The sequence below is a fragment of the Clostridium felsineum DSM 794 genome, from assembly GCF_002006355.2.
Classification (GTDB): Bacteria; Bacillota; Clostridia; order Clostridiales; family Clostridiaceae; genus Clostridium_S; species Clostridium_S felsineum.
On sequence record NZ_CP096980.1, the window covers coordinates 1,038,087 to 1,153,429 of the forward strand.

Consider the following 115,343-nt stretch of genomic DNA (forward strand, 5'->3'; position numbering starts at 1 on the left):
TTATAATAGAGGCAGGGAGCTTCATGTGAAAAAAGCACTTGATGTTATAGATTTAAACCTTAAAGGGAAAAAAAGTAAGGGAGTAAAAGTAATACGATATGGTTATGAAAAAACTTATTTTTGCCTTGGAAGAGATTTTTCGCTTGAAATTTATGATGTTTCAGATAAGGTTAGCGAAACAAGCGATGAAGAGAGATTTTATATTTTAACGTGCGTTGATGGCTTTGGAGAAATATCATATAAAGAAGGAAAAGAAAAAATAGAATTTGGAGAGAGTGTACTAATTCCAGCATCACTTGGTGAATATACGATAGAAGGAAAAATTAAATTTATTAAAAGCTATGTACCTGATGTAAATAAAGTGGAACGTGAAATATTAGAAGAGATAAGTTATTAATTTTTTTTGGGGGAGTTTTAAGTGATAAATAGGGTTATTGATATATGGAACGGACTTTCTTATGAGGGCTGCGATAAGAGTTTTAGACCAACGATGGAAACTTATATTTTAGATGGAGATAAAAAAAGAGTAGCAATTTTAATTTTACCAGGTGGAGGATATAATCATACATCACCTAGAGAGGGAGAACCTATAGCTGTAAACTATAATGCAGCTGGATTTAGTGCATTTGTTCTTCACTATAGTGTTTATCCTAATAGATATCCAAAGCCAATGCTTGATGCAGCAAGAGCAATCACTATAATAAGGGAAAATGCAGATAAGTGGAATATAGATAAAGAAAAAATAGTTGTTTGTGGATTTTCAGCAGGAGGACATTTGGCAGGAATGTTAGGAACTAAATGGTTTAAAGATGAATTGTTCAATAAAGAAGGAATAAGAAAAGAATTTTTAAAACCAAATGCACTTATACTATCCTATCCAGTAATAACCTCAGGAGAATTTGCACACAGAGAATCCTTTAACTGCTTACTAGGAGAAAATCCAGATAAAAAGTTACTCTACGAAGTATCAGTAGAAAAACAGGTATCAGAAAAAACGCCAACTACTTTTATTTGGCATACTTTTAATGATAAGGTAGTGCCAGTTCAAAATTCTATGTTATTTGTAGATCAGCTTTCTAAACTTCAAATTTCTTTTGAACTACATATTTATCCAGATGGAAAACATGGAATGTCACTTGGAACTAAAGAAACAGATGCAGGAGGAAATATAAATCCTCATTTAGCTTCTTGGTTTAATTTAAGTGTAGAGTGGGTTAGAAGTATATTTGGGGAGTAAAAATAGTCTACTATGAAACCTTAAGGTGTTCATAGTAGACTATTTTTATTATTTATTCAATTGTTCCATGCTTCTCATATTCTGTAACCTTTGATATGGTATTATCATCATTTACAAATACAACTTTTGGTCTGTATTCTGAAGCTTCAGCAGGTGTTAAAGTGCAGTAACACATTATTATTACTTTATCACCAGCTTGGGCACATCTAGCAGCAGCCCCATTAAGGCATATCATTCCGCTTCCACGTTCTCCAGCTATTACGTAAGTTTCAAATCGCATACCATTATTTATATTTGCTATTTCTACTTTTTCGTATTCAAGTATGTTAGCATTATCCATAAGATCTCTATCTATTGTTATACTTCCAACATAATTTAATTCAGCTTGAACAACTGTTGCTCTATGAATTTTAGATTTTAACATATTTAATTGCATTTTATTCCTCCAGAGTAATTTATATATTAAAGGTGAAATTGTCAATTAGTCTTATTTTACCTATATAAACGGCAATAGGTATTAATACTGATTTTTCAATTTTAGAAACGGATTTTAAGGAAAGACTATCTACAACTTCAACATAATCTATTTTTGCTAATGGCTCTTTTTCTATATCTAGAGTTATAGCTTTTATTATTTTATCGGCATCTCTTTCACCAGTTTTAAGAATTTCCCTTGCATTATTTAAACTCCTAGAAAGAACAGTTGCAGCCTTTCGTTCTTCAGGTGAGAGGTAAGTATTTCTTGAACTTTTAGCTAGTCCATCTTCTTCTCTAATTATAGGACAGCCAACTATCTCAATATCAAAATTTAAATCACGTACCATTCTTTTAATTACAGCTAACTGTTGAGCATCTTTTTCACCGAAATAAGCTTTATCAGGGCATGCTATATTAAATAATTTAGTAACCACAGTACAAACACCTCTAAAGTGACCAGGACGTCTAGCACCACAAAGTACATCGGTTATTTCAGAAGAGTTTACAAAGGTAACTGCATCATCAAAGTACATTTCAGAAGGTTCTGGATTAAATAAGATTGAAGCACCAGCACTTTCTGAAAGTTTAGCATCATGTTCTAAATCTCTTGGATAAACATCTAAATCTTCATTAGGTCCAAATTGGATTGGGTTTACAAAATCGCTGACTATAACTCTATCATTTTCTGAAGAGGCTTTTTCAATTAAACTTTTATGTCCTTCGTGTAGATAGCCCATAGTTGGAACTAGTCCTATGGTTAGTCCTTCACTTTTAAAGCGTTTTACGTATTTTTTGACATCACTAATTGAATGTAAAATTTCCATTACATTTACTTCCTTTCCTATTTAATCAGTTCATCTATAATGTTCTGATCAATTTTAAATGAATGTGCTTCATCTGGAAAAGCACTAGAGCGCACTTCTTTTGCATAGCTATTAAAAGCTTCTCGCATATTTTTTCCGATATCACCATATTTTTTGACGAATTTAGGAGCCAAATCATCAAACATACCAAGCATATCTTGATATACAAGTATTTGACCATCACAGTATTTCCCTGCGCCAATTCCAATAGTAGGTATATTTATACTTTCAGTTATTAATTTAGCGAGTTTTTCTGGAATTCCCTCTAGGGTTATAGCAAAAGCACCAGCTTCTTCTATTTTTTTTGCATCTTCAATTAATTGTTTTGCTTTATCTATACTTTTTCCTTGAATTTTGAAACCGCCAAAGGCATTTACAGATTGGGGAGTTAGACCGATATGGCCCATTACAGGAATTTGGGCGTCGACTATTGCTTTTATTCTATCGCAAACTAAAGCGCCGCCTTCAAGTTTAATTGCAGTGGCATGACCTTCTTTAATAAGTCTTCCAGCATTAAAAACTGCATCGTAAATTGAGGTTTGATAGGACATAAATGGTAAATCTGCGACAACAAGAGTATTTTTTGCACCACGTACTACGGCTTTGGTGTGATGAATCATATCTTCCATTGTTACACTTAATGTATTTTCATAGCCAAGACATACCATACCGAGAGAATCTCCTACGAGAATTCCATTGATATCACATGAATCAATTATCTTGGCTGTAGAGTAATCATAGGCTGTTAACATTACAAGTTTTTCTTGTTTTGTTTTTGCGTTTCTAAAAGTTTCAGTAGTATTTTTCATTAAATAATCCTCCTTAAAGCTATTTAAAATAGTCTTCATAAAAGGGTAGTATCAAAAAACAAACCTTTGCTTTTTATATATCAAGATATTAAGTTAGTTGTCCCACTCATTTGATATGGGCAAATTTATTATATACTTAATAAAAAACTTAGGTGAAGTTCTAAAGATAGATACTTCCCATTACACAAGTTAAAATACCACAAATTAAAAATATTTACAAGGGCATGATTTTAAATAATGTATGAAAAAAGTTTACAATGAAGGTAATATAGTGGTATTAATATGGAGAAAATATAATACAAGATTGGGTACTGGAAATTCTATTTGTGGACTGCTTAAAAATAAAATGTTATTATATAATTTGAATAGGAATATAGTTATAAAATATAAAAGATTACTAATTTAAAAAATGAAAATTAAAACGTAAAATATTTTAAGAATAAGAAGGGAGAGAGTTACTGCAAAACAGCTAGAATTATAGGAATGAAGTATAAAAAATATAAGTTTTCAGTAACCAAAAGAGTATGAAAAGATTTTTTAAAAGTTTTTTGTTTGTAGTTATGAGTTCTAGTATAATTTTTTACGCTTCAGCTTGTGGTACTTCAAAAAACACTAATGCAATTAAATCTAACCCAAATACCACTCAAAAAAAAGTAAGTATAACTATATGGATAAATAGTAAAGATCAAAATATAATAAAAGATCAAATAAATGATTTTAATAAAAAATATGATTACATAACTGTAAATCCAGTGTTTATGACTGAGGAAGACATAATGAAGAATTACGAAAGTAATGTTAAAAATAAGTCAAAGCTTCCTGATGTTGTGGAAATTGGAGATTTAAATGCATCTAGTTTTATTGATAAATTTAATCAAAAGCTTGTTAATATGTCTTCTGATAGTGATATAAAAAGCGATATGTTCTTATCTAATAAAGTTCATAATTTAACTAATGAAGGAAAGGTTTACGGTTATCCTTGGTATACTGAGCCGTTATTCATGTTTTATAGATCAGATATACTAAATAGTTTAAATGTTAAGCCAGAGGACATAAAAACCTGGCAGGAATACAATGAACTTGGAAATGCAGTTAAACAGAATGGAAAAAATTTAACATACATTTCAGATTTAAGCGATATTTATAATGTTCAAAATACAGAATTAGGAGTTAATTTTTTAGATAGCAATAATAAGGTTAATATAAAGAATGATAAATTTAAAGAAGCTTCAAGTTTTCTTTTTGATATAATTAAGGGAAATACAAATATAAGTGTTGAACCTGGAAAGGATACGCCAAAGGCTTTTGCTTCAGGAGAAATTGTATCCATGATGGCATCTCCAGAAGAAATTTTATATCTTGAAAATAATTACTCGAATCTAAAGGGTAAGGTTTCAGTGCAAAGGTTGCCAGCTTTTGAACAGGCAGGAAATAACACCGCATATAGAGGAGGAGAAAATTTTCTGGTAACAGATAATTCTAAGAATAAATCATATGCTAGTGTATTTGCTAAGTTTGTTACAAGCGATGAAGAAGCTTCATATAAGCAATTTGCAATATATGCATTATGTTCTAGTAATGCAAGTGTGTATACATATGATAAAATACATAAAAAAAATGATTATATTGGTGGATATGATGTATATGAAATGTATATGAATGCTGCAAAGATGTTTTCTGATATAAAGTACTATAAAAATTATGAAGAAATAGATGATTATATAGTAAAAGAAATAGGGAATGAGGCAGCGCAAAACAAAAATATAGATGAAATTATAGAAAATATTCAGAAGAATTTAGATGATAAATATAATAAATAAGTGTAAAAACTTATTTATTATATTTTCAATTTAAACGTTTACTTTGTGATACTAATGTGGTATTATATTTATAAAGAAAGTTAAAATTAATATTTGCTCTATGTTTCAGTTTTATTAAGATTTAAGAGAAGGAGTATACTCGATAATTATATTGAGTATACTCCTTCTCGTTTTGAGCAACTAAATAAGGTTTGTATAGATGTTTTTATATGCTTCTAGAGTTTTATTTGAAGTGTTTTTCCATGAAAATCTTTTAGAACGATTAAAGCCATCTATGCTTAATTTTTGTTTTAATTTATTGTCTTCAAGGACTTTTAATATAGAATCCCTAAGTTCAGAGGTATCTAAAGGATTTATAAGTAAAGCATCGTTACCAGTTATTTCTGGTATAGAAGAGGTATTTGAAGTTATTACGGGGGTTTTACAACTCATAGCTTCAAGGACAGGAAGTCCAAAACCTTCATAGAGCGAAGGGTATACAAAGATTTCAGCAGCATTGTAAAATAGAGGCAAAAGCTTCTCTTCTATATAGCCAGTAAAAATAACATCATTTGAGATGTTTAAATTGCGACATAAGTCTTTTAAATTTATAAGTTCATCCCTACATAAACCTATTATCACCAATTTATGTTTTTGAGTTAATTTTTTGTTTGCTTCAGAAAAAGAAATTATAAGATTTTTTATGTTTTTTCTTTTACTGAAACCACCTAAATATAAAATAAATGGTGCATCAATTTCATAGTTTTTATAAATGAATTTTTTGCAATTTTCTTTATTAAGCGGCTTGTAATTATAATTTGCAGCAAGAGGTGTTACAAATATTTTATTTTCATCTATTGGAAAATACTTTAGAATGTCTTTTTTTGAGTATTCCGACACAGTTAAAATAGCATCAGAATTTTCTATAATAAAAGGCATATTTTTTAGAAATTTTAAAAGATATCCTTTTCCAACTGTTTCAGGCATGATATAAGGAATTAAATCATGAACAGTACAGACTTTTATGCATGGTATATTTGGATTAAGGCCTATTCCATTTTGAGGAACATGATATATTTCGATATTGTTTTTTATTATATTTTCAGGAAAGTAGTATTTCTCGAAAAAGCTGTGTGAGCCTTTGGAAACTATGTTTATTTTAGAATTTGATTTTATAAAATTATTATAGCCGGTGCCATACCAGTACAAAGTATATAAGTTTTTGTTATCCGTGTTTAAAAGCTCTCTTACAAAGTTTTCAGTATATGTTCCGATTCCAGTTCCTCTGTAAAGATTTATTCCTCGGACATCAATTGCTATGTTCATTTGCACATCTCCCATTATGCTTTATCCTTACAATATAGTATAGATTTAAATGTTAAATGTGTGATAAATTTTATTCTGTATATAAAAATTAAAATATATATAATTTAAAAATATTATAACATTCTGTCAGCACACAGTTAAGTAAATTCTCATATAATAAATGTGTGAGACTAGGATAATGGTGAAAATACTATGAAAAGTGAAGAGATTAGTAGATTTTTAAAAGACAATTATAATATTAAGGTTAAAGATTACAAGAAAATAAAAAATGTTTATAAAATCAGTGATAATTTAAAAAGTTACTGCCTTAAGTGTATAAGCTATGATTATGGGCATGTTCTTTTTATAGTAAAAGCTATAGAACATTTAAAAAAGAATGGCTTTGATAATATTCCTGAAATTATTAGAACAATTAAGGGAGATCAGTTTATAAAATTTCAAAAAGGATATGTATATCTGACGGATTGGGTTGATTCTAGACTATGCAATTTTGATAATCCTGTAGACTTAAAAATGGCGGTAAAAGTTCTTGCAGAGTTACATTTAAAAAGTAGAAATTTTGTAGTTACAGAAGATATGAATCCAAGAGTAGGTTGGTTTAAATGGATAGGTAATTTTAAAAATAGAAGAGATGAGATATTAAAATTCAAAAGTATGATTTCAAAAAAAGATAAAAAAACTGAATTTGATAATTTGTATTCCAAAATGATGCAAGAAGAGTTAGTTAAGGTCGATAAATCAATATCAGATATAGAAAAGTCCGAATACGATCATAAAATGAAAAAAGAATTTAAGTTAAATGGATTTTGTCACCATGATTATGCTCATCATAATATACTAATAGACAAAAAAGAAAATATCAATATCATAGATTTCGATTATTGTATATTAGATACACATCTCCATGATTTATCAAGTATTCTTATAAGAAAGATGAAAAATGGCTTATGGGATATGAAAAGTTGTTTATTTATTTTAGACACATATAATGAAAAATACACCATAGAAAATAGTGATATACCTATAATTGCAGCCTTTATAGAATTTCCTCAGGGTTATTGGCAAGTTGGACTTCAATATTATGTTGAGAAGCAACCCTGGACAGAGGAGTTTTTTATCAGTAGATTAAATAGGCTTCATAAAGATAAGGATGAAAGACAGGAATTCGTAGAGGAACTTATAAATTTAAAATATTTGTAATTAGAGGTGATATTTTGAGTAGCATAGAAGATATTTCTTTTATAGATTACATTAAAAAAAAAGGAATAAATATATGTAATACTGTACATGTAATGAATAAAAATTATATAGATGAAAAAAAAATTATAGAACAGATTCATATAATAGGAGAATTTCATAAAATAGCTAGAGGCTATAATGGCTTCGATGTAAAGAATATAAAAAATAAAATTGGTAAACTTGTTGGGCAATATAAAATACAAGAAAAAAACTTAAAAAAATATGCAGCTATAAAAGAAAAAAGTAATGAATTAACCATGTTTGATGAATACTTTTTAAGTACCTACAAAGGTGTTATTAAAAGGTGTGAAAAGTGTCTTAATTATATTAGTGACGATAAATATATTCAAATAATAAAAAGAGGCATGAGAAATAATGATATTTGTCTTGGAAATTGCTATTTTGATAACCTTTGGAAAGATAAGGAGCTTTGTATAGTAGATTATAGTGATGTGGCTTTTAACATGGTTGAAATAGATGGAATAAAGTTTTTGAATAAGTTAAAAATTAATAATTTTGATTTTGATTTTGAATTATTAATAGATGAATATATTTTAACAGAAGGTATTGAACGAGAAAGTGAAAATTTTATGAAAGCTTTAATATCATTCCCTGTAGAGTATATAAAATGTGTTGAAAGGTACCAAAGAAATACTGATAAAGATCTAGAAGATAAATTTACTGCAAAACTTAATAAAGCTATAAGAAAAGATGGGGAGAGTATTATTTAGGAGGTAGACTTATGCTTGATTTAAGGTCATATAGAGAAGGTAGGCTTGCAAGTTATGAATTAGATGTTGAATTATTTAATGAGTTCAATCTTTCTGTATATAATGTAATGCCTCTTAGGAAAGCATTTTTAATATCTACAGATAAAGGAGAAAAAATACTTAAAAAAATAGATTATACTATTGAGGAATTTAAATTTATTTTATCTGTAGTAAATTATATAAAAAATGAAAATGGATTTACAAGAATAATGGATTTTAATAAAACACAAAATGGAGAATATTATGCTATAAAAAATGGAGACCTTTATTGTATTATGGATATGATAGAAGGTAAAGAATGTGAATTTAGTAATCCAGTTGATTTAAGTGTAAGTGCATTTTCATTAGGACAACTTCATGGTGCATCAGAAGGGTTTAGATATAAAAATAACGATAGTAAAAATAAATGGGGAAAAATGATAAAAAGCTTTAAAAGAAAAAAAGAAGAATTGATTTTTTTTAAGAAAATGGCTAAATTATATGAAAAGCCTAATGAATTTGATGAAGCATTTTTGAAAAATGTTGATTACTATATGGAACAAATCGGTAAAAGTATTGATGCTATGGAAAATAGTCAATACTACAAATTATGTAGTGAGGAAGACAAAATAGTGTTATGCCATCATGACTTAGCACATCATAATATAATTATAAAAGATGAAGAGGCATATTTTATAGATTTTGATTATGCAATAATAGACCTTAAAGTACATGATCTTGCTAATATAATATCAAAAGCTGCAAAAGTATTTAATTATGCTATAAGTAATTCAAATACCATCATCTCTAATTATTGCAAATCTAATAGCTTAAATAGGAATGAGATAGAAGTATTATTTGACATATTAAGTTTCCCAGAGGACTTTTATGAAATAGTTAAAAATTATTATACTAAAAGAAAAGAATGGTCAGAGGAAGAGTTTATGGCTAAAATGAACAGAAAAATTAATACTGAAGAGAATAGAATTGAATTTTTAGAAGACCTAAAAAAAGAATTGAAAATTTAAAAGGTTAGAATAAGTGAAGTTTAGAAAATCTTCACTTATTTAATTTTTTGAAATTTTTTTATAAGCAGCTATTGTTGAAATAGTTGTGTCATTCCACGTAAGTTTTTTCGAGAAATTAAAACCTTTTTCAGAAAAAATAGCTCTAGTTCTATTATCTGAATACATTAATTCCATAGCATTTTTAATATCTTCGATATCATAAGGGTTGACAGTAAAGGCACAATCTTTAAATATTTCATAAAGAGAAGTTGTATTTGATGTAATTACGGGTAATTTACATGCCATAGCTTCTAAAGGGGGAAGTCCAAAACCCTCATAGAAGGATGGATAAATTAAAAATTCAGCGGCATTGTATAAAAAAGGCATGTATTCTAGAGTTACAAAGCCTGGGAAAATAACATCTGATGAAATATTTAATTTATTGGCTATATCAACATAACTTAAATAAGATTGACCTTTTTTACCAGCTATGATTAATTTTAAATTTGATTTAATACTTTTTTTTAATTTACTAAAGGCTTCTATTATTCCTAAAATATTCTTTCTAGGACTAAATCCACCTACATAGAGTATATAGTCGTTATTTATTCCATATACAGTCTTAATTATTTTTTTAGAAAGAACTTTATCAATTGGCTTGTATATATTTTCAGCTGATAAGTAAGTCACATATATGTTATTTTCAGGATAATTAAAAAATTTGGATATATCATGCTTAGAAAAATTGGACACTGTTATAATACCATCACAGAGAGGAATTATTTTTTGAATTTGCTCTGTGAAAATTTTTAGGTATTTTTTCCCAACGGTTTCAGGCATTTTATATGGAATAATATCATGAAGTGTTATGGTAAAGCGACAGCTCTTATTATGTGGAAGACCAATACCATTTTGAGGAACATGATATAATTCAGTATCGTTTTTGGTTATTATATTAGGTATATTAACTTGATCCCAAAAATTATTTTTAGCTTTATAGTCTATACTTTTTAAATTAAAGTTATTTTTAAATTCAAAATTTAAATTTAATGGATCAGGTAAAAAAATAGTATAGTTGTTTATCTTGTCTAATCTATTTATATGGTTTATAAGTTCATAGGTATAGGTTCCTATACCAGTTCCCCGATACCACTTTGCTGCTCTGCCGTCAATTCCTATTTTCATAAAATATCTCCATACAAAGTACTACAATCTTATTATATTAAAGTATATATAAAAGTGTTCAAAAATCACATGAATCAAATTTATAAGCTTATCATTAAGAAAATATCTAGTGTACAAATAAATATTATGTTAAAAATTTAGCGTACAATTAAAGAAATTTTAATAATTATAAATGTACATAATGTAATAAAACATATTTTTCTCTTCTAAAATCATTTATAGGTACATATAAATTTAATGTATTGGAGGTGATGTGAAATGATGAGGGAATTTGAAATCGAGAGACAGTTCAATATTAAAATTGAATATATAAAACCCAATAAAGGTGTATATTTTGTGAAAACCAATAAGGGAAATAAGTGTCTCAAAAAAATAAATTATGGTATACAAAAATTATTGTTTGTTTATGCGGCAAAAGAACATCTTATAAATAGTGGTTTTAAGTATGTAGATAAATATTGCCTTAACACAGAGGGGAATCCCTATGCACTTGTTAACGAGGATATTTATACACTGTCAGAGTGGATAGAAGGGAGAGAATGTAGCTTTTATGATACAGAAGATTTAGTTAAAGCATCAAAGACTCTCGCAAGAATGCATGAAGGTTCGAAGGGATATGAGCCACCAGAAAATAGTAAGCTTAAAAGTGATTTAGGAAGATGGCCACATCTTATAGAAAAAAGAGTTAAGGCTTTGGATAAGATGCGGGATATGGCGAGAAAGAAAGGCAATAAAAAAGATTTTGATTTAAATTACATTAAAAATGTAGATTTCTTCAAAGAACAAGGCATAAAATCTATGAATGTACTTAAAAACTCTAAATATGAAGAGTTATGTGCTGTAGCGGAAGAGGAAAAAGGATTTTGCCATCATGATTATACCTATCATAATATTATAATAAATAATGAAGACAATGTGTACGTAATTGATTTTGATTATTGTAAAAGAGAATTGAGAGCATATGACATTTCAAATTTTATGATAAAAGTACTTAAAAGATCAAATTGGAGTATGAAGACTGCAGAACTTATTTTGGATTCTTACAATAGTATTTCTAAATTAGAAGAAGATGAATACGGGGTTATATATGCATTTTTAATATTTCCTCAGAGATTTTGGAGATTAGCTAATAGATATTATTATAATGAGGTAAATTGGGGACAAAATACTTTTAATAATAAAATGGAGGAACTTATTGAAGAAAGGGAAAATTACATTAAGTTCATCGAAGAGTTTAAAGAGGCATATAATCTCCAATAGTAAATGTAACAAGCAAAGTCTCACCTTCATAGTATATTATGTGTAAATACTGAGGGGTGAGATTTTTGGTTATTGGAGATTTTGTGGTAAGAAAATCTTATGGTGAAGATATAACCTTCAAAATTATAGATATAATAAATGATAAGGGAATAAAATATTATGTGCTAAAAGGAGTTAATTTAAGAATAATAGCTGATTCACCAGAACGAGATTTAAGGTTAGTTAAACCAAACAATGAAGGTAAAGTTGACAGTATATTTAATGAAAAGATAAATAATTCAATTAAAAATATAATGATAAAAAGATCAGATGCATTTAGAGCAGAGCAAAGTATTGTAGAAAATATAAAGACATATAAGAAAAAAAAAATGAGAATTTCAGGCAATAGTGAAACAGTAAATAACATGACCTTTGCTAGACCAGGAAAAGTACTTCATATAGATGGAGACTCAGAATATTTAGAAGTATGTCTTAAGGTGTATAAACAACTTTCAATAGATGCTGTAGGAAAGGTTATGCCAGAAAGAGAGCAGCCCAATAAAATAGTAGGTATTGTTAAAGATATTAAACCAGATATAGTGGTAATAACAGGACATGATAGTATGATCAAAGGTGCAAAGGATTATATGGATATAAATAATTATAGAAATTCAGCATATTTTATAAAATCAGTTTCCAATTTAAGAGACTATGAACCAAGCTATGATGATCTTGTTATTTTTGCTGGTGCATGTCAATCATGTTATGAAGGAATTCTAAATGCTGGTGCAAATTATGCTAGTTCTCCAGGAAGGGTTTTAATTCATTGTTTAGATCCTGTTTTTGTAAGTGAAAAGGTTGCATATACCAATGTTGGTCAAATAGTAAATATTAAGGATGTAGTTAAAGGAACCGTAACAGGAGTAAAAGGAATAGGAGGACTTCAAACGAGAGGAAAATGTAGGGAAGGATACCCTAGATCAACATATATTACTTAAAAAGCAATTAAGAGGGATTTAAAAGTCTCTCTTAATTTTATGTATATACGTTGTAATAAAGTTATTATATTGTAATTTGTAAAATATAACTGCTTAAAGGTTCGACTCTAGGATATTTTAAAAGTTATAAGGTATTATAACTTTCTAAGCTTATGTATAAATTTAAATTTGCCTTAAATTATAAAAGTATACATAAATAAAAATAGCATAAATATATTTAACAAAAAATTACTTGTAAAAAAAATAAATGATTTTTAATTAATATATTCTAAAAGGGCTTAATGGACAAGAAAACAAAAGCCTTAGCGCATAAAATTACTTAGGATATGCATGTTCATAAAAAATTAACCTTGACAATCTATATGTAATACTGGTAAAATAATAGTTTTGCTTGACAAAATTGCATTTTTGCTATATAATTGTTACTATTGAAAGAGGGTGTTATTTGTGATAAAGCAAAACGGTTTGGCCTCAATTAAAGCTAATATAGAAAACCATATTGGTGAAAAAGTTACACTTAAATCAAATGGTGGAAGAAAAAAAATAGTTGTTAACAATGGAGTTATAGAAAAGACTTATCCAAGTATTTTTGTAGTTAGATTGGAGAGCGACACCCAAAGGACTGTGACATATAGCTATTCAGATGTGTTAACTAAATCAGTGCAGATTGTTTTTGGTGCATGATTAAGAAGCGGTACTATTATTGTATCGCTTTTATTTATATTTTATTATTTATAATCTTTAATTATTCTTTTAAATGGTAATTAAAGATTTTTGTTATATAAAAAAAGAAAGATGGCTTTGAATCCATCTTTCAACTATGGTATAAAAGGGTATTGAGAATTTATGAGAGGTTATATGGTCAATAACCAATTTCTATGTTACTATATATATTAAAAAATGTCAAGTTTATTTTTTGTAATTATATAGATAAAATATAAGCATTTTTGCGAAATAAGTCTGAACGTGTCATATAAATATCAGTAATATTTTTTAATATTTGAGTGTGTGTATCAATTTTAATATAAAAAAATATTACTAAAACTATCATATTTTTAATAATTCTTTTATAGATTATAATATGCAGATAAATTGTATGTTTATATTTATATTATAATTTATAGGAGGGTGAATTATGGCAGCTGAATTGCTAATGGAAAGTATAGATTATGAAAAAGCAGTTGGGCAAAATATTGTTGATACTGTTGTTAAAGAGGAATATGTTATACCAGATACTAGACCAGATGTAAAGCAGATACTTATGGTGGATGCAAAGCCTAAAATTATAAATACAGAAATGATGAAAGATAAAATATATGTGGAAGGTCAAATGGAATTTAATGTAATATATTTAGGGACGGGAGATTTAAAAAATGATGTATATGGAGTGAATTATTCTTCCAAGTTCTCTAATTATATAGACATAGTTAATTGTGAACGTGATATGATTTGTAATGTAAAACCATATGTAGAACATATGAATTGCAATATTATAAATGAGAGAAAAATAAGCGTTGAAGGCATAGTGGAAATTTACGGGAGAGCAAGTAAACCATCTAAAATTGAAATGGTGAAGGATATAGTTGGTATTGGTGAAGTTCAATTTTTAAAAAATAATACTAAGATAGATAATATAGTTAGTAGAACGTCTATGGATTTGATTGCAAAATCTAATATACAAATTCCAGCAGATAAAGAACAAGCAGATGAGATACTAAGGTGTGATGTAAATATTCATAAAAAGAATATTAAAGTGTTAGATGGAAAAGTAGAGGCAAATGCGTATGCATTGGTTGAAATATTATATAAAGCTAAGGACTCAGGAGAAATAAATTATATTTCAGATGATGTTGAGATAACAGGAGAAGAAATAGTGGACGGAGCAGAGCCTACTATGGATAATGATTCTATTTTTAGGGTCGATGCTTATGAATTCAATGTAAAACAAGATGATCTAGGGGAGAGTAGAATAATATCTACAGAATCAATTGTAAAATGTGATGTTAAGGTAATTAATAGAATGGAAACTAATTCTATAGATGATGTCTATTCTCCGGAGACAGTTTTAGACGTTAAGAAAAAAAATTATAAAATAAATATAATTCAAGATCATAATTATTCAGAAACTATAGTTAAAGATAATATAGAACTACCAGAAGATGCACCAGCGCCAGCTGGTATAATTGCAGCTTATGGAAAGATAAGTATTACAGACAAAAAGGTGTTTGAGGATAAGGTTTCTATTGAGGGATTATTGAATGTATCTGTGCTTTATAGAACATCAGAAAAAGGTATATATGCAGTAAATGAGGATATCCCATTTACGAATTCTTCTGAAGTAGAAGGGTGTAAGATAAACATGATGTGTAATGTAAGATCTAATATAGAAAATATAGAGAGTACATTAGAAGCTAATACAATAGCTATAAAAGCTCTTATATCATTTGATGAAAAGGTAAGCTATGAAAAGGATAAGAACTTTATAGTTAATGTAGAACCATCAGAGGAAGGGGCGCCTGAAAAGAAAGCCAGTGTTACAATATACTGTGTTCAAACAGGAGATACGCTATGGAAGATAGCAAAAAATTATGCTACGACTGTTGAAAGCATAGAAAAAGCTAATAGCATAGAGGATGAAAGTCTTATATTGGCAGGTCAAAAGTTGATAATACCAGGAAGGGCAGTTATATAATTAATATAATGTATTATAGATTGAAGAATAAATAAGAATATATAAAAATGTCTCGAAATTCTTGAAAAAGTTTCGAGACATTTTTATATATTTTTTTCTTCTGTGATATAATAGAATTTATAATTGGAGGGGTTTAAATGAAAGTTAAAGCTTATGCTAAAGTAAATATTTCTCTTGATGTTATAGGCAATAGAGAAGATGGATACCATTTACTAGAAATGATAATGCAGAGTATTAATTTATATGATGTTTTAGATATAAAAGTTATTGATGAAGGAATAAGAATTACATCAAACAGAAGAAATATACCGATAAATCATAAGAATATAGCATATAGAGCAGCACAGCTTTTTATAGATACATACAAGATTGATAAAGGAGTAAGTATACATATAAATAAAAGAATACCAGTTGCAGCAGGGCTTGCGGGAGGTAGTGCTGATGGTGCTGCAGTGCTTAAAGCTATGAGACAACTTTTTAAAAATCAAATTACAGATAAAGAACTTATTGAATTAGGGGTGAAAATTGGAGCAGATGTTCCGTTTTGTATAGTTGGAGGTACAGCTTTCTGTGAAGGCATAGGGGAAAAAATAACTAAACTTCAAAGTTTAAAAGATAGACTAATTGTACTTGTAAAACCTAATTTTGGGGCATCTACAAAAATAGTTTATTCGGAATATGATAAATGTACCAATATTATTCATCCTGATAGTAGAAAAATAATAGAAGCTGTAAATAAAGGTGATTTTGATTTTGTTGTAAATAATATGGTTAATGTTTTGGAAAATGTTACAGCAGTTAAATATGATGAGATAAACCAGATTAAAGCTAAAGCGCTTGAGTTTGGAGCACAAGGTGCAATGATGAGCGGTAGTGGACCAACAGTTTTTGGCTTTTTTGATAGTAAAGAAAAGGCAGAAAGCTATTTCTATGAAATGAAAAAATATTATAAAAAGGTTTTTATAACAAGGACGGTTTAAGGTTATGGTTTATTTTTTGTGTAGCTTTTATAAAGAGGCCGAGGAAATAATTTTGTATTATAATTTAAAGAAAGAATTTTCTTATTCCAGTTTTCAAATTTTTTGTAATGAATATATTAAGTTAATAATTAGTGGAATAGGAAAGATAAATGCTGCTTGTGCAATTGGTTATATCGGCAGAGAAACAGTAAAGAATAGTGAAGATATAATTATAAATATTGGTATATGTGGGGGTAGGAGTAGAAACATAGGAGAAGGAATACTTGTAAATAAAATTATAGATGTTGATACTAAGAGGGAATTTTATCCTGATATGATTTTAAAACATGAGTTTGAAGAGGGAACTCTTCAAACTTTTACAACTCCTGTTGTAGATGGCAATGTTAAGGATATATGTGATATGGAAGGAAGCGCTTTTTTTGAATGTGCATCTAAGTTTTTCGAGAATCACCAAATTGCTATTATTAAGGTGGTATCTGACAAGGCCGATGGCTCAAAAGTTGAATTAAAATGTTTAGGTGAACTGATAAAAAAAAATATGTCTAAAGTAAATTCATATATTAAAAATTATGAAAATGTATTTTATAAAGAAAAATTTTTGAGCGATGTATGCACTAGAAACATGGAAAAATTGGTTCAAGTTTTAAGGCTTACAGAAAGCCAAAAGATAGAAATCAAAAGAGCAATGGTAGCATACAAAATTAGAAATAATAAAGAATTTGATTTTAGTGGATTTTTAAAATTGGAAGTGAAGATTAAAAATGATGGAAAGAAATATTTTTCAAAACTCATCAATGATATGTGGGCATAAAATCAGTTTGAATGCTATTGAAAATAAATTTTCTCATATATACGTAGAGGAGGAAATAAAAAATTTTAAAGTCACAAGGAAAATATTACAAAATTTCCCGAATAGTAAGCTTATATACATAAATAACTATAGAGATGTATTTAATAGAGTGAGACAAAATTTTAATGTTCAAAAATATTCACAGAAGCTTATACTAGCAAAGGCAAAAAGTAATTTTATATATGATGGTTCTGATATGTGTGAGGATTTTGGACAAGAAAATTTTTATTATTCTTCTAGCATATTAAATTGTATATATAATTGTGAGTACTGTTATTTAAAAGGGTTATATCCGTCTAGTAACGTAGTTATATTTGTGAATGTAGAAGACTTTATAGAAGCAGCAGTAGAGAAGGGTAAAGGAAAGAAAATATATGTTTGCATATCCTATGATTCTGATATATTGGTTTTTGAGAATATTACAGGTTTTGCTGAGAAGTGGATAAGGATGGCAGAAAAAAATCCTAACATACTTATTGAGATAAGAACTAAAAGTATAAATTTCAAAAGTGTAAAACATCTTGATATACCAAGTAATGTTATATTTGCATGGTCTCTTTTGCCAGATGAAGTTATACAAAAATACGAATTTAAAGTACCTAGTCTAAATAGTAGATTAAAGAGTATAGGTGAAGCTATAGAAAAAGGGGTACAGGTAAGGCTTTCAATTGAACCAATAATGCAAATAAATAATTTTGATAATGTATATGAAAAATTTATAACAAAAATATTTAATTCAATAAATAAGGAAAAAGTGAGAGATATAAATATTGATACCTTTAGAGTAAAAAAAGAACATTTAAAGAGAATTAGAAAATTAAATCCATATGAAAATATTTTTGGATATAAATTTTCTAATATTGATGATTATTATACTTATGAGGATTCTAAAAGAATGAAGGAGCACGTTTATAATCTTGTTAGAAAATATGTACCAGAAAATAAAATATTTTAAATTTTCATAGGAATCCAAATTTGTTGACCAATGTATATGAAATTTTCTATGTGATTTATTTTTTTTATTAAAGAGGATGTTTTCCAAGGATTACATTCTGGCATGCATAGATTTGATATGCTTATAAGAGAATCTCCTTCACGTACTATGTACAATATTAATTCGCATCTTTTTAATAATATATACTCATAAAGGCTTGATAGCTTAATTAATAAAATAGAGAGTAAAGCCGTTAATATGCTTAAAAATACATAGGTTAGGAAGTGATTTCGATTCATTGTTAAAAAATCATATACAATACCAGTTTCTAATAGTAAGGTTGAAAAAAGCGCCACGTTGATAGTACATATTTCTTCGGGTGTTTTTTTTGTGTAAATTTTTTTGAGTAGAGGCATATTAGTATATCTAATCATTAAGATCACCTACAAGAAAAAATTTATTACATACATTCAGTATTATTGCCATAAAAATGAATTGTAACGTGGAAATATAAGGTAAAATCCTAGTGCGATGAAAATTATGATTAACGAATGCCCTCTGAAAAATTTATAAAATGATGAATAGAAAATAAATTAGTGGAAATAATTTCTAGTAGATGGAGGGATGGATATGAAAAAAAAGATTTTAATGGTAATAATACTTGCAATTTTTTATATAGTTTTTATGAGTGTTAATTATGTATTCGCAAATACAGAGATGAATAGTAGTGAAGATAATGTGCAAATGAGTATAGCTAAAAAAGTTATAAGATTCCATGTGCTTGCAAATAGCGATTCAGGTGAAGATCAAAGTTTAAAATTAAAGGTTAGAGATGCTGTTATAAATTATATGAAGCCTAAGCTTGAAAATAGTAAAGATATAAATGAATCGAGAAAAATTTTAATTAATAGTGATTGGGCTATAAGAAGAATTGCGGATAAGGTTATTAAAGAAAATGGTTATCAATATAAAGTTAATACTGAATTAGCAAAGGTTGATTTTCCAGTTAAAAGTTATGGAAATATAATATTACCTGAAGGAAAATATGAGGCTTATAGAATTCTTATTGGACAAGCAAAAGGACACAATTGGTGGTGCGTAATGTTTCCGCCGCTATGTTTTACGGATATAACTAAAGGAGCAATAGAGGAGAAAAAAACAGATAATGAGATGAAAAAGGTATTAACACCAGAAGAATATAAGGTTGTATGTAATTATAAGGATGATGGAAAGATTCATGTTAAATTTAAAATAGTAGAAGAGATGAAGAAAATTATTAATGATTTGAAAAAATGAGTACATAAGACAAACAATGCAGATTAATTACTATAGTCTGCATTGTTTATATCTATTTTTTGATTTTTATTTATTAAATTAATAAGAAGTTCACATATGTTTTTACCACTATATGGTTTGGAAAAATTACTGCAGTTGTTTTTCATCGTATCTAATAATTCAGGATTAGAAATTAAATTTTCTATAGTAACGCAGCAGTTTTCAATATCATGTATACTTATTGCTAAATTGTGTTTTAAAAGAAAATCTTCATTTTTTTCCTCTTGACCAGGTAGTGGAGAAAAAATAGCTAGAGGAATTCTGCAAATTAAAGCTTCTGTTATAGTAAGTCCACCAGGTTTAGTAAGAAGTAAGTCAGAGGCCTGCATATATCTATTTACTTCTTTTGTGTATCCAAGTATTCTCGTTTCAACATTTGAGATTTCAGCTATTTCTAAGAGTTTTGAATAAAGTTTTTTATTGTTACCAGTTATTATTATAATCTGAATATTAGCGTTTGATTTTGAAAGAGACTCATATATTTTTTCAATTTTACCAAAGCCGAGGCTTCCCCCCATTATGAGTATGGTTTTCTTATGTAGAGATAAATTTAACTCGTTTAACGTTTCATTTTTATCAAAGGTTTTCATGAAGTCGGGATCAACAGGTATACCCAAATCATAAATGTTTTCTCTTTTTACACCCCGTTTAACCATCTCTTCTATCATATCAGAATTAGATACTATGTAAGAATCTACTTGTGGTCTTATCCAAAAGCTGTGAGGAGCATAATCAGTAAGTATACAAAGCATAGGTGTTTTTAAAGATTCTTTGGATTTTAATATGGAAACCATCTCTGTAGGAAATGGATGAGTACATATAATTACATCTGGATTAAAACTTTCAATTATAGGAATAAGTTTATATGCCATGAATTCATTTAGTTTATTACTTAATGAAGCAAGATTATCATCTTTTTCAGTGAAGTTATAGAGTTTGCCGAATAATGCAGGAGATACTTTTAATGTTTTTAAGTAACCGCCTATAAGAACTTTATCCAAAAATGGATTTAAATATTTAATAGTATCCAGCAATTCAACTTGTGAACCTTCTTCATACTGTGTTATATACTTTTTTAAAGCATAAGCAGCATGTATATGTCCACCACCGGCCGAAACCGAAAGAATTAAAAATTTCATTATTATTCACCTTTCAATATTAGTCTTGAAATAAAATGCGTGATAAGTGATCTACATTTTAAATTATTAATGCACCTTTAATTATATATAATATGACATCAATTATAAATACCTTTCAAAATTATTTATTGAAAAATTAATGTTTAATGGGTATATTATTCAAGCAAAAAATGAAAACTAGGTATATATAATACAATAAAACACTAACATTGTGACTTATAAAATATTCCTGCATAAAAGGTTCGACGCTAGAATCTTTTATAAGGCAGAATGTAAAAGTGTTTTCGGATTATATAAATATACAATAAAACACTAACATTGTGACTTGTAAAATATTCCTGCATAAAAGGTTCGACGCTAGAATCTTTTATGAGGCAGAATGTAAAAGTATTTTTGTAGTATGAACATTTGAAATAAACGAGGAGGAAATTAATAATGAAGAGTAGTACTAAAAGAATTACATATACATTAGCCGTAGCAATTATAGTCGTTTTTTCTACTACTTATGCTGTACTTATGACACTAGAAAAAACAGACTATAAAAATTATCTCCAAGCTGAATATAGTAAAAGCATGTATCAACTTATAGATTCTGTGGAAAATATAGAATCAGATCTTTCTAAAATTCCTGTATTAGGCTCAAGGGAACAAAGTACGTTAGTTTTGGGTGATATATATAGATATTCTACTGTAGCTAATGATAAGTTGCATTCTATGCCCATTGCACAGCAAGAACTTCAAGGAACTAGTAAGTTTATATCACAGCTAGGAGATTTTTGTTATGTACTTGAAAATAAGGCTGCTAAGGGAGAAGAGTTAAGTGATTCAGATATAGCACAAGTTGAGAGGTTAAAAAATCAAGCAGATGGATTAGAGAATCAGTTGAAAACAGTACAAAGCAATATAAATTTAGGAAAAGTCAGCTGGGGTGAGATAAGAAAAAAAGTTGGGGGAGCGCTTGCGTCAAATAATGGGGCAAATATATCAGATAGTTTTAAAAATATTCAAAAACAATCAGCACAGTACCCAGCACTCATATATGATGGACCTTTTTCGGATAACAATCTTGAAATACCACCTAAAGTCAATGGTATGAAAGAGGTAAGTCGTAAAGATGCAGAAAACGTAGTCAGAAAGGCTATTGGTGAAGATAGGATACAAAATATAGAAATTGTAGATAGTGGTAAATCAAATATTCCAATGTATACTTTCAGTGTTTCAATAAAAGGAAGAGATAAAAATGCAAGCAAAGTAAGATGCGAGATCACTAAACACGGTGGAAAATTATTTAGTTTACTTGATAACAAGGCTGTAAACAAAAGTAGTATGGATATAAAAAAAGCAACAGATATAGGAACGAATTATTTAAATAGCTTTGGGTATACAAATATGAAATCTACATACTTCTCTAATTACGGAAATGTAGGAGTTATAAGTTACGTATATACTGAAAATGGTATATCTATTTATCCGGATATGATTAAATTAAAGGTATCATTAGAAGATGGAAGTATAGTTGGAGTGGAAGCTAAAAAATATCTTATTTCACATGTAGATAATAGAAGTTTGCCTACTCCAAAAATAAGCAAGGAAGCAGCACAAAGTAAAGTTGGAAAAAGACTTAATATTTCTAGTGTCAATTTAGCTGTAGTTCCAACGGAAACAAATACAGAGATATTGACATATGAATTTGTAGGAAATTATAAAGGTCAAGATTTTGTAGAGTATATAGACGCTGCTACAGGATATGAAACAAAGATACTACAAATAAGAAATACTCCAAATGGAAAATTAACCATGTAGTTATAGTACCACAAGATAGTTTTATAAATTATCTTGTGGTAGTTTTTTATTGTAAATTAATATATTATAATAATTATAGGTTTTTATGAAATTTTTAAAGGAGCGATATTATGAAAAAGAAAGTGGCTATACTATTTGGAGGACAATCAACAGAACATGAGGTATCAAGAGTATCGGCAGCGTCTGTTTTGAAAAATATAGATACATCAAAATATGATCTATTTCCTATAGGAATAACAAAACAAGGTGAATGGTTTGAATATACAGGAAGTGTAGATAAAATTGAAAATGGAGAATGGGAAAAAGATGAATTTTATAAGAGCCCAAATGGTCAATCAGTACTATTCAATAGAGAAGTTGATGTAGTATTTCCAGTTATGCATGGTTTATATGGTGAAGATGGAACAATTCAGGGACTATGTAAGCTTGTAGGTATACCATGTGTTGGTCCTGGTGTATTATCATCTTCAGTATGTATGGACAAAGTATACACAAAATATGTACTTGAACATTTTAATATAAAACAAGCAGATTATGTAATTGTAAATGCACATGAATATAAAAATAGTAAAGAAGATATAATAAAAGAAATAGAAAATAAATTAGGATATGCGGTATTTATAAAACCCTCTAACAGTGGCTCTTCTGTAGGTATAACAAAAGCTCATGATAGAAAAGAGCTTGAAGCAGGACTTGAAGAAGCTATGAAATATGATAGAAAAATTCTTGTTGAAGAAGCTCTTAATGCTAGAGAAATTGAGGTGGCTGTACTTGGAAATGATGAGCCTAAAGCAGCTGTTCCAGGAGAGATAGTACCAGCAAAAGAATTTTATGATTATGAAGCAAAGTATGAAAATGAAGCGTCTAAACTCTTAATACCTGCAAATTTAAATGAAGCTGATCTTGAAAAAATAAAGAGTATTGCAATAGAAGTTTATAAGGCACTAGATTGTGCTGGAATGTCCAGAGTAGATTTTTTAGTTGATAAAGATACAACTGAAATGTATCTTAATGAGGTTAATACAATTCCGGGATTCACAAGCATAAGTATGTATCCGAAGTTATGGGGAGCATCAGGTAAGGAATATAGTAAGCTTATTGATGATTTAATAGAGCTTGCTATAAATAGAAATAACGCTTAAATAGGAGAAATATAAATAATGGGTAGAAAGGCGATTATAAGCATTTCAAGCAAACAAGGAAAAGATGAACCAATATCAGTTGTCACTCCAGGAGATTTTTATAAAAAAAATAATTGTTATTATGCAACATATAAAGAAACTGAAATATCAGGTATGGAAGGAACAACAACTACACTTAAAATTAAAGATGATAAGTGCTCTATTCTAAGACAAGGTTCTACTTCTACTAAAATGGAATTTGAAAAAGACAAAGATAACTATTCTATCTACAGTACACCATATGGAACTATGGAATTAAAAATAAGTACTAAAAATATAGATATAAACGTAAATGATGATGGTGGAGATGTAAATATTAGCTATGATTTAAGTATAGTAAATCAATTATCTCAATCTACAATTATAGATATAAATATAAAGACACTTAAATAGGTGTCTTTTTTCTATAAACATATGTTTAATTATGGATTTTAGTGTAAATAATTTAAATATATGTATGGAAAGGAGATAGTTTATGTTTAAAGCAGATTATGAAAAGATTATTGAAACGATATGTGAATATAAAGGAATTAGTTCAAAAGAGTTGTGTGAGATTTTAAGAGATAAGGATTGTAAATATATGTTTTTTCTTTTGGTGAAAAAATACGGGGTTGAGGTTAATAGCATGAATAATGATTTGAATAATTTTAGCAAAAAGCAAATGATTTATAATTATAAAAAGGCTTTAGAAAAATTTCTTGTTAACAAAAATTTTAGGGAGATGTACCTTAGAATCGATGATGAGGTGAAAAATATCATATAGACTTAAAATAAAATGAAAATAAAAGTAGAAAAAAAAACGCACATATGATAAAATAGAATACATGTGTTAAAAAGACTACATATAAGACTATATACATAAGTGAGTGTATTTTCTATTATATACTTATTTATGTATATAGTCAATGCTAAATTGAATTATTTTTATTTTTTTGAAGTATTTGAAGTATATGATAAATTTTATAGGAGGTAGTTTGATGAAAACTAAATACATATTCGTAACAGGCGGAGTTGTTTCGTCACTAGGTAAGGGAATAACGGCAGCTTCACTAGGACGACTTCTTAAAAATAGAGGACTTAAGGTATCAATACAAAAATTTGATCCGTATATAAATGTAGACCCAGGAACAATGAGTCCATATCAACACGGAGAAGTATTTGTAACAGATGATGGTGCTGAAACAGATTTGGATTTAGGTCATTATGAAAGGTTTATTGATGAGAACCTAAGTAAAAACAGTAATGTAACAACAGGAAAAGTTTATTGGTCAGTTATAAACAAAGAAAGAAGAGGAGATTATCTTGGAGGAACAGTTCAAGTAATACCTCATATAACAAATGAACTTAAAGAAAGAGTTTATAGAGTTGCTAAAGAAAAAGATGTAGATGTAGTAATAACTGAAATAGGAGGAACTGTTGGTGATATTGAATCTCTTCCATTCATTGAAGCTATCAGACAAATAAAATATGAAGTTGGATTCGGAAATGCATGTTTTATCCATGTAACACTTTTACCTTATTTAAGTAAAGCAGGAGAAATAAAGACTAAGCCTACTCAACATTCAGTTAAGGAATTAAGAGGTATAGGTATTCAACCAGATGTTATAGTTTGCAGAACAGAAAAGGAAATATCTAAGGACGTTAGAAATAAAATAGGCTTATTCTGCAATATAGATGGAGATTCAGTTATTTCAAATTTGGATGCTGAAAACTTATATGAAGTTCCATTAATGCTTCATGATCAAGGTCTAGATTCTTTGGTTTGTAAAAAACTAGAGATAAACTGTAAAGACGTTGATAATTCAGAATGGGAAGGAATGGTTAAAAATATTAAAAGCCTTTCCGGAGAAGTTACAATAGGTCTTGTAGGAAAATATGTTGAATTACATGATGCATATATATCGGTAGTAGAATCTCTTAATCACGGGGGTTTTGCAAATAACGTTTCCGTTAATGTTAAATGGATTAATTCAGAAGGTGTTACAAAAGATAATATTGATAGTATATTAAGTGATGTTGATGGTATACTTGTTCCAGGTGGATTTGGAGATAGAGGTATCGAAGGAAAAATTGAAGCTGTTAGATGGGCTAGAGAAAACAAAGTTCCGTTTTTTGGAATATGCCTTGGAATGCAGTGTGCAGTAATAGAGTATGCAAGAAACGTTTTAGGACTTGATGGAGCACATAGTTCAGAAATAGATCCACAAACAAAATATCCTGTTATAGATCTTATGCCAGATCAAAAGGATATAGATGATAAAGGTGGAACAATGAGACTTGGATTATATGCATGTAAATTATCAAAGGATACAAATGCATATGATGCGTATGAAGAAGAAGTTATATATGAAAGACATAGACATAGATATGAATTTAACAATGAATACAGAAAGAGATTAACAGAAGAAGGTTTGATTCTTGCAGGAACAAGTCCAGATGATAGATTAGTGGAAATAGTTGAAGTTAAAGATCATCCTTGGTTCGTAGGAGTTCAATTTCATCCTGAATTTAAATCAAGACCAAATAGACCGCATGCTCTTTTCAGAGATTTTATAAAGGCAGCATGTTCAAAAAAGCAGAAATAGTGTAAAGTCATAATAATATTAGTGTTTTTTATGGAATGCAATTAGTAAAATTTTAAGGGCTGTTGTATTGGTGGTTTAAAAATCATCGATTCAATAGCCTTTAGTAAATATTATTAGGTTGCTTATAGAAATTTTTTAAAGCTAAAGGATTTTAACTTTTTTTATAGAATTATTATATAATAAAAGGATTCTAGTTAGTTTAAGGGAGTTCTATAGCGGTAAATGTTAAAGTTATTTTATAAATTGCAGATATTTTTTGCTTCAAATTGAAGTATGGAGGTAAAAATATGACATTTAACACTTCTATTGTTATTGCACTAAAAAATAAATATGGTAGCTATGATATAAATGAAGTTACTATTTTTGAGTTAAAGGAACTAAATATTCTATATGATAATTTTGAATTGCATGTAGAGAATAAAAAAATTAACATCAAAATTAAATGTAATGTATGTGATGAATATCATAATTTTAGTTATAACATTTCTGATATTTTTAAAAGAGAGGTTCTTATTGGTGGTTGCGAGACTTTGGGTATACCAGTTATATTTATTGGAAGACCTGATAAGGTAGAAAATAGAATAAAAAAATATTCGGAAACTAATAAGAAGTTATATATGATGATATAATAAGTTAGAATACTTGATTTTTATTTGTTTTAAGTTTAAACTTTATAATAATGAATACCATTTTAATAAATTCAATTGAAGATATTATTTCCACATGAAATAATATTGCCTTGTCTTTTAGATTCTATTTATTGATAAATTCCCAATATTAGATATAATGCGAAAATAATATTACATTTATATAGATGTAATTTGCTGTGTTTGTAAATTATATATTGAAAACGAGTAATTTAGGCTGCAAGTATATATACAGTATAAATTTATTGGAGGTGCTTACTGTTTGATTAATAATGACTTAAATGACCTAGAGAGTATGACAGTTACAGAGTTAAAAGAATTAGCAAAAGAACTTGGACTTAAAAATGTATCTAAATATAGAAAAAAAGATTTAATAGATGAAATAAATAAAAAGTCTCCAAATAGCATAGAAAAAGATGGTGTTATGCTTAAGGAAAATATAAAGCCTAAAAATGTTTTGGAGGAAAAAAGCAATACTGTAATGGAGAGCGGCAATAATAGCAATACAAATAATAGCAATACAAATAATAGTAACACAAATAATATCAATGCAAATAATGGCAATATAAACAATAGTAATGCAAATACAAATACAAATACAAATAACAATAATACTATGAACAATAATGCTAGAACTGGTGAAAGAGTACACAATAATAATAGATATGTACCAAAAGAAAACAAAAATGAAAGATTTAAAGAAATGGTAGATGAATCAGATTCGGCAAAAGGAGTACTTGAATTAGTAGAAAATAATAATTTTGGATTTTTAAGAGGTAAAAACTACCTAACTAGTCCAGAGGACATATATGTATCACCTTCACAAATAAGAAGATTTAATTTGAAAACGGGTGATGAAGTTCAAGGAAAAGTTAGAATACCTAAAGAGGGAGAAAAATTTAAAGCACTTTTATATGTTGAAAAGGTTAATGGTGAGAATCCGGAAAAATCAGTTAGAAGAGCGCCGTTTGAAAAATTAACTCCTATATATCCTAATGAAAGATTAAGCTTAGAAAAAAATAGTGAGGAACTTGCAACAAGGCTTATGGATTTAATAAGCCCTATAGGAAAAGGACAGAGAGGACTTATAGTAGCACCTCCGAAGGCTGGAAAAACAACTCTTCTTAAAAGTGTAGCTCAAAGTTTAGCTCAAAATCATCCTGAGACTAAGCTTATAGTAGTTTTAATTGATGAAAGACCGGAAGAAGTTACAGATATGCAAAGAAGCATAAAGGGAGAGGTAATATATTCTACTTTTGATGAAGAGCCAGAGCATCATACTAAAGTTGCATATATGGTTCTTGAAAGAGCAAAGAGAATGGTTGAACAAGGTCAGGATGTAGTAATACTTTTAGATAGTTTAACAAGGCTTGCAAGAGCTTATAACCTTACAATAACACCAACTGGTAGAACTCTTTCCGGAGGACTTGATCCAGGAGCTTTAATTATGCCTAAAAAGTTCTTTGGAGCAGCTAGAAATATAGAAGAGGGCGGAAGTCTTACAATACTAGCTACAGCATTAGTTGATACCGGAAGTAGAATGGATGATATGATTTTTGAAGAGTTTAAGGGAACCGGAAATATGGAAGTTCATCTTGATAGAAGACTTCAAGAGAGAAGAATCTTCCCAGCTATTGATATATATAAATCTGGAACTAGAAAAGAAAGTGAACTTTTAAATCATGATGAACTTGAGGCGGCATTTAAAATAAGAAGAGTTCTCTATGGTAGTAATAATAGTACACAAGACGTTACTGAAAAGCTTATTAATATGCTTAATGAGACTAAGAATAATATTGATATTGTAAATATTATAAATAAAGGAAAGTGGTAGGCAATATGCAAATGAAGTTTTAATGTTAAGCTTTATTTGCAATTTATTGTAGGATGCTCTATTGTTAAGTTAACTTTGGAAATCCTACAGTAATTTTTTTGTGCAAAAAAACAAAGAAACGAAAGTTATTATTTATAATTACCTCCGTTTCTCTAAACAATGATTTATTTGCCTTCAGACAAGTTGTATTTTTTTCTGAACTTCTCAACTCTTCCACCAACATCAACAATTTTTTGCTGTCCTGTAAAGAATGGATGACATTTTGAGCAAATATCAACTTTTAATTCTTTTTTAGTGGAACCTGTTGTGAAAGTATTTCCGCACGCACATTTAACAACTGCATCTTCAAAGTATTCTGGTTGTATATCCTTTTGCATTACATTCACCTCTTTACGTATCTACATTATCAACTATGATATTATAACATTTACAAATAGTTTAGTCAATAAATTTGTAGTAAGCACAATAAAGCACTTTAATTAATTCACTATATTTGATAGAATATATAGTAATGCAAAAATAATATGTTAAAAAATCCATGTAGGGGGATAATAGTTTATGTATAGACCAAAAGATCACGGATGGGTTGAAGTTATTGTTGGACCAATGTATAGTGGAAAATCAGAAGAGCTTATTAGAAGAATTAGAAGAGTTAAAATTGCAAAACAGAAGATCCAGGTTTTTAAGCCTGAAATAGATAACAGATATAGTAAGGAAGATGTAGTTTCGCACATGGGAGAAAAAGAAGAAGCGGTTGCAATTAGAAATAGTAGAGAAATAATAGAGCTTCTTTGTAAGGATACAGAAGTTATAGCAATAGATGAAGTACAATTTTTTGATGATGAGGTAGTGGAAATTGTTAACAATATTGCAGAGAAAGGCAAAAGAGTAATTTGTGCTGGTCTTGATATGGATTTTAGAGGAAAACCATTTGGACCAATGCCTGAACTTATGGCAATTGCTGAATTTGTGGATAAAATTCAAGCAATATGTGTGGTGTGTGGTAATCCTGCAACTAGAACCCAGAGACTTATTAATGGAGAACCAGCATGTTATAATGATCCTATAGTGCTTATAGGGGCTACAGAATCCTATGAAGCAAGATGCAGAAAGTGCCATGTTGTTCCCCAAAAAAGAGGTGTGATAGATAATGGGTAAAAAAGGAACGGTCGGAGGTCAAGCAGTTATAGAAGGCGTTATGATGCGCGGAACTAAAGGTATAGCAACAGCAGTTAGAACTTCAGACGGAAGTATTAGTGTGGAATTTAAGAATGTTATTCCGTATACTAAGAAAAACAAGTTTTTTGGTTTACCAATAATCAGGGGTTTTGTATCACTCATTGAATCTCTAGTTATAGGTATTAAAACTTTAAATTATTCAGCTTCATTTTTTGAAGAAACTTCAGAAGAAGATGAGAAACCTTCAAAATTTGATAAATTTGTAGAGAAAATTTTAGGAGATAAGGCTAATGACTTTCTTTTAATATTTTCACTTATGATATCTCTTGTGTTTGCGGTAGCTGTATTTTTTATACTTCCAACCTTTTTAGCAAATTTATTTTCAAAAGTTAATAGTAGTTCTATAGCTTTAAATTTTCTAGAAGGTATAATAAGAGTAGCTATATTTATAATTTATATATTTTTTATAGGAAAAATGAGTGATATTCAGAGAGTTTTTGAGTATCATGGAGCAGAACATAAAACAGTATTTTGTTATGAAGATGAGGATGAACTTACGCCTGAGAAGGCTTCAAAATATTCAAGATTTCATCCAAGGTGTGGTACAAACTTTCTGTTTTTAGTAATGATAGTAAGTATTATTATTTTTTCATTTACAAAATGGCACTCACTTCCAGAGAGAATTATATGGAGAATTATACTTCTTCCACTTGTTTCGGGAGTTACATATGAAATTATAAAATGGATGGGAAAAAGCGAAAGTAATATATCAAAATTATTATCTTATCCAGGACTTATGCTTCAACGTCTTACAACAAAAGAACCTTCAGAGGATCAACTTGAAGTTGCAATAAAGGCTTTAAAGGTTGCAGAAGGAATAGATTCTGAAGATGAAAAGTCTATAGAGGAGACAGAGGTTAAATGAAAATAAAAGAGGCACTTGTTAAAGCATATTCTATATTAAAGGAAAGCAATAAAGAATTTTATATGGAAGATAGTCAGATATTATTGACTCATGTTATTAAAAAGGATAAACTTTTTATAATTACCAATAGAGATTTTGAAATTGATGAGGATAAAGCAGAAGAATATTTTAGATATATAGATATGAGAAGAAAAAAAATGCCTCTTAGATATATAACAAAGCAGTGTGAATTTATGGGGCTGGATTTTCATATCGAAGAAGGTGTTCTGATACCAAGACCAGATACTGAAATATTGGTAGAAGAGGTTTTAAAATATATAGAATACAATAACTATAAAAAGGTATGCGATGTTTGTTCAGGAAGTGGAGCAATAGGTCTTTCTATAGCAAAGTATGCAAATAATGTAGAGGTGCTATGTACGGATATATCTAAAGATGCAATTAGAGTTAGTGAAATAAACCGTAAGAGTTTAGAGTTAGAAGATAGGGTAAAAATAGAAGAAGGAGATCTTTTGAGGAAGGTTATAGAAAGAGGAGAAAAGTTTGATGTTATAGTATCAAACCCACCTTATATAAGAGAGGATGAAATTCCTACTTTAATGGAAGACGTAAAAGAATATGAACCCAAAATTGCACTCTCAGGTGGAGAAGATGGACTTGAATTTTATAGGAAAATAACCTCAATGAGTAAAGAAATTCTAAAACCAGGTGGGCTCATTGCTTATGAAATAGGAAGTGATGAAGCAGACGAGGTTTTTCAGATATTAAAAAATGAAGGATTTATATCAGTAGAAAAGAGAAAGGATCTTGCAAAAATGGATAGAGTGGTTTTAGCTGTAAGAGGTGGATTGTAACTAACATTCTGAGTTTGATTATACGAAGTCTAGTGTGATATAATTTATTGTTGTGAAAATATAAATACGGAGTGATAATAATGTTAGAGAGACTTGAATTCATAGAAAGTAAATATGATGAATTATCTATAAAAATAAGTGACCCATCTGTTATGGCAAATCAAAACGAATGGCAAAAACTGTGTAAAGAACATTCAGAAGTTGAAACCATAGTTTTAAAATATAGAGAATACAAAAAAGCAAAGGAAGATCTTGAAGCAGACAAGGAAATGCTTAGAGATAAGATTGATGCTGAACTCAAAGAAATGGTAGAAGAAGAAATAAAAGAATTAGAAAAAAGTGTTGAGGATTATGAAGAAGAATTAAGGGTAATGCTTTTACCTAAAGATCCAAATGATAGTAAGAATGTATTTGTAGAAATAAGAGGTGGAACAGGTGGAGAAGAAGCTGCACTGTTTGCTGCTGACTTATTTAGAATGTATACGAGATATGCAGAAAGACAAGGCTGGCATGTTGAAGTTATGAGTGCTAATGAAACTGATATAGGTGGATTTAAAGAAGTTGTATTTATGATAAAAGGAAATGGAGCTTATAGCAGAATGAAGTATGAAAGCGGAACTCATAGAGTACAAAGAGTTCCAGATACAGAATCTAGTGGAAGAATACATACTTCAGCAGCTACGGTTGCAGTTCTTCCAGAGGTTGATGATGTTGATATAGAAATAAATCCAAATGATATTAGAGTAGATGTATTTAGAGCATCAGGACATGGTGGTCAGTGCGTAAATACTACAGATTCAGCTGTAAGAATAACACATATTCCTAGTGGTATAGTTGTATCTTGTCAAGATGAAAAAAGACAGCTAAAAAATAAAGAAAAAGCAATGAAGGTACTTAGAGCAAGACTTTATGAAAAGGCAGAAGCAGAGAGAAGTGCAGGAATTGCTGAAAATAGAAAAAATCAAGTAGGAAGTGGAGATAGAAGTGAGAGAATTAGGACTTACAATTTTCCACAAGGAAGAATAACAGATCATAGAATAGGACTTACAATATATAAGCTTGATCAGTTCTTAGATGGAGACATAGATGAAGTTATAAATGGACTTATAACCGCTGAACAAGCAGAAAAAATGAAAGAAATGGGAAATACAAAAGATTGATTTAATAGAAGGTGATTTTTGTGAATTTAGATAAAGCCATAAAAAAGCAGAATAGCTATGATAACTTGTTTATTCTTTTTATGTGCTTTATTTTTTGTGCGATGCCAGTAGTTTTAGTGCATTCACATGTGGCTAACATATTCTATATAATTTATTTAGTAGTAATTGAGCTACTTGTGGTACTTGCTATATTGGTTAGAATAAAAAATAATCATTTGAGTTTTGAATGTGATGGATTTAAAATAAGAATAAATGATGGATTATTTAAGAAAAACAATAATATTGTATGTGAAAAGGTAAGTTTAGTTCATGCTGAAAAAGATGGAAAAGATATGAGGATAATTCTTATAACTAAGTTTAGATTTAGGAATAAATATTTAAGAATTGTCGGAAAAAATTTCATGAAAAGATACCCTGATGTTTCTCGATATTATATGAAAATAAAAAAAATACATCCTGAGGATGATTACTATTATGTAATTATAAGAAATGGAGGATACAAAAAATATACTCTTTTAAATACTCTTTTTAAAGTATGTTTGGGAGCTAAATTTACAGATGAATCTATAGAACAACTTAAAAAGATTAAAGAAACCTGAGGTGTTTAATTTGTATACTAAAATAGTTAATTTAAATAAAGATGATATAGAGGCAGATAAGGCTTTGAAAGAAGCTGGGGAACTTATACAAAAAGGAAAATTGGTTGTTTTTCCAACAGAAACTGTTTATGGATTAGGAGCCAATGCAGAAGATGGAAAAGCAGTAACTAAAATCTTTGAAGCAAAGGGAAGACCACAGGATAATCCGTTGATAATTCATGTAGCTGATTTTGAAGATGTGGATAAATATGCCCAAAATATAAGTGAAAGTGCAAAAAGACTTATGCAAGAATTTTGGCCAGGACCTATGACTTTAATACTGGAGAAAAAGTCCATAATATCTGATGTAACAAGTGCAGGGTTAACCAGTGTAGGTGTAAGGATGCCATCTAGTAGAATTGCGAGAAAGCTTATAAGATATTCAGGTGTGCCAATAGCAGCGCCTTCAGCCAATATATCAGGAAGACCAAGTCCAACTGATATACAAAGATGCATAGAGGACTTAAATGGTAAAGTTGATTATATAATAGGAGGAGAAAATTGTGAATTTGGATTAGAGTCCACAATTATAGATTGTACAGTCAATCCGGTATGTATTTTAAGGCCAGGAGCAATTACCCTTGAAATGGTGAGAAAAGTGGAGAATAATGCCTACATAGATCCTGCTATTATGAAAAAAAGTACTACAGAGTTTAAGCCTAAAGCACCAGGAATGAAATACAAACACTATGCACCTAAGGCGGATGTAAAAATAATAAGCGGAGATTTGAAAAAAACTATTGAAAAAATTAATGAAATAGTGCAAAATTATATAGATGACAATAAAAAAGTTGGAATAATGGCGACTGATGAAACAAAAGATAAGTATAAGAATGCTTCTGTAATATCGCTAGGAAGTAGAAATGATATTTATACTATAGGGAAAAATTTGTTTGAGACCCTAAGAGAGTTTGATGACCAAAAAGTTGATGTTATACTTTCAGAAGCTTTTAGTGAAGAAGGTTTTGGAGTTGCTATTATGAATCGATTAAATAAGTCAGCTGGATTTGATATAATAAATGTTTAAGTTAATTAAAGAATAATAAGGAAGAACTTATTTTTCTAAAGAATTTGAGGAGGAGATTATGAAAATACTTTTTGTTTGTACTGGTAACACATGTAGAAGTTGTATGGCAGAAGCTATATTTAATAGTATGTGTAATATTAAAGGTATAGAAGCTTTTTCAGCAGGTGCATCTGTTATTGCCGAAAGTAGAACATCCTTAAATTCAGCTAGTGTAGTTAAAGAAAATCTTAATGTGGATATATCAGGCAGAAAAGCTGTACAATTGACTCCTTTTTTAGTTGATACTTGTGATTTGGTTTTAACAATGACATCATATTTAAGTGATATGCTTAGAAGTCATATGGAGAAAAGTGCAAATAAGATATATTCATTGAGTGAGTATATAGAGTTAGAGGGAGATGTAACTGATCCTTATGGCAAAAGCGTAGAAGTTTATAGGCAAACTTATAGAGATCTTGAAAAGAGATTAGAAATGCTTATTAAAAAATTAAATGAAGATAGAAGTATTTAATTAATATACTCTTATCTTCTTTTTTTGCGATTATGTATTAAGTGGAGGTGTTTTTATGAAAATAGCAATAGGTAGTGATCATGCAGGATTTTCATTAAAAAAGGAAGTTATAAAACATTTAGAAGGTAAAAACATTGAAGTTAAGGATTTTGGCACTTTTAGTGAAGATTCATGTGATTACCCAGATTATGCATTAAAGGTAGCAGAAGAAGTTGCTCAAAATAATTTTGAGTTTGGAATACTTATTTGTGGAACAGGTATAGGAATAAGTATTTCAGCCAATAAAGTACCAGGAATAAGAGCAGCTGTATGTTCAGATACATTCTGTGCTCATGCATCAAGAGAACACAATAATGCAAATATACTTGCAATGGGCGAAAGAGTTGTAGGAACAGGCTTAGCGCTTGATATTGTAGATACCTTCTTGAATTCAAAATTTGAAGGTGATAGACACCAAAGAAGGATAGATAAGATTACAGGAATAGAGAAAAAATTTAATGGAGGAATGAAATAATGAGTAAAGTAACACAAATATCACATCCGCTTATACTACACAAATTAGCATTTATGAGAAATAAAAATACAGGTTCTAAGGATTTTAGAGAGATGGTAGAAGAAGTTGCTATGCTTATGGCATATGAAGTAACAAGAGAAATGCAACTTGAGACTGTTGAAATAGAAACTCCTATATGCACTACTAAATGTAAGATGCTTGCAGGAAAAAAAGTTGCTATAGTTCCTATACTTAGAGCAGGACTTGGAATGGTTAATGGAGTATTAAAATTAATACCAGCAGCTAAGGTTGGTCATATAGGTTTATATAGAGATGAAGAAACATTAAAGCCAGTAGAATACTTCTGTAAGCTTCCTCAAGATATAGAAGAAAGAGATATAATTGTAACTGATCCTATGCTTGCAACAGGTGGTTCAGCAATTGATGCTATAGCACTCCTTAAGAAAAGAGGAGCAAAATACATAAGATTGATGTGTCTTATAGGAGCACCAGAAGGTATAGCTGCAGTACAAGAAGCACATCCAGATGTTGATATTTACCTTGCATCTATTGATGAAAGATTAGATGAAAACGGATATATAATTCCTGGTCTAGGTGATGCAGGAGATAGATTATTTGGTACAAAATAAAATGAAAAAAGTGTTGAATTAATTTTCAACACTTTTTTTTATTCTATTCTAGCAATTCTTCTAATTATAATGGCAATTATTAAAGTAAATACAGATGTTAGTGCAACTGTTCCACCAGGAGCACAGTTTAAGTAATAAGAGCTAAATAAGCCCACTAACACATCTATAAAGCTAAAGAGTATAGAATATAGTAGAGTTGCCTTAAAACCTTTTTTAAATTGCATAGCAGCCGCAACAGGAACTGCTAAAAGAGAAGATACTACTAATATTCCTGTTATTTGTATTGAAATAGAGATAACAAAACCAACTACAAGAGAGAATACATAGTTCAAGAGTTTTGTATTGATTCCTGAAATTTTAGCTCCGTCCTCATCAAAGGTTGTATATAAAAATTTGTTATAGAACAAAATTATGGTTAATATTGATATTACGCTTATTATAGAAATTAATACTATATCACCTTTTGTAACTGTTAAAATACTTCCAAAAAGAAAAGATTCTATATTTCCGCTAGCTCTTCCGCTTGTAGTCAAGGTTATAGCAATTCCAACAGATAGAGTTAAAATAATTGGAAGAACTAAATCTGAATATTGTTTAAATGAATTTCTAAGAAGTTCGATTAAAAGGGCACACATTGATACAAAAATAAAAGTAGTTACAAGAGGGCTAACCCCAATAAAAATTCCTAAAGCCACACCAGCAAAAGAAGCATGTGATAATGCATCACCCACCATAGAATGTCTTTTAAGAACTAAGAAGATGCCTATGAGAGGACATAAGATTGCAATCATTATTGAAGCAATTAAAGCATTTTGCATAAAACTTAGATGAAATAATTCAATCATTATTTACAACCTCCATGTTATTTCTTAGAAATTCGTTAATATTTAAAAGAGAACCAGTTTCCGCATGAAAATTTAAAATATGAGTTGAATTTGAATACGCGGCCTTTAGATTATGTTCTACGCATATTATTGTTACGTTATTTTCTTTATTTATTTTTTTAAGGAAGCCATAGATTTCTTTTTGGCTCTTTACATCTACTCCAGTTGAAGGTTCATCTAGAATTAAAAGTTCTGGATTTCCGATTAAAGATCTAGCTATAAAAATTTTTTGCTTTTGACCTCCAGATAATGAACCAATAAGGTTCTTTTGAAAGTTTTCCATTCCTAAAAGTTTAAGAGATTTAATAACTGTACTTTCAGGACTTTTAAGTTTAAGAGATTTTGCATGACATAGGAGAAGTTCACGTACAGTTATTGGAAAAGCAAAATTAAAATTTTCAGTACTTTGAGGCACATATCCTATTTTATTAGTAGATATTGTTATGTTGCCTTTTACAGGTTTTAAAAGACCTAAAATGAGTTTTATTAAAGTACTTTTTCCAGTGCCGTTTTGCCCTAATATTGAAGTATAGGAACCATTTTTTATATGTAAATTTAAGTCGTCTATTACATAATTAGAATCTTTGCTATAAGAAAAATAAAGATTTTTAATTGATATCATTTATAAAATCACTCCTATTTTAAGGATATAAAATTTCTGTTAATTATCTACAACAATATATTATAAGCATAATGCAAATCATTTGCAAGTATAACATGAAAATAACTAAGTTGAAATTTAGTTATATAAAGAATTTAAGTAAAAGGTGATTGTAATCCAATATTTTCTGAAAACATATAAAATACAAGTTTAGTGTTCAAAATTAACTAAAATTTTATAAAAAGATTTAATTAATGGGTGCATTTTTTAATATTTTAAACTATAATTAGAAATGGTTGTATTAAGAATTAAATCAATTAAGCTTTTAGTTAAAATAAGGGAGAAGTATTATGGAGAGACGAGATAAAAATAATTATTATTTAGATATAGCAGAAACAGTACTTGAAAGAGGAACATGCCTTAGAAGAGATTTTGGAGCTATAATAGTAAAGAATGATGAAATAATATCTACAGGTTATACGGGAGCACCTCGTGGAAGAAAAAATTGTAGTGATATTGGTGTATGTATAAGAAAGAAGCTTAATGTAAAAAGAGGGACTCATTATGAATTATGTAGGTCAGTTCATGCTGAAGCAAATGCTATAATAAGTGCTGCAAGAAATGAGATGATAGGTAGTACGCTTTATCTTGTGGGAAAAAATGCTGAGTCGCATGAGTATGTAGAAAAAGCATTTCCATGTTCTATGTGTAAAAGACTGATTCTAAATTCAGGCATAGAAAAAATTGTGATAAGAGATGATGAAAAAAATTTTAGAGAAATAGAAATAAAAGATTGGATTGAGGATGATGATTCACTTAGGGGTGAAATAGAGTATTAGTACATAGTTAAAAAATTTCATTTAGCAATAGAAAAAAGGAAGGTAAATATGGAGAAAAAGTACATCATGTTTATTGTAGCAGTGGTCATTTCGTTTTTGGCTACACCGCTTGTGAGAAAATTTGCAATTCATATAAAAGCCATAGATATACCTAAAGATAAAAGAAGAGTTCATAAAAAGCCTATACCTAAAATAGGTGGTCTTGCGATATATTTATCCTTTGTAATAGTGTTGATACTAAAAAAAGGTCCTTTAGATAGGGCAGAACTGGGAATAATATTTGGTGGTGGAATAATAGTTATCGGAGGCTTTATTGATGATTTGAAATGTTTAAGACCCATATATAAAGTATTATTTCAACTTTGTGGTGCATTTGTTTTGATTGGATTTGGTCTTAGGGTATCGATGATAACAAATCCTATTAGCAATTCTTTTTCGTACATACCGATAAATAATTTTTTGGGGATAGCAATAACTATTATATGGATAATTGGCGTTACAAATGCATTTAATTTAATAGATGGACTAGATGGTTTGTCAGCAGGTGTTGGAGTTATTTCAAGTATTACTATAGCGATAGTTGCATTTTTAAACGGGCCTAGTAGAATTGAAGCGGAAATATTATCAGTAATATTAGCTGGATCTATATTAGGATTTTTACCATATAATTTTAATCCGGCATCAATTTTCATGGGAGATACAGGAGCTCAATTTCTTGGTTTTGCTTTAGCTGCTATATCTATTCAAGGAGCTATAAAGTCTGCCTCTGCTGTTGTTTTGGCAGTTCCAATATTGGTTCTTGGACTACCGATTTATGATACTATATTTGCAATAATAAGGAGAAAAATAAATGGAAAGCCGATAATGCAGGCTGATAGGGGGCATTTGCATCATAGACTACTTGATATGGGATTAAATCAAAAACAAGCAGTTTTAATAATGTATTTTATAAGTGCAATAATGGGACTTATAGCAGTAATAGCAATGCAACTTACTAATACTAAAGCCTATGTTATTTTTGCAGGAGCCGTTGTATGTGTAGTTGGTTTAGCATGGAAATTTGGATTATTTAAACATAAATAAAGTAATGTGTAAGAGTTGTATTAGCTCGAGGAGGTTGTTTTATGGAAAAGATAAAAGTAGTAAGTATATTTGGCACCAGGCCGGAAGCAATAAAAATGGCGCCATTAGTAAGAAAATTAAATCAAAATGAAAATGTTGAATCAAAAGTATGCGTTACAGCACAACATAGGCAAATGTTAGATCAAGTACTTAATTTATTTGATATAAATCCGGATTTTGATTTGAATATAATGAAAACAAAACAGAGTCTTACAGGTATAACAGCAAGAGTTTTAGAGGGATTAGATAAGATTTTTACTGAAGAAAAGCCAGATATTGTTCTTGTACATGGAGATACAACAACAACCTTTGCTGCGGCATTAGCGGCATTTTATAAGAAAATAGCAGTAGGACATGTTGAAGCAGGTCTTAGAACATTTAATAAATATTTTCCGTTTCCAGAAGAAATGAATAGAAAACTTACAGGGGCAGTTGCAGATTTACATTTTGCGCCAACTGCTGGTTCAAGAGGAAATCTTTTAAGAGAAGCTGTTGCTGAAGAAAATATATTTATTACAGGAAATACAGTTGTAGATGCTATGAATCATACAGTAGAAGAGGACTATGTATTTGAAAATGAAGAACTTAATAATTTAGATTATAAAAATAAAAAGGTTATAATGGTAACAGCTCATAGGCGTGAGAACTGGGGAAAAGGAATAGAAAATATATGTACAGCATTGAGAAGAATTGTAGAAGAAAATGATGATGTTGAACTTGTATATTTAGTGCATTTAAATCCAATAGTTAAAGATGTTGTATTTAAAAATTTAAATGGAATGAGGGGAGTTCATTTACTTTCTCCACTTGATACAAAAGAAACTCATAATCTTATGAATAAATGTTTTATGGTTATGACAGATTCAGGTGGACTTCAAGAAGAAGCTCCACATTTAGGAAAACCTGTACTTGTTTTACGTGATGTAACTGAAAGACCAGAAGCAGTAGAAGCTGGAACTGTAAAATTAGTAGGAACTGATGTTAAAAAAATAGTAGATGAAACTTATAAGATAATGAAAAATCAAGATGAATACGAAAGAATGAGTAAGGCTATAAATCCATATGGTGATGGAAAAGCATCTGAAAGAATAGTTGATGCCATATTGTATCACTTTGGAAAATTAAAAAGTAGACCAGATGAATTTTCGCCAAAAAATAATATTTAGATGTAGTTATATAATGTGAAAACACTAAAACATTGAGCCACATAAAAGATTCTAGGGTCAGCCGCTTAGACAGGAATATTTTATAATTGTAGTGAGAGAGTTAAGGGATAGTTATATAATGCGAAAACACTAAAATATTGAGCCACATAAAAGATTCTAGGGTCGAACCAATTAGGCGGGAATATTTTATAATTGTAGTGAGAGAGTTAAGGGATAGTTATATAATGCGAAAACACTAAAATATTGAGCCACATAAAAGATTCTAGGGTCGAACCAATTAGGCAGGAATATTTTATGTGGCTCAATGTAAGTGTTTTATGTATTATATATAGTTAAAATATAAACTTATGAATTTTTGTTGAGAGCCCATTTTAGGTTGCAACGACATGTTCATAAGTTTATTTTTTGTTAAAAATTATTAAAGTTTGTGTTTTTTTTAACAAAATATATTGATAAAAATAATAATAGTGGGTATAATTAAGTTGTTAGAGAAAACGTATAAATTAGGTATAAACTATGGGATTTATGAAATGCATTAAATTGGTTTATCATTACCCCGTAATTAAAATTTAGGAGGTTAGGTATAATGAAAGAAGTTGTAATAGCTAGTGCAGTAAGAACAGCGATTGGATCTTATGGAAAGGGTCTTAAGGATGTACCAGCAGTAGATTTGGGAGCTATAGCCATAAAGGAAGCTGTTAAAAAAGCAGGAATAAAGCCAGAAGATGTTAATGAAGTTATTTTAGGTAATGTTCTTCAAGCAGGATTAGGACAGAATCCAGCAAGACAGGCATCGTTTAAAGCAGGTTTACCAGTTGAAATTCCAGCATTGACAGTAAATAAAGTTTGTGGATCAGGACTTAGAACAGTTAGCTTGGCAGCACAAATTATAAAAGCAGGAGATGCAGATGTAATAATAGCAGGTGGTATGGAAAACATGTCTAGAGCTCCTTTTTTAGCAAACAATGCTAGATGGGGATATAGAATGGGAGACGCTAAATTCATTGATGAAATGATCACTGATGGATTATGGGATGCATTTAATGATTATCACATGGGAATTACAGCTGAAAATATAGCAGAGAGATGGAATATTTCAAGAGAAGAACAAGATGAATTTGCACTTGCTTCACAAAAGAAAGCTGAAGAAGCTATAAAAACAGGTCAATTTAAAGATGAAATAGTTCCAGTAGTAATAAAAACAAGAAAAGGTGACGTTGTATTTGATACAGATGAACATCCTAGATTCGGCTCAACTATAGAAGGACTTGCAAAATTAAAACCTGCATTTAAGAAAGATGGAACAGTTACTGCAGGTAATGCTTCAGGATTAAATGATTGTGCAGCAGTACTTGTAATTATGAGTGCAGATAAAGCAAAAGAGCTTGGAGTAAAACCACTTGCTAAAATTGTTTCTTATGGTTCAGCAGGAGTTGACCCAGCAATAATGGGATATGGACCTTTTTATGCAACAAAAGGAGCTATTGAAAAAGCAGGTTGGACAGTTGATGAATTAGATTTAATAGAATCAAATGAAGCTTTTGCAGCTCAAAGTTTAGCAGTAGCAAAAGACTTGAAATTTGATATGAATAAAGTAAATGTAAATGGTGGAGCTATTGCACTCGGACATCCAATTGGAGCATCTGGTGCAAGAATACTTGTTACGCTTGTTCACGCTATGCAAAAAAGAGATGCTAAAAAAGGTTTGGCAACTTTATGTATAGGTGGAGGACAAGGAACTGCAATATTACTTGAAAGATGCTAGTAAATATTGTTAAAAATAACTCTATAGAACGAAAAAGTTCTATAGAGTTATTTTTTAAAAAAAATCTCTAAATTTTTGTATAAAAAATGTGACAATAATGAAAACTTTAAATTATAAGGTTATTTTATATATAAAAAATAGAGGCAGATAATTGTGTTGAAAATTGCATAATATTCGAAAAAAAAGTATAAATTTATAATATTCAGTCATTTGAATAAAGAAGAACTTAATGCAATACTTGGAGCAAAATTGATTTATAATTACTATAGCGACAAGAAATGGGTTTAAAACGTTTGCAAACATGAAAAAAGGGTGAATATTATTAAAAAAATCTTAAAACGGAGTTTTATTTATAAAAATTTAAGATATATAATTTAAATATCGTGTTAATATAGTGGAGGAAGTAATTTGGATTTTGATGTTAAAAGAATGTTAAAGTTGGTAACAATTTGTGATGCAATTATCGCTGCAATAATTTTCGTAGTTCTTCTATTTATTACCAACTATATGTTTTCAATTGTAATGACGTTAGGGGTCTTTACAGCAGCTTTGAATTTTTATCTAAGTACTGTAACTGCTAATTTTGTTTTGATTAAAAAGAAAGGAACTAAGTCACTTATACTTTTAAGTTCAATTTTTAGAGTAATACTTGTTGGTATTATAAGTATTGTTCTATGTATAATATATAAATATTATCTAATTGCCTATATAGGTGGTTATAGTGCTCATTTTATAGCACTCACTATTTATGGGCTATTATTAAAAAGCAATGGAAGGAAGTGATTTAAATGGATCTAGGGTCAAAAACAATGTTTGCTCTGAAATTTGGGGGATTTAATATTGCTATAAAACAATCTGTAGTAGTACAATGGATTATAATGTTAATTATATTAGTGTTGACATTAGCGCTTACTAGCAATTTAAAGAAGATTCCAAACAAAAAGCAAAGTGTAGTGGAAATGATTGTTAATTTAATAAATGGATTAGTAAAAGAAAACATGGGAGACAAATTCATGAACTTTGTTCCAATTATTGGTTCCATGGCAGTATTTATACTTTTCTTAAATTTAACAGGACTAGTAGGTGTTGAACCAGTAACAAAGGATATTAGTGTTACAGCAGGTTTTGCAATAGTAAGTGCTTTCTTAATAAATGCAACCGTAATAAAAAGAACTGGTATTGGTGGTTATTTAAAATCAATTTTTGGTGAAGGACCAATAATGGCTCCTATGAATATACTAGAAAAATTCACAGTACCAATATCATTATGTTTGCGTTTATTTATTAATATGCTTGTTGGTGCTATAGTTATATCTTTAGTTTATGCAACACCAGCTAAATTGATAATTCCAATACCGCTTCATGGTTTCTTTGATATGTTTGATGGTGTTCTTCAAGCTTATGTATTCATACTGTTAACTATGATATTTACTAAATTAGGTATGGGACATGAATAGGTATGTGTTATTAAGATAATAATAAGCTGCATCAAAATTGATGTTAGTTATTATATACTAAAATTTAAACTTTTAAGGAGGAAATGATATGAATATTGATTCTACTACTTTTTTACATGGAATGAATGCTATTGGTGCAGGTTTAGCAGCAATTGGATGTATTGGTGGAGGTGTCGGTATAGGTTCAGTTACAGGTAAGGCTGTTGAAGCTATTGGAAGGCAACCAGAATCTGCATCAAAAGTTATGCCTACAATGATAATGGGTTTAGCATTTGCTGAAGTTACATCATTATATGCTTTATTTGTTGCTATAATGTTATTATTCGTTATAAGATAAATAATGGGTTTATTTTTAATAAAGACTAAGCCTGGAGGGAGGCTTCTAAGTATATGGAATTTAGTATAAGTACGATAGTATTTACAATAGTAAACTTTATAATCCTTATGTTGATACTAAAACACTTTTTATTTGATAAAGTAAATAAAGTTATTGATGATAGGAATAGTGAAGTTGCATTGACAATAAAAAATGCTGATGATCAAAATGAAGAAGCTAAGCGTTTAAAAGTTAAATGCGAAAAGAACCTAGAAGATTCAAAACTTCAAGGTAAAACAATTGTAGAAAACTACAAAGTAAAGGCTGAAAAAGTTTCGGATGAAATAACAGAAGAAGCTAAAAATGAAGCTCAGAACATTTTAGAAAGAGCTAAGAGGGAAACCCAAAGAGAGAAAGAGAAAGCAGAAGATGAAATTAAAAATCAAGTTGTTGAACTTGCAGTATTAATATCATCAAAAGCTCTTGAAAATTCCATAAATGAAGTAGAACATAGGAAACTCATAGAAGATTTTGTATCTAAGGTAGGTATTTAATTATGTATGAGTATTTGGATAGAAGATATGCACTTGCTTTATATGAAGTAGGTGAAGAGAGACAAAAATTAGAGGAGTATATTAACGATTTTAATGATATTGTTGGTTTACTTAAAACAAACCAAGATGTGATTCAAGTTGTTAATCATCCACAAGTAAGTACTTCTGAAAAAAAGAAAATATTTATGGAAATCTTTAAGGGAAAAATTGATGAGAAGTTACTTAACTTTTTGTTACTTCTTATTGAAAAAAAGAGAATTCATGATGCTGAGGGGATTTTATCTCAGTTAAATATAATTTCTCTTGAGAAACACAATAAAGTTATTGCAGACGTTAAAACTGTAATACCACTTACTGAAGGTGAAAAGACAACTCTTACAAGTAAACTTTCAGCTAAATATAACAAAACAGTTATATTGAAAGAAATAATAGATAAAAGTATTATTGGTGGAGTTTATGTAAGAGTTGGTGACGATGTAATTGATGGAACTGTTAAATTTAAATTAGATAGCATGAAAAAATTAATGCTTAAAAAAGGATAGAGGTGAGCCTATGAACATAAAACCTGAAGAGATAACTTCAATAATAAAAAGTCAAATTGAAGGATACGAAAATAAATTAGAAACAGTAGATTCAGGTACTATAATAGAAATAGGTGATGGTATCGCTAGAATATATGGTTTAAAAAATTGTATGGCTGGCGAACTTCTTGAGTTTCCAAACGATGTATATGGAATGGCTCTAAACCTTGAACAAGACAATGTTGGATGTGTTTTACTTGGTTCAGAAGAAGGAATCAAGGAAGGTGACATTGTTAAGAGTACAGGAAAAGTTGTTGAAGTGCCTGTTGGTGAAGCAATGCTTGGAAGAGTTGTAAATGCTCTTGGTCAACCAATAGATGGTAAAGGACCAATAAAAGCTGAAGATTCAAAACCAGTAGATATAAAAGCTACAGGAGTTATTGATAGACAGTCAGTTAATCAACCACTTCAAACAGGATTAAAAGCCATAGACTCAATGATACCTATTGGAAAAGGACAAAGAGAACTTATTATAGGAGATAGACAGACAGGTAAAACTGCAATAGCTATCGATACTATATTAAATCAAAAGGGAAAAGACGTAATTTGTATATATGTTGCTATAGGTCAAAAGCAATCTACAGTAGCGCATATAGTTAATACATTTGAAGAAATGGGAGCTATGGATTACAGCATAGTTGTAGCAGCAAGTGCTTCAGATTCAGCACCACTTCAATATTTATCACCATATTCAGGAGTAACAATTGCCGAAAACTTTATGTTTAAAGGAAAAGATGTACTTATTGTATATGATGATCTTTCAAAGCACGCTGTTGCTTATAGAACTATGTCATTACTTTTACGTAGACCACCAGGCAGAGAAGCATATCCTGGAGACGTATTCTATTTACATTCAAGACTTCTTGAAAGAGCTGCTAAGCTTTCAGATAAACTTGGAGGAGGTTCAATAACAGCACTTCCTATAATAGAGACTCTTGCAGGTGATGTTGCTGGTTACATACCAACAAATGTTATTTCAATCACAGATGGTCAAATATTCCTTGAATCAGAATTGTTCTATGCAGGACAGAGACCAGCTGTTAACTCAGGTATTTCGGTATCAAGAGTTGGTGGTAGTGCTCAAATTAAAGCAATGAAGAAGCTTTCGGGAACTTTAAGACTTGAGCTTGCACAATATAGAGAACTTGCAGCATTTGCTCAGTTCGGTTCTGATCTTGATAAAGAATCTAAAAAGAGACTTGAAAAAGGTAAGAGACTTACAGAGTTAATGAAACAACCGCAATATAAACCAATGCCAGTTGAAAAGCAGGTAATGATATTATTTGCAGTTGTAAATGAATATGTAATGGATATTGAGGTTTCAAAACTTAATGCATTTGAAAGTGGATTATTTGAATATATCGATGCTCATTATAGAGATTTAGGTAAACAAATAGTTGAAAAGAAAGAATTAACTGACGAAATAAGCAGTGAACTTACTAAAGCTATTAATGAATATAAAAAGATATTTTTAGCAGAGGAACAGTAGTTATTGACTTTCCTATGCAGGAGGTGAAGTAATGGCAGGAGCAGGACTTATTACTATAAAAAGAAGAATTAAGTCTATCACAAATACTAAGAAGATAACAAACGCCATGGGACTTATAGCCACCTCTAATTTAAGAAAATCTAGACAGAACCTCGAAGCTAATAAAGGATATTATGAAGCTTTTAATAGTGCTATAGATAAAATTGTAAATTCTTCTGGTAAGAATAATTTATATGTAGCTGGAAATAAAAGCGATAAGAAACTTTATATAGCTTTGACTTCTGATTCTGGTCTTTGTGGAGGTTTTAACGGAGCTGTTGTATCTGCTGCTGACGAAGTTATGAAAAAGGATAAGGATAAATCCTTACTTATAACTGTTGGTCAAAAAGGAATATCTTATTTTAAAAGGCTTAAATATGAGACTTTATCCGAATACGTTGATATTCCAAACGAACCAGGATTAAATGAGGCTAAAGAAATAGCAGACCGTGCTTTAAGTCTTTATGAAAAAGGTGAAATAGGAGAAGTTTATGTTGTATATACTAAATTTGTATCTACAGTAAACCAAAAGAATGAGGTAAAAAAAGTTCTGCCTATAGAACCTAAAAAGATGGAAAAAGTGAGTGTAGCTGAGTTTGAGCCAGAGCCAGAAATTATACTTGAAAAGGCTATAAGGCTTCATATTGAACAGCAATTGTTTAATATGTTGTTAAATTCTAAGGCAAGTGAGCAGGCATCTAGAATGTCTTCAATGGATAGTGCTACTAAAAATGCAAATGACTTACTTGAAGCTTTGAATATTACTTATAATAGAATTAGACAAAGCGCTATTACTCAAGAAATTACAGAAATAGTTGGAGGAGCAGAAGCTCTTAAATAAGGAGGGAAACTGATGCCAGAACATGTAGGAAAAATTGTTCAGGTAATAGGACCTGTTGTGGATATTAAATTTGATGCAGAGAACCTTCCTGACATCTATAATTCCATAGAAATAAATATGGGAAATGATCAAAAACTCATTGCTGAGGTTGAACAACACGTAGGAGACGACGTAGTAAGAACAATAGCAATGGAAGGTACTGATGGATTAAAAAGAGGCATGGAAGCAGTTGATACAGGTAAACCAATATCTGTACCAGTTGGAGAGAGTGTTTTAGGTCGTCTTTTTAATGTTTTAGGTCAAACAATAGATGAAGCAGGAGATATAAGTACTGATCAATATTATCCAATCCATAGATCAGCTCCAAGTTTTGAAGAACAATCAGTTCAACCAGAAATGTTTGAAACAGGTATTAAGGTTATAGATTTACTTGCTCCATATCAAAGAGGTGGAAAGATCGGTTTGTTCGGTGGTGCTGGTGTTGGTAAGACAGTTCTTATTCAAGAACTTATAAATAATATAGCAAAAGAGCACGGTGGATTATCAGTATTCACAGGTGTTGGAGAAAGAACAAGAGAAGGTAATGACCTTTATTATGAAATGAAAGATTCAGGGGTTATAAATAAGACAGCGCTAGTATTTGGTCAGATGAATGAACCACCTGGTGCTAGAATGAGAGTTGCTTTAACAGGACTTACAATGGCTGAATATTTCAGAGACAAAGGTCAAGACGTGCTTCTATTTATAGATAATATATTCAGATTCACACAAGCTGGTTCAGAGGTTTCAGCTTTACTTGGTAGAATACCTAGTGCCGTTGGTTATCAACCAACACTTGCAAATGAAATGGGTGCTCTTCAAGAGAGAATAACATCAACAAAACAAGGATCAATTACATCCGTTCAGGCTGTATATGTTCCTGCTGATGACCTTACGGACCCAGCTCCAGCAACAACATTTACGCATCTTGATGCAACAACAGTTCTTTCAAGAGAAATATCAAACCTTGGAATTTATCCTGCAGTTAGTCCTCTTGAATCAACTTCAAGAATACTTGATCCAAGAATTGTAGGAGAAGAACATTATGAAGTTGCCAATAAAGTTAAGCATATACTTGAAAGATATCAAGAACTTCAAGATATCATAGCTATACTTGGTGTTGACGAACTTTCAGATGAAGATAGATTGTTAGTTGGAAGAGCAAGAAAAGTACAGAGATTCTTATCTCAAGCTTTTAGTGTTGCTGAACAATTTACAGGAATGAAGGGTCAATTTGTAACTGTAAAAGATACTATAAGAAGTTTTAAAGAAATATTGGATGGTAAGTGTGATGATCTTCCAGAAGCTGCATTCTTATTTGCAGGAACAATAGAAGATGTAAAAGAAAAAGCTAAAAAAATGATGGAAAGCTAAGGAGTGATTTTGTATGGCAAATAATATTAAGTTGAGCATACTAACTCCTCAAAAGACGTTTTATGTTGGAAATGTAAAAGAGATTATAACTAGAACAGTTGAAGGTGAGATAGGAATACTTCCCAATCACACAGACTTAGTTGCTTTTTTAACACCAACTGAGACAATATTAGTAGAAGAAGATGGTTCAAGAAAAGAAGTATTTACATCTACTGGCATTTTAAATGTAGGCGCAGAAGAAGTTTCTTTTTTGTGTGATGCAAGCGAATGGCCAGATGAGATAGATATTAATAGAGCTGAAACAGCTAAGGAAAGAGCAGAAAAAAGACTTAAAAGTAGTGGAGACAATATAGATGTAAAAAGAGCAGAACTATCTCTTTCAAGAGCACTTGCAAGAATTAAAACAAAGAATAGTTAATTAATATTAAAAAACCGTGGATTTTTTTCGCGGTTTTTTTTTCACACTTTTTAAATAAATTTATATATTAATAGTGTACTAGTAATTATTTTTTGCTGGTATAAATATTGATTTTTCATAGTTAACTGCTTGTCCAAAACTTAAATTCATCTAGGAATAAAAAGAATGTTTTCTGTCAATAATCTTTACTATAAGGAGGATGGAAAACATGAAGTACAACAAACTAATTTTTTGTTTTGCACTATTAATATTTATATCACTGCTGCTCATTTGTGGACATAGTATAAGGGCGGAATTGAATCAAGATATTTTTGGAGATATAGTAAAGGATACACAGAGTAATGTGGTGGAAACTGGTGTAAATATTTCATTTATAAATAATGGAAATTGTAAAAATTTAAGTAACGGTATTATAAAAAATATTAAGGGTTCAGGTGTAAAAAATCTATATAGCACGGTAACTTTAGATGATGGATTAGGCTATTGTATAGAATTTAAAAATCCAAATATATCAGGTTATATAGAAGCAAGTGTGCTAGATAAAGATAAAGTTAAAGTAGATATTGTAGAAGAGGAAAAAGTTAATAATAATAATCTTAACAATATTGAAGAAACTATACTTGGGAAGGATTTTAATTGCAATAATTTACAGTGTTATAAGTATTTAAAAGCTAAAAGTAAAATTAAAAACATTAAAAACATAGATGAAAAAGTGAAGAAAATTTTAAGCAGTATAAGGGCGGAAAATATAAAAACGGTTAAGTTAAATAAAAATTTAAGCACTACTGCATACACAAAAAAGTTTAATTATATACGAGATGGAAATAGAAAAGTAGATTTTAATTATTCTGTATGTAAATATGAAAACGGAAATTTTATAATAGTTGGTACACCAATCATACCAATTACGTATTAAAAATTATATAACTAAATCATATTTTGGTATGCAGTTATGATTGGAGGATTAAAATGAATAAATTTATTATAAAGGGTGGGGAAACTTTAAATGGTGAAGTGAATATAAGTTGTGCAAAAAATTCAGTGCTACCAATAATTGCTGCGACCATATTATGTGGTGAGAAATGCACTATAAAAAATTGTCCTATGCTTTTAGATGTGTTTGTGATAGGCGATTTATTAAAATCTATGGGTGCTGATATAGACATAGATTTTAATACTGGAGACATGAAGATAGATACGTCAAATATTAAAAATACTGAGCCAGATGCTGAACTTGTAAGGAAGATGAGAGGATCATTTTTAATTATGGGACCAATGATTTCAAGATACGGTAAATTTAAGATATCTCTTCCAGGAGGGTGCAATATAGGAACTAGACCAATAGATTTGCACCTTAAAGGGTTAAAGGCATTAGGAGTAGATATAAAAATTGGTCATGGATATGTTGAAGGAAAAGCATCTAAACTTTTAGGTGATAGGATATATCTTGATTTTCCATCAGTTGGTGCTACTGAAAATATAATAATGGCTTCAGTTTTTGCAGAGGGAGAAACCATAATAGAGAATGCTGCCCAAGAGCCAGAAATAGATGATTTAATTGATTTTTTAAATGAAATGGGATCAGATATAAAGAAAATAGAAACAGGAGCAATAATAATAAAAGGTGTTAAGAAATTAAAAGGGATAAAGTATAGACCAATTTACGATAGGATAGAAACGGGAACGTTTATAATAGCAGCAGCTATAACTAAAAGTAAAATAAAGATAAATGGCATAGAAGAAAAAAGTATAAAACCAATGATAGCTAAGTTTTGTGAGATGGGAATAAATATGGAGATAAATGAAAAAGATTTGATAATAGATGGTAGAAACGAGTTAAGACCAGTAGATATAAAAACTATGCCATATCCAGGATTTCCAACAGATATGCAAGCTCAAATCATGTCACTTTTATGTTGTACTAAAGGCACAAGTGTTATAACTGAAACGATTTTTGAAAATAGGTTTATGCACGTTCCTGAATTAAAGAGATTTGGTGCAAATATAAAGATTGATGGAAGAAGTGCAGTGATAATGGGAGTAAATGAGTTTTTAGGTTGTAGTGTAAGAGCAACAGATTTAAGAGCGGGTGCTGCACTTATATTAGCAGGTCTAGCAGCAGAGGGTGAAACACAAATAAGTGATATATACCACATTGATAGAGGATATGTTAATATTGAAAAAAAGCTTAGAAAGTTAGGCGCAAAAATTGAAAGAACAAAGGAATAAAAGAATATTAAATATAATATAAAGTAGGATACCTTAATAATGTTTTCTAGATGGAAATAAACATTAAATTAAATAGGTATTCTACTTTTTTATAATTACAGATGAAAAGCAGTGTAATAATTTTCAAAAATATAAATAGTATAGTATATAGAGAAGTTAGAATAAAATAAATTTTATTACAATATGATGTTATAAATTAAAATCTAACATCAAAAAACAGGGGGATAAGTAAGTGATAAAAAGATTTCTTATGGGATTAGCTGTTGTTATAGTATTTGTTTTTTTAGTTTCTATATTCATTGGGGGAATAAATAATAATGAGTATTATAAAAAGGGAGGTAATGTAAGTAAAAAATCCTATAACAAAAATAATGATGATTTAGATATTGTGAAAAAAAATACTGAAGATTGTGAGATAACTGTTTATATGAGTAACGAAAAGAAAATTGAAAATTTAAATCTTGAGGAGTATGTAAAAGGAGTAGTTCCTTCTGAAATGCCGGCAGAATTTAATATAGAAGCTCTGAAGGCGCAGGCTATTGCAGCAAGAACCTTTGCGGTATGCCACATGGAAGAATTTGGTGGGAAAAAATATAAGGATGCATATGGTGCAGATGTGGTAAATACAGTACAGTGTCAAGTTTATACAGATAAGAAGGACGTGTTGAGTAAATTTCCTAAGGATAAAGCTAATGAATATTGGAATAAAGTAAGCACTGCAGTAGAGGATACCAAGGGGGAGGTAATTACATATAAAAATAAAATAATAACAGATCCATATTACTTTTCTGTTAGCAGTGGTAAAACTGAAAATATAAAAGAAGTGTTGAATGAAGATAAGCCTTATTTAAGAAGTGTTTCAAGTCCAGGAGAAGAATCAGCTAGTAAGTACAAAACAACGTTAAAAATGTCATATAGTGATTTTGTAGATAAAATAAATTCATGTGTTAATAACAAAATAAATAGTATTCAAGCAAGGATGGGAATTAGTATAGTTAAAAAAAATAGCACAGGGAGTGTCAATGAAGTTAAAGTGGGAAATAATGTTTTACTTGGAACAAAGTTCAGAACTATACTAGGGTTAAATTCAACAAATTTTCAGATTAAGTATAATATTTCAAGTATTGAATTTGATTGTATAGGATATGGTCATGGTCTTGGAATGAGTCAATGGGGAGCTAAAGCAATGGCTGACAAAGGATCAAATTATAAAGATATAATTAAGCATTATTATACAGGAGTAGAAATAAAAAATATAAGTTACTAATTGTAAATATAAAGTTATTAAAGCTATAACATATATACTAAATAAATTAGTTTCAAAGATATATATAGCCAGATTATGTATAAGTAGTTTGGATTGTATTTATTGATGGGACTAATTTTTTATTTTGCAACAATTAGAGCAATATGGCAAAAAATATTCATATAAAATGTATTTTTTGCTATGTTATGGACACAATACTAAAAGGAGGTGTTAGCAATGAATAATGATTGGAAAAATAAACAAAACAATAAAGAAAATAGGGTGATTAATTTTCTCAAAAGAAATGCTTTTTACATAGTATTATTTTGTTGCTTATGTATTATAGGTGCAGTCAGCATATATATGAATATAAAGAATAATACTAAAAGTGTTTCTATGAATCAACCTAAACAAAAGAACGTTACACAAAGTAAAAATGAAGTATCAAAAACAACAGATAAAGGAAATGCAGCAAAAGAAAAGATAGAAAATGCAAAGCAAGTAAATCAAAACCTAATGAAAAAAGATACACAACCTACAGCACCAGCAGCAGCTAATAACGTTGTAAAAAGTACTTTTTTGGATCCACTTAAGAACGGTAATATAGTTGTGAAATTTGATACTTGGTATGCTAAAAATGGAAAGTACACTAATATACCAGGAGAATATATATCTCCTAGTAAAGAATTAAATGTTTTAGCTACTTGCGATGGAGTAGTGAAGAATGTTGATAATGGTAAAGTAACAATTGTAAATGATCAAACAGGATATACTACAGTATATGATAATTTGGATGAAAAAAGTATATCAATTAAGCCAAATGATAATGTTAAACAAGGTCAAACCATAGGTAAAATAGGTGACAGTAATTACAGTAATAAGTTAATAACAGATTCAAGCTGCTTGTATTTTGAAATTGACCAAAAGCAAAAGGATGGAACTTATTTAGCTGTAGATCCTGAAAAAATTCTAGTTCATTAAAATCTTATAAATTATTTTGAAAATACTCAAAGTAATTTATGAAGACATTAATGCATATTTATTAAGTAGAAGGGTTAAGGAGGTAGCAACTTTGAAAGATTACATTGAAGAAAGAGTTATGGAAGTTGCGAAATATATAATTGAATCTAAGGCTACTATTCGAAAAACAGCTAAAGTTTTTGGTGTTAGCAAGAGTACAATACACAAAGATATGACAGAAAGATTACCTCAAATAAATCCTCAAATTGCTGAGCTTGCTAAAGGTGTGCTTGAGTTAAATAAGGCGGAAAGGCATATAAGAGGAGGAAAAGCAACCAAAATGAAGTATAAAGCTATTGAAGGTTAAAAACATTCCGTTTATAATAATATAGGAGATATATAAATATATTTCTGATATTACACTACAAGATATATTATTTGATTTTAATTAAAAAAGTAAATTAAATTGAGATTTTAAAATATATCTGTATTTAAAGCGTAGAAATAAACGTATGAGATGGAGTGAATAAAGGAATGTTTTTTGGTATAGGAAATGATATGGGAATAGACCTAGGAACTGCTACAGTTTTGGTTTATTTAAAAGGTAAAGGTGTAATTTTAAAAGAACCATCTGTTGTAGCAATAAACCGTACTAATAATGAAGTTTTAGCTGTTGGAGAAGAAGCAAGGCAAATGATAGGTAGAACGCCTGGCAATATTACTGCAATACGTCCATTAAGAAATGGTGTGATTTCTGATTATGATGTGACTGAGAAAATGCTCAAACACTTTATAAGAAAAGCTTGCGGTAAAAGAAGAGTATCTCAGCCTAAGATTATAATATGTGTCCCTTGTGAAGCTACAGGAGTTGAAAAGAGAGCAGTAAAAGATGCTGCAAAAAATGCTGGAGCTAAGAAAGTTAGTTTAATAGAGGAACCATTAGCAGCAGCTATTGGAGCTGGACTTGATATTTCTAAAGCAAGCGGAAATATGGTTATAGATATAGGAGGAGGAACTACTGATATAGCTGTAATTTCATTAGGCGGTATGGTGGTAAGAAGTTCTATAAAAGTAGCTGGAGATACATTTGACGAATCTATAATAAAATATATACGAAAAAAACACAAATTAATGATCGGAGAAAGAACAGCTGAGGATTTAAAGATAAATATAGGTTCGGCTTATAAAAAAGAAATAGAAGAGACTATGGAAATAAGAGGAAGAGATTTGGTTACAGGTCTTCCTAAAAATGTTGAGGTATCTTCTTCGGAAATGAGAGAAGCTCTTAGAGAGGCTGTAAGTTCAATTGCAGAATGTGCACATGCTGTTCTTGAGAAAACACCTCCAGAGTTAGCAGCAGATGTATCTGATAAGGGTATAATGATGACAGGCGGAGGTGCTCTGTTAAATGGTCTTGATAAATTTATTCAAGATATAACTCAGGTACCTGTATATGTTGCAGAAGATCCTGTATCATGTGTTGCATTAGGAACAGGAAAATCACTTGAATATATAGATAAATTAGATATGAATAGTGATGATTTAGATTTAAGTCTTATAAAATAAATCTAATTAGTGTTAATTATATATTTATAACTTTAAAAGTAAATATCAATAAAAAATTGAAAGGGCATATTGCACTTTCAATTTTTTATTAAATAAAATTATAATTTATATATTTTCTCATGTTTTATTTGAAGTTAGGCATATTATTGGGAAAAGTATTATCTTGAAGGTTTTGGTAAAGGTAGTATGAATGTATTATTGTTTGTACTATAATTTTTGACATTTCAAAGACTAAATTTAAACGTATATTTCTATTAGTGAATAATTCACTACTTTCGCAGGAATCTACTATTCCAACAATGGAGACCTCACCGACATCAGGAAGTGATTTTCCAACACCCTTTCCAGGATGAATAGCGTAATCCCTTACTTGAATTTCACCTATGTTTTCTGTATCACCTAAGCAAGCGTCTATACCTATTATTGTTGAATTTTTATGATTATTCTTTATTTTATATAATTTTTTATCTATATTTAAAGCATGTATAGGTTCTGAAATTGTACCATAAACATCTAAGGGAAAAAATTTTTCCTTCAGCATAGTTCCAACTAAGGGACCAAGACAATCACCTATACAGCGATCTGTTCCTATACATACTACTATTGTATCATCAGTAATATAGTGTTTTAAGAAATTCGAAAGTTTATAGTATGCCATTGGTGTATTGTAAGAAGTCTTTATTTTATTCAACAGAATCACCTCCTAGATAATTTATATGATGGTAAGCATATTATTATCACAATAAGTTTTAAAAGCAATATTGTATAAAATTAAAGTAGATGATTAAAGTGAAGTAATTGAGAGAAAAATGGAATAATACAATGATATTTATATTTAATGGTCTAAAATGGGAATTGATTTTAAATGATTATCACTGTATACTATTACTTGTTGATGCGGTGAAAACATCACCTGCAAGTCATGTGGAGGAATTCCCGAGTGGCCAAAGGGGGCAGACTGTAAATCTGTTAGCTCAGCTTTCCATGGTTCGAATCCATGTTCCTCCACCATTATATGTATGGGCGTTTAGCTCAGCTGGGAGAGCATCTGCCTTACAAGCAGAGGGTCACAGGTTCGAGCCCTGTAATGCCCACCATACAAAACTTAATAAGCTGGCATAGCTCAATTGGTAGAGCAACTGACTTGTAATCAGTAGGTTGTGGGTTCAATTCCTACTGCCAGCACCATATATGGAGGAATTCCCGAGTGGCCAAAGGGGGCAGACTGTAAATCTGTTAGCTCAGCTTTCCATGGTTCGAATCCATGTTCCTCCACCAAAAAGACACTAAGTGTCTTTTTTTTTAAGAATTTGTATTGACTATATTTGCTAAGTGATATATTATTAATATGTAAATTGTATTTATGTAAAATTTTGTGATGTTGTATTGGGATTTTTATATTTAGTTTAAAAAAATTGAAATATGGCTCTTATCAAGAGAGGTGGAGGGAAATGGCCCGATGAAGCCCGGCAACCGATGTTATTTAATAACATAAAGGTGCCAATTCCTGCAGAGATATTCTGCAAGATAAGAGAGAGAATGTTAATCAAGTCTCTTCTTATTGAAGAGGCTTTTATTATTTTTTATATTATAATTAGAGGAGGAATTGGAGATAATGAGAAAATTATTTACATCAGAGTCAGTAACAGAAGGCCATCCAGATAAAATTTGTGACCAAATATCAGATGCTGTTTTAGATGCTATTCTAGAAAAAGACCCTAATGGAAGAGTTGCATGTGAAACTACAGTAACTACCGGTATTGTTAATGTCATGGGAGAAATATCAACAAACTGTTATGTAGATATTCCTAAGATAGTAAGAAAGACTTTAAGGGAAATAGGTTATACTAGAGCTAAATATGGTTTTGATTGTGATACATGCGCAGTGGTAACATCAATTGATGAGCAATCTGCAGATATTGCTATGGGAGTAGATGAAGCTTTAGAATCTAGAAAAGGTGAAATGGATAAAATTGATGCTGTTGGTGCAGGAGACCAAGGTATGATGTTTGGTTTTGCAACAAATGAAACAAAAGAATATATGCCAATGCCTATAGCACTAGCTCATAGATTATCTAAAAGATTAGCTGATGTTAGAAAAGATGGTACCTTAAGTTATTTAAGACCAGATGGAAAAACTCAAGTTACAGTAGAATATGAAGATGATAAGCCAGTAAGAATTGATGCTGTTGTAATATCTACACAGCATGGTCCAGAGGTTGAGCATGATCAAATTGAAAGAGATATGATAGAAGAAGTAATAAAGAAAGTTATATCTCCTGAACTTTTAGACCAAAACACAAAGTACTATATAAATCCTACTGGAAGATTTGTTGTTGGAGGTCCCCAAGGTGATACAGGACTTACAGGAAGAAAAATAATCGTTGATACGTATGGCGGATATGGTAGACACGGCGGTGGTGCATTTTCTGGAAAAGATCCAACTAAAGTTGATAGATCAGCAGCTTATGCAGCAAGATGGGTAGCTAAAAATCTTGTAGCAGCTGGAATTGCTGATAAACTTGAGGTACAACTTGCTTATGCAATAGGAGTTGCAAAGCCAGTATCTATATTAGTTGATACATTTGGTACAGGTAAGATATCAGAAAGTAAAATCGTTGAAATAGTAGAGAAAGTATTTGATTTAAGACCAGGAGCTATAATAAGGGATCTTGAACTTAGGAGACCTATATATAGACAAGTAGCAGCTTATGGACATTTTGGAAGATTAGATGTGGAATTACCATGGGAGAATCTAGATAGAGTCCAAGAAATAAAAAAATATATATAAAAAATATGCTGCCTTTAGGTAGCATATTTTTTATGTATATTTAAATAATTGAAAAAGATGTTAACATACCATTATACTTGTGTTAAAATGTTTTAATATGATATTTTAAATTTGTGCATACTATGATATTATAATAAGAGTAATTATCGTGGTAAAGAAGGTAGGTTTATGGAAAATCCATATGAAGGTGGATTTTTGCACATGATTTGTAATTTGAAAAATTTCATGATAAAAGTTTTGATTTTTATAGTAGTTATATCTTTTGGATTGACATTTTTAGCACTTAAAACTTTCTTGCATATATTAAATTTTTTATATATTTGGTCTGGAAAAAGAGTTGGTGTTGAGATATTTTGTGTTTTAATTTATATAGGTATTATATTAGCTTTAAAACTAACTGAAATCATTTGCAATAAGCATCTTACAAAAAGATAAAATTGTAGAAGGGGGTACATATATAGTTGTATCTCTTTTTCGTATGAGGGTTATTATAGTTAAATTAAAAGTAAGAAGAATAAAACTATAGTTTGTTGAAAAATTACTGTAAGTAAGGGGAAATCTGTATGTTAGAACTTCATTGTGTTGTCGACACTGTTGTGTTTAAAAATGAAGAGAATGGGTATGTAGTTGCTAATGCCAAGCCAAAAGAAGAGGATAAAATTACAATAGTTGGGTGTATACCCTATGTTATGGAAGGGCAATCTTTAAAGGTTTCAGGAGAATGGATTGTTCATCCTCAGTTTGGAAAACAGTTTAAAATAGAACGTTGTGAGGAAATTTTACCCAATTCTTTATTAGGTATAGAAAAATATCTAGCATCAGGAATTATTGCTGGAATAGGACCAGTAACAGCCCAAAAAATAGTAAACAAATTTGGAGAACAAACGCTTGAAATATTAGATAATGATATATATAGATTAAGTGAAATAGAGGGAATAGGTAAAAAGAAAATAGATAAGATATATGAGACTTATTCTGAACAAAGAGAAGTAAGAAATATAATGATTTTTCTTCAAAATTATGGAGTGACGCCCAAACAATGTGTAAAAATATATAATCATTATAAAGCAAAGGCTATAGAAGTAGTGAAACAAAATCCATATATACTTGTTGAAGAAATATCTGGAATAGGATTTAAAACAGCAGATAAAATAGCTAGAAGTCTTGGAATAGAAGGAAATTCTCCATTTAGAATTCAAAGTGGTGTATCTTATGTGATAAATGAATTTTGTATGTTAGGTAACACATATATGCCAATGGAAAAGCTTATAAAAAATTGCATGGAAGTACTAAATGTAAAAAAAGATGAAGTAGAAAAAGCAGTATATGAATGTACACTTTCTCAAAGAATAAAAGTGGAAATAATAAATGGCGAAAATTGCGTTTTTACTATGGAATATTATTATTGTGAAATAGGTATAACAAGAAAAATAGTAACACTTGCTTATGACAGTTATAAAAGTCTAGATATAAATGTAGATGAAAAAATAAAACAATTTGAAAATGAAAATGGAATAAAGTTTGCACCATCTCAAATTGAAGCTATTGAGGGAGCGTTTTTAAACGGAATAGAAGTTATAACAGGAGGTCCTGGAACTGGAAAAACAACGATAATAAGATGTATAACGTATATATTTGAAGAATTAAACATGAAGGTATTTATGGCTGCACCGACAGGAAGAGCCGCAAAAAGAATGTCCGAATCAACAGGTAGGGAAGCTAAAACTATTCATAGGTTACTGGAGATTGGTTATGAAGATGAGGTGTTTCTAGATAACAATAATGACAGTACACTTCAATGTGATGTTGTAATAATAGATGAAGCATCAATGATTGATATTGTCTTGATGAATAGTCTTTTAAAATCAATAGGTATGGGAACTAGGGTTATAATAGTTGGAGATGTAGATCAACTTCCATCTGTTGGACCAGGAAATGTTCTTAGAGATATAATTGAGAGTAAATGTGTAAAAGTTGTTAGATTAGCAGATATATTTAGACAATCTAAGGAGAGTATGATTATAGTAAATGCTCATAAAATTAACAATGGTGAAATGCCACTTTTGAATAGGAAGGATAAGGATTTTTATTTTATAAAAGAAGATAATGCAGAAGGTATAACTAATACTATAATTAGTTTAGTATATGAAAGGCTTCCTAAGTTTAATAAGAAATGGAATGCTGTAAGAGACATACAAGTACTTTCGCCCATGAAAAGAGGTAGTGCAGGGGTAATAAATTTAAATACTAATTTACAGAGCATTATAAATCCACCTCATAAAAATAAACCTGAAATTAAATTTCGTGACAATATTTTTAGGGTTGGAGACAAAGTTATGCAGATAAAGAATAACTATATGTTAAAGTGGAATAGGATAACAGGCGAAGGGGAAAAGTCTGGAGAAGGAGTTTTTAATGGAGATATAGGAGTTGTCAATGATATAGATGAAGATAATAATGTTATAGTTATTTTTGATGATGAAAAAGAAGTTACATATGAAAGAATTAATTTAGATGAATTAGAACTTGCATATGCAGTAACCATTCACAAAAGCCAAGGAAGTGAATTTCCAGTAGTAATTCTTCCAATGACAATGGGACCACCCCTACTTATGAATAGAAATCTTTTGTATACTGGAATTACAAGAGCTAAGCAGTTAGTTGTAATAGTTGGGTTTCCTAAAGCTATTAAATTTATGATAGATAATGATAAAAGCTTTGAAAGATATTCAGGACTTAAATGGAGAATTGAAGATATAATAAAAGAAGAGAGTTAGGAGAGATTTGTAATGGAAAGATCATTTGTTAAAATTAGAGAAGAATACAATAAAATAGCTCAGACTCTTTCGAAATTATTAAATAGCAGAGAAAGATATATAAATTTAAATTCACCACCATACAATACATCAGAGATTTTTTTGAGCAGTATAATTGAGTATATGGCAAATGGAAAAAGTGTTCTTTATATAACGGATGAAAATGAAAAAGATGTTGAAATAGTGAAATTAATAAAAAGATCCAATCATAAGGATTATATATATTATAGGGGTAAAACATTGTATACAACATCAAATTTTATAGTATGTAATTATGAAAATGCTTTTGATCTTCAGTTTAAATTTGATTTGGTTATTTATGATGACATAAGAAGTTTTCCTATGCATAATAGAAGAGAAATAATAAGACTACTTGAGAGATTTGAAACAAAAGAGTGTAAATTTATAGCTTATTCAGTTGATTCTATATTTGATAGAGGAAGAGAAATAACAATACCAATAAATTATGATGGTATGCCTGTAGTTGAACCAAGGGTTATACTTACTAGAATAGATATAAATAATGATATGCCATTTGTCGTTTATGATTACCTTAAGTGGTCTGTAAGTTCTAATAAAAACACAGTAATACCAGTTAAAGATATTAACAGAATGAATAGCTTTTTTAATTATTTAACGAATTATAAACTAGGATTTAAAGGTAAAGTGTTCGAATATTCAAGCAAAAATAAAAAAATGGGTTTAGGAGAATTAAAAAAGTCAATAATTATAACAGATAGATTTGATGAAGTTTTAACACCAGAAAGTGATGCAAACATAATGGTGTATTTTAATGAAGATAATAGATTTAGCTTTAAATCACTTATTTATTTTTGTGGAAGAACGGGAAAAAGTGATATTTCAAGGAGAGGAGAAGTTATATTTATAGCTAATAAAGAAACAGAATGTATGGAAAAGGCTAAAGATATAACAAGAAATTTTAACAAAATAGCATGGGAAAAAGGATTATTAACTATTTAATATATATATTTGATGCAATAGTTAGCATTATATATTGTAATGGTGAAAAATGTTCGGCTTGTAAAAAAGAAATTTATGATGATGAAATTCTTTGCAAAGAGTGTTTGAATAAAGTGAAGTTTTGTAATAGTTCTTATATTATTGATAAAAATGGTATTAATTTTACCGTATATTGCGCTGCATATTATTCAAGTATTATACGTGAGATGATAATAAAATTAAAATACAGAAAAGATTTTTTATGTGGTGAAGCTTTAGCTGAGCTTATGAATAAAGTATTAGTTAAAAATAAGGTGCAATTTGATGAAATAGTTTATGTACCAATGACTAAATATGATTTTAGAAAGAGAGGATTTAACCAAAGCGAATTTTTAGCGCTAAAGCTTTCTAGAATGTCTGATAAACCATTAAAACACTACATAAGAAAAACTACACAAACAAAGGATCAGATAGGACTTACAGATGAAATGCGGTGGAATAATTTAAAGGGAACATTTGTTTTTAAGCCTAAAGATAAAATTGGAAACAAGGTTGTACTACTTATCGATGATGTTTTCACCACTGGAGCAACAACCTTTTTTTGTTCAAAAGAATTGATAGAAAATGGAGCAAAAAAAGTTATAGTATTGACTATAGCAAAAAGTAGTATATAATATTATTATATTAAGTTAGGTTTGTGGTTGAAAGTCGATGCCAGTCGCAGGCGAAACGATCCACGTAAGTTAAACAAAGTTTTAATGAGCATGGTGCGGCTTAGAAGTAAGTCCTGCCGCTTAAGGCGAGAGAATTAGTAGTGAGAGGATAATACCGGGTAGCGAAAGTTCCAGCAGGCGAGTGTGGGGTCAAAAACCAGGTCAACTAACTTAATATTTTTATTAATTCATAGTGAAATTGAATATAAAGAGGAGGTTCTCCATTGTAATGCAAATGGAGTCTTAAAGCTATGTCTCAATGTGTAACAAAACCTGTTTATCAAAAAATTGCTATTGACATTGCAAATAGGATAGTATCTGGGGATTTTTCAGTAGGAATGAAATTGCATGGTCGTTCCCATCTTGCAGGTCACTACAAAGTTTCTCCTGAAACTATAAGGCGTGCTGTTGCTATATTAAATGATACTGGTATAGTAAAAGTTGAAAAAGGTAACGGTATAATCATAACATCCTTAGATAAATGTCTTGAATTTATAAAAAAGTATAAGGATACAAATTCCTTAACCTCTTTAAAGGCAGAGATTGAAGAACTAATAAATAGTAGAAATGAATTAGAAAAAAGGATAGATAGTATTACTAATGAATTAATAGACTATTCTAGTAGGTTTAGTGAAACAAATCCATTTATTCCATTTGAGTTTAAAATATATGATAATTTAGATATTGTTGGGAAAAAAATTTCTGAAACTAAGTTTTGGCAGAATACTGGTGCTACAATAATAGGGATACGTCGTGATGGAAAACTTATACTTTCACCAGGTCCATATTCAATTTTTAAAAGTAATGATATATTTATAGCCATAGGTGATGAGGGAAGTTATTATAGAATTAAAAGTTTTATTTATAATGATATAAAATAATAAAAATGTTAAGGTGATGAGCGTAAGCTCATTTTTTTTTATATTTATATTACAAACAAAATTCGACAAAATAACTATTGAAAAATGTAAAGTAATAATAGTTATAAATGGGTGTACATTGATATTGAATATCATTAAACTTTACAAAATGGCTATACTATAGTATAATAAGAAACAACTTGATTTTTAAGTCAAGTTGTTTCTTATTATAGTAAGGGGTGTTTTTTTGATAGAATTAAAAAATATATATAAAAAAGTTAATGGTAAAACTATATTAAATAATGTTAATATAACTATTAATAAAGGTGAACTTGTAACTTTAATTGGACCAAGTGGATGTGGAAAAACAACTACATTAAAGATGATAAATAGATTAATAACTCAAACTTCTGGTGAAATTTTAATAGACGGAAATAAAATAGAAAAAGAAAATACTATTAAATTAAGAAGAAATATAGGATATGTAATACAGCAAACAGGACTTTTTCCACATCTCACAGTAGAAGAGAATATAGGAATGATAATGAATATTGAGAAAATTGATAAAGATAAAATTAGTAGCAAAGTAGAAGAATTACTAAATTTAGTTGGACTAGATCCTGAAAGTTATAGGTACAAGTATCCGAATGAATTAAGTGGTGGTCAACAGCAAAGAATTGGAATTGCACGTGCGCTTGCTATGGATCCTGAGGTAATACTTATGGATGAACCCTTTAGTGCACTAGATCCAATAACAAGAAATCAACTTCAAGATGAAATTTTTTCAATACATCAAAATTTAAAAAAGACTATAGTATTTGTAACACATGATATGGATGAAGCTTTAAAGTTGGCAGATAGAATTTGCATTATGAAAGACGGGGAAGTAATTCAGTATGATACTCCAGATAAAATACTAAGAAAACCTAAGGATGATTTTGTAAAGACTTTTGTTGGTGAAAATATGATATGGAATCAGCCTGATTTGATTAAGGTTAAAGATATAATGATAAAAACTGTGGTGAAATCAAGTCCGGAAAGAACTTCAATTCAAGCCTTAGAAATTATGAAATCAAATCATGTTGATAGATTGATTATAACTTCTAAGGATAATAAATTACTTGGAGTTGTTACTTTAAGGGAATTAAAAGTTAGTATAAATGAAAATAAAAAGGTTAAAGATATTATGAGAAATAATTTAATTACAATAAATGAAAGTGATTCAATAATAAAGGTACTAGAAATAATTGAAAACAAAAAAATTGGTTTTATGCCAGTTTTAGATAATAAGGCGAACCTCGTTGGACTTATTACAAAAAGTAGTTTGCTTTCTGTATTAAGCAATCAATTTATTAACAAGGAGGTCGATTTGTATGAGTAGCTTTATTAATTTTGTAATTGACAGAAAAGACCAAATATTTAGTCTATTTATTCAACATATAGAACTTACACTATTTGCAGTAATTATTTCAATAATTATAGGAGTACCTATAGGAATTTTAATAACAAGAGCTAGAAAAATTTCTTCGTCAGTTATAGCATTAGCAAATATAGCTCAATCTATTCCAAGTATGGCACTGTTAGGATTTTTGATTCCTTTCTTTGGAATAGGCAGTAAACCTGCCATAGTAATGGTTGTTTTATATTCATTACTTCCTATTATAAAGAATACATTTACTGGTCTTAAAAATGTACAACCTCACATAATTGAAGCAGCAACAGGTATAGGATTAACAAAGAACCAAATACTTATAAAGATAAGTTTACCGCTAGCAATGCCTGTAATAATGTCAGGTATAAGAATTTCAGTGGTAACAGCTGTAGGTCTTATGACAATTGCTGCGTTTATTGGTGCTGGTGGTCTTGGATACCTTGTATTTTCTGGTGTGCAAACAGTAAATAATAACATGATATTAGCTGGGGCAATCCCCGCTTCAATACTTGCCCTGCTTTTAGATTTTATAATAGGCAAGATAGAAAATTTAGTTACTACAGAAGGAAGAAAAAAATCTAGGTCTAAAAAAGTTAATAAAAAACGTAATAGAATTATAGCTGCTATTCTTACAATAATAATTGTAGTTTCTGGTTCAGTAATGTTTTATAAAAGCATGAATAAAAAAGTTATTGTAGTTGGTTCAAAGAATTTTAATGAACAACTTATAGTGGGCAATATGATAGCTTCTTTAATAGAACATAATACAAATTATAAAGTAGAAAGAAAATTAAATCTTGGTGGTACAAGTGTAGCTTTTAATGCATTAAAATCAGGAGATATAGATATGTATGTTGAATATACAGGTACAGGTCTTGTGGATATAATGAAAAAATCTTCTGAAGCTAATGAACAAAAAGTATTTAATGAAGTTAAAAGCTTCTTTCATGATAAATATAATATAGCTTGGCTTGATCCAATTGGTTTTAATAATACTTATGTACTTGCAATGAATAGAGACTTAGCTGCAAAATATAATATAAATACAGTATCTGATTTAGCAAAAGTAAGTAATAATTTTGTTTTAGGTAGTACTATGGAATTTTTAAATAGAACAGATGGATTTATTGGATTAAATAAAAGTTATGGACTTAATTTTAAAAGTACAAAGGGATTAGATGGAGGACTCAGGTACTCATCTTTGAATAAAAATGAAACACAAGTAACAGATGCTTTTTCAACAGATGGATTGTTAAAGAAATTTAATTTAAAAACATTAAAAGATGATAAGAACTTTTTTCCACCGTATTATGCGGTTCCAATTGTAAGTGAAGATACCCTGAAAAAGTTTCCTGAATTAAAATCTGTTCTCTCAAAACTTAAAAATCAAATCACAGATGATGAAATGAGAGAACTTAATTATAAAGTTGATAATGGACAAGATCCTAAAAATGTAGCAGACGAATTTTTAAAAAGCAAACACTTAATTAAGTAATAATATATGAGTTTATATTTATTTTGGTATAAGTATTAGGTTAATATATGTAATTATAAATCAATAATTAGTGAAATAACTTTGTAGCTTTGAAAAAAATTACAAGAGCATCACTTATGATTAAAATTTAATCACAAGTGATGCTCTTTTTTTATTTAAACTAGAATTACTTATTGCTAACTTTATAACTAGTAATACTGATAAAATTCTTGCTGCATAAAATTCAGCTATTACTGCTAAATTTCTTGGAATAGATTCATTTTTTAATAATATTGTTTTCTAATGATAGCATTAATACTTGGTTATTTAGATGAGAAATAGAAAAAAATAAACAAGAAGGGACGATTAAGTGGACTTATGTAAAAATATGATATGTGTTTACACAAAGCATAAAAATTTGGTTTTTAATTGATTACTTAATAAGAAGGAAATCACAGTATGCTAAACACTCGTCTTAGCGTACTCACATACATATTTTTTTCTTGGTAAATCTGCACAAAAGTCATATATTATATCGGCAACAATCTTCCAGTTAGAATCTAGCATCATATCATGGGATAAATTATTTAAGATAATTGGTTTGGTTTTGTAAAATTTGGCTGTTAAAGCTACACTTTTTGCAGAAACAATTTTATCACATTTTGATCCAACTATTAGCATAGGAATATGTACATTTAAATTTTTGGGAACAATACTAGTGAATATTTCTAGTGAAGCTTTTTTAGATTCAAGTTGTATTAAGTTTGAATATAATTTTAGTTTTTCTGATGGTATATTGTCATCTACATATACCTCAAATGGAAATCTTACATTTTCACAACTAAAAGATTTTTTGGCTTGTCTAACATTTTTGAATTGTGTAAATAGAAGTTTTATCAAGTCTTTAAACATTCCACTATGTGGAACAGACGATAGAAGAACTGCTGCTTTAACGTTTTTAGGATGTAGGGATAATATCTTTTGAACTACCGCACCACCCATTGAATGGCCAATAAGTATTACATTTTCATCTAATTGATTCATTACCTCCATTACGTCATCTGCATATTGTGATAAGGAAAAAGAATCAATATCATTAAATCCTTCACTTTTACCATGTCCACGTAAATCTAATGCATATACTGGAAAATTTTTAGATGAAAAATATGGAATGAAGTTTTCTTGCCAGCACCACATTCCATGGCTTGCACCATGTACAAAAAGTAAAGTTGGAAGATTTGAAGATTTTTCAGGTAATTTTTTCAATATCTCTAATTTTATTTTTACCATCCCCTAATATTTATTGCGTTGATTTTACATATAATTAAAAATATTAAGATATTAAATTACACTAACTTTATACAAATTATATAACAAAATGACATGAATGTCAATATTTTCTATAAAATTTACAGGGAATAACCATGATATATTATAATGTAAAAAACAAGAGATAAGAAGTAAATAGAAAAACAAAAAATAAAATTTAATTATAAGAAAAAATAAAATGCGCATACTAAATAATAAACAAACAATTAACAGAATAAACTGAAAATATGAATAATTCAAACAGAAAAGGTTTAAAAGAAATAGAAAATAAGAGTAAGGTAGATATAAACTTGTCTAACATATAGTTTATTTGGTTTATTCAACTTGTTTTGTCATTTAGAAGAAGTTAAAATATAGTTATAGAAGTTAAAATTAAGTTAAGATAAAGATATATAATTGAAAATCAATTGTACATCTATATTGGGTTTAGAGAGGGGCTGAAATTATGAATTTAATAATTAGTGGAAGAAATTTGGAAGTCACAGCAGGACTTAGGGAGGCTGTCGAGAAACAAATATCAAAACTTGAGAAGTACTTTAAACCTGAAGTTGAGGCACATGTTACATTGAGTGTTGAAAAGAACAGACAAATAGTTGAGGTCACAATACCTTTTAATGGTGTGATTTTAAGAGGAGAAGAGTCAAACGATAACATGTATGCTTCAATAGATATTGTTGGTGATAAACTTGAAAGACAAGTGAGAAAACAAAAAACAAAGCTTGAAAGAAGAAAATATTCAGATTCTTTAAGATTTAAGGAAATTCCAGATTATCACAAGGAAGAAGAAGAGGCTCAAATAGTAAAAACTAAAAGATTTGCTATAAAGCCAATGTCTGAAGAGGAAGCAGTACTTGAAATGGAGCTTTTAGGGCATAACTTTTTTGTATTCCAAAATGGTGATTCAAATGAAGTAAATGTAGTATATAAACGAAAAGATGGTAATTATGGTTTGATAGAACCAGAATTTTAGTAAAAGAGTAAGGAATTTTCCTTACTCTTTTTTTGTAAATGTTAATTTTTTGTAGAAATTAATGTTTTAAGCTTATATAAAGTTGAATGATTATTGAATAAATGATATAATCTATTAGATATTAAATTAATCTATTTAAGGTAAAAAATAATGCTAATATTATAAATGCTTAATATTACCGCATTTTAAATAATATTATAAAATTTATAGTGAGGATGAATATTATGGGACTGTTAGAGAAAATATTTGGTACATATAGTGATAAAGAAGTAAAAAGAATTATTCCTCTTGTTGATAAAGTAGAGGCACTAGATGGATCAATGCAGGCTTTAAGTGAGGATGAACTTAAGGCTAAAACTGCAGAATTTAAACAAAGGTATGAAAATGGGGAAACACTTGATGATTTACTTGTTGAGGCATTTGCGGTAGTAAGAGAAGCTTCATCAAGAGTGCTTGGCTTAAAACATTTTAGAGAACAAATTATAGGAGGTATTGTTCTTCATCAAGGAAGAATTTCAGAAATGAAAACTGGTGAAGGAAAGACATTAGTTGCAACATTGCCTTCATATTTAAACGCTATTACAGGTAAGGGAGTTCATGTAGTAACAGTAAATGATTATCTTGCCAAAAGAGATATGGAATGGATGAGCCAGCTTTATCATTATCTTGGATTAACTACAGGTGTAATAGTACATGAACTTGATCAAAAACAAAGACAGGATGCATACGGCGCGGATATAACTTACGGTACAAATAATGAATTTGGATTCGATTATTTAAGAGATAATATGGTTATATATAAGGAAGAAAGAGTTCAAAGACCGCTTAACTTCTGTATAGTCGATGAGGTGGATTCAATACTAATCGATGAAGCAAGAACCCCTCTTATAATTTCAGGTGAAGGGGAGAAATCCACTGAGTTTTATAAAGTTGCAGATAACTTCGCAAAAATGTTAAGAAAAGAAAAGGATTTTACAATTGATGAAAAAACAAACTCTGCTATATTAACAGATGAAGGTGTTGCAAAAGCAGAAAAGTATTATCATGTTGACAACTATGCAGATCCAGAGAACATGGAAATACAACATCATACGTCTCAAGCTTTAAAGGCAAATTATTTAATGAAGCTTGATAAGGATTATATGGTAAAAGATGATGAAGTAGTAATAGTAGATGAATTTACAGGAAGACTTATGGAAGGTAGAAGATATAGTGATGGACTTCATCAGGCTATAGAAGCAAAAGAAGGTGTTAAGGTTCAAAAAGAATCAAAAACACTTGCTACAATAACCTTCCAAAACTATTTCAGAATGTATGAGAAACTATCTGGTATGACAGGTACAGCACTTACAGAAGAAATAGAATTTAGAGAAATATATGGTCTGGATGTAGTTGTAATTCCAACACATAGACCAATAGCTAGAATAGATGCATCAGATATAGTATATAAAACTGAACTTGGAAAATTCAAGGCAGTGGTTGAAGATATAGCTGAAACTAACAAAAAAGGTCAGCCAGTACTTGTTGGTACTGTAAGTATCGAAAAGTCAGAGGTACTTTCAGCACTTCTTAAGAAAAAGGGAGTACGTCATCAGGTTTTGAATGCTAAGTATCATGAACAAGAAGCGGAGATAATATCTCATGCTGGAGAAAAGGGAATGGTAACTATAGCAACCAATATGGCAGGTCGTGGTACCGACATAAAGCTTGGAGATGGAGTAATTGAACTTGGTGGTCTTAAAATAATTGGTACAGAAAGACATGAATCAAGGCGTATAGATAATCAGCTTAGAGGTCGTGCTGGTCGTCAAGGTGATAAAGGTTATTCAAGATTTTATGTTTCTTTAGATGATGATCTTATGAGAATATTTGGTTCTGATAAGCTTAAGAGCATGGTCGAAAAGTTAGGTCTTGGAGACGATGATGCAATAGAAAGTAAAATGGTAAGTGGTGCTATAGAGAACGCTCAAAAGAAGGTTGAAGGTAATAACTTTGATATAAGAAAAACTCTTATTCAATATGATGATGTAATGAATAAGCAAAGGGAAATTATCTACAAACAGAGAAGTGAAGTTCTTGAAGGTGAAAATTTAAAAGATCAAATAGATGCAATGGTAAAAGATATAGTTTATAATGCTGTTGATGCGCATATGAGCGGAGTTGATGAAGAACTTGAAGCTGATATTGAAAGCATTTTAAATTATCTTGATGATATATGTGTTCCAAGAGGTTTAGTGGAAGTAGAAGAACTTTCAACTATGTCAAATGAGGAAATAAAAGAAAAGCTTTATTCAATAGCTAAGGATATATATGAGAAGAAAGAAGAGGAGTTCTCAAGTGAACAAATGAGAGAACTTGAACGTGTAATTCTTTTAAGGGTTGTTGATACAAAGTGGATGGATCACATAGACAGTATGGAGCACTTAAAACAAGGAATAGGACTTAGAGCATATAAACAACAAGATCCTACTCAAGCATATCAAATGGAAGGAAGCGAAATGTTTGAAGAGATGGTAGAAACAATAAAGGTAGAAACTGTTAAGTATCTATTCCATGTTCAAGCAGAAAGAGCTCCTGAAAGAGAGAGAGTTGTTAAAGAAACAGAAATAAATTATAGTGGAGCCGATACTGGTGATACTAAAAAGGAACCAGTAAAAAGAAAAGAGAAAAAAGTAGGAAGAAATGATTTATGCCCTTGTGGTTCTGGTAAAAAGTACAAAGATTGTTGTGGAAGAAGAGCGTAAATAACAAAAGTAAAATTATTGAAATGAAATATACCTGTTCCAAAAGTCTCTAAATTTAAAGGCTATGGTGCAGGTATAAATTTATATATAAAACTGAGAGGGTGAATTTTTTGTTAATAAAGATTGAAGAAGCAGCTTCAGTAATAAAAGAAATAGAAACTATGACAAAAGAAATGAGGGCTTCTCTTTGACTTCGATAAAAATAGAAGTAGAATAGATGAACTCGAAAGAGACATGCAGGAACCAGATTTCTGGAATGATGTAAAAAGAGCACAGGAAATAAGCATGGAAATAAAATTTCTAAAAGGAAGAATTGATAGATTTAATTCCATTGAAAGTAGAATTGAAGATAACAATGTGCTTATAGAAATGTGTAGAGAAGAAGAAAATGAAGAAGAAGCAGAAGAAATATTAAAAGAAGTTCGAGATTTACAGAAAGAAGTAAATAATTTTAAAATAGAAATAATTTTATCTGGAGAATATGATAGAAACAATGCTATTTTAAACCTTCATACAGGTGTTGGAGGTACAGATGCACAAGATTGGACACAAATGCTCCTAAGGATGTATACAAGGTGGGCAGAGGCTAAGGGTTTTAAGGTAAACATAGTAGATATGCTCCCTGGTGATGAAGCAGGTATAAAAAGTGTTACAATAAATGTTGAAGGTGAGTTTGCCTATGGATATTTAAAAGCAGAAAAGGGAATACACAGATTAGTGAGAATTTCTCCTTTTAATGCAAATGGTAAAAGGCAAACCTCATTTTCATCTGTAGAAGTACTTCCACAGCTTACTCAAAGTCAAGATATAGTTATTAGACCAGAAGATTTAAGGGTAGATACCTATAGAGCTTCAGGAGCTGGAGGACAGCATGTAAATAAGACAGAATCAGCAGTAAGAATAACTCATATTCCAACAGGTATAGTGGTTCAATGTCAATCAGAAAGAAGCCAACATTCTAACAAAGAAACTGCTATGAATATGTTAAAATCAAAGCTTGTTGAATTAAAAGAAAGAATGCATAAAGAGAAAATAGAGGATTTAGCTGGTGAACTTAAGGATATGGGTTGGGGAAATCAAATAAGATCTTATGTATTTCAGCCATATACTATGGTTAAGGATCACAGAACTGGTGTAGAAACTTCAAATGTAAATGCTGTTATGGATGGAGAAATTGATAACTTTATAATAGAATATCTAAATAAAGAAAGCTTTTAGTTATTGTTGCTATAAAGGAGGCATAACTTTGAGTATAAGAAGAAATAAAATAAAAAACACTACTGTAATAATAAATAAAAGAAGAGCAGAAAGACCTATTGAACTAAAAAATAAGGATATAATTGAGAGAAAAGTGCAGTATGAAAAAGAATGTCCGTTTTGCCTTGGTAATGAATACAAAACACCCTTAGTAATTTATAATACAAATAAGCCTTATTACGTTAAAGTTTCTGAAAATAAATATCCTATTGTGAAAGAAAAAAGTAAAGACAATAAAGAGATTTTTGGGCAGCATTATGTGGTGGTTGAAGGAAAAAATCATAGTGATAACATGCATGAATTTACAAAAGACCAGCTTAAAGAAATTATAAAAGCATATGAATATACAGTGGATAAATTATATGAAAATGAAGACATAAAGTATGTTCAAATATTTAAAAATTGCGGTAAAGATGCAGGGGCATCACTGAAACATCCTCATTCTCAAATAGTTGGAATAAATATAATGCCAGATAAAATTTCTGAGGAAATAAATAATAATAAAAAGTACTATGAAAAAAATGGAGAATGTTTTTATTGTAGTACTTTAAAAAATGAAATCAAAAATAAAAAAAGAATAATCAAAGAAGGCAATTATTTTACTGCTTTTTGTCCTTATGATTCTATGTACCAATATAAAGTAACTATAATTAAAAATAAACATAAAAGTAACTTTTGTTTGAATGATTTAGAAATGATGGAATTAGCAGAAATAATTGCATTAGTATTGAGAAAGCTAAATAATATTAAAGAAAACTGCAGCTACAATATATGTTTTCATTTTTTAAAAGAGGAAAATGATTTTTACCATTTTTATTTAGATATAATACCTAGACTTAATCCAATGGGTGGGTTTGAGTTAGGTACAGGGATAATGATAAATACAGTAGACCCTGATATTGCAGCTGAAGCTTATAGAAATAACTAACTTATGCACATATATGCATAAGTTAAGTTTTATTTTGTCTTTTTTAAAATGAATACAATTGTAATTAAGGAAGATAAAATAAAGCCACACAATGAAAAGAGAGTTATTTCTTTATTGTATAATATAAATGGATTTGATGCGTATGCCTTATTTATGATTTCTTTAGAAGCTACCTCAAAGCATGTATCAATAGCAGCTGTAGAAATATGTGAAGCTGTGTCAGAAGGTGTATGAATTCTTGAGGTATCATTATCACAAAAAGTAAGTGCAGATATTTTATTATCCCTAAAAGGAGAATGATCACTGGCATTTTCAAATAAGTAATTAAAAGGTACGTTATCCTTAGAACATATATCTGCTGTTTCCCTTATTAAATCAGTATTGGCAGAATCTTTTTTTGCGCCCATAATGCAGAGAGGTGTTTTAGAACCAACCATATCAAAATTAAATTCGCTAGCAGTTTTAATTGAGGATAAATATTTATTTACAAAAGCTTCTGAACCCTTAAGGCCAAATTCTTCTCCATTAAAGGCAGCAAATATTATGTCTCTGTCGGGTGTACCTAAGGATTTTAAAAACTTACTCATTTCGATAATAAAACTTACACCAGAAGCGTTGTCCAGTGCACCATGATAGATGTTGCCATTTAAATCTTCACCAACATGATCAAAGTGTGCAGATATAACTATAGGATTTTTAGAACTTTTCCCCTTAATATAACCTACTATGTTTTTTAAGTTGGTTTCACTATTTTCATAAGGTATAAAGCAATCCACTATATAACCATTTTTAAGATAATTTTTTAGTTCATTTAAAGTTTGTTCAGTTGTGGATACAAATAGTGAGTAAGGACTATTTTCATCAAAAGAACTTCTAAATGATAGGTTATCTTTTTCTGGACAATAGAACACATATATGTTGTTTCCTGAATGAACTTTTATATAGTATTTGCTTTCGGAAAAACTAAAATTTTTGTAAAGAATAGGGTGATTTTGTTTAAAGCTAAGTAAATCTTCTTTAAAATCTTTACCGTAGGTATAAGTCTTTACTAAAGTATTTGTATTATCTATTACTTTTAAGTAAGGAGTACCAGCTACTTTTTTTGGATAGTTGGTTTTAAATACTTGATAATAATAATTTGAGTTGAATTTTTTTAGATTTTCAGCTTCAAATTGGGCTTGTATATACCTTGCAGCTTCTTCGTTTTCAAGAGTACCACCAAGTCTTCCTTTGAAATCACTATTAGATAAAAAATCTATGTTTTTTTTGACAGCATTAGCATTGAATTTATGTATGCTGTGGTATTTATAAAAACTAAAGCCAAACAGTAGTAGAAACAAAATTAGAGGTATTACCATAAGTTTTTTTTTCATATATCTCCATCCTATAAATTCGTTCATATATTTCTATGTAATAAAAAAAAAGTATATTACATTAAAGTTGAAATACCCAAAGTTTTTGTTTTATAATGTTAAAGTATCAAAAAGAAAGATGAGGTGAAAAGCCCGGATTTATTAAAGATTAGAGATCGGGTGAATTATTTATGAAAGATATAAGTACTAGATTGGCTGAGAAGCTAAAAATTAAGGTTAGTCAAGTTAACAATGTAATAGAAATGTTAGATGAAGGGGCAACAGTGCCTTTTATAGCAAGATATAGAAAGGAAAGAACAGGGGGACTAAGTGATGTTACTTTAAGGGAATTAAACGAAAGCCTGATTTATCTTAGAAACCTTGATGATAGAAAAGAAACAGTAATAAAGTCCATAGAAGAGCAGGGAAAGCTTACAGATGAATTAAAAGAAAAAGTATTAAAAGCAGAAACAATGACAGAAGTAGAGGATTTATATAGACCATATAAGCCTAAAAAAAGAACAAGAGCAACAATAGCACTTGAAAAGGGATTAAAGCCTCTTGCAGACGAAATTTTAAGTGGAAAATTCAAGGATAATATAGAAGAGTTTGCAAAGACCTTTATAAATGAGGAAAAAGGTGTGAATTCTATGCAAGATGCACTTAACGGTGCTGAGGATATAATAAGTGAAGTTATATCAGATAATGCTGAATTTAGAAAATGGATAAGAAAGTACACTTACAAGAGTGGTATTTTAGAAACTCAAGGAAGCAGCAGTGAACCAACACCGTATGAAATGTACTATGATTTCAAGGAAGCTGTAAGTAAAATTCCACCACATAGAGTTCTTGCAATAAACAGAGGAGAAAAAGAAAAAATTCTATCAGTAAAAATAACAACAGATGATGAGAAAATAATAAATTACCTTGTTTTAAATTGTTTGACAGGAAATAATGTAACTGATAAGTACATAGAAGAGAGTATTAAGGATTCACTTAAGAGATTAATATATCCATCTATAGAGAGAGAAATAAGAGCTGAGCTTACTGAAAAAGGAGAGAATTCAGCTATTGAAATATTTAAGGCTAATTTAAAAGCTCTTTTAATGCAGCCACCAATTAAGGGAAATGCTGTTCTTGGATATGATCCTGGTTTCAGAACAGGCTGTAAAATTGCAGTTTTAGATGAAACAGGAAAGCTTTTAGATACAGCTACGGTTTACGCTACAGCACCACAAAATGATGTAGAAGGTTCTATAAAGACTTTAAAAGAGCTTATATATAAATACAATGTAGGGGTAGTATCTTTAGGTAACGGAACTGCTAGTAGGGAATCTGAGGAAGTAGTTACAAGACTTTTAAAGGAAGTAAAGCAGGAAAAAGGAATGGATGTTTATTACGTAATAGTTTCAGAAGCTGGAGCATCAGTTTATTCAGCATCAGAGCTTGCGGCAAAAGAATATCCAGATATAAATGTTTCTTTAAGAGGAGCTATTTCTATAGGAAGAAGACTTCAAGACCCATTAAGTGAGCTTGTAAAGATTGATCCTAAATCAATAGGTGTTGGCCAATATCAGCACGATGTAGCACCTAAAAAAATGGATGAATCCTTAAAAGGAATAGTTGAGGATTGTGTTAATAACGTAGGAGTAGATCTTAATATAGCAACTCCATCGCTACTCTCTTATGTATCAGGTATAAATGCTAATATCGCCAAGAATATAGTCGAATATAGAGAAGAGAATGGAGCGTTTAGTAACAGAAAAGAGCTTTTAAAGGTGAAAAGACTAGGACCAAAAGCTTTCGAGCAATGTGCAGGATTTTTAAGAATAATGGATGGAGATAATGTGCTAGATAACACTTCTGTTCACCCTGAATCCTATAAAAAAGCGGAGGAGTTTTTAGGTAAACTAGGTTATAAAGCAGAAGATATAGCAAAGGGAAACTTAAAAGATATTGATAGCAAGGTAAAATTCTTTGGCATAGAAAAATTAGCTGATAGTCTTGATATAGGAGTTCCAACACTTACAGATATAATAAGTTCAATAAAAAAACCAGGAAGAGACCCTAGAGAAGAAATGCCAAAGCCTATATTAAAAACAGGAATTATGGACATAAAACAACTTAAACCAGGTATGGTGCTTATGGGAACAGTAAGAAATGTTGCTGATTTTGGAGCTTTTGTAGATATTGGGGTTCATCAGGATGGACTTGTTCATATAAGTCAACTTTCAGACAGCTTTGTAAAACATCCTCTTGATGTAGTAAAAGTAGGAGATGTAGTAGAGGTTAGAATTTTAGAAGTTGATGAAAAAAGAAATAGGATATCCCTAACTATGAAAAAGTAGTTTTAAATTAAAAACATATTGAATTTATTCTAATAATGATATATAATATATAAAAAATATAAAATAATCTTCAGGGCAGGGTGAGATTCCCTACCGGCGGTATAGCCCGCGAGCCTTTTTAGGTATGATCTGGTTAAATTCCAGAGCCGACAGTAAAGTCTGGATGAAAGAAGAGTGCATTAAATTTGGTATGTATGCCCTGGCTTTTAGTCGGGGCTTTTTTAATGTCTTGAAGGTTTTAGGAGGAGTTAACTTGAAGAATTCAAAACTTAGTACTTTAATCAAAATTTCACTTTTATCAGTAATTGGCTTTATACTTATGTTTATTGAATTTCCTATTCCAATTTTCCCTGCTTTCTTACAAATAGATATAAGTGACTTGCCAGCACTTTTAGGAGCCTTTGCAATGGGACCTATAGCAGGAATAATAATAGAACTTATAAAAAATGTTCTTCATCTTTTAAGAACTCAAACAGCAGGTACAGGAGAATTGGCAAACTTTATAGTTGGTAGCATGTTAGTTTTAGTTTCAGGAGCTATGTACAAGCATAAAAAGACAAAAACAAATGCTGTTATATCACTTAGTACAGGAGTTATTGTAATGTCTGTGGTTGCAAGTGTATTAAACTACTTTATATTCTTACCATTGTACGAAACATTACTTCATTTTCCTATAAAAGAAATTGTTAAAACAGGTCATGCTATAAATTCATCAATAAATGATTTGAATAGTTTTGTAGTGTATTCTATACTACCTTTTAACTTACTCAAAGGTGTTATCATTTCGGCATTAACTATGGTAATGTATAAAAGAGTTTCACCAATACTTCATAGAGAAACTGAAGAGCTAAGTAATAAAAAAGTAGAAACTATGTTAAAATAGCAGGATTAACCTGCTATTTTTCATTTCTCCACATTATAAGAGCATCTTCATTATTGTCGCTGTAATATTTTTTCCTTATGCCCTCTTCTTTAAATCCGAATTTTTTATATAGATTTTGAGCTACTATATTTGATACTCTGACTTCTAAAGTCATAGAGTTTATATTTCTAATGGAGCATAGCTTTATAAGTTCTTTAACAATTAAGTTTCCAATACCTATCCCTCTAAATTCAGGATGAACTGCTATATTAGTTATATGTCCTTCATCAATTATGAGCCACAACCCCCCATAGCCAATTACAACATTATCTTTTTTTATCACTAAATATTTAGCAAATTTGTTATTTAGTTCACCCTCCATAGATTCTTTTGTCCAAGGTGTGGGAAAGCACAAATTTTCAATAGCAATTATAGAATCTATATCTTCTTTTTTTAAGGGATGCACTGTTAGATTACTCATCTATACTCATACCTGTCCTTTTTTCGTATTCTCTCTCGGCTTGAGATTTTCTTATATATATAGGTTTAGAGGTTATTAAATCGTCTTCAACACCCGATTTTAATAGCTTCATACCTATGTCACATAAGCTTGAGGACCTTACTAAATTAAGATGTGCAGGAGCGAAGTGCGCATCTTCAAGGTTTTCCTGAAAAAAATCTTTAAATTTAAAAGTTGCATCACCTATGAACGTAACCTTTGAATTATAAGTTTTTAGTAGCTCAAGAAGTTCTGTAATATGCATAGCATCATAATCTGTAAGTCTTTTTAGTGTGTCATTCTCAAAGGTATATAATGCAGTATAAACATTATCTCTAAGTGCATCTAACACTGGACATATTATTCCAGAAGAGTATGCCATATTGTGAGCCAAGGCATCAAGAGAAGATACACTTACAAACGGTTTTTTTGAACCTTCACTTAAGCCTTTAATAATTGACATTCCAATTCTAAGTCCAGTAAAGGAACCAGGGCCCTTTGAAACAACAAAACCATCTAAATCTTCAACTTTTAGATTAACTGTATTTAACATATTATCAATCATAGTCATAAGTATTACTGAATGTTGCTTTTTATAGTTGAATGTAATTTCTCCTAGAAGTTTATCGTCATCCATTACAGTACAAGTAGCCGCCTGTGTAGCAGAATCAATAGCTAAAAGTTTCATATCTTAATCTCCTTTACATAATCATATCTTTTGTCAGTAAACGTAATTGTTATTTTTCTGTAATTTTCACCTTGGTTTAGAAGTTTGTTTATTGTAACTTCAATATGCTCAGGTGGGATTATACTCCTGATGTAGTCTGACCACTCTATAACACTTACAGCATCACTAAAGATATATTCATCAAAGCCTATGGCGTAAATTTCATCAGGATCATTTACTCTATAAACATCAAAATGATATAACTTAAGTCTCCCTGTATATTCATTTACTATGTTGAAAGTTGGACTTGTTATGTATTCTTCAATATTAAGTCCTTTCGCAATACCCTTTGTAAAATGGGTTTTACCAGAACCTAAATCTCCATTTAAACAAATTATATCTCCTGGCATAGCTAAAGCACCTAATTGTTCACCAATACTAAAGGTTTTATCAACACTATCCACAATAAATTCCATAAAATCACCTCGTTTTGTGAATTTCATACCTATTAAGTTTATATCAAATATACAAAAAATAAAAGACATAGGGCTTAAATTAAAGCCCTATGTTATATATTATTACCTATTAATTTGCTTTTAAAGCACCAGCTAATTGTGCTACAGCCTTTTTACATATAGAACCATGTTCTGCCATATCGTTTAGTATTTTAAAAGCTTTATCATGACTCATACCTTTTCTGTAAGGTCTATCCTCAGTTAAAGCTTGATATATATCGCATACTCCCATTATTCTAGATTCTTCTGGCAATTCATTAGCGGATAGATGTCTTGGGTAACCAGTTCCATCTAATTTTTCGTGATGAGAAGAAGCCCATTCGCTAATATCATTTATATTGTCAATACTATCTAAAATTATTTTTGTATAGTATACATGAGATTTTATAATTGAAAACTCGTCATCTGTAAGAGAACCATTTTTATCTAAAATAGTTGTAGGGATAGCCAGTTTTCCTATGTCATGAAGAAGTCCTGCGATTTTCATTTTAAGACACTTTTCATCTGAATATCTAAGATATTTTGAAACCCTAAAAGCAAGATTAGATATACTCCTTGAGTGTCTAGCAGTAAAGCTACTCTTACTATCAATTACATCAGATATCATTACAGCGAAGCTTTCAAATTGTTGTAAATCTAATTTATCCGTTATATTAGGTGATATGGTATCTAGTATGGAATCAAGAAAGGATATGTTTTCCATATCAAACCAAAATATTTCTTTTTGGGCAACAGAGAAAAAGGCTTTTGAAACATCCTTGTCAAATAAAGGATTTGATTCCATTAAGTTTATTATTCCCTTATGCTGCTTAAAAGCAGGTACATTTTCATCATAAATTGTTTCAACCATATCAGCTAAATGAATAATTTTACTTTCAATAGGTATTTCAGTGCTTTTTAATTTAAAAGGACCAGTACCATTAGAGTTTTCATGATGATAATGTATTATAGGGGATACGCTGTTGAAAATAGGAAGATTTTCAGTTATTAAGGCCCCGTCAACACAATGTCTTCTTATAAAAGCACTAGAAGTGTGGCTTTCATTGAGTGAATTAACCGCCCCAATATCATGCAGAAGAGATGCTATGTATAAGTTTTTCATAGAATCATCAGTTAAATTAAGCATCTTAGCTAATTTCAAAGCAATATAAGTGGTGCGTTTTGAGTGATTATAAAATTTGTGATTTGAAAAGTTCACATTTGAAATATTTTTTCTACAATGTGGATTTTCAGAAGAACTAATTTCAGCTAAATCAAGTGCTAAAGATACAGATCTTATTATTTTTTCAAAGCTTATACGCATAGTTAACCTCCAACCAATAAGTCTATAGTTAATTACTAAAATTATAACATTGTGGCTTCTAAAATATCACTGATTAACAGGTTCCACTCTAGGATATTTTAAAATTAAGAATATATTAGTACTTTCACAACTTGTATACTAATAGTTATCGTATGAAAAAAAAATAAAAACAGTACTATTTTATATAAAAATATTTATAGAGTTGAGATTAAATTTAGTTATAGGTATAATAAATAAAGAAGTAAATGCGATATTATATATACAGAAATTTTAAGTTTAATAGTTACAGTTTTTTAATTTACAATAGAGGTGAAAATATGAAAAAATTCCTTTGTTTAATCATAAATGTAGTTTTGATAGCTTCACTTATGGGTTGCACCAATACCGGAAAGACAAATATTAAAGTTCCAACAAAAAAGGTGGATGGAAAAGTGTCTGTTGTTAGTCTCGACATAATGACCACAAATAAATTTCTCTATAATGTTATTAAAGACATTTCTGGTAATAGACATAATGTTCAATTTATGTTTAAAAATGATGTGGATGTAAAACAATTTGAATATACAACAGATAGTATAAATAACGTATCGAAATACAATATTTTTATGTATTTAGGTGCAGATTTTGAACCTTGGGCTTCAGATTTTATAGGTAAGCTTGATAAAAATAGTGTGGCTACAGTGGATATGTCTAGAGGAACTAAAATTTTGGATTTGGACAACAAAGTTCAGTATGGAAATATATCGGTAACAAAGAATTCATACTATTGGACAGATTTAAGTAATTACAAAACAATGCTTGTTAACATAAAGAATTCATTAGAAGAAAAAGATGCTAAAAGTAGAGATTTCTATGAAAAGAATTTTGCTACATACATAAAAAAAGTAAATGACTGTGAAAAAGACTTTAAAGCTATAAATGATAAGTTAAAGGAATACACCTTTGTAACGGAAGATTCAAGCTTTGATTACTTTTTTAGTTATGCAGGCTTAGATAGTGTTAAGGTATCAGCAGACGATCTTACAAAGCCAGATACATCAAAAAATCTTCAAGACAAACTAAAAGATAAAAAGAAAATCTGTTATATATATAGTGATGATAAAAATCCACAAATGTATAATGGGACAATACAAAAATATAATATGAAAACTCTTAAATTTATAACTTACGATGAAAATTCAGATTATATAAATACAATTAAAGAAAATATGAAGGCTATGAAAGAACTTATAAAATAAAAAAATATAAATGTTAGTGTGTATTATATATAACGCTAACATTTTTTGTGCAAATGAACAAAAAAAATCATTAAATAGACAATAGAAAGAGGATAGTAAATATATTATGATTAATACTGTTATACAACAAAAGAAAACGTTACCGTAAGAGGAGGAACTCATATGTACATTATTCATTGGGGTGGAGCAATAGTTGGTCTATTAATTGCAGTAATATTTATACTAAAAAAAATCAATCCTGTATACTCACTTTTTATAGGAGCAATTGTGGGAGCACTTGTAGGGGGAGCAAGTCTATCGCAAACAGTTGACGTTATAATTTCAGGCACAAACAGTGTAATGGGAGCAGTAGTTCGTGTAGTGGCAGCGGGAGTTTTAGCTGGTGTTTTAATTGAATCAGGAGCAGCAGAAAAGATTGCGGAGACTATAGTAGAAAAGCTTGGTGAGAAAAAAGTTCTTTTAGCAATTGCACTAGCTAGTATGATAATTACTGCCGTAGGAGTGTTTATACCAGTTACAGTTATTATAGTTGCACCAATAGCACTTCCAGTAGCCAAACGAGTAGGGATAACAAAGTCATCTATACTTTTAGCTATGATAGGTGGAGGTAAGGCAGGAAATGTAATTTCACCTAATCCAAATACTATCGCAGCTGCAAAGGGTTTCAATGTTGAATTAGCTAGAGTTATGATTGGAGCATTTATTCCTGCTATAATAGGACTTATAATTACATATATAGTTGCAACTTTAATTAGCAAAAGAGGAGAACTTATTAAAGATACAGAAATCAGTAAGGTTATTTCAAATAAAGGAAATATAAGTTTTATAAAAGCAATGGTTGCACCAGTAGTTGCAATAATACTTTTGGCATTAAATCCTATTGGAAGCATATTTCATATAAAAATTTTAACAGAACTTAAAATAGATGCTATGTATATACTTCCAATTGCAGGTTTAGTTGGAATCATTGCAATGGGAAAAATAAATAAAACTATTGAATATACAACAGCTGGTCTTAATAGAATGACAGGCACAGTAATGATATTAATTGGAGCAGGAGCAATTGCAGGAGTTATTTCAAAATCTAATTTAAGCAGTGTGGTTGTTAGTGCGATACATTCTTGTGGAATATCAGGAGTATTTTTAGCGCCAATATCCGGTATACTCATGGCGGCAGCTACAGCATCCACATCAACAGGTTCAATTGTGGCAACAGGAACCTTTGGAAAAGCAATACTTGCCATGGGAGTAGCACCTTTAAGTGCAGCAGTAATGATTAATACAGGTGCAGTTGTTATTGATCACCTTCCTCATGGTAATTTTTTTCATGCATCTGCAGATGCAGTTAAGATGAATATTAAAGAACGTATGAAACTAATGCCATATGAATCTATAGTTGGAGGTTCTATAGCACTGACAGCAGTTATTATTTATGGATTATTATAAAAGGTAGATTAGGAGAATGTCTTATGAAAAATTTTACAGTAGTATTAGCTCCAGATTCTTTTAAGGAGAGTATGACAGCAAAAGAAGTTTGTTCTGCTATGGAAAAGGGTATAAAGAGGGTAAATGATAAAGTGAATTGTATTAGTGTCCCAATGGCAGATGGAGGAGAAGGTACAATGCAATCTCTTGTAGATGCTACAGGAGGAAAAATATATTCAATAGAAGCAGTAGGACCTCTTCTAAACAAAGTTCAAGCACAATATGGAATTTTAGGAAATGGAGAAGTTGGTGTAATTGAGATGGCAAGTGCTAGTGGTATCCATTTAGTGCCACTAGACAAAAGAAACCCGTTGGTTACAACTACATATGGCACAGGAGAACTTATAAAAGCTTGTCTTGATAAGGGCGTAAAAAAAATACTTATAGGCATAGGTGGAAGTGCCACTAATGATGGTGGAGCAGGAGCTATAAAGGCACTTGGTGCTAAATTTTTGGATGAAAAAGGAGAAGATATAGGGCTTGGAGGAGGAAATTTAGATAAACTAAGTAAAATAGATTTATCCCAGCTTGATAGCAGATTAAATAAGGTTGAAATAGAAGTAGCCTGTGACGTAAGCAATCCACTTTGCGGTGAAAATGGAGCCTCTAATATTTTCGGACCTCAAAAGGGTGCCACAAAAGAAATTATTGAAGTTCTAGACAAAAATTTAGAGCATTATGCAAAAATAATAAAGAAGCAGTTAAACAAAGATGTTATGGATGTTTCTGGAGCAGGGGCAGCAGGAGGACTTGGTGCAGGTCTCGTGGCTTTTGTAGATGGTAAGCTTAAACCGGGAATAGAGCTTGTTATCAAGTACTCCCTCTTAGAAGAAAAGCTTAAAAACTGTGATTTTGTTTTAACAGGAGAAGGAAGTATAGATTATCAAACAAAATTTGGAAAGACGCCAATTGGTGTGGCTAAGCTTGCTAAAAAATATAATAAGCCAGTTATTGCGCTAGCAGGAAAAGTTGGAAGTGGGATAGAAGATTTATATGAAGAAGGTATAGATTCAATATTTGGAATAGTAAGAGGAGCGGAAACTCTTGAAAAAGCACTAAAGGATGGAAAAGAGAACATTGAAAAAGCATCTGAAAATGTGATGAGATTAATAAATTTAAGTATATAAACATTTATTTTACTAAATAACTTTATAAAAATGATTAAAATGACTTTAAGTTGAAGGGACATAATTATAGACCCTTCAACTTTTTGTGTGATGCATAAAAATTATTTTGTAGTAGAAATTAAAACATTACTATAGTATATTTATGTAGGAAAAGAGTGAGAAAATGAAGTTATCAAAGGTTATTGCTCAAAATATAGTGGAAGAAATGATGAGTGTAGTTCCATATAATATAAATGTTATGAATGAAGAAGGAGTAATAATAGGAAGTGGAGATTCCAGCCGAATAGGAAATATACATGGAGGAGCAGTTGAGGCAATTAGAAAAAAAGCTTTAAATATAATATATGATGAAAGAAAAGGTGTTAAGCCAGGAGTAAATGAGCCTATAATAATAGATGGAAAAGTAATTGGGGTAATAGGTATAACTGGATATTCAGATGAAGTTAAAAAATTTATAAAGCTCGTTCGTGTAACAGCAGTGCTTTTGATAGAACAAGCAGAAGCAAACGAAAAAAATCAAAGTATAAATCTTAAGCGTGAAAGATTCTATTATGATCTTGTAAATAGAAAAATACCATATGATGAAAAGATTTTAAAAATAGCTGAGGACTGTGGCTTTAATATTTCCAAAAAGCACAGAGCAATATTGGTCTTTATAAGTAATGTTTCAAAAGAAATTTTTCAGCTTCGTAAAAAGTATATTTTTAATTATGAATTAAATACCAATAAAATAGTGTTTTTTATTGCAGATGATTATAAATGCAAGAGTCTGATTAATGAATTGAAATTGTGTAGAGATGTAGAAAAGATAGGAATAGGAGAAAAGGAAGAAATTTTCGCTATATCCCTTGAAAATACCAGAAAGGTAGTAGAAATAGGGGAGAAAATAAAGCCTAATTCGAAAATATATAATTATGGTGAATTAAAGTTTTTTATACATTTGTATCATAAAAATAAGGATCAAGTTACAAATTTAATTTCTAATATAGATAAATCGGAATATAAGCTTGAGCTAATTCAGACAATACAAATTTATGTAGAGGAAAACGGACAAATAAATGATGCAGCTTTAAGACTTAATATTCACAGGAATACTTTAAATTACAGGCTTGAAAGGATAAAAAAGTTAACAGGAAAAGATCCTAAAAACTTTTTTCAACTTTTTGAACTCTTTTGTGGACTTATTTGGAAGGAATAATATATTGTTTTGTTTTTAACTATAAAGATTGATGATATAATAAAATAAGGACTTATATTAGGTTAGGAGGAAATTTATATGGTATCAGAGAAAATGTATGAACTTGGAAGTAAACGCTCTGTTATAAGAGAATTGTTTGAATTCGGAAAAAAAAGAGCTGAAGAAGTAGGAGCAGAAAATGTATATGATTTTAGTATTGGAAACCCTAATGTTCCTGCACCAGAAGCAGTAAAAAAAGCAATACTTGAAATATTAGAAGAAGAAAATCCTGTAGATATTCATAGTTATACAAGTGCGCAAGGAGATTTAAAGGTAAGAAATACTCTTGCAGAAGATATAAATAAGAGGTTTGGTACAAAATTTGATGGAAACAATTTATATATGACAGTAGGTGCAGCTGCATCAATACATATTTGTTTTTCAGCCTTAGCAGATAAGGGAGACGAATTTATTACCTTTGCACCATATTTTCCTGAGTATAGATGTTTTGTAGAAGCTGCTGGTGGAAAGCTTGTAGTAGTTCCTGCAAAAATTCAAGACTTTCAAATAGATTTTGGAGAGTTTGAAAAAAAATTAAATGAAAAAACAAAGGCTGTTATAGTAAATACTCCAAACAACCCTTCGGGAGTAGTTTATACAGAGGAGACTATAATAAAGCTTACAGAAATCCTTAAGGCAAAATCAAAGGAATATAATCACCCAATTTATCTTATTTCTGATGAACCATATCGTGAAATTGCATATGATGTAGAGGTACCATACCTTACAAAATACTATGATAATACTTTTGTATGCTATTCTTACAGTAAATCACTGTCACTTCCAGGAGAAAGAATAGGATACATTGTTGTACCAAGTGAAATGGAAGAAGCTAAGAAAGTGTACGCAGCTGTTTGTGGAGCTGGCAGAGCACTTGGATACGTTTGTGCTCCAAGTTTATTTCAAAAGGTAGTAGCTAAATGTACTGGAGTTACAGCGGATATTGAGATTTACAAAAAGAACAGAGATTTGTTATATGATGGGCTAATAAAATTAGGTTACAAATGCGTAAAGCCAGAAGGAGCATTTTATCTTTTCCCAGAAGCTTTAGAAGAAGATGCATGTGCTTTTTCAGAAAAGGCAAAAAAATATGATTTATTATTAGTTCCAGGGGATGATTTTGGCTGTCCTTCACATGTTCGTATTTCATATTGTGTTACAACGGAGCAAATTTTAAAAGCACTTCCTATTTTCAAGAAACTTAAAGAAGAATATGATAAATAAAAAAATGTTAGCAGTTTTCTGCTAACATTTTTTATCTTTTTCTTCCAAATAATCTTAACATGTAAATAAATAGATTTATAAAATCAAGATATAATGTAAGTGCTCCAAGGATACTTCCCTTTGCAGAAACTTCCATATCATCAGAATAACTTAAAGACACTGCCATTTTCTTAATCCTTTGAGTATCGTAAGCGGTAATAGCTACAAATATGATAACTCCTATAAAGGATACAATTAATGAAAAAGTATTATTAATTATAAAAATATTAACTATAGAAGCAATAATAAGACCTATTAAGCCCATGAGGCATATATTACCTATGCTTGAAAGATCTTTTTTTGTAACATATCCATATAAGGACATAGCTCCGAAGGTTCCTGCAGTTATAAAGAAGATACTTGAAATTGAACCTAAATCATAAGCAAGAAATATCCATGAAAATGTAAAACCATTTACAACAGAGTATACAAAGAATATTGCAGTTGCAACCTGTGAGGACATTTTATTTATACCTCTTGATAAAAAACCAACAAGAAAAACCTCAGCTATAATTAAAACAAAGAAAAGAGATCTGTTTACAAAAATAGCTTCTATCAAGCTTGGTGAAGTTGATACAGCAAGAGCAACTCCAGCAGTAGTTAAAAGGGCTAAAGTCATCCACATATAAACTTGTTGAATAAAACTTCGAACGCCTTGATTTTCGCGAGATAATCTTAAATCTTCCATAAGTAACCTCCTAGTTTATATTTATTTTGACAGTCTACATTTTATCACAATACATAGCATATAGCAAAATTAATTCAAGGCTTTTTTGTATTAAATTAAAAAATGAATTTTGAATACTTCTATTTTATAACATATAAATTACCATTATAATAATATGCAGAAATGATATAATATACACAAAAAGAATAATATATTTTACATAGAGGTGGATTTCATGGAAAGATATTTAGTGAAGGTAAGTGGAAGGGTTCAAGGGGTTGGATTTAGGTACTTTGTGCAGTCTACAGCAGGTCTTAACCAAATAACTGGAACAGTAGAAAACTGTGAGGATGGAACTGTTAGAATAGAAATTCAGGGCGAAGACGATAACATAAACAAATTTTTATATGAAATAAGAAAGGGCAATACCTTTGTGCACATAGATGAGATGGTTACTAAAAAAATAGAAATTATTGACAAAGAAAGGAAGTTTAAGATAAAATATTAATGGTAATATTTAACAAAAACGAGGATATATTTTAATAACTAGCATAAGTATACTAATATAAAGGGCAGAGTTTCAAAAATAAGTTACAGCCCCAAAGTATGACATTACTGTTTTATGCTTTTGGGTTGTACTTTTGTACTTAGAATACCAAAATGGGTAATAAGAAGGTTTATATGTATTATTTTCCTAATAAGTATTATAATATTAATAAGAGAAGGGGTGTATTATATGTTGGACATAGTTGCAGCTATTCTCACAAATGAAAACGATGAAATACTAATAACAAAGATAGCTGAAGGAAAAAACAATGGGGGATGCTTCGAATTTCCAGGTGGAAAAATTGAAAACGGAGAAACCAGAAGAGAAGCACTAGCTAGAGAGGTAAAAGAAGAACTTGATATTGATATTAAAGTTGGAGAATATTTCGGCGAAAGTGTTTATAATGATGGTGGACTTGGAATAAAACTGAATGCATTCAAAGGCAAAATAGTGGGTGGAGATATAAAACTTTCTGTTCATGATGAGTACAAATGGGTTAAAAAAGATGAGTTAAAAGATTTTAAATTTTTACCTGCAGACGAAAAGATTGTTGAGGAACTTATAGCTAACTAAAGGAGAGGCGGTTTTTTGGATGAATTTTGATAAATATGCTAAAGAATGGGATAATGAAGCAAGAATTAATAGGGCAAGCTTAATAGTAGAGGAAATAAAAAAAGCTATACCCTTGGATAAAAGTTATTCTGCCATGGAATTTGGATGCGGCACTGGGCTTATAAGCTTCAACCTTCAAAATGAATTTAAAAGGATTACATTGGTTGATGCATCAGAAGGTATGATAGAAGTTGTTAATTCAAAGATAAATAGATATAAAGTAGACAATATGAAAGCAAAAAAACTGGATATATTTAAAGAGCCTTTAAAAGAAAAATATGATGTTATTTATACATCTATGGTGCTTCATCACATTGAAGATACTAAAAAAGTAGTTAAAATATTTTATGACTATTTAAATGAAGGTGGATATCTGTGTATTGTTGATTTAAACACGGAGGATGGAAGCTTTCATGCAAGTGAAAAAGATTTTCATGGACATAATGGATTTGATCAAGAAGAATTCAAGAAAATTTTAATGAGCACGGGATTTAAGAAAACTGAATCTAAAACGTTTTTTGAGGACAAGAAAAATATGGCGGGGAAAGATATAGAGTACTCCTTATTTATACTTAAAGGTGAAAAATAAACTGTAAAAGATGCTAGCGGGCTTTGGTCTGCTAGTATTTTTATTTAACAGGCTTGTACAATGATAAAAGATTTGGAGACCTAGAAGGAATAGCACAGGCACCCTTGAGTTTTTTTGGACTTGCTATTATTGGAGGAGGAGTTTTATGCAATAACAAATACATATGAAAGAATGAACAAGCTAATCGTAAGTCAGCTTGTTCATTCTTTTTTTATAAAACATCAAAAACACATTGACAAAAATATTCTAAAAGGCATACAATAAAATAAATTGAACGATGTTCAAAAATGGAGGGCATATGAATAAATCAGAGTTTGTAAAAGAAAAAATAATTGAAGCAGCAATAGAACTTATAAAAAGTAGCAGCGGGGAGATTAATGAAATAACTACTCGCAGCATTGCCAAAAAAGCAGAGGTGGGCTTAGGTCTAGTTAATTATCATTTTAAGTCAAAAGATAACTTAATTGAAATTGCTGTTCAAAAAATTATTGAAGGAATAATTAAAAATTTTAAACCAAATATTGAAGAAAAAATAAATCCTATAGACAGGCTAAAAGAGGTTTCTAAAGAAGTAGCGGATTTTTTAATTGAAAACCCGTCAGTTTCTAAAATATCTATAGTGGGAGATATGATGAACCCTAGAGCTTTAGATAACACAATGAAAACAGTTAAAGGCTTTATGTTTTCATTGGAGGATGTAGAGTTTTCAGAAAAGGAAAAAGCACTTTTAAGTTTTATTTTAACCTCGGTACTTCAAAATGCTTTTTTAAGAAAAGAGGTTACAAAAAATAGTTTTGGGTTTAACTTTGATGAAAAGAATAGTAGAGACATTTTTATTGATTTTGTAATAGATAGATTATTTATTGGGAGAGATAAGGATGAAAATATTAATAATTAACGGAGGAATTAGACTAGGAAATACATGGACATTAGCTAAACTAGTAAAAAAAGAACTTAATTTACTTTCGGATGAAATAGAGTATAAGGAAATTCATCTTAAAGATTTAAATTTGCCCTTTTGTCTAGGGTGCAGCTTATGCTTTAGAAAGGGTCATAAACTGTGTCCACATAACAGCATAATTGAAAAATTAATGGAGGCAATAGAAAATAGTGATGGGGTTATTTTTTCAGCACCAACTTATATTATGTCTATGCCAGCTTTGACAAAAAACTTTGTGGATCATTTGTGTTTTATGTTTCACAGACCAAGATACTTCAATAAAAAAGTACTCGTTATATCAACCACAGGAGGAGTTGGAGCTAAAAATGCTGTGAAAACAATGATAGGTTACTTTAAAGGGTGGGGATTCAATAAAGCATATGGACTTTGGATAAGTTCTAATAGCTGGAATAACTATGTAGTAAAGGAAAAACACAAAATAAGAACTAAAGCTGTAGTTGAAAAATTCTATAAAGATGTTGAAAGTAAAAAGCTTCACACCCCAGATTATTCAGTTTTAATACCGTATAATCTTTTCCGTGGAATGAGCTTTGATTATGTAAAAGGAAAGGAATATGAGACAGCTGATGGGGAGTTCTGGCAAAACAGAATAGCCGAGCCTTATGATAAAAGTGTACCATTGCCAATTATAAAAAGAATTTTTGGCAATATATTTTATATGCTAGGTAAAAAACTATCTAAGAGAGTAATAGTAACCTATAAAAAATGAAAATTACCTGTCAAGGTATGCTATAGTAGAGTATGTATTTAAATTTAAAATGGATGTGATATAAATGAAGATTTATGTTGATGCGGATGCCTGTCCAGTAGTTTTTATTGTAGAAAAGGTTGCAAAAGAAATGAAAATTCCAGTTACATTATTATGTGACACAAACCATATACTAAATTCCACCTACAGTGAGATCAAAGTAATTGGAGCAGGAGCGGATGCGGTGGATTTTGCACTAATTAATCTTTGTCATAAAAATGATGTAGTTGTTACTCAAGATTATGGGGTGGCAGCTATGGCACTAGGAAAGGGCGCTTTAGCTATCCATCAATCAGGAAAACTATATGAAAATGATAATATAGATAGAATGCTTATGGAAAGGCACATAGCAAAAAAAGCAAGGAGAGCTTCTTCTAAAAATCATATGAAAGGTCCTAAAAAAAGAACAACTGAGGATGATGAAAGATTTGAAGCTGCTTTCAGAAGATTGCTTTCAAAAAGAAATGAATAAAACTTATAAACAAAACTGCCACTGAGGTTAATAAAATCCCAGTGGCAATTTTGTTTATAAGATAACTGTCACATACAAGGCAATATATTCTTAAGGTTATAACCTATAATATAAATGAGAGAAGTTTTTTTATAGGCTAAGGGCTGTTTAAATGCTATTACAGATAAAACTGTGACTAATTATGTAGGGGGGAGTATAAAATTAATTTGCAAAAAATAGGCATAAATTATAAAATATAAATAATAGGTAATAAAATGTATTACAAGGGGGAATTGTAAAATGAAAAGAAAGCTCATTATAGGAATAATTGCAGCGGTATTTACAACTGTTAATATAGCTTGTTTAAAAAGTAATGTAAAGGCAAATGCACCAGCTAATATGGTTGGAGTAACTTATCAAGGACATGTACAAAACATAGGCTGGCAAGGTGAAGTAAGTAATGGACAAGAGGCAGGAACAGATGGGCAAGCTCTTAGAGTGGAAGCGTTAAAACTAAAATTAAATAATGCGCCAGAGGGAGCCCACATCGAATACCAAACGCATGTACAAAATATAGGTTGGCAAGGTTGGGTACAAGATGGAGCAGAAGCGGGAACAGACGGACAAAGTCTTCGAGTGGAAGCAATACAAATAAAACTTAAGAATATGCCAGGTTACAGTATTGAGTATAGAGCACATGTACAGAATGTAGGATGGCAGGATTGGGTAAGCGATGGTCAAGAAGCAGGAACAGATGGAAAAGCACTTAGAGTAGAGGCACTTGAAATTAGAATAGTTAGGACAAGTGATAATACAACAGTAGGAGTTGCTTATGCTGGTCATGTACAAAATGTTGGCTGGCAGCAAGCTGTTGAAAATGGCCAAGTATCAGGAACAGAAGGACAAGCACTTAGAGTTGAGGCATTAAAGTTAAATTTAAATAATGCACCAGTAGGAGCTCATATAAAATATCAAACTCATGTGCAAAATATAGGCTGGCAAAGTCCAGTAGAGGATGGAATAGAAGCAGGAACAGATGGAAAAAGCCTTAGAGTTGAAGCAGTAAAAATAGCACTAGAAGATATGCCAGGGTACAGCGTTCAATATAGAGCACACGTGGAAAATGTAGGCTGGCAGGATTGGAAAAGTGATGGACAAGAGGCAGGAACAGATGGAAAAGCACTTAGAATAGAGGCTATTGAGGTTAGGATAGTTAAGACAAAAGATAACATTACACCAACACCACAGCCTTTTATAAATGATGACACAGTAATTCCAGACAATCCTACAAAGATGCAACCTGATACTAAAAGTATGAATACGGATTTTACATTATCTGATCAGCTAAATACGGCAATGGGGAAGACAAAGACACCAACTGGAACTATATATGGATATAATAATGGCAAACAGATAAGTGGTGATGTTTTTAATAGTATTGATATAGATGGAAATAAGACAGCAATACAATTAATGACAACTGATGAAATGAAAGCAGATATTGAAAGTGCATACAATGATAATAATGGTGGATTGTATACAGCTAATGGGAATATATATAAGGTAGTTAATGTATACAAAGAATATAGTTCAACAAGTGGCAAAAATTTAGATAGTCTTAAAGCAGCGGCAGAGAAACTTAACACTCAGTTTTTAATCTCAGGTTTTGATTCATCTCAAACCTTTGATAGATTTTATGTAAATACAGACGGTTCAGGAACCTATTGGGTTGACAGAGTTGTAGCATATTTTACTAATAAATAATTTTATAAAAACTTCTCATTATAGGATGAGGAGTTTTTTATTTTGCAAATAATTTTGGAGGCAATAAAATGATAAGAAAAATTAATATGTATGTAAAAGTATTTGCTATAGGTAGTATTTCAATCATTACTTTATTAATTATTGGATTTTATGTTTTTGCTATTGATATAGGAAACTCTTCACCAGAAATAGATCTATACAGAAATGGTTCAATGGCAACACCAACAGATTATCCTATTACAGGAGGAAGTGGAGTTGAGTACAATGGCTTTAGAATAGGAAATACAGTATGGTGCAAAAAAGGTGATGTTCTTGGAGTAACTGTTTGGGGAAAACAGTTTAGATATAATAACGATATGAACAATTCAATACAAACATCATTTTTAAATTTATTTGGTACCATATCACCAAGTGAATTTTCAATAAATCAGCCCTTTGACAGCGAGGCACATACTGGTGAATTTAATACTATAGGTAAAAGTGATGATATTACGCTGGTAAGCTCAAGACGTGGAAGAACAGTGGATACGCAAAATTATCTTCACTATGGAGCTTTATTTTGGCTTCAGTTTAATATGCCAGATAAGACTTATTTAATAAGATCCAACGAAAAAAGCTATAATGGTAGTTGGCTTGCAGATGAAAATGATTTTTCAAAGTGGCCTCAGTCTAATGAAAATATAAAAACAGACGGGACAGCACCAGAAGTGCAGGTTACTTCAGATAATGGGGCTAATACAGATAAGGATATAGATTTAAATATGAAATTTTTTGATAGTGGTTCAGGAATACAGTATTATCAGTATCAAGTAATAAAAGATGGTGCAGTAGTAGATAACAAAACCTTTTATCCACAGTATCATTCAGATATAACCGCTAATTCTTACTTTGTTACAGAGGATGATAAAGCTTTATATAATAATGATAAGGCAACAGGTGGATATGTAGACAGCTATGATCCTGAAAAAACAGCCATTCCTTATGCCATAAATAATATGGAGGGAAGTGTGCAGTTAAATGGAATAGGAAATTACACCTTTGAAGTAACCGTTGTAGATAACTTAGGAAATAAAAATACTGTGACTAAAAACTATGTTATAAATGAAGAGCCCATAACTGTTACGGGAAGTATAACACCTAATCCAGCAAAACAAGGTTCAAGAGTTATTTTAGATATAAATACTACAGGAAATGCAAAGTATCTTTCAATAGCAATGCCTGAAGAAATAACTATAAATGATGAAAGGGGAACAATATTTCCAATAAATAAAGAAATCAAAGAAGAGGAAAAACATGAAGAAAAGCTTGAATATATAATACCTTTAAAGACACCTCAAACTATAAAAAAGGGAACTAGAATTGAAAATCCTTATAAAATAGGAGTTACAGCTAAAAAGGCAGATGGCAAAACTGCAAATTGTGAGCTTAATTTAGATGTGAGTGGTAATGTACTCGAGGGCATAAAAACAGAGATTACAGGTACGGGTTTTGATAAAAATAAATAAATGTATTTGCAAAGCGTAGGAAAAAAATGTAAGATATAATTATGCAGGAATAAAATGTATTTTTAGGGAGGAAATGTATGGTGAAAAAGAAATTATTAATAGGTCTAATAACACTAGCGTTAACTGCTGCAAATGTATCTTTCGTAAATGGCAATGTAAAGGCAGATGCACCAAGTACTGACGTGGGGGTAACATATTCTGCTCATGTACAAAATGTAGGTTGGCAAAATGAAGTTAGCAATGGAGATGAAGCAGGAACAGAGGGACAAGCTCTTAGAGTTGAGGCATTAAAATTACATTTAAATAATGCACCACAAGGAGCACATATAGAATATCAGACTCATGTACAAGATAGAGGTTGGCAAGGTTGGGTTAAAGATGGAGAAGAATCTGGAACAGAAGGACAAAGACTTCGTGTTGAAGCAGTAAAAATAAAACTTCAAAATATGCCAAATTACTCTGTTCAATATAGAGCTTATGTACAAAATCAAGGTTGGCAAGATTGGGTAAGTGATGGAGAAGATGCAGGAACAGAGGGGCAAGCTCTTAGAGTTGAAGCAGTAGAAGTAAGAATAGTTAACACAACAGTTAAAGATTCAACAGCAGGAGTTTCTTATAGTGGACATGTACAAAACGTAGGTTGGCAGGAACCAGCTGAAAATGGACAAATAGAAGGAACTGAAGGACAAGCCCGTAGATTAGAGGCATTAAAAATTAATTTAGTTAATGCACCACAAGGAGCACACATAAAATATCAAACTCATTTACAAGATAGAGGTTGGCAAAGTCCTGTAGAAGATGGAGTGGAGTCAGGAACAGATGGAATAGGACTTCGCATGGAAGCGGTAAAAATAGCTTTAGAGAATATGCTGGGATATAGTGTTGAGTATAGAGTATATGTAGAAAATCAAGGCTGGAGAGGCTGGGTAATGGATGGAAGTGTGGCTGGAACAGTTGGAGAAAGTTTAAGAGTTGAAGCTGTTGAGGTTAGAATACTTAAAAATTCAGATGGGAGAACATGGGACCCGGTACCATTTATAAATGATCCTTCAACAAATACGACTACACAAGCTATAAATGTTCCACAACCAGCAACTAATACTGTGAATAATAACAATAATACAAACACGAATACAAACACGCAAGCTGAATCAAATAATATATCATCACGATAGTATTCATGAAAATAATGTAAATAAAAAAATGGACAACCATCTTAAAAATGGCTGTCCATTTAACGTTAGTTAGAAATTAGTCTAAAAGTTTTGACCAAGAAGCGGCTCCTACAACACCATCTGCAGAAAGTCCATTATTTGCCTGCCAAGTTTGAACCTTTGCTTTTGTTCCATTACCAAAGCTTCCATCTATGCTTGCACCTACTCTGTATTGAATGTATCTTGTTGCATATTCATAGTGAGGGTAGGGTACTCCATCTAGTGGTCTAGAAAAAATTTGATCAGCAGCAGCTTGAGTGTTTGAACCCCAGATACCGTCTGCTGTAAGTCCCATTATTGATTGAAAATCTTCTATTGCTTGTTTTGTTTGAGGGCCTTCTATACCATCTACATCAAGACCTCTTTTTAATAAGATATTTAAATCCTTTTGTATAGTTTTTATAGTATCATCCCCAACTTGAGAACCTCCAACTAATATACCATCAGAGAAAGTATCTAAATCTACATTTCCACTTATACCACTTACAGATCCAGTTTCGGAATATTGAAAACCCACATAAGAAGCATCTATGTTAGGGGAATTTACTCCATATTCAGCTATCCATAATGGTAAGTCTTTAACAGTACTATTTAAATTATCCTTGTAGAAGCTAGTGTAAGTATACATACAAACATCTATGCCTTTTCCTATTAAGTGATCTGCAAATTGCCTTACATTTGAACTTATTTGATCAGTACTTTGTCCAAGTGTAACTTCTACATCTATAGCACATTTGCAATCATAAGATAGACCAGAAATAGTGTTTAGAAAATGTTCAGCTTCGTCAATTGGGCTATTTGCTCTTAAGAAGTGGTAAAAACCAACTTTAAGACCTGCTTCCTTTGCTCCATTATAAAAAGTTCTATAAGTTGAGTCTGTATAAGTTACTCCTTCTGTTGCTTTGATATATACAACCTCCACTCCACTGTTTCTTACTGCATTGAAGTCTACACTTCCTTGTCCTGAATAAATATCAATACCTTTCATTTTATCAATTCCTTTCTCATTTTAAAATTTTTGATTTTTTGTAATAAAAAAGGGCTGTGATAGCTTATAGAAATTCTATAATTATCAAAACCCTGTTTAAATTACTCATTAGATTTTTGGACTGCCTATATGTTATTAAGGTTTTAGCTTACCTCCTTATATAAAAATAGCATTTAAAATAATAAGAGCAGCCCTTTTAAATGCTTTGAAGTATTAAGTAATTTTCTATGGTATTATAGTAGCACATGGAAACTTATAGCGGTATTGTTGAAAAATAGTATTAATATTATAAAAATTGAAGAAAAAACTTATGTTGGAGAAATGCTGTGCAAATAATACCTTTAATTGATTCGAGATAATAATCATTAAAAATTATAAATTGTGGGATATTAAAGTGAAAGTGTTATAATTTTGTAGTAAAATATACATGTGTAATAAATGTAAAAATACTATAATTTATATAGATAGGAAGTGCTTAAAATGCATATGGGACCGGGTGTATTGGGTGAAAATTTACCTGATGATAAAATAAGAGTAAAAGAAAGAATAAATAGTTTAATTGATAAAATGAGAACAGATGCTAAAGAATATAATAAAAAAGAAAAGGATAATTTATCAATTATAAAGGAAAAGTCATATAATTTTATATTAATATCAGGAGATAGAGGTTCTGGTAAGACATCTATGATTTTAACTATAATACGGGAATTAGAAGAAGAAAATAAAAATGAAAATAAAAAGAGTTTATCTAAAAATATAATTTTACCGATTATAGATCCAAGTAAATTTAATTCAGAAGGTAATGCATTGGGGTGGGTAATATATTCTTTTGAAGAAAAAATAAGAATACTTAAAGATAAATTTAATAATCCATATTATTGTAATAAAAATAAACTTACTGAATTAGTAAGTAGTTATAATGAATTAAAAAAAAGTTACATATTATCTAGACCAAATTATAGAAATAATTCAGCGTCTTTATCAGACGGTAGTTATGAATATGAAAAATTAAATGAGGAATCAACATTTTCAGATATGCAGCTTATAGATAAATTTGATAAGTTTATAGATAGATTTATTGAACTTATTAAAAATAAAGATGATGATAATGAACCATTGATTTTTATAACTTTTGATGATATAGATATAAATCCTGAATGTGGTCCTGAAATTTTAAAAACAATGTTAAATTATTTAGGGCATACTAATATTGTTGTATTTATATTAGGTTATATTGTTACTTTTAAGGAAGAGATTATAATTGATTCTTTGAGGCGAGAAAAAATACCAGTAAGTATTGATATAGATAGAAAAATAGTAGATAAAAGTAAATGGCAAAAAACAGTACAAAGTACAGAAGAATTTCTTGAAAAAGTATTTCCAGCTGCGTATAGGAATGAACTTGATAGTTTTAAACTTGAGGATAGATTTAGATTTACTCCATATGGAAACGAGAAATGTGATGGATTATACAAATTTTTTGGGAAGCTAAAAATTGATATGACAAATGGAAAAAATAAAAAGGAACAACAAAATGTACATGATATAAAAGATATGTTTGATGAATTTAAAATAAATGTGGATAACTTAGAATATAATTATAAAACGCTGAGTGAACAAAGAAATTTTCAAGGGTTTTATACATATTATAATAAATTTAATCATATTCAGGACAAGTTTAGAGAATATACTAATGAAGAGAGTGGAGTTTATAAAAATGTATATGAATCACCAAATCAGTTTGCTAACTTAATTTTTAAATTTCCTAGGGGGCTTCTAAATTTCTATAGTTATTTAGAAAATAAAAGTAATAATGAAATATTAAAAAAAGTTTATTTTGAAAATTTTTATGGACATGAATATGAAAATAAGGATTTAGAAAATAATTTCGATATAATTTATAATTTGTATAATTATATAAGAAATAATAATTTGGAATTAAATGAGTATATAAGTAATGAATTTAATATGGATAATGTATTTTTTATTGATGGAACAACTAAGAAAGTTAATATTGATTTTTCTAATATAGAGATAACTTCAAATGAATCATATTTTAGAGAATTTAATATTTCATCTGAATTACTAATAATGAAGTATATAAGCAATTCGGATTTAGTTAAAATGAACCAAGGAATAAAAAGTGAAATAATTAAAGTAAGGTTGAATGATACACAAAGCTCTTTTATACAATTTTTTTATGATTTATGTGTTGAATTTTTAAACGCTGATTATGTTAAAATAGTTAGAAATCCTAATTATTCAAATGTTATAGTATATTGTGATTACCAAAAATTTTTCGATGTATATATGATTAATTTGAATTGTTTCACGCATTATTACTTATTTCAAAATATTTATCAAATATTAGTTCCTATAATAATAAAGGATAGTAAAATTAAAAGAAATATTAGGGATAGATTAAAAGCTTTTTTTATTTATGCATTAGAAATAATTAAAGACTATAAGTTAACACAAGTGGTTGATTTGCCTAAATGGAAACAGTTAAGTGAATGGTACCAAGAAAGTAATATTAAAAATATGAATCAAAAGGAATATATAATTAGTTATTATACAGGATATAATTTTAATGTAATTCATAGAGATATTGTATTTAATAATTATCAAAGGCGTTTATTTAGTATTTTAGATTATATAAATACTTTTGAGGAGATTCATGATGAATTGATAAATCAATATAAGCATTATATAGAAAAAGACAACTTTATGGTGATGTATTCTAAATATGTTCCTTATTTAAAGAGTAATTTAAGTTACCAAAACAGAATAAAGGAAATAAAAGCAATTTTAGAAGATGAAAAACCCACTGAAATAAATAAAAACCCTTTGATTTTAAGATTAAAAGACGTAATTTATAGTTTTAATACAGAGACATCAAAATTGTGGATTGAAATAAGTACCATTTTATATAAGATTGATGAATCTTTAATAAAGAGAATTATTTTAAAAGTAAGAGATGAAGATATGGAAATTAAAGAAAAAATGGAAAAATATAGTAATCTTTCGAGAATACTTACATCAAGAAATGGTGATTATTGCAAAGTACTTAGTGATTTATGTCAATTAATTATAGGTTTAGGTGCAGATTTTCAACAAGAAAGATTAAAAGTGGAAATTGAAGAATTAAAAGTTCGTCTAAAGTTAGATGAAAACCTAATTGACGATAAGAAAAGCGTTACTACAGTAAATAAAGATGTAGCAGATTTTATAGATAGGCTAATCAGTGAAGAATTTAATAGTTTTAGAAGATTGGTAAATTTAATAGGTAATAAGAGCCATGGGGGAAAAAAAGTTAATTTAATAAAAAAAATTATAGCAGATGAGACTTATTTTGATGATAGTTTATTAAAATTAAATGAAATAATCAATGAATATAAATATATAGAAGAAGATCAGAAAAGCAAGTATTATCAAAAAAATGTAAATTCTGAACTTGGAAATATATTAGATATATATTTTGTAAATGTACTGTATAGAGAGTGGAGAAGAGAAATTGTTTTAGAACTTAAGATAAGAGAAATAAAAAAATTTATAAAAGGCATAGGAGATAATAGATACAAAGCATTTGGTAAAGAGAATAAGGATATTGTTAATAAGATAAAAGAAACGGATATTACAAATGATAATGAAAAAGGATTACTTGATAAGAGAGTAAGAGAATTTATTGAAGAACCAGAAAATAAAAAATTATTAGTGGGAGAAAAAGATAATGAATAATGGGTTATTTATCCAAAAACTAAAAATATTAACTTATCCATTTTCTTCTTATTACTCTTATATTAATCCGGATTTTATGGCTCCTTTTGTTAATGAAATTTCAGATGTAAAATTAAAAATTAATGGAGAAAAGAAAAATATAGATATTAGTATAGATGAGATTTTTAATGATATAAGAGAAGGATTTTACACAACAAAGATTGATTCGATAAAAAGTATTATATATGAATATTGGAATTTAAATAATGTTTTACGGTGTAATGGAAACAATATTTCAGTTCAGTATTGTTGCGAGGATATATTATTGCATTTAAATTCAATTATTGGTAATAACTATTTTGATATAAGAAACGGAAAAATTTTTATTAGTGGAAAAAATAGAAATAAAGTATTTAATAAAAATCAAATTGAAATTGGTGAAAATTATAATCATAAGTTTGAGTGGTATGCATTAAAACATCTTATTGATATGGATACAGTTAAAGGTAGCTTTATATCAGAATGTGGATTTGATGAACTAGAAGATATGTGCATTTGGAACTCACCTGTATTTACAACAGATACTTTGCTTGATAATGTACTAGAAAAAGGTGTTGCAGAATTACATATGCACATGGGAGCAGCTAAAGACTTTATTAGGATTTGGATGTGGCTTATGAATAATGTGAAAAGAAAAGATAATGTATTAAATAAAATTAAAATAAAAACAATAGATGGGGTTATTGAATTTAAAAATTATATTAAAGTAGCTCAAATAATTAGATTAATAATGTCTATATATCTTAATAATGTTAATGGTACTTTTGGTGAATTTGTTAATAGTATAGATGATAAATTTAAAATCAAAAATAGAAAATTAGAAAGACCAGTTAAATGGATTTGTGAAAAATTTTTAGAAGGTTATAAATTTCATAATGAAGATATTTATTTTAATAATATTTTTAATGGGATAAGAGATGAATATAATATTGATTATAAATCTATAGATTATAATTATGATAAGGATTATAGTCAGATTATATTAAAAAATGATATTTTGACTTATATATTTAGTGATTTTTATAGGTTTAAGAATGATGTAATATATGAATTATATAGGTTTAAAGGAACGTTATATCCAGAATATATATTTAATTCTAAAGCAATTGAATATATGAAAATTAATGGAGAGGAATATTTTAAAAAGATTTTTTGGCAATACGTAAAAATTAAAAATATAGTTTATAAGTATATAGTACAGCAACATACAGCAGGAAAAGGATTAGATTTATTTTCAAAAATATATAGCAGACAATCTAGCTTTTATAATCGGTATTATACTGAGGAATTATTATATAGTCAGCTTAATAATCAAAATATAAAAAAACTTGAAATAAGATGTTCGCCAAATGAAAATGAGTCTAGAGTTAAAAGTAATCTTTTAAATATATTTAGAGGATATAAAAGTGTACTAAAAAATTATAAGGATGATAATAGTGGTAGAAAAAACACTATTCCTAGTATTGGTATAGTGTTTCATTTCATAAAAGAATATAAAGGTATTAAAGATAAATGTTTTTATTCAGATAGTGAAGAGAAGCAAAAAGGTTATATTCATTATGATGATTTATCTGAAAAATATGCTAGACAGGCAGAGGTTATAAGCAAAATAAGAAAAGATATACCTTGGATTTCGAATTATATAGTTGGTATAGATGCTGCAAGTAAGGAAAATGATACTGAGCCTTATGTATTTGTTAAAGCGTACAAGATTTTAAGACAACATAAAAATATGAAAACATCAGTAAAATGTGAAAAACATTTTATTAGTGATATAGGATTTACATATCATGTAGGTGAAGAATTCAGAAGTATTGTAAGTGGTATTAGACATATTGATGAAGTTATTGAAAAATTAGGATTTAAATCTGGAGACAGACTAGGACATGCTATAGTAATTGGATTAGATATTGATAAATGGGCAGAGATTAATACTTCAATTTATATGCCAGTTGGAGAATATTTTGAGAATCTTTTATGGGAATGGGGGTTATATACAAAAGATGAAAATTATAAAGATTTAGAAAATATTTCATATCTAGAAAATCATATTTTTCAAATTTCTGAGAGTATTTTTGGATTTACTGATGGTTTAACAGTAAGAGATTTATATAGAGGGTATTTAAAAAAGTTTAATGGATTGTGTAATAGAAATAATAGCAAATTCAAAAAATGTAAATTGAAAGAATTTACTAAAAAAAAATATTATAGTGAAAATGATGCTGAGTTTACTAGTAGCAATTTTGATTTTGATAATATAGTTTGGTCTCCAAATCTTATAAATCAAGCAATACAGTGTGAATATTTTTTGAAAAATATGAAAAAAACACTCACCATAAATGTAAATAGTGTTTTGATAAGTAAATATAAAAAACTTCAAGAATATATGAAGAAGAAAATCAGTGAAAGAGGGATTATAATTGAAACGAATCCAACATCAAATTTAATTATTGGTGATTTTTCAACTTTTGAAGATTATCATATAACAAATTTAAGTTCACCTGAAAAAGAAGATGTAATTGTTACAATAAATACTGATGATCCTGTTGTGTTTAATACAAGGATAAATAATGAATTTTCATTAATATATGATATTTTAATGAAAAAGGGAAAGTACTCAAGCAAACAAATAATAGAGTGGCTTGATAAGATAAGATTAAATGGATTAAATTATAGCTTTATTAAAGATAGGGGATTGACAAAAGATGAAATACTTAAAGAAGTCAATGAAATAATTGAAAAATTAGTAGTGTGAAAATATGGTGTGGGGGAGATTATGAAGCAAAAAAAATATAATTTTGATGATGAAATTAGATTGCATAAGGATTTGTTAATGATGATAAAGCAAAAAATATTATAATTTATCATCTTAATTGGTATTGTAAAAAAGGAAAGGTTGGAAGATATAAATATAAAAGTTTGAATGCATTGGTTATAATTTTAACAGCTACTATACCAATATTTAATCTTTCTAATAGTATAATTACTAAATACATAGCTAGTATATGTGGTGTTTTAGCAAGTATTATTACAGCAGCTATTACATTTTATAGTTATAAACTTTCATGGTTGAAATATAGAGAGGCTGCAGAATATATAAAAAAAGAAATAAGATTGGCGTCCATGGGATTAGAAAAATACAATAATATGGATAGAGAAAATTTGGTTAAAGCGTTAGTTCAAAAAATTGAAGAAATATCTGAAAATGAAAATAGTAATTTTAGAAAGTTTTTAGGAGAAAAGGAATATGATAAACAAAAGTAATTTTGTAGTAAGATATAAATATAATGAATTTTGTAAAGGAAAGATACCATGAATACAAAAGCTACAATAAAACAAGATTTACCTTACAAAGAAAAAGAAATAGAACTTCTAAATTGTATAACAGGAGATATGAATCATCTACTCCCTCAGCTAAAAGCTTCCATTAAAAAAGCTAAGTCTATAGATATAATAGTAGCTTTTCTAATGGAATCTGGAGTTAAATTATTAGTAGGGGATTTAAAAGAAGCTTTAGAAAAGGGTGTTCCAGTAAGAATTTTAACAGGAAATTACCTTAATATAACGCAACCTCATGCATTATACCGTTTAAAAGATGAACTTTCAGATAAAGTGGATTTGAGATTTTATAATATACGTAATAAATCCTTTCATCCTAAAGCATACATATTTGAATATGAAAAAGATGGAGATATATTTATAGGTTCTTCTAATATATCTAAATCAGCCTTAACAAGTGGAATTGAATGGAATTATAGAATTAAAAAAAGTGAACATGAAAATGATTTTAAAGAATATAAACAAACTTTTGAAGATTTATTTTTAAATCATTCAATAATTGTTGATGACAATGAACTAAAAAGATATTCAAAAGCTTGGAGAAAGCCAAAGCTATTTTACCATATGGATAAATCAGAAGATTTACAAGATGAAAAGGTAGTTGAGTTATATTCTCCCAAACCAGCTCAAGTAGAGGCTTTGTATGCACTAAAAAAATCAAGGGAAGAAGGCTTTGATAGGGGAATTGTAATTGCTGCAACAGGGATAGGAAAAACTTTTTTAGCAGCCTTTGATTCAAAGAAGTTTAAAAAGATATTATTTGTAGCACACAGGCAAGAAATTATAGAACAAGCACAATCTGCATTTAAGTGTGTTAGACCAGAAGACAAAGTGGGATTTTTTACAGGAAAAAGTAAAGATGAAAAATGTGATATATTATTTGCTACAGTACAAACATTAGGAAGGCTTGAGTATTGTAATGAAGAATACTTTAAAAAAGATTATTTTGATTATATAGTTATAGATGAATTTCATCATGCAGTTACAAAGTGTTATCAAAATATAATAAATTATTTTACACCTAAATTTTTACTGGGAATCACAGCTACACCTGAAAGAATGGACAACAAAGATGTGTTTGATATATGTAAACATAATGTTGTTTATGAGGTAAGGCTTAAAGAAGCCATAAATAAAGGCTGGCTTGTTCCTTTTAGATACTATGGAATATTTGATGAGACGGATTATGGTAAAATAGCTGTTCAAAAGGGTAAGTACATAGAAAAAGACTTAGAAGAAGCATTAATGGTGGAAAAACGTGCAGATTTAATCTTAAAACATTATGAAAAATATACTAGTAAAAGAGCATTGGGATTTTGTTCAAGTAGAAAACACGCAAACTATATGGCAGGATATTTTTCTAAAAAGGGTGTAGAAGCCTATGCTGTATTAAGTGGTGAAAAAATGCAGTACTCAATGAATCGAGTAGAAGCTTTGGAAAAATTCAAACAAGGAAAGATAAAAGTTATTTTTTCAGTAGATATGTTTAATGAAGGTTTAGATGTACCAGAGATAGATATGGTAATGTTTTTAAGACCAACTGAATCAGAAACTGTATTTTTGCAACAGCTTGGACGAGGACTTAGAGGTCATGGTGATAAAAAATATTTAAATGTATTAGATTTTATAGGAAATTATAAAAAAGCAAACTTAGTTCCCTATGTTTTAAGTGGTGAAGATATACGTAATTATGATAAAGCTAAAAAATCAAGACTTTTAGATGAAGAAGAATATCCAGATGGATGTACTGTAGATTTTGATTTTAGAATAGTTGATATATTTAAGAAAATAGAAGAAAAGCAAAAAAAGCTTTTGGATTTAGTTAGAGATGAATTCTACAGGGTAAAAGAAGAATTAGAAAGAGTACCTACAAGATATGAAATGTATAAATATATAGATAATTATGTTTACAATATTATTAGAAATAATTCAAAAGTAAATATATTTAATGATTATTTAAGTTTTTTAAACAATATAAATGAAATTAATGATAAAGAAAAAGAATTAGTAGGCACAAATGCTCATGATTTTATAAAAAAATTAGAAAATACTGCAATGTCAAAAACCTATAAGATGCCACTGCTTTTAGCATTTTACAATAATGGTGATTTTAAATTATCTGTAAGTGAAGAAGATATATATTTGAGTTTTAAGGATTTTTATAGTAAAGCTTACAATGCTGTAGATTTAGTAAGAGACAAAGGTACTCAAGGATATTTAAATTGGGACAAGAAAGAATATTTAAAAATTGCTAAAAATCCAAGAAAGGCATTTGTAAATACAGCTTCAGAATTTTTTATGGATATGGGTGAAAGTTATAATATAAAGGATAATCTTAAAAAATTTCAACAAAATAAAGAATTTATAAAACATTTTAAAGATGTTATTGACTACAAAACTATAAAATTTTATAAAGAACGCTTAGAGAAAAAACAAAAAGAAATATATGAACATGAGAAAGCTTAGAACGTAATATCTAAGCTTTTTTATTCATAAACCTTTTCAAGCACAATTCCTTTTTCAAAACCGCCTCTTTCAGCCTTTTTTTCATTTCTCTTTTTTATAAGTTCTTCTTCAGAAAATCCAAGTGTAGAGGTTAAACCCAGAATAACCTCCATTAAATCTGCCAATTCTTCAAGATTTTTATCTTCTGAAAATTCTTTTGACTCTTCTAAAAGTTTAGCTTCAAGTAAAGCTATTAAATCTTCTTTTTTTGCGTAGTGAATATCAAAGGTTTTTCCAGAGTTCTCTATGATTTCTGGTATTTTATCTCTTACAAGCTTATTATAAATTTTCATGGTTTTTTTATACCTCCCAATTATATCAATTCATTATAAAAATATTATAGTGAAAAAATAAAAGGTTGTAAAATAGCCTCAAATGCTAATTTATTTACTGATGACATAAAATTAGCCATGAGGATTAAAATAATCTTTCTAAAAAGTTTTCTTCAATTGAAAGAAAAGTAAATGAAGTTCTACATATCAGTATAAATGAAATAGAGGATTTTTTAGAAGATATTTTGGTGAAATATATGCAAAATCATATGATAATTGTATTGGAGATTCATATTAATGTAAATTAAATTAAAATAGATATTAAAATAGCTTGAAACATTATAAAACTGAGACTATAATGTTGATAGTATTTATAAATGAAATATTTAGGTATAAATGAATATAAAGCCATTTGAAACAAATAATAGAGTGAAGTAAATAAAAAATGTTTCAATATGGGAAATAGCGACAACAGAGGTTGGGGACTTTGAAGATGACCCTTTTATCTGTGCGAGATATGGAGGACAACTATGAGTAATACAGAACTATATTATGATGCGCTCACTGACCTTTCTGTTAGGATTGCAGCGGGAATAAAAAATCGTACACAGCCACTTGACGAATTGAATCAGGCAATGACTCAATTAAGCCAAACTGATGCCACAAAAGGTAACGCAGCTGATGCAATGAAAGCATATATTAATGAAGTACATATGACTTTAATTCAAACACTTGAGTTGCTCCTTAACAATTATGAAATGACACTTGGCAAGTATGTCAAAGGTTATTTAGAGGTAGATAGTAGCGAGAGCTTCAAGCTAGTTAAGGAAGATTTTGATGCCCATGTGCGTAATCTAAGCTCACACCGCTCTGATTTTACTTCTATTGGGGATAAATTAAAAGCTATTTCAGATGAAGCAGAGGATATTCTATCACTATCAGGTGCAGCCAGCAAACGTCTCTTCAATGTTGTGAGTGAGATGGATTCCATGAAAAAAACGGTGAGTAATCTTGACGATAGCTGGAATAAATACGAAAATGGATACAAAGAGTTTGATCAAGTTCAAGATTTAATTGCACAAACAAAAGCTCTTTTAAAGAGTACACTTTCGGTTCCACGTGGCTATTCCTATAGTCCAGGAAGCTTTAGTAAGCTTATAAGTAAGGATTTTGTTAATGCTTTTGAGGCTAATATCAAGTATGCACAAAATAAGGATAATCAGAAAGAGTTTAAGAAGGATTGGGATAGAATTTGTAAGGACTATACTACTGACCAGAAACGAATGGTTGAAGAAGCAAAGAAAAAAGCACAGGAAGAGGGATTAATCGGACTAATTTGGGACGAGCTTCAGATTGTAGGTGGTACGGTTATTACAGTGGTAGGACTGGGATTAACACCGTTCACAGGTGGAGTATCCATTGGTTTAGTTGTTTTGGGCGGTAGTATGGTTGTTGGAGGAGTTAATAGTGCTATAAATCATACCTCAATGGCTATAACTGGCAATGGTTATAATTTAGTAGGAAACTTGACAAATGAAGTAGGACAATGGTATAACAAGAGCATTGGAAAATCTCTAGGAAAAACTGGCGCTTATGGCTTTGTTAATGGTTTTGTATCAGGTACAGGCGAAATGGTCTCAGGTATGGCGCAGTTTAGTGTGTATGACACAGGAAAAACAGTTTATACTTTATGTACAAATCATGAAGCAAGAGCACAAGTTGGTACAAGCATTGGAAATTGGTGGAACCAGGTTCGTAGCGGAAATACCTATGTGATAGGACAAACAACTGCGGTAGCTGCAAGTGTACTTGTGGCTCCAGAAGATATTGGTGCTGCGGCCAGTGATGCAAGCAAGGTAGATAGTTTACTTGGAAAAATAGGTACGTTCTCAAAATCTGTAGCTATTTCAAGTGCAGAAAATGCGAAGAGTCTTATTACTTTACCAGGGAGGGCTATTGATAACCTTGGGAGTAAAGTTGCAGATTTGCGTACAGTAATTAGTAAAGGTAAGGGTATTGTAGGTGATTTCACAAAATCCGTAGTTGTTTCAAGTGCAAGAAATGCGAAGAGTCTATTAACTAAAGTAAAAGGAACAGTAAGTGATCTTGGGACTGCTTCAGCTGCGTTCGCAAAAGCTTTTGGAAAAACTTATGTGGAGGAAAGTGGCAAGTATGTAAACACTTGCTTCTCTGCATCTGGTGCAGCGGGAGCTGGGGCAGAAGCTATTTATAAAGCAACTAAAAATGGATTCAAAGAAGCTAAAAATGCTCTTCAAACGGTTAAGGGCGGAGAAAATGGTTTTGTTGATGGGGCGGCTGAAGATGTTGAAAAAGTAAAATATGGAAATCAATATACTAGATTAAGTGGTAAAAAAGTACTAAAACCTAATTGTGAATATACTACAAAGGAAGGATATAAATATAAAACTAATAGCTTGGGGGACATAGAAGAAGTTGAAGGAAAATTGAAGCTTGGAGATGGTAAAAGAAGTTTGTATGCTCAAAGAACTGTAGGTGGTGATTACAGACTTCCAGATGATGATGGTGGTCATTTAATTGGTTCACAATTTCTAGGTTCAGGAAAGATAGATAATTTAGTACCCATGAATTCTCAAATTAATAGATCAGGTGGAAAATGGTATAGCATGGAAACGGAGTGGGCAAATGCATTAAAAGAAGGAAAAGATGTGCAAGTAAAAATACAGAATATTTACGAGCTTAATAATTCACGTCCTGTAAGCTTTAAAATAAAGTATACTATAGAGGGAGAAAAAACTAAAATCATAAAAATTTCAAATAAGTCTGGAGGTTAATAAAATGGAAACAAAAAAAATGGGTGAAATATACGGAAAAATTGCTAATATGTTAGTTGAGATGATACCAGATAAGTGGAATGAGATTTATTTATATGGAGAAGTACTAGAAGATTCAAGTGAAGTATATTTTTATTTCAACTCATTAACAAGAAATAATATTGTATACGGACACTATATTCCAGAGATATACAGTGTTGATGAAAATATATATGAGGATTTATTAATGGAATTAACTAATATTGTTGAAGAATTATATAAAGAGTATAAAGAAAATAATGAGAATGTATGGACTAACTTTACATTCAGATTAAATAATGCTGGAAAGTTTAATATTAAATTTAATTATGATAATATATTAGAATCTCCATTTTCATCAGGAGAAAGGCAAATAATTTGGGAATATGAAGTACTAAATATTCAACCTACCAATGAAAGACATAAAGAAATAATAGATAGATACTTAAATAGTAAAGACGATATATAGTGATTATATAATACTGAATACAAAATTAAAGTCAACTTAAATGCATAAAGTAATTATTTAAAGAATGCAGTAAATTTAGCAGGATGATTGGAATAATTGTAATTAAGCAGCTAGATGTAGCAAAAATAAAAGATTAAATACAACAAAGTAGGAATGAAGGCTAACGCTAAAAAGGCGTTAGCCTTTTTCTCATGCCTAAAAAAGAAAGGAGTACATTTCAATGGAGAAATGAAGAGATTCTACATCACTAACTACAGGAACTATCACATAGAAGAACAGTATAAGGTATCAACTATAAACAAAAAAGTAAACAGTATCCAATTAGTTGATAAATAACTAATAAATAATAGTTACACGAAAGATATTATAATATATATTGCAAAGGCAGAAAGGTAAAAAATATATTATCATTTCAAGGGGCTTTCAAAAAAAAGAAACTATTACAGAATATCATAACATTCCTCATCCTTTTGAGGAAAAATAGCCAATATCAGGCAATGACTCAATTAAGCCAAACTGATGCCATAAAAGGTAACGCAGCTGATGCAATGAAAGCATATATTAATGAAGTACATATGACTTTGATTCAAACACTTGAGCTGCTACTTAACAATTATGAAATGACACTTGGCAAGTATGTCAAAGGTTATTTAGAGGTGGATAGCAGCGAGAACTTCAAGCTAGTTAAGGTATATTTTGATGCTCATGTGCGTAATCTAAGCTCACACCGCTCTGATTTTACTTCTATTGGGGATAAATTAAAAGCTATTTCAGATGAAGCAGAGGATATTATATCACTATCAGGTGCAGGCAGCAAACGTCTCTTCAATGTTGTGAGTGAGATGGATTCCATGAAAAAAACGGTGAGTAATCTTGACGATAGCTGGAATAAATACGAAAATGGATACAGAGAGTTTGATCAAGTTCAAGATTTAATTGCACAAACAAAAGCTCTTTTAAAGAGTACACTTTCGGTTCCACGTGGCTATTCCTATAGCCCGGGAAGCTTTAGCAAGCTTATAAGTAAGGATTTTGTTAATGCTTTTGAGGCTAATATCAAGTATGCACAAAATAAGGATAATCAGAAAGAGTTTAAGAAGGATTGGGATAGAATTTGTAAGGACTACACTACTGACCAGAAACGAATGGCTGAAGAAAAACAGAAGGAAGCGAATCAGCATAAAGGTGCTTGGGAAGTTGTATTTGGAGTTGGTGCAGTGGTAATAGGAGCAGCTGCAATTATTCTAACAGCTGGTGCAGCAACTCCTCTTGTGGCGGTGGCGTGGACAGCTGGTTTGAGTGCTGGAGCCTATGGGGTATCCAATGTTTTTGAAGGAAGTCAAATCATGGTTACAGGTGCAGATAAAGCTTTCAATCCACTGCGTGATACCATTTTTCAAGGAAATCAAGGTGCTTATGATACCTTTGGAAATGTTGCTGTATTTGTAGCTGGTTCAGTAATTCCTGTTGGAGCTGCATTGAAAGCAGGACAAGCGGTACCTAGAGCAATCATCGCAGGTGTGGGGCGAACAACTGTAACAACAGCTGTTGGTGTAGGAACTAACTTTGTGGTTGCACCTATAGCAACAAGTCTTGCTAAATCTGCGGGTATTGACCCAGTGTGGGCGAATGACATTGGTACTGGGACTGGTTTTGCTACATCAATATTTACAGCTGGTAAGGTATATAAAGGCAGTGGTAATTGTGCTAAATCAGATGTTGAGGTGGCATGTGATGCTAATGGTAATAAATATTCTTTAAGTGGAGAAGAACATTTTGAAAGTCTTAAAGATTTATTTGGTTCAGATAATGTTGAATGGGTGTCAAAAAATGCTAAAGGTATTACATTTGAAAGATTGATTAATAATACTGTACAAAAATATAGATCTAAACTTTTGTATAAATATAATGAGAAAGAATTAGGAACTAAAGTTAATTTAGCGTATGATACAGAGAATCCATCGATAACTGAAATGGCTTCATCAGGTAATCATTCAAATAATCCAACTATATTAGGTGATGGAGAGAGATTTGATAAAAATCTATTTAAAAATAGATTTAATAAAAATTATGAAGAGTACTATAATTATTTATTATCAGATGAATATGTAGATAGTCTTCCAGAATCATATTATAATAATAAAGGATCATCTAGAACAGAGATAAAATCTGAATTAAGTAAATTGCGTGATGCAATAGAAAAAACAAAACGAGCAGCAAAAGAAAAGTATGGAGACAAAGCCATAAATAGATATGGAAATTATAGTTTTCAAGATGAATGGAATGTAGAAAATTGTGCAGAAATATGGAGTTCAAGAAAAGCCATAATGAATGGTGCTAAGTTTGATAATATTGGATTAAGGTGTATTAGCACAAAAGATGGAAGCTTTCAAGCACCATGTAAAAATTGTAAGGAAACTTTTGGAGGACATAGAATAATAAAAGATAAAGATCTAAAATGATAAGGAGTGGTAGTTGTATGTTATTAGATGAAACAAAGAAAATATTAGAAGAAGCAGGATGGTATGAAGGAAGAAAAATAGATATATCAGAACATATAAAATTTTTAGAGGATAGGGGATATGAAGTATTTGATGCATTAAAGAAATGGCTTGAGGAATTTGGAGATTTAAAGATAGTATTAGTAGATGAGCCATTTGATGATGACGATGATGATTATACTACGGAATATTCAACTTGTATTAAGGATATTATAGGTGGTTATAGTATAAATATGAATCAGGATGAAAAGGCAGAAGAAAAAACTATACCAGTAGCAGAACTAGCTAATAATGGAGTCTTGGTGTACATTTCAGAGAGTGAAAAATTTTATACTTATGAAGGGTTATTTAATAGTAATACTGATAATTTTTTAAATAGTACATTTGCACATTATCATTGCGAAAGACCTTTAACATGGATCCAAATGGGCAAAGATGATCATTTAGATAGGTATCTTGAGGAGGCAAATAAAATAAAATAATAATAAACATAAATTGTAAGAGTAAAAGATAATTATATAATTTAGAAGTACTAATCTAAATAGGTTGGTACTTTTTTAATATTAAAATATTTTGTTAATCCTCAAAAAGTATACTAGGATGGTTTATAAAGTAATAAAGCTTAATAAAATACAGATAAAAGTGGAAGTGATAGACAAAATAATAGTCCTTTTACAGATGATGAACCAACGGCTGGAGTGGCCTTAGCAGTGTTGATTGGTTTGACTGTTCTGAGTGGTAGTATGGTCGTTGATGGTGTTAATAGTGCTATCAATAATGCCTCAATAGCGACTATTGGCGAGGGATATAATCTGATTGGAAACTTGACAAATGAGGTTGTGCAATGTTACAACAAGAACATTGAGAATCTTTAGTGAAAACAGGAAATCCCATTGGAAAGCTTGTGGCTGGTTTAGGCGAGGGTACTATTCAATTTGCTGGAGGAATGGGTCAGTTAGACGTATATGACATGGGAAAAGCAGTTTATACTTTGCTCACAAATCTTGAAGCGCAAGCACAATTTAAAGTATGATTTGGGAACTATTGGAACAAACTTATTAGTGGAGATGCTTATAAAATAGGACAAACAACTGGGACGGTTTTAAGTGTAATTGTGAATCCAGGAGATATTAGTGCTGCGGCTAGTAAGGCAAGCAAGGCAGAAAGTTTAGCGTGTAGAATAGGTACATTCACAAAATCCATCGCTGTTTCAAGTGCAAAAAATACGGAGAATATCATTAATTTACAAGGGAGAATGTTTAATGATATTAAAGGGGCAGCAGTATTTGTATATGGAAAGCTGATACCACCGTCAGCAAAAGCAATAAAAGATTTTGGAAAGGCATTACAAAATAAAGCAGGGAATTTAAAAAGATTAATTCCTCAAAGGCAAGCTGAATTAGCTGGTGGATTTAGAGCTAGTGTAGGACCTAACATAGAGTTTAGTGAAGTAGTTGAGAATTTAAAAAATGGAGTTGGTGAGGTTAAGGATAACTTTGTGGATGCGATTAAGAATGGGAATAAGAGGGCGATTATAAAACATATGATGGACAACATGGATTTGATGCCATAATTATCAACTATATACAATATGCTAAAGAA

Annotated in this window: 106 protein-coding genes, 4 tRNA genes, 3 pseudogenes and 2 riboswitches (1 of these 115 only partly in view); of the genes and pseudogenes, 94 read left to right on the forward strand and 19 right to left on the reverse strand. The window is 29.8% G+C overall.

Going from position 1 to position 115,343, the window contains the following annotated elements:
* Positions 1-397, forward strand: the 3' end of a protein-coding gene (locus tag CLFE_RS04990; protein WP_077892485.1) for a type I phosphomannose isomerase catalytic subunit. Its footprint begins 584 nt before the window's first position; 397 of the gene's 981 nt are visible here — the last part of the coding sequence; the start codon falls outside the window, past its left edge; it ends in the stop codon at positions 395-397.
* 21 nt (positions 398-418) lie between these two features.
* On the forward strand, positions 419-1,237 hold the full coding sequence (locus CLFE_RS04995; protein ID WP_077892486.1) for an alpha/beta hydrolase: 819 nt from the start codon (positions 419-421) through the stop codon (positions 1,235-1,237).
* A gap of 52 nt (positions 1,238-1,289) precedes the next feature.
* On the opposite strand, the gene panD is transcribed toward CLFE_RS04995, so the two are convergent.
* Genes panD through panB form a run of 3 tightly spaced genes read right to left on the reverse strand, consistent with a single transcriptional unit; the run spans position 1,290 to position 3,386 of the window.
* Positions 1,290-1,673: an aspartate 1-decarboxylase gene (gene panD / locus CLFE_RS05000; protein ID WP_077835295.1), complete on the reverse strand. Its 384-nt coding sequence runs from the start codon at positions 1,671-1,673 to the stop codon at positions 1,290-1,292.
* 19 nt (positions 1,674-1,692) lie between these two features.
* Positions 1,693-2,538, reverse strand: coding sequence for a pantoate--beta-alanine ligase (gene panC / locus CLFE_RS05005; RefSeq protein ID WP_077835294.1), 846 nt, complete (start codon positions 2,536-2,538; stop codon positions 1,693-1,695).
* Between the two features lie 17 nt (positions 2,539-2,555).
* Positions 2,556-3,386, reverse strand: a complete 831-nt coding sequence (gene panB / locus CLFE_RS05010) for a 3-methyl-2-oxobutanoate hydroxymethyltransferase (RefSeq protein ID WP_077835293.1) — start codon at positions 3,384-3,386, stop codon at positions 2,556-2,558.
* A 524-nt stretch (positions 3,387-3,910) separates the two neighbouring features.
* Here panB and CLFE_RS05015 point away from each other — a divergent pair.
* On the forward strand, positions 3,911-5,206 hold the full coding sequence (locus CLFE_RS05015; RefSeq protein ID WP_077892487.1) for an ABC transporter substrate-binding protein: 1,296 nt from the start codon (positions 3,911-3,913) through the stop codon (positions 5,204-5,206).
* A 180-nt stretch (positions 5,207-5,386) separates the two neighbouring features.
* On the opposite strand, the gene CLFE_RS05020 is transcribed toward CLFE_RS05015, so the two are convergent.
* Positions 5,387-6,511 carry a glycosyltransferase family 4 protein gene (locus CLFE_RS05020; RefSeq protein ID WP_077834460.1) on the reverse strand — a complete coding sequence of 375 codons (1,125 nt, stop codon included), beginning with the start codon at positions 6,509-6,511 and terminating at the stop codon, positions 5,387-5,389.
* Positions 6,512-6,703: 192 nt separating this feature from the next.
* On the opposite strand from CLFE_RS05020, the gene CLFE_RS05025 reads away from it, so the two are divergent.
* Genes CLFE_RS05025 through CLFE_RS05035 form a run of 3 tightly spaced genes read left to right on the forward strand, consistent with a single transcriptional unit; the run spans position 6,704 to position 9,527 of the window.
* Positions 6,704-7,711 (forward strand): CotS family spore coat protein, encoded by a 1,008-nt coding sequence (locus CLFE_RS05025; protein WP_077892488.1) that lies wholly within the window; start codon positions 6,704-6,706, stop codon positions 7,709-7,711.
* Positions 7,712-7,725: 14 nt separating this feature from the next.
* The gene (locus tag CLFE_RS05030) at positions 7,726-8,481 is read left to right on the forward strand and encodes a spore coat protein (RefSeq protein ID WP_077892489.1); all 756 of its coding nucleotides are present in this window, start codon (positions 7,726-7,728) and stop codon (positions 8,479-8,481) included.
* A gap of 11 nt (positions 8,482-8,492) precedes the next feature.
* Positions 8,493-9,527: a CotS family spore coat protein gene (locus CLFE_RS05035; RefSeq protein ID WP_077834463.1), complete on the forward strand. Its 1,035-nt coding sequence runs from the start codon at positions 8,493-8,495 to the stop codon at positions 9,525-9,527.
* A gap of 39 nt (positions 9,528-9,566) precedes the next feature.
* Here the strand turns inward: CLFE_RS05035 and CLFE_RS05040 are convergent, their stop codons facing one another.
* A complete protein-coding gene (locus CLFE_RS05040) occupies positions 9,567-10,691 on the reverse strand; it encodes a glycosyltransferase family 4 protein (RefSeq protein WP_077892490.1) in 1,125 nt (374 codons plus the stop codon).
* Between the two features lie 258 nt (positions 10,692-10,949).
* Here CLFE_RS05040 and CLFE_RS05045 point away from each other — a divergent pair, with 258 nt between their 5' ends.
* The 8 genes from CLFE_RS05045 to spoIIR all read left to right on the forward strand — a co-directional run bounded on the left by CLFE_RS05045 (position 10,950) and on the right by spoIIR (position 19,680).
* Positions 10,950-11,951 carry a CotS family spore coat protein gene (locus CLFE_RS05045; protein ID WP_077834465.1) on the forward strand — a complete coding sequence of 334 codons (1,002 nt, stop codon included), beginning with the start codon at positions 10,950-10,952 and terminating at the stop codon, positions 11,949-11,951.
* A gap of 65 nt (positions 11,952-12,016) precedes the next feature.
* Positions 12,017-12,928 (forward strand): sporulation peptidase YabG, encoded by a 912-nt coding sequence (gene yabG, locus CLFE_RS05050; protein WP_077834466.1) that lies wholly within the window; start codon positions 12,017-12,019, stop codon positions 12,926-12,928.
* Positions 12,929-13,375: 447 nt separating this feature from the next.
* Positions 13,376-13,612, forward strand: coding sequence for a Veg family protein (locus CLFE_RS05055; RefSeq protein WP_077834467.1), 237 nt, complete (start codon positions 13,376-13,378; stop codon positions 13,610-13,612).
* A gap of 451 nt (positions 13,613-14,063) precedes the next feature.
* The gene (locus CLFE_RS05060) at positions 14,064-15,620 is read left to right on the forward strand and encodes a DUF3794 and LysM peptidoglycan-binding domain-containing protein (RefSeq protein ID WP_077892491.1); all 1,557 of its coding nucleotides are present in this window, start codon (positions 14,064-14,066) and stop codon (positions 15,618-15,620) included.
* 137 nt (positions 15,621-15,757) lie between these two features.
* The gene (ispE, locus tag CLFE_RS05065) at positions 15,758-16,600 is read left to right on the forward strand and encodes a 4-(cytidine 5'-diphospho)-2-C-methyl-D-erythritol kinase (protein WP_077834469.1); all 843 of its coding nucleotides are present in this window, start codon (positions 15,758-15,760) and stop codon (positions 16,598-16,600) included.
* Between the two features lie 4 nt (positions 16,601-16,604).
* Positions 16,605-17,411, forward strand: coding sequence for a nucleoside phosphorylase-I family protein (locus CLFE_RS05070; protein ID WP_077892492.1), 807 nt, complete (start codon positions 16,605-16,607; stop codon positions 17,409-17,411).
* The gene (locus CLFE_RS05075) at positions 17,362-18,405 is read left to right on the forward strand and encodes an SPL family radical SAM protein (protein WP_077892493.1); all 1,044 of its coding nucleotides are present in this window, start codon (positions 17,362-17,364) and stop codon (positions 18,403-18,405) included. Before CLFE_RS05070 ends, CLFE_RS05075 begins: the two co-directional genes overlap by 50 nt.
* A 609-nt stretch (positions 18,406-19,014) precedes the next feature.
* A complete protein-coding gene (gene spoIIR / locus CLFE_RS05085) occupies positions 19,015-19,680 on the forward strand; it encodes a stage II sporulation protein R (protein ID WP_077853471.1) in 666 nt (221 codons plus the stop codon).
* A gap of 23 nt (positions 19,681-19,703) precedes the next feature.
* Here spoIIR and CLFE_RS05090 read toward each other — a convergent pair whose 3' ends face one another.
* The gene (locus CLFE_RS05090) at positions 19,704-20,858 is read right to left on the reverse strand and encodes an MGDG synthase family glycosyltransferase (RefSeq protein WP_077834474.1); all 1,155 of its coding nucleotides are present in this window, start codon (positions 20,856-20,858) and stop codon (positions 19,704-19,706) included.
* Positions 20,859-21,293: 435 nt separating this feature from the next.
* Here CLFE_RS05090 and ypeB point away from each other — a divergent pair, with 435 nt between their 5' ends.
* The 7 genes from ypeB (at position 21,294) to rho (ending at position 28,908) form a co-directional block, all read left to right on the forward strand.
* Complete coding sequence (gene ypeB, locus CLFE_RS05095) at positions 21,294-22,661, forward strand: germination protein YpeB (protein WP_077892494.1); 1,368 nt, start codon at positions 21,294-21,296, stop codon at positions 22,659-22,661.
* 110 nt (positions 22,662-22,771) lie between these two features.
* A complete protein-coding gene (locus CLFE_RS05100) occupies positions 22,772-23,803 on the forward strand; it encodes a D-alanine--D-alanine ligase family protein (RefSeq protein WP_077853470.1) in 1,032 nt (343 codons plus the stop codon).
* A gap of 18 nt (positions 23,804-23,821) precedes the next feature.
* Positions 23,822-24,235, forward strand: a complete 414-nt coding sequence (locus CLFE_RS05105; RefSeq protein WP_077892495.1) for a YwiB family protein — start codon at positions 23,822-23,824, stop codon at positions 24,233-24,235.
* A gap of 82 nt (positions 24,236-24,317) precedes the next feature.
* Complete coding sequence (locus CLFE_RS05110) at positions 24,318-24,605, forward strand: ribose-5-phosphate isomerase (protein ID WP_077892496.1); 288 nt, start codon at positions 24,318-24,320, stop codon at positions 24,603-24,605.
* A 214-nt stretch (positions 24,606-24,819) separates the two neighbouring features.
* Entirely contained in the window at positions 24,820-26,427 is a 1,608-nt protein-coding gene (gene pyrG / locus CLFE_RS05115; protein ID WP_077834479.1) for a CTP synthase, read from the forward strand.
* A gap of 287 nt (positions 26,428-26,714) precedes the next feature.
* On the forward strand, positions 26,715-27,056 hold the full coding sequence (locus CLFE_RS05120; RefSeq protein WP_077834480.1) for a hypothetical protein: 342 nt from the start codon (positions 26,715-26,717) through the stop codon (positions 27,054-27,056).
* Positions 27,057-27,336: 280 nt separating this feature from the next.
* Entirely contained in the window at positions 27,337-28,908 is a 1,572-nt protein-coding gene (gene rho / locus CLFE_RS05125; protein WP_077892497.1) for a transcription termination factor Rho, read from the forward strand.
* Positions 28,909-29,072: 164 nt separating this feature from the next.
* On the opposite strand, the gene rpmE is transcribed toward rho, so the two are convergent.
* Complete coding sequence (gene rpmE, locus CLFE_RS05130) at positions 29,073-29,285, reverse strand: 50S ribosomal protein L31 (RefSeq protein ID WP_077834482.1); 213 nt, start codon at positions 29,283-29,285, stop codon at positions 29,073-29,075.
* A 181-nt stretch (positions 29,286-29,466) separates the two neighbouring features.
* Here rpmE and CLFE_RS05135 point away from each other — a divergent pair, with 181 nt between their 5' ends.
* From CLFE_RS05135 to upp, 9 genes are all read left to right on the forward strand, one after another.
* Positions 29,467-30,066: a thymidine kinase gene (locus tag CLFE_RS05135; RefSeq protein ID WP_077834483.1), complete on the forward strand. Its 600-nt coding sequence runs from the start codon at positions 29,467-29,469 to the stop codon at positions 30,064-30,066.
* Complete coding sequence (locus tag CLFE_RS05140; protein WP_077892498.1) at positions 30,059-31,012, forward strand: DUF1385 domain-containing protein; 954 nt, start codon at positions 30,059-30,061, stop codon at positions 31,010-31,012. Before CLFE_RS05135 ends, CLFE_RS05140 begins: the two co-directional genes overlap by 8 nt.
* Positions 31,009-31,866: a peptide chain release factor N(5)-glutamine methyltransferase gene (prmC, locus tag CLFE_RS05145; RefSeq protein ID WP_077834485.1), complete on the forward strand. Its 858-nt coding sequence runs from the start codon at positions 31,009-31,011 to the stop codon at positions 31,864-31,866. The genes CLFE_RS05140 and prmC overlap by 4 nt, the downstream gene beginning before the upstream one ends.
* A gap of 80 nt (positions 31,867-31,946) precedes the next feature.
* The gene (gene prfA / locus CLFE_RS05150) at positions 31,947-33,026 is read left to right on the forward strand and encodes a peptide chain release factor 1 (RefSeq protein ID WP_077892499.1); all 1,080 of its coding nucleotides are present in this window, start codon (positions 31,947-31,949) and stop codon (positions 33,024-33,026) included.
* Positions 33,027-33,046: 20 nt separating this feature from the next.
* A complete protein-coding gene (locus tag CLFE_RS05155) occupies positions 33,047-33,625 on the forward strand; it encodes a hypothetical protein (protein WP_077834487.1) in 579 nt (192 codons plus the stop codon).
* 10 nt (positions 33,626-33,635) lie between these two features.
* Positions 33,636-34,691, forward strand: a complete 1,056-nt coding sequence (locus tag CLFE_RS05160) for an L-threonylcarbamoyladenylate synthase (protein WP_077892500.1) — start codon at positions 33,636-33,638, stop codon at positions 34,689-34,691.
* Between the two features lie 58 nt (positions 34,692-34,749).
* Positions 34,750-35,202 carry a low molecular weight protein arginine phosphatase gene (locus CLFE_RS05165; RefSeq protein ID WP_077892501.1) on the forward strand — a complete coding sequence of 151 codons (453 nt, stop codon included), beginning with the start codon at positions 34,750-34,752 and terminating at the stop codon, positions 35,200-35,202.
* A gap of 55 nt (positions 35,203-35,257) precedes the next feature.
* Positions 35,258-35,716, forward strand: coding sequence for a ribose 5-phosphate isomerase B (gene rpiB / locus CLFE_RS05170; RefSeq protein WP_077834490.1), 459 nt, complete (start codon positions 35,258-35,260; stop codon positions 35,714-35,716).
* Positions 35,716-36,345, forward strand: a complete 630-nt coding sequence (gene upp, locus CLFE_RS05175) for a uracil phosphoribosyltransferase (RefSeq protein WP_077834491.1) — start codon at positions 35,716-35,718, stop codon at positions 36,343-36,345. The genes rpiB and upp overlap by 1 nt, the downstream gene beginning before the upstream one ends.
* 38 nt (positions 36,346-36,383) lie before the next feature.
* On the opposite strand, the gene CLFE_RS05180 is transcribed toward upp, so the two are convergent.
* Both CLFE_RS05180 and CLFE_RS05185 read right to left on the reverse strand, forming a co-directional pair.
* Positions 36,384-37,190 (reverse strand): metal ABC transporter permease, encoded by an 807-nt coding sequence (locus CLFE_RS05180; RefSeq protein ID WP_077834492.1) that lies wholly within the window; start codon positions 37,188-37,190, stop codon positions 36,384-36,386.
* Positions 37,183-37,851 (reverse strand): metal ABC transporter ATP-binding protein, encoded by a 669-nt coding sequence (locus CLFE_RS05185; protein WP_077834493.1) that lies wholly within the window; start codon positions 37,849-37,851, stop codon positions 37,183-37,185. The genes CLFE_RS05180 and CLFE_RS05185 overlap by 8 nt, the downstream gene beginning before the upstream one ends.
* A gap of 329 nt (positions 37,852-38,180) precedes the next feature.
* On the opposite strand from CLFE_RS05185, the gene CLFE_RS05190 reads away from it, so the two are divergent.
* The 19 genes from CLFE_RS05190 (at position 38,181) to CLFE_RS05280 (ending at position 55,831) form a co-directional block, all read left to right on the forward strand.
* Complete coding sequence (locus CLFE_RS05190) at positions 38,181-38,669, forward strand: deoxycytidylate deaminase (protein ID WP_077834494.1); 489 nt, start codon at positions 38,181-38,183, stop codon at positions 38,667-38,669.
* A 48-nt stretch (positions 38,670-38,717) separates the two neighbouring features.
* Positions 38,718-39,752 carry a glycosyltransferase family 4 protein gene (locus CLFE_RS05195; RefSeq protein ID WP_077834495.1) on the forward strand — a complete coding sequence of 345 codons (1,035 nt, stop codon included), beginning with the start codon at positions 38,718-38,720 and terminating at the stop codon, positions 39,750-39,752.
* 41 nt (positions 39,753-39,793) lie between these two features.
* Entirely contained in the window at positions 39,794-40,957 is a 1,164-nt protein-coding gene (gene wecB, locus CLFE_RS05200; protein ID WP_077834496.1) for a non-hydrolyzing UDP-N-acetylglucosamine 2-epimerase, read from the forward strand.
* A gap of 586 nt (positions 40,958-41,543) precedes the next feature.
* A complete protein-coding gene (locus CLFE_RS05205) occupies positions 41,544-42,722 on the forward strand; it encodes an acetyl-CoA C-acetyltransferase (RefSeq protein ID WP_077835762.1) in 1,179 nt (392 codons plus the stop codon).
* Positions 42,723-43,130: 408 nt separating this feature from the next.
* Entirely contained in the window at positions 43,131-43,505 is a 375-nt protein-coding gene (locus CLFE_RS05210; protein ID WP_077892502.1) for a hypothetical protein, read from the forward strand.
* A gap of 5 nt (positions 43,506-43,510) precedes the next feature.
* A complete protein-coding gene (locus CLFE_RS05215) occupies positions 43,511-44,179 on the forward strand; it encodes a F0F1 ATP synthase subunit A (RefSeq protein WP_077835764.1) in 669 nt (222 codons plus the stop codon).
* 88 nt (positions 44,180-44,267) lie between these two features.
* Positions 44,268-44,516 (forward strand): ATP synthase F0 subunit C, encoded by a 249-nt coding sequence (gene atpE / locus CLFE_RS05220; protein ID WP_077835765.1) that lies wholly within the window; start codon positions 44,268-44,270, stop codon positions 44,514-44,516.
* A 53-nt stretch (positions 44,517-44,569) separates the two neighbouring features.
* Entirely contained in the window at positions 44,570-45,049 is a 480-nt protein-coding gene (locus CLFE_RS05225) for a F0F1 ATP synthase subunit B (protein ID WP_077835766.1), read from the forward strand.
* A 2-nt stretch (positions 45,050-45,051) separates the two neighbouring features.
* Positions 45,052-45,591: a F0F1 ATP synthase subunit delta gene (locus tag CLFE_RS05230; RefSeq protein ID WP_077892503.1), complete on the forward strand. Its 540-nt coding sequence runs from the start codon at positions 45,052-45,054 to the stop codon at positions 45,589-45,591.
* A 10-nt stretch (positions 45,592-45,601) separates the two neighbouring features.
* Positions 45,602-47,119 carry a F0F1 ATP synthase subunit alpha gene (gene atpA / locus CLFE_RS05235; RefSeq protein WP_077892504.1) on the forward strand — a complete coding sequence of 506 codons (1,518 nt, stop codon included), beginning with the start codon at positions 45,602-45,604 and terminating at the stop codon, positions 47,117-47,119.
* A 31-nt stretch (positions 47,120-47,150) separates the two neighbouring features.
* The gene (gene atpG, locus CLFE_RS05240; protein ID WP_077892505.1) at positions 47,151-47,999 is read left to right on the forward strand and encodes an ATP synthase F1 subunit gamma; all 849 of its coding nucleotides are present in this window, start codon (positions 47,151-47,153) and stop codon (positions 47,997-47,999) included.
* Positions 48,000-48,011: 12 nt separating this feature from the next.
* On the forward strand, positions 48,012-49,412 hold the full coding sequence (gene atpD / locus CLFE_RS05245; protein ID WP_077892506.1) for a F0F1 ATP synthase subunit beta: 1,401 nt from the start codon (positions 48,012-48,014) through the stop codon (positions 49,410-49,412).
* A 13-nt stretch (positions 49,413-49,425) separates the two neighbouring features.
* Positions 49,426-49,830 (forward strand): F0F1 ATP synthase subunit epsilon, encoded by a 405-nt coding sequence (locus tag CLFE_RS05250; RefSeq protein ID WP_077892507.1) that lies wholly within the window; start codon positions 49,426-49,428, stop codon positions 49,828-49,830.
* 208 nt (positions 49,831-50,038) lie between these two features.
* A complete protein-coding gene (locus tag CLFE_RS05255; protein ID WP_077892508.1) occupies positions 50,039-50,746 on the forward strand; it encodes a YwmB family TATA-box binding protein in 708 nt (235 codons plus the stop codon).
* A 53-nt stretch (positions 50,747-50,799) separates the two neighbouring features.
* Positions 50,800-52,059: a UDP-N-acetylglucosamine 1-carboxyvinyltransferase gene (gene murA, locus CLFE_RS05260; protein ID WP_077892509.1), complete on the forward strand. Its 1,260-nt coding sequence runs from the start codon at positions 50,800-50,802 to the stop codon at positions 52,057-52,059.
* 232 nt (positions 52,060-52,291) lie between these two features.
* Entirely contained in the window at positions 52,292-53,326 is a 1,035-nt protein-coding gene (gene spoIID / locus CLFE_RS05265; RefSeq protein WP_077892510.1) for a stage II sporulation protein D, read from the forward strand.
* Positions 53,327-53,542: 216 nt separating this feature from the next.
* A complete protein-coding gene (locus tag CLFE_RS05270) occupies positions 53,543-54,286 on the forward strand; it encodes a M23 family metallopeptidase (protein WP_077892511.1) in 744 nt (247 codons plus the stop codon).
* 91 nt (positions 54,287-54,377) lie between these two features.
* A complete protein-coding gene (gene spoIIID / locus CLFE_RS05275; RefSeq protein WP_010966143.1) occupies positions 54,378-54,632 on the forward strand; it encodes a sporulation transcriptional regulator SpoIIID in 255 nt (84 codons plus the stop codon).
* Positions 54,633-54,799: 167 nt separating this feature from the next.
* The gene (locus CLFE_RS05280) at positions 54,800-55,831 is read left to right on the forward strand and encodes a rod shape-determining protein (RefSeq protein WP_077835776.1); all 1,032 of its coding nucleotides are present in this window, start codon (positions 54,800-54,802) and stop codon (positions 55,829-55,831) included.
* Between the two features lie 124 nt (positions 55,832-55,955).
* Here the strand turns inward: CLFE_RS05280 and yyaC are convergent, their stop codons facing one another.
* Positions 55,956-56,522, reverse strand: a complete 567-nt coding sequence (yyaC, locus tag CLFE_RS05285; protein ID WP_077892512.1) for a spore protease YyaC — start codon at positions 56,520-56,522, stop codon at positions 55,956-55,958.
* A 235-nt stretch (positions 56,523-56,757) separates the two neighbouring features.
* On the opposite strand from yyaC, the gene CLFE_RS05290 reads away from it, so the two are divergent.
* The 12 genes from CLFE_RS05290 to CLFE_RS05345 all read left to right on the forward strand — a co-directional run bounded on the left by CLFE_RS05290 (position 56,758) and on the right by CLFE_RS05345 (position 66,898).
* A tRNA-Tyr gene (locus tag CLFE_RS05290) sits at positions 56,758-56,842 on the forward strand.
* Positions 56,843-56,852: 10 nt separating this feature from the next.
* Positions 56,853-56,928 (forward strand) — tRNA-Val (locus CLFE_RS05295).
* 15 nt (positions 56,929-56,943) lie between these two features.
* Positions 56,944-57,019 (forward strand) — tRNA-Thr (locus tag CLFE_RS05300).
* Positions 57,020-57,024: 5 nt separating this feature from the next.
* A tRNA-Tyr gene (locus CLFE_RS05305) sits at positions 57,025-57,109 on the forward strand.
* 148 nt (positions 57,110-57,257) lie between these two features.
* Positions 57,258-57,365, forward strand: a riboswitch (SAM riboswitch).
* 81 nt (positions 57,366-57,446) lie between these two features.
* The gene (gene metK, locus CLFE_RS05310; RefSeq protein ID WP_077892513.1) at positions 57,447-58,622 is read left to right on the forward strand and encodes a methionine adenosyltransferase; all 1,176 of its coding nucleotides are present in this window, start codon (positions 57,447-57,449) and stop codon (positions 58,620-58,622) included.
* A 168-nt stretch (positions 58,623-58,790) separates the two neighbouring features.
* Positions 58,791-59,057, forward strand: coding sequence for a hypothetical protein (locus CLFE_RS05315; RefSeq protein ID WP_077834199.1), 267 nt, complete (start codon positions 58,791-58,793; stop codon positions 59,055-59,057).
* A gap of 128 nt (positions 59,058-59,185) precedes the next feature.
* Positions 59,186-61,399, forward strand: coding sequence for an SF1B family DNA helicase RecD2 (recD2, locus tag CLFE_RS05320; protein ID WP_077892514.1), 2,214 nt, complete (start codon positions 59,186-59,188; stop codon positions 61,397-61,399).
* Positions 61,400-61,411: 12 nt separating this feature from the next.
* Positions 61,412-62,419: a hypothetical protein gene (locus CLFE_RS05325; RefSeq protein ID WP_077834201.1), complete on the forward strand. Its 1,008-nt coding sequence runs from the start codon at positions 61,412-61,414 to the stop codon at positions 62,417-62,419.
* The gene (locus CLFE_RS05330; protein ID WP_077892515.1) at positions 62,392-63,072 is read left to right on the forward strand and encodes a ComF family protein; all 681 of its coding nucleotides are present in this window, start codon (positions 62,392-62,394) and stop codon (positions 63,070-63,072) included. The genes CLFE_RS05325 and CLFE_RS05330 overlap by 28 nt, the downstream gene beginning before the upstream one ends.
* A gap of 290 nt (positions 63,073-63,362) precedes the next feature.
* Entirely contained in the window at positions 63,363-63,992 is a 630-nt protein-coding gene (locus CLFE_RS05335; RefSeq protein WP_077892516.1) for a GntR family transcriptional regulator, read from the forward strand.
* Positions 63,993-64,218: 226 nt separating this feature from the next.
* A complete protein-coding gene (locus CLFE_RS05340) occupies positions 64,219-65,352 on the forward strand; it encodes an ABC transporter ATP-binding protein (protein WP_077892517.1) in 1,134 nt (377 codons plus the stop codon).
* Positions 65,345-66,898 (forward strand): ABC transporter permease/substrate-binding protein, encoded by a 1,554-nt coding sequence (locus CLFE_RS05345; RefSeq protein WP_077892518.1) that lies wholly within the window; start codon positions 65,345-65,347, stop codon positions 66,896-66,898. The genes CLFE_RS05340 and CLFE_RS05345 overlap by 8 nt, the downstream gene beginning before the upstream one ends.
* Positions 66,899-67,339: 441 nt before the next feature.
* Here CLFE_RS05345 and CLFE_RS05350 read toward each other — a convergent pair whose 3' ends face one another.
* Entirely contained in the window at positions 67,340-68,167 is an 828-nt protein-coding gene (locus CLFE_RS05350) for an alpha/beta hydrolase (RefSeq protein ID WP_207651350.1), read from the reverse strand.
* Between the two features lie 484 nt (positions 68,168-68,651).
* Between CLFE_RS05350 and hpf the strand changes: the two genes are divergently transcribed.
* From hpf to CLFE_RS05370, 4 genes are all read left to right on the forward strand, one after another.
* Entirely contained in the window at positions 68,652-69,176 is a 525-nt protein-coding gene (gene hpf / locus CLFE_RS05355) for a ribosome hibernation-promoting factor, HPF/YfiA family (RefSeq protein WP_077834206.1), read from the forward strand.
* Between the two features lie 224 nt (positions 69,177-69,400).
* Entirely contained in the window at positions 69,401-71,920 is a 2,520-nt protein-coding gene (gene secA, locus CLFE_RS05360; RefSeq protein ID WP_077892519.1) for a preprotein translocase subunit SecA, read from the forward strand.
* A gap of 110 nt (positions 71,921-72,030) precedes the next feature.
* Positions 72,031-73,138 (forward strand): peptide chain release factor 2 gene (gene prfB, locus CLFE_RS05365; protein ID WP_432706061.1). Its coding sequence is split into 2 segments (ribosomal slippage): positions 72,031-72,096 and positions 72,098-73,138, totalling 1,107 coding nucleotides; the frame shifts between segments, so codons are not numbered across the junction.
* Between the two features lie 28 nt (positions 73,139-73,166).
* Entirely contained in the window at positions 73,167-74,105 is a 939-nt protein-coding gene (locus tag CLFE_RS05370) for a DUF4931 domain-containing protein (RefSeq protein WP_077892521.1), read from the forward strand.
* Positions 74,106-74,134: 29 nt separating this feature from the next.
* Here CLFE_RS05370 and CLFE_RS05375 read toward each other — a convergent pair whose 3' ends face one another.
* The gene (locus tag CLFE_RS05375) at positions 74,135-75,478 is read right to left on the reverse strand and encodes a M28 family metallopeptidase (RefSeq protein WP_077892522.1); all 1,344 of its coding nucleotides are present in this window, start codon (positions 75,476-75,478) and stop codon (positions 74,135-74,137) included.
* A gap of 170 nt (positions 75,479-75,648) precedes the next feature.
* Here CLFE_RS05375 and CLFE_RS05380 point away from each other — a divergent pair, with 170 nt between their 5' ends.
* Positions 75,649-77,805, forward strand: a complete 2,157-nt coding sequence (locus CLFE_RS05380; RefSeq protein WP_077892523.1) for a Tex family protein — start codon at positions 75,649-75,651, stop codon at positions 77,803-77,805.
* A 62-nt stretch (positions 77,806-77,867) separates the two neighbouring features.
* A riboswitch (FMN riboswitch) is annotated at positions 77,868-77,984 on the forward strand.
* 74 nt (positions 77,985-78,058) lie between these two features.
* On the forward strand, positions 78,059-78,688 hold the full coding sequence (locus CLFE_RS05385; RefSeq protein WP_077892524.1) for an ECF transporter S component: 630 nt from the start codon (positions 78,059-78,061) through the stop codon (positions 78,686-78,688).
* 13 nt (positions 78,689-78,701) lie between these two features.
* Here CLFE_RS05385 and rimI read toward each other — a convergent pair whose 3' ends face one another.
* The 4 genes from rimI to CLFE_RS05405 all read right to left on the reverse strand — a co-directional run bounded on the left by rimI (position 78,702) and on the right by CLFE_RS05405 (position 81,651).
* Entirely contained in the window at positions 78,702-79,148 is a 447-nt protein-coding gene (gene rimI, locus CLFE_RS05390) for a ribosomal protein S18-alanine N-acetyltransferase (RefSeq protein ID WP_077892525.1), read from the reverse strand.
* A complete protein-coding gene (gene tsaB, locus CLFE_RS05395) occupies positions 79,141-79,854 on the reverse strand; it encodes a tRNA (adenosine(37)-N6)-threonylcarbamoyltransferase complex dimerization subunit type 1 TsaB (protein WP_077834214.1) in 714 nt (237 codons plus the stop codon). Before tsaB ends, rimI begins: the two co-directional genes overlap by 8 nt.
* Positions 79,851-80,309: a tRNA (adenosine(37)-N6)-threonylcarbamoyltransferase complex ATPase subunit type 1 TsaE gene (tsaE, locus tag CLFE_RS05400; RefSeq protein ID WP_077892526.1), complete on the reverse strand. Its 459-nt coding sequence runs from the start codon at positions 80,307-80,309 to the stop codon at positions 79,851-79,853. The genes tsaB and tsaE overlap by 4 nt, the downstream gene beginning before the upstream one ends.
* Before the next feature lie 109 nt (positions 80,310-80,418).
* Complete coding sequence (locus CLFE_RS05405; protein WP_077892527.1) at positions 80,419-81,651, reverse strand: HD-GYP domain-containing protein; 1,233 nt, start codon at positions 81,649-81,651, stop codon at positions 80,419-80,421.
* Positions 81,652-81,968: 317 nt separating this feature from the next.
* Here CLFE_RS05405 and CLFE_RS05410 point away from each other — a divergent pair, with 317 nt between their 5' ends.
* From CLFE_RS05410 to CLFE_RS05430, 5 genes are all read left to right on the forward strand, one after another.
* Positions 81,969-82,889 (forward strand): metal ABC transporter substrate-binding protein, encoded by a 921-nt coding sequence (locus tag CLFE_RS05410; protein ID WP_077892528.1) that lies wholly within the window; start codon positions 81,969-81,971, stop codon positions 82,887-82,889.
* 162 nt (positions 82,890-83,051) lie between these two features.
* Entirely contained in the window at positions 83,052-84,335 is a 1,284-nt protein-coding gene (locus CLFE_RS05415) for a GntP family permease (protein WP_077834218.1), read from the forward strand.
* 23 nt (positions 84,336-84,358) lie between these two features.
* Positions 84,359-85,501 carry a glycerate kinase family protein gene (locus CLFE_RS05420; protein WP_077892529.1) on the forward strand — a complete coding sequence of 381 codons (1,143 nt, stop codon included), beginning with the start codon at positions 84,359-84,361 and terminating at the stop codon, positions 85,499-85,501.
* A gap of 163 nt (positions 85,502-85,664) precedes the next feature.
* Positions 85,665-86,699 (forward strand): CdaR family transcriptional regulator, encoded by a 1,035-nt coding sequence (locus CLFE_RS05425; RefSeq protein WP_077892530.1) that lies wholly within the window; start codon positions 85,665-85,667, stop codon positions 86,697-86,699.
* A gap of 78 nt (positions 86,700-86,777) precedes the next feature.
* Positions 86,778-87,962 (forward strand): pyridoxal phosphate-dependent aminotransferase, encoded by a 1,185-nt coding sequence (locus CLFE_RS05430; RefSeq protein WP_077892531.1) that lies wholly within the window; start codon positions 86,778-86,780, stop codon positions 87,960-87,962.
* A gap of 31 nt (positions 87,963-87,993) precedes the next feature.
* On the opposite strand, the gene CLFE_RS05435 is transcribed toward CLFE_RS05430, so the two are convergent.
* Entirely contained in the window at positions 87,994-88,689 is a 696-nt protein-coding gene (locus CLFE_RS05435; protein WP_077834222.1) for a Bax inhibitor-1/YccA family protein, read from the reverse strand.
* Between the two features lie 214 nt (positions 88,690-88,903).
* Here CLFE_RS05435 and CLFE_RS05440 point away from each other — a divergent pair, with 214 nt between their 5' ends.
* The 9 genes and pseudogenes from CLFE_RS05440 to CLFE_RS05480 form a co-directional block, all read left to right on the forward strand.
* Positions 88,904-89,176 (forward strand): acylphosphatase, encoded by a 273-nt coding sequence (locus CLFE_RS05440; RefSeq protein WP_077892532.1) that lies wholly within the window; start codon positions 88,904-88,906, stop codon positions 89,174-89,176.
* A 228-nt stretch (positions 89,177-89,404) separates the two neighbouring features.
* The gene (locus tag CLFE_RS05445) at positions 89,405-89,788 is read left to right on the forward strand and encodes a (deoxy)nucleoside triphosphate pyrophosphohydrolase (RefSeq protein ID WP_077892533.1); all 384 of its coding nucleotides are present in this window, start codon (positions 89,405-89,407) and stop codon (positions 89,786-89,788) included.
* A 19-nt stretch (positions 89,789-89,807) separates the two neighbouring features.
* Positions 89,808-90,416 (forward strand): class I SAM-dependent DNA methyltransferase, encoded by a 609-nt coding sequence (locus CLFE_RS05450; RefSeq protein ID WP_077892534.1) that lies wholly within the window; start codon positions 89,808-89,810, stop codon positions 90,414-90,416.
* A gap of 298 nt (positions 90,417-90,714) precedes the next feature.
* Positions 90,715-91,314, forward strand: coding sequence for a TetR/AcrR family transcriptional regulator (locus CLFE_RS05455; RefSeq protein ID WP_169850878.1), 600 nt, complete (start codon positions 90,715-90,717; stop codon positions 91,312-91,314).
* Positions 91,295-92,086, forward strand: a complete 792-nt coding sequence (locus CLFE_RS05460; protein WP_077892536.1) for a flavodoxin family protein — start codon at positions 91,295-91,297, stop codon at positions 92,084-92,086. The genes CLFE_RS05455 and CLFE_RS05460 overlap by 20 nt, the downstream gene beginning before the upstream one ends.
* Positions 92,087-92,150: 64 nt before the next feature.
* Complete coding sequence (locus tag CLFE_RS05465; RefSeq protein WP_077892537.1) at positions 92,151-92,597, forward strand: YaiI/YqxD family protein; 447 nt, start codon at positions 92,151-92,153, stop codon at positions 92,595-92,597.
* A 279-nt stretch (positions 92,598-92,876) separates the two neighbouring features.
* Positions 92,877-94,340: a hypothetical protein gene (locus CLFE_RS24430; RefSeq protein WP_077892538.1), complete on the forward strand. Its 1,464-nt coding sequence runs from the start codon at positions 92,877-92,879 to the stop codon at positions 94,338-94,340.
* A gap of 68 nt (positions 94,341-94,408) precedes the next feature.
* The gene (locus tag CLFE_RS05475; RefSeq protein ID WP_077892539.1) at positions 94,409-95,845 is read left to right on the forward strand and encodes a hypothetical protein; all 1,437 of its coding nucleotides are present in this window, start codon (positions 94,409-94,411) and stop codon (positions 95,843-95,845) included.
* A 98-nt stretch (positions 95,846-95,943) separates the two neighbouring features.
* Positions 95,944-96,849, forward strand: a pseudogene (locus CLFE_RS05480) (hypothetical protein); the annotation flags it as partial.
* 247 nt (positions 96,850-97,096) lie between these two features.
* On the opposite strand, the gene CLFE_RS05485 reads toward CLFE_RS05480, so the two are convergent.
* Positions 97,097-98,047 (reverse strand): GH25 family lysozyme, encoded by a 951-nt coding sequence (locus CLFE_RS05485; protein WP_077892541.1) that lies wholly within the window; start codon positions 98,045-98,047, stop codon positions 97,097-97,099.
* 480 nt (positions 98,048-98,527) lie between these two features.
* Between CLFE_RS05485 and CLFE_RS05490 the strand changes: the two genes are divergently transcribed.
* From CLFE_RS05490 to CLFE_RS05505, 4 genes are all read left to right on the forward strand, one after another.
* Positions 98,528-101,785 carry a hypothetical protein gene (locus tag CLFE_RS05490; protein WP_077892542.1) on the forward strand — a complete coding sequence of 1,086 codons (3,258 nt, stop codon included), beginning with the start codon at positions 98,528-98,530 and terminating at the stop codon, positions 101,783-101,785.
* Entirely contained in the window at positions 101,778-104,579 is a 2,802-nt protein-coding gene (locus CLFE_RS05495; protein WP_077892543.1) for an amidohydrolase family protein, read from the forward strand. Before CLFE_RS05490 ends, CLFE_RS05495 begins: the two co-directional genes overlap by 8 nt.
* Positions 104,580-104,683: 104 nt before the next feature.
* The gene (locus CLFE_RS05500; protein WP_242951564.1) at positions 104,684-105,088 is read left to right on the forward strand and encodes a DUF4231 domain-containing protein; all 405 of its coding nucleotides are present in this window, start codon (positions 104,684-104,686) and stop codon (positions 105,086-105,088) included.
* A 48-nt stretch (positions 105,089-105,136) separates the two neighbouring features.
* The gene (locus CLFE_RS05505; RefSeq protein WP_077892545.1) at positions 105,137-107,629 is read left to right on the forward strand and encodes a DEAD/DEAH box helicase family protein; all 2,493 of its coding nucleotides are present in this window, start codon (positions 105,137-105,139) and stop codon (positions 107,627-107,629) included.
* 20 nt (positions 107,630-107,649) lie between these two features.
* Here CLFE_RS05505 and CLFE_RS05510 read toward each other — a convergent pair whose 3' ends face one another.
* Complete coding sequence (locus CLFE_RS05510) at positions 107,650-107,961, reverse strand: nucleoside triphosphate pyrophosphohydrolase (protein WP_077892546.1); 312 nt, start codon at positions 107,959-107,961, stop codon at positions 107,650-107,652.
* Positions 107,962-108,575: 614 nt separating this feature from the next.
* Between CLFE_RS05510 and CLFE_RS24435 the strand changes: the two are divergent.
* The 9 genes and pseudogenes from CLFE_RS24435 to CLFE_RS05545 all read left to right on the forward strand — a co-directional run.
* A pseudogene (locus tag CLFE_RS24435) lies at positions 108,576-108,980 on the forward strand (T7SS effector LXG polymorphic toxin); the annotation flags it as partial.
* A gap of 732 nt (positions 108,981-109,712) precedes the next feature.
* Positions 109,713-110,016: pseudogene (locus tag CLFE_RS24440) on the forward strand (hypothetical protein); the annotation flags it as partial.
* A gap of 77 nt (positions 110,017-110,093) precedes the next feature.
* Positions 110,094-110,753 (forward strand): DNA/RNA non-specific endonuclease, encoded by a 660-nt coding sequence (locus tag CLFE_RS24445; protein WP_432706066.1) that lies wholly within the window; start codon positions 110,094-110,096, stop codon positions 110,751-110,753.
* A 4-nt stretch (positions 110,754-110,757) separates the two neighbouring features.
* The gene (locus tag CLFE_RS05520) at positions 110,758-111,240 is read left to right on the forward strand and encodes an antitoxin YezG family protein (protein ID WP_077853534.1); all 483 of its coding nucleotides are present in this window, start codon (positions 110,758-110,760) and stop codon (positions 111,238-111,240) included.
* A gap of 153 nt (positions 111,241-111,393) precedes the next feature.
* On the forward strand, positions 111,394-111,576 hold the full coding sequence (locus tag CLFE_RS05525; RefSeq protein ID WP_139356255.1) for a hypothetical protein: 183 nt from the start codon (positions 111,394-111,396) through the stop codon (positions 111,574-111,576).
* A 134-nt stretch (positions 111,577-111,710) separates the two neighbouring features.
* Positions 111,711-113,702 (forward strand): T7SS effector LXG polymorphic toxin, encoded by a 1,992-nt coding sequence (locus tag CLFE_RS05530; protein ID WP_250944728.1) that lies wholly within the window; start codon positions 111,711-111,713, stop codon positions 113,700-113,702.
* A 17-nt stretch (positions 113,703-113,719) separates the two neighbouring features.
* On the forward strand, positions 113,720-114,223 hold the full coding sequence (locus tag CLFE_RS05535) for an SUKH-3 domain-containing protein (protein ID WP_169850942.1): 504 nt from the start codon (positions 113,720-113,722) through the stop codon (positions 114,221-114,223).
* A 392-nt stretch (positions 114,224-114,615) separates the two neighbouring features.
* Positions 114,616-114,774 carry a hypothetical protein gene (locus CLFE_RS05540; protein ID WP_169850941.1) on the forward strand — a complete coding sequence of 53 codons (159 nt, stop codon included), beginning with the start codon at positions 114,616-114,618 and terminating at the stop codon, positions 114,772-114,774.
* An 81-nt stretch (positions 114,775-114,855) separates the two neighbouring features.
* Entirely contained in the window at positions 114,856-115,314 is a 459-nt protein-coding gene (locus tag CLFE_RS05545) for a hypothetical protein (RefSeq protein WP_077893545.1), read from the forward strand.
* Positions 115,315-115,343 lie beyond the last annotated feature (29 nt).

Coding starts and splice junctions, on each gene's coding strand:
- CLFE_RS05045 (WP_077834465.1), top strand. CDS start 10,950: ATGATGAGGGAATTTGAAATCGAGAGACAGTTCAATATTAAAATTGAA.
- CLFE_RS05255 (WP_077892508.1), top strand. CDS start 50,039: ATGAAGTACAACAAACTAATTTTTTGTTTTGCACTATTAATATTTATA.
- rpiB (WP_077834490.1), top strand. CDS start 35,258: ATGAAAATAGCAATAGGTAGTGATCATGCAGGATTTTCATTAAAAAAG.
- CLFE_RS05165 (WP_077892501.1), top strand. CDS start 34,750: ATGAAAATACTTTTTGTTTGTACTGGTAACACATGTAGAAGTTGTATG.
- rimI (WP_077892525.1), bottom strand. CDS start 79,148: ATGAGTAATCTAACAGTGCATCCCTTAAAAAAAGAAGATATAGATTCT.
- CLFE_RS05475 (WP_077892539.1), top strand. CDS start 94,409: ATGATAAGAAAAATTAATATGTATGTAAAAGTATTTGCTATAGGTAGT.
- atpG (WP_077892505.1), top strand. CDS start 47,151: ATGGCAGGAGCAGGACTTATTACTATAAAAAGAAGAATTAAGTCTATC.
- CLFE_RS05185 (WP_077834493.1), bottom strand. CDS start 37,851: ATGATATCAATTAAAAATCTTTATTTTTCTTATAGCAAAGATTCTAAT.
- CLFE_RS05350 (WP_207651350.1), bottom strand. CDS start 68,167: ATGGTAAAAATAAAATTAGAGATATTGAAAAAATTACCTGAAAAATCT.
- panB (WP_077835293.1), bottom strand. CDS start 3,386: ATGAAAAATACTACTGAAACTTTTAGAAACGCAAAAACAAAACAAGAA.
- prfA (WP_077892499.1), top strand. CDS start 31,947: ATGTTAGAGAGACTTGAATTCATAGAAAGTAAATATGATGAATTATCT.
- CLFE_RS05140 (WP_077892498.1), top strand. CDS start 30,059: ATGGGTAAAAAAGGAACGGTCGGAGGTCAAGCAGTTATAGAAGGCGTT.
- CLFE_RS05215 (WP_077835764.1), top strand. CDS start 43,511: ATGGATCTAGGGTCAAAAACAATGTTTGCTCTGAAATTTGGGGGATTT.
- CLFE_RS05070 (WP_077892492.1), top strand. CDS start 16,605: ATGGTTTATTTTTTGTGTAGCTTTTATAAAGAGGCCGAGGAAATAATT.
- CLFE_RS05120 (WP_077834480.1), top strand. CDS start 26,715: ATGACATTTAACACTTCTATTGTTATTGCACTAAAAAATAAATATGGT.
- secA (WP_077892519.1), top strand. CDS start 69,401: ATGGGACTGTTAGAGAAAATATTTGGTACATATAGTGATAAAGAAGTA.
- atpE (WP_077835765.1), top strand. CDS start 44,268: ATGAATATTGATTCTACTACTTTTTTACATGGAATGAATGCTATTGGT.
- CLFE_RS05450 (WP_077892534.1), top strand. CDS start 89,808: ATGAATTTTGATAAATATGCTAAAGAATGGGATAATGAAGCAAGAATT.
- atpD (WP_077892506.1), top strand. CDS start 48,012: ATGCCAGAACATGTAGGAAAAATTGTTCAGGTAATAGGACCTGTTGTG.
- CLFE_RS05195 (WP_077834495.1), top strand. CDS start 38,718: ATGGAGAAAAAGTACATCATGTTTATTGTAGCAGTGGTCATTTCGTTT.
- CLFE_RS05525 (WP_139356255.1), top strand. CDS start 111,394: ATGAAGGCTAACGCTAAAAAGGCGTTAGCCTTTTTCTCATGCCTAAAA.
- CLFE_RS05105 (WP_077892495.1), top strand. CDS start 23,822: ATGGGTAGAAAGGCGATTATAAGCATTTCAAGCAAACAAGGAAAAGAT.
- CLFE_RS05490 (WP_077892542.1), top strand. CDS start 98,528: ATGCATATGGGACCGGGTGTATTGGGTGAAAATTTACCTGATGATAAA.
- CLFE_RS05020 (WP_077834460.1), bottom strand. CDS start 6,511: ATGAACATAGCAATTGATGTCCGAGGAATAAATCTTTACAGAGGAACT.
- CLFE_RS05375 (WP_077892522.1), bottom strand. CDS start 75,478: ATGAAAAAAAAACTTATGGTAATACCTCTAATTTTGTTTCTACTACTG.
- upp (WP_077834491.1), top strand. CDS start 35,716: ATGAGTAAAGTAACACAAATATCACATCCGCTTATACTACACAAATTA.
- CLFE_RS05445 (WP_077892533.1), top strand. CDS start 89,405: ATGTTGGACATAGTTGCAGCTATTCTCACAAATGAAAACGATGAAATA.
- CLFE_RS05335 (WP_077892516.1), top strand. CDS start 63,363: ATGTCTCAATGTGTAACAAAACCTGTTTATCAAAAAATTGCTATTGAC.
- murA (WP_077892509.1), top strand. CDS start 50,800: ATGAATAAATTTATTATAAAGGGTGGGGAAACTTTAAATGGTGAAGTG.
- CLFE_RS05485 (WP_077892541.1), bottom strand. CDS start 98,047: ATGAAAGGTATTGATATTTATTCAGGACAAGGAAGTGTAGACTTCAAT.
- panC (WP_077835294.1), bottom strand. CDS start 2,538: ATGGAAATTTTACATTCAATTAGTGATGTCAAAAAATACGTAAAACGC.
- CLFE_RS05405 (WP_077892527.1), bottom strand. CDS start 81,651: ATGCGTATAAGCTTTGAAAAAATAATAAGATCTGTATCTTTAGCACTT.
- CLFE_RS05250 (WP_077892507.1), top strand. CDS start 49,426: ATGGCAAATAATATTAAGTTGAGCATACTAACTCCTCAAAAGACGTTT.
- CLFE_RS05035 (WP_077834463.1), top strand. CDS start 8,493: ATGCTTGATTTAAGGTCATATAGAGAAGGTAGGCTTGCAAGTTATGAA.
- CLFE_RS05100 (WP_077853470.1), top strand. CDS start 22,772: ATGAAAAAGAAAGTGGCTATACTATTTGGAGGACAATCAACAGAACAT.
- CLFE_RS05505 (WP_077892545.1), top strand. CDS start 105,137: ATGAATACAAAAGCTACAATAAAACAAGATTTACCTTACAAAGAAAAA.
- CLFE_RS05090 (WP_077834474.1), bottom strand. CDS start 20,858: ATGAAATTTTTAATTCTTTCGGTTTCGGCCGGTGGTGGACATATACAT.
- CLFE_RS05325 (WP_077834201.1), top strand. CDS start 61,412: ATGGAAAGATCATTTGTTAAAATTAGAGAAGAATACAATAAAATAGCT.
- CLFE_RS05430 (WP_077892531.1), top strand. CDS start 86,778: ATGGTATCAGAGAAAATGTATGAACTTGGAAGTAAACGCTCTGTTATA.
- CLFE_RS05280 (WP_077835776.1), top strand. CDS start 54,800: ATGTTTTTTGGTATAGGAAATGATATGGGAATAGACCTAGGAACTGCT.
- CLFE_RS05025 (WP_077892488.1), top strand. CDS start 6,704: ATGAAAAGTGAAGAGATTAGTAGATTTTTAAAAGACAATTATAATATT.
- CLFE_RS05040 (WP_077892490.1), bottom strand. CDS start 10,691: ATGAAAATAGGAATTGACGGCAGAGCAGCAAAGTGGTATCGGGGAACT.
- metK (WP_077892513.1), top strand. CDS start 57,447: ATGAGAAAATTATTTACATCAGAGTCAGTAACAGAAGGCCATCCAGAT.
- CLFE_RS05330 (WP_077892515.1), top strand. CDS start 62,392: ATGGGAAAAAGGATTATTAACTATTTAATATATATATTTGATGCAATA.
- CLFE_RS05410 (WP_077892528.1), top strand. CDS start 81,969: ATGAAAAAATTCCTTTGTTTAATCATAAATGTAGTTTTGATAGCTTCA.
- CLFE_RS05455 (WP_169850878.1), top strand. CDS start 90,715: ATGAATAAATCAGAGTTTGTAAAAGAAAAAATAATTGAAGCAGCAATA.
- wecB (WP_077834496.1), top strand. CDS start 39,794: ATGGAAAAGATAAAAGTAGTAAGTATATTTGGCACCAGGCCGGAAGCA.
- CLFE_RS05135 (WP_077834483.1), top strand. CDS start 29,467: ATGTATAGACCAAAAGATCACGGATGGGTTGAAGTTATTGTTGGACCA.
- CLFE_RS05415 (WP_077834218.1), top strand. CDS start 83,052: ATGTACATTATTCATTGGGGTGGAGCAATAGTTGGTCTATTAATTGCA.
- CLFE_RS05465 (WP_077892537.1), top strand. CDS start 92,151: ATGAAGATTTATGTTGATGCGGATGCCTGTCCAGTAGTTTTTATTGTA.
- CLFE_RS05315 (WP_077834199.1), top strand. CDS start 58,791: ATGGAAAATCCATATGAAGGTGGATTTTTGCACATGATTTGTAATTTG.
- ypeB (WP_077892494.1), top strand. CDS start 21,294: ATGAAGAGTAGTACTAAAAGAATTACATATACATTAGCCGTAGCAATT.
- CLFE_RS05015 (WP_077892487.1), top strand. CDS start 3,911: ATGAAAAGATTTTTTAAAAGTTTTTTGTTTGTAGTTATGAGTTCTAGT.
- prmC (WP_077834485.1), top strand. CDS start 31,009: ATGAAAATAAAAGAGGCACTTGTTAAAGCATATTCTATATTAAAGGAA.
- tsaB (WP_077834214.1), bottom strand. CDS start 79,854: ATGAAACTTTTAGCTATTGATTCTGCTACACAGGCGGCTACTTGTACT.
- CLFE_RS05495 (WP_077892543.1), top strand. CDS start 101,778: ATGAATAATGGGTTATTTATCCAAAAACTAAAAATATTAACTTATCCA.
- atpA (WP_077892504.1), top strand. CDS start 45,602: ATGAACATAAAACCTGAAGAGATAACTTCAATAATAAAAAGTCAAATT.
- CLFE_RS05460 (WP_077892536.1), top strand. CDS start 91,295: ATGAAAATATTAATAATTAACGGAGGAATTAGACTAGGAAATACATGG.
- CLFE_RS05180 (WP_077834492.1), bottom strand. CDS start 37,190: ATGATTGAATTATTTCATCTAAGTTTTATGCAAAATGCTTTAATTGCT.
- CLFE_RS05435 (WP_077834222.1), bottom strand. CDS start 88,689: ATGGAAGATTTAAGATTATCTCGCGAAAATCAAGGCGTTCGAAGTTTT.
- spoIIR (WP_077853471.1), top strand. CDS start 19,015: ATGAAAAAAAAGATTTTAATGGTAATAATACTTGCAATTTTTTATATA.
- CLFE_RS05060 (WP_077892491.1), top strand. CDS start 14,064: ATGGCAGCTGAATTGCTAATGGAAAGTATAGATTATGAAAAAGCAGTT.
- CLFE_RS05225 (WP_077835766.1), top strand. CDS start 44,570: ATGGAATTTAGTATAAGTACGATAGTATTTACAATAGTAAACTTTATA.
- tsaE (WP_077892526.1), bottom strand. CDS start 80,309: ATGGAATTTATTGTGGATAGTGTTGATAAAACCTTTAGTATTGGTGAA.
- CLFE_RS05345 (WP_077892518.1), top strand. CDS start 65,345: ATGAGTAGCTTTATTAATTTTGTAATTGACAGAAAAGACCAAATATTT.
- CLFE_RS05535 (WP_169850942.1), top strand. CDS start 113,720: ATGTTATTAGATGAAACAAAGAAAATATTAGAAGAAGCAGGATGGTAT.
- CLFE_RS05270 (WP_077892511.1), top strand. CDS start 53,543: ATGAATAATGATTGGAAAAATAAACAAAACAATAAAGAAAATAGGGTG.
- CLFE_RS05425 (WP_077892530.1), top strand. CDS start 85,665: ATGAAGTTATCAAAGGTTATTGCTCAAAATATAGTGGAAGAAATGATG.
- CLFE_RS05520 (WP_077853534.1), top strand. CDS start 110,758: ATGGAAACAAAAAAAATGGGTGAAATATACGGAAAAATTGCTAATATG.
- panD (WP_077835295.1), bottom strand. CDS start 1,673: ATGCAATTAAATATGTTAAAATCTAAAATTCATAGAGCAACAGTTGTT.
- ispE (WP_077834469.1), top strand. CDS start 15,758: ATGAAAGTTAAAGCTTATGCTAAAGTAAATATTTCTCTTGATGTTATA.
- CLFE_RS05510 (WP_077892546.1), bottom strand. CDS start 107,961: ATGAAAATTTATAATAAGCTTGTAAGAGATAAAATACCAGAAATCATA.
- pyrG (WP_077834479.1), top strand. CDS start 24,820: ATGAAAACTAAATACATATTCGTAACAGGCGGAGTTGTTTCGTCACTA.
- CLFE_RS05075 (WP_077892493.1), top strand. CDS start 17,362: ATGATGGAAAGAAATATTTTTCAAAACTCATCAATGATATGTGGGCAT.
- CLFE_RS24430 (WP_077892538.1), top strand. CDS start 92,877: ATGAAAAGAAAGCTCATTATAGGAATAATTGCAGCGGTATTTACAACT.
- CLFE_RS05190 (WP_077834494.1), top strand. CDS start 38,181: ATGGAGAGACGAGATAAAAATAATTATTATTTAGATATAGCAGAAACA.
- CLFE_RS05205 (WP_077835762.1), top strand. CDS start 41,544: ATGAAAGAAGTTGTAATAGCTAGTGCAGTAAGAACAGCGATTGGATCT.
- recD2 (WP_077892514.1), top strand. CDS start 59,186: ATGTTAGAACTTCATTGTGTTGTCGACACTGTTGTGTTTAAAAATGAA.
- CLFE_RS05230 (WP_077892503.1), top strand. CDS start 45,052: ATGTATGAGTATTTGGATAGAAGATATGCACTTGCTTTATATGAAGTA.
- CLFE_RS05420 (WP_077892529.1), top strand. CDS start 84,359: ATGAAAAATTTTACAGTAGTATTAGCTCCAGATTCTTTTAAGGAGAGT.
- CLFE_RS05110 (WP_077892496.1), top strand. CDS start 24,318: ATGTTTAAAGCAGATTATGAAAAGATTATTGAAACGATATGTGAATAT.
- CLFE_RS05380 (WP_077892523.1), top strand. CDS start 75,649: ATGAAAGATATAAGTACTAGATTGGCTGAGAAGCTAAAAATTAAGGTT.
- hpf (WP_077834206.1), top strand. CDS start 68,652: ATGAATTTAATAATTAGTGGAAGAAATTTGGAAGTCACAGCAGGACTT.
- CLFE_RS05440 (WP_077892532.1), top strand. CDS start 88,904: ATGGAAAGATATTTAGTGAAGGTAAGTGGAAGGGTTCAAGGGGTTGGA.
- rpmE (WP_077834482.1), bottom strand. CDS start 29,285: ATGCAAAAGGATATACAACCAGAATACTTTGAAGATGCAGTTGTTAAA.